This is a genomic window from Xylophilus sp. PBN-3R, assembly GCF_057747805.1.
Window position 1 is genome coordinate 4175846 of record NZ_CM173225.1, and the last position, 101655, is coordinate 4277500.

The window sequence follows — 101655 nt, forward strand, 5'->3', positions numbered from 1 at the left end:
CGACGCTGGCGTCGATGGAGGCGTCAGCGGGGATCTTCACCTTCTCGATGCCCGCGACGTGCTTCAGCGCGCCCAGGAAACAGGCAGAGTAGCCGGCGGCGAACAGCTGTTCGGGGTTGGTCGCGCCGCCTGCGCCGCCGAGTTCCTTCGGGGGAGCCAGCTTGACGTCCAGCAGGCCGTCGTCGCTGCGCGAAGAGCCGTCGCGGCCGCCGGTGGAGGTGGCGTGGGCGGTGTAGAGAACCTTGTCGAGCTTGATGGTCATGGTGTTTCCTTCGTTGGTTGGAGGGCGGGTGAAAAAAAGTTGGAAGTCAGCCAGCGAGGCGACCCCGCAATGCATTGAGCTGCGCGGTGAGTTGGGCCAGTGCGGGCACGCTGCAGCCGGTGGCTTCGAGCACGCACGGGGGAATGGTTTCAGCCTGCGACCGCAGCGCACGGCCGGCTTCGGTCAGGCTGACCAGCACGCGGCGTTCGTCTTCGCTGTCGCGTTCGCGGCTGACGAGGCCAGCGGCCTGCAGGCGCTTCAGCAACGGGGTCAGCGTGCCGGAGTCCAGGAAAAGGCGTTCGCCGATGGCCGACACCGCAATGCGATCGTTTTCCCAAAGGATGAGCATGACCAGATATTGCGGATAGGTAAGGCCCAGCGCAGCCAGCAGCGGCTGGTAGACCTTGGTCATGGCCAGCGACGCGGAATACAAGGCGAAACACACCTGGTGGTCCAGGTGAAGAAGATTCGCGGGGATCTTGCGGGAAGGCATGGCCAAATATTATCGAACAATTAAATTGTGCGCAATACATTTTTCGAAAGGCTTATCTACACTGCAGTTTTTTCCATCGCGCACCGACATGTCTTCAGCCGTTTACGTCACCCGCAACACCGATGCCAGCCGCTACGAGGCCTGTGTGGACGAAGCCGTCGCCGGCACCTGCGAATATGTTCTCGAAGGACCGGTCATCACCTTCACCCACACCGTAGTCGACCCGGCCTTCGAAGGTCAGGGCATCGGTTCAGCCCTCGCCAGACGGGTGCTGGACGATGCGCGCGAAGACGGCCTGAAGGTGGTGGCTCAGTGCCGCTTCATCGCCGTCTATATCCAACGGCATAGCGAATATGCCGACCTGCTCGGGTAGCCGCGGACGGCTCCGGCAGGCCTTGTCTTGGTGCAAGGCCTACAAATCATTCGGGTCCTGACTCACACGCCGCGGACCGGCTGGCGCGGCATGCTTCTGCGACCACAACAAGGACTCCCGGAGCCAAAATGACATCCATCGCATCCACTCCCGACCTGCCCGGAGCAGGGGTCGCCTACGCGGCACCGGCATCGGCCACGGCAACCTCCCTGTCCGCCAGTGCCGTGTCATGGGGCGCCATCTTCGCGGGCGCGGCGGGGGCCGCGGCGCTGTCGCTGATCCTGCTGTTGCTGGGCACCGGGCTCGGCCTGTCATCGGCTTCGGCCTTCTCTTCGCAAGGTGCCAGCGCCGCCAGCCTGGGCATGGCAGGCATCGCGTGGATCACATTCACCCAACTCGCCGCATCGGGCATGGGCGGCTATCTAGCGGGCCGCCTGCGCAGCCGCTGGACTGCCGTGCATACCGACGAGGTGTACTTCCGTGACACTGCCCATGGTTTCCTGGCCTGGGCTGTCGCCACATTGGTGACCGCCGCCTTCCTGGCCACCAGCGTCAGCGCGATCATCGGCACCGGCGCGCAGGCTGCCGGCGCTGCGGTCGGCGGTGTGGCCAGCGCAGGCGCCACGGCAGCCGCATCGGCACGCCCCGCCAGCGGCCCCGCTGCACCGACCGGCGCTGATGCCACTGGCTATTTCGTGGATTCGCTGTTCCGCCCGGACATGAATGCCGCCGCTCCCCTGGCGCAGGCTCCGAGCGATCCAGCGACGGCGGCCGCCGCTACGGCCTCCGCACCTGCGGGCCCGTCGACGGGAGTGGTCCAGACCAACGCCGCCACCGGCGCCGAAGTCAGCCGCATCATGGCCAGCGCCCTGCGCAGCGGCACCCTGCCACAGGACGACACCCGTTATGTCGCCCGCCTGGTGTCGCAACGCACCGGCCTGTCGCAGGCCGACGCCGAGAAGCGTGTGACCGATGTGTTCGGCAAGGCCCAGGCCAAGTTGCGCGACGCCGAAGCCGCTGCCCGCGACGCTGCCGACAAGGCCCGCAAGGCCTCTGCCCACGCTGCCCTGTGGCTGTTCATCTCGCTGCTGATCGGTGCGTTCGTCGCCAGTTTTGCAGCCACCTTCGGCGGTCGCCAGCGCGACCTCTGAACCCCGCAATCAACCAAACAAAACGGAGGCACTCATGCGTTCCCTTCTTCTGCTTTTCCTCGGCGTCCCGATTCCGATCATCATTTTGATCGCCCTGTTCGTGCACTGATTTCGTTCCGTCATCCATTCATCCACAACCACAACTCACAAACGATATGGCCACCAAGAAAATCATCCCCCTGGGCAAGAACAATCCTGCCACCAACAAGAACTCGGCTCGCAGCACCGCCACCAAGACGCGTGAAGTGAAGCCCAACCTGAACCAGTTCGAACACGAGACGCAGCGCTACGGCGAAATCGTGAAGATGCCCAACGGCCTCTCCGAAGAGACCTGCAAGGAAAGCGTCTCGATGCTCAACCAGGTATTGGCCGACACCATCACCTTGCGCGACATGTACAAGAAACATCACTGGCAGGTGGTCGGCCCGACCTTCAACCAGTTGCACCTGATGTACGACCAGCATTTCATCGCGCAGGTCGAACTGGTCGACACCATCGCCGAACGCATCCAGCTGCTGGGCGGGATTGCCATCGCCATGGCCGCCGACGTCGCCGAGACCACCAAGATCGAGCGCCCGCCGCGTGGCCGTGAGCCGGCCGCCGTTCAGATCAAGCGCCTGGCCGAAGCCCACGAGGCGATCTGCATCTATGCCCGCGACGCTGCGGAGAAGGCCAACGACCTGGGCGATTCCGGCACCAACGACGTTCTGGTGAGCGACGTTTTGCGGACCAACGAACTGCAGGTTTGGTTCCTGACGGAACACCTGGTCGCCGCATCGCCTGTCGTTTCCTGATCGGCCGATAAAAAAAGCCGCCGTGCCCTGCGAAGGGCCGGCGGCTTTTTGCCGGGCGCCTGAAACGTCAGGCGGCTGCGGCACTGAGGTGTTCGTAGAGGATGGCGCAACCGATGCAGATCAGCACCAGGCCGCCGACGATCTCGGCACGTTTGCCGGCGATATTGCCGAGTACCCGGCCGACCATCACCCCCAGCGTGACCATGGCGAATGTTGCGCAGCCGATGGCAACGGCCACCGGCACGATGGGAACGTCGATGAAGGCCAGGCCCACGCCCACCGCCATGGCGTCGATGCTGGTGGCGAAACCGGTGACGGCCAGCACCCAGAAGGAATGGCGTGTCGGCTTTTCTGCCTCTTCCTCTTCAGGAGCCTTGAAGCCTTCGTAGACCATGCGTGCACCCAGGACGCCCAGCAGCGTGAAGGCGATCCAGTGGTCCCACTGCTTGACGTAGCTCGCGGCGGCCAGGCCCAGCGCCCAGCCGACCAGCGGCGTCAGTGCCTCGATGACACCGAAGATGGCACCGGTGCGCAGCGCTTCGGACCAGCGGGGTTTTTGCAGTGCGGTTCCTTTGCCCACTGCGGCGGCAAAGGCATCGGTGGACATCGCCAGGGCTAGCAAGGCGGTGGAGACGAAATTCATGTGGGAAGCTTTTTGGCGGCCGGGCGAGCGCACGGGCGCGTCACCACTGCCCGACCTGTTGTCGTGCTGACGCGCCGATGGTCTCGCCAACCGGTGCAGGGCGCACAAGTTGCCGGCGCCACGGGCTGTTCAGGACAGCTCCGAGTATGTTGACGCAGGCGCTTCCGACGCTGGGTGCGGAAGCCGGCTACTCCCCAAGGGGTAGGCCGCGATTCTAGCCGCGCCATGGCTTACCCTTGGCGGATGAAATCCAAAGTGCAGTTCCGCATACGTATCTACCGAGACGAGGGCATTGCCATCGGCCCCGGAAAGATCGCGCTGCTAGAAGCCATCACCGGGACCGGCTCCATCTCGGCGGCGGCGCGGCAACTGGGCATGTCGTACCGGCGTGCCTGGATGCTGGTCGACGAGATGAACAAGGCGCTGAAGCTGCCGGCGGTCATCACCGCGGCCGGCGGATCGCATGGTGGCGGCACCGCGCTGTCGCCCACCGGAGAGGCCCTGGTGCGCCATTACCGCGCCGCCGAAGACGCCGCCAGGCTGGCCACGGCCGCGGAAATGACCGCCATGACAGGCCTGCTGGCCGACTGAGCGCCGCGCCGGACCCGCAGCGCGGACAATGCCGCATGCCCCAGCCACCCGCTTCCTTCTCGCCCAACGTCTCGCCCAACGCCGCAGGCGACGGCCAGCATCCCTACGCCACGCTCGGACCCGACACGGTACTGGACGCGCTGGCTTCCATCGGCCTGCACGGCGAGGGCCAGCTGATGGCCCTTTCCTCCTATGAAAACCGCGTCTACCAGGCCCGCCTGGAAGACGGCAGCCAGGTGGTGGCCAAGTTCTACCGGCCCGGCCGCTGGACCGATGCGCAGATCGCCGAGGAACATGCCTTTTCGGCCGAGTTGAGCGCCGCCGAGGTGCCCGCCGTGGCACCGCTGGTGCTGCACGGCGCCACGCTGCACCACCACGCCGGTTTCAGCTTCAGCGTCAGTCCCAGACGCGGCGGCCGCACGCCTGAACTGGACGACGACGAGGTCCTCGAATGGATCGGCCGGTTCCTGGCGCGGCTGCACACGGTGGGCGCGACCCGGCCCTTCACCACCCGGCCGGCGTTGAACATGGCCACCTTCGGCGAAGAACCGCGCGACTGGCTGCTGCAGCACCATGCGGTGCCGCTGGATGTGCTGAGCGAATGGCAAGGCGCCTGCCGCGAGGCCCTGGACGCGGTGGCCGCCAGCGGCTTGGGCGCGGTCACGCCCCGTTCGACCGCCACCGAAGACGAAGACGACGAATACCAGGACGGCCCGCCCGACCAGCCGCTGCCCATCGCCGCGATCCGCCTGCATGGCGACTGCCACCCTGGAAACATCCTCTGGACACCGGCCGAATCGCCCGGCGGCGGTCCGCACTTCGTCGACCTGGACGACGCCCGCACCGGACCTGCCGTGCAGGACCTGTGGATGCTGGCATCCGGTGACCGCCGCCAGCGCACCGGCCAGCTGGCGATGCTGGTCGACGGCTACGAACAGGTGCGGCGTTTCGACCGCCGGGAACTGGCGCTGATCGAGCCGCTGCGCACCCTGCGCCTGCTGCACTACAGCGCCTGGCTGGCCCGCCGCTGGGACGATCCGGCGTTTCCGGCCGCCTTCCCGTGGTTCGGCAGCAGCGACTACTGGCGCGGGCAGGCGCGCACCTTGCGGGACCAGGTCGAGGCGATGGCAGAGCCGCCCCTGGTGCTTTAGGCGGTCTTGCGCAGCACCGACTCGACCAGGTCGAGTTCATGCATCAGGTGCCGCAGGGTTTCGTCGTTGATGCGGTTCCGCAGACGCAGCCTTTGCAGTTCGGCGCGCTCGGCCTGCAGCACCTGCAGGCGCAGGCGCATCTCCAGCGCCAGCATGTGGCGCGAATGGCCCCGGTCGCTGGTGTCCGGCCCGTCCTGCCGCAGCTGGTGACGGTAGCCGTGGTCGATGCGGGCACGGACCGCGTCATGGTCCTCCGCCTGGTCGGGCGGGCTGACCAGGCCGCCCAACGTCCGCAGCGCTGCGCGGGCGCTGCAGCGGCGGGCCCACTGGCGCTCGCGTTCTCCGTGCGTGTCTCCATCCGGGCCGGCCGCCGACAGCCGGCGCAGCAGGGGTGGCAGCAGCAGCGCTGCCAGTCCCATCGACAGCACGATGGCCAGGCCCGACAAGAACACCAGCAGGCCGCGCAACGGAAACGTTTCGCCGTCGGCCAGCGTAAGCGGCACACCCAGCACCGCGACCAGCGTGATGGCGCCCCGCACGCCACCGAGCGCACCGACCGATGCCAGGGTCCAGGACATCGGCTGGCCCGAGGTGCGCCGCCGCAGCCAGGGCACATGGCGCCGCAGCAGCCCCGCCGTCACGAACCCGGCGAAGCGCACCGCCAGCAGCAGAACGGTGATGGCCAGGCCGGTGCCCCACAGGTGCAGCGCGGCCGGGCTGAAGGGTGAATCCAGCAGGTTGAGCTGGTTGGGCAGCGCCCGCAAGATGCCGGACAGCTGCAGGCCGAGCAGCACGAAGACCAACCCGTCCAGGCCGTAGCGCATCACCTCGGCGGTATGCCGGGTACGTACCTGGCTGGCATTGAAACCGCTGCGGCGCAGTGCCAGCATGCTGGCGCTCATGCCCGCCGTGACAGCCGCCAGCACACCGGACAGGCACCAGTGCTCGGCCAACAGATAGGGAGCGAAAGGGGCCAGCAACAGCAGCAGCACCACCGGCAGTTCGGTGTGGTGCTCGCGGCCGCGCAGCAGTACGGCCTGCAGCCGGTCGAACGCCAGGCTGAACAGCAGGCCTACCGCCACGCCGCCGGCCGCCATCACCACGAAATCGGCCACCGCGCCGCCGGCCGAGAACTGGCGGGTCATGACCGCCGCCAGGGCGAACTTGACCGCCACCAGCGCCGAGGCATCGTTCATCAGCGACTCGCCTTCGAGGATGTTCTGCAGCCGCAGCGGCAGGCGTTGCCGCTGCGTCATGGCCGACACCGCCACCGCATCGGTCGGCGACAGCACCGCTGCCAGCAGGAAGGCCAGCGGCAACGACATCCCGGGCAGCAGCCAGCCGATGCCCAGCCCGCCGATCAGCACCGTCGCCAGCACCAGGCCGACCGACAACATCAGCACCGGCAACGACTGCGCACCCAGTTCGCGTTTGGAAATCAGCCAGCCGTCGGCGAACAGCATCGGCGGGATGAACATCAGCATGAAGACCTGCGGGTCCAGCGCCAGATGCAGGCCGGCGGCGGGCCAGCCGCAGGCGGCGCCGAGCGCCATCTGCAGCAGGGGTAGCGGCATACGCGGCAGTACCCGCGCTACGAAACCCGCCACGGCCACCAGCGCGAGCAGGCCGAGAATCGTCAACAACAAGGTCATGCCGGCACTCTAGGCGCGCGCAGCGTGCCCGACATGAAGCGCAGGTCAAGCGCAGGCTAAGCCCCGGTGAAACCCCGCTTCGACCGGTAAACCCCGTAGCAGGCCTTATTCGGGCTTGGCGCCGGTGGCCTGCACCACCTTGCCCCAGCGCACGATCTCGCTGCGCACGAACTTGTCGAATTCCTGCGGCCCCAGGCCCATGATGACCAGGCCTTCATTGGCGAACTTCTGCTTGAGGTCGTCCGACGCCAGCGCCGCCTTGGCAGCTGCGGCGAACTGATCCACCAGCGCCTTGGGCATGTTGGCGGGGCCGAACAATCCGTACCAGGAGCTGTACTCGAACCCGGGCACCGCCTCGCTCACCGTCGGCACATCGGGCATCGACGTCAGCCGCTGGCCGCTGGTCACGCCCAGCGCCTTGAGCTTGCCGCCCTTGATGAGTTCCTGCACCGTCGCCACGCCGGCGAATGCCAGGTCGATCTGGCCGGCCACCACGTCGGCCAGCGCCGGTCCGGTGCCCTTGTACGGGACGCTGACGATGTCGACCCGGGCATCGTGCTTGAGCATTTCGCCGGCCAGGTGGTTGGCGCTGCCGATGCCGGCGATGGCCAGGTTGAACTTGCCGGGCTGGGTCTTCGCAAGGGCGACCAGTTCCTTGACATCCTTCGCCGGAAAGTTGGGCCGGGTGACCAGCACGGCCGGCGAACTGGCCAGGCCGCACAGCGGCGTGAAGTCCTTTACCGGGTCGAAGGGCAGCGACGGGTACAACGATGCGTTGATGGCATGGCTGGTGTAGCTGATCAGCAGCGTGCTGCCGTCGGCGGAAGACTTGGCCACCGCCTGCGCGGCGATGTTGCCGGCGGCACCCGGACGGTTGTCGACGATGAACTGGCGGCCGTTCATCCGTTTGCCCATTTCGTTGGCTACCGCTCGGGCCACGATGTCGGTGCCGCCGCCGGGCGTGGCGCCGACCAGCAGCCGGCTGACGTTCTGCTGGGCCAGCGCGTCGACGCTGGGCAGCACACCGGTGGCGGCCAGCAGGGCCAGTATTTCGCGTCTTTTCATGGGTTTGTCTCTTTCTTGTTTTGGAACGGGAACGGCGGGCGGATTCAGGCGGCCGAAGCCTCCGCCGCCGCTGTCGCCCTGCCTGGTTTCCAGGCCTTCAGCGGCATCCCCAGTGCAGCCGCCTGGCGTTTTTCATAGGCCAAGTATTCCGGCGAGATCGCGCTGCCGCGCACCCCGCCGCGCACCGCGCCGGCACGCACGTCGCCGTAATACTCTTCCCACTCCGGCGGCAGCGGCTGCGACGACGGAATCGACAGCCACAGGCGCAGCAGGTGCCGCTTCTGGTCGGGTTCTTCGAAGTCCTCGAAGGGGGTGCGTGAATGCAGCGTGACGTAGTTGTTCAGCAGCTGCATGTCGCCGCGTTCCAGCTCCATGGTGAAACACAGCAGCGGGCTGGGCATCAGCTCGTCGAGCAGGTCGAGCGCTTCGGTCTGCAAGGAGGTCAGGCGCGGAACTTCGGCGAAGTCGCGCTGGGCGGCGTCGGTGTTCTTGCGGTTGGTGCGGGCCGAAAAATGCTGCGGGTCGTTGCCGAAGATCGGGCATCCATAAAACGGCGGCTGGCTCGGGTCCTGCGTGCCCTGGTAGCTGTGGAACCAGGTCTGCTGCAGCACCGGGATCAGGTCGGGACGCAGGCGCTGCACCTCGTCGCGCAGGGCGATGGAGCTGATCACCTTGCTGGTGCCGCCCTGGCGCGCGGTGCGGCGGCACAACAGGCCGACCACATCGCAGGAGTCCTGGTGGAAGTCGAGGCCGGCGTTGGTGTTGTAGCCGCGGCCACCCTTCACCTTGTAGTCGCCGCCTTCGTTGCGCACGTCGTTCATCACCTGGCTGGCGCGGTTCTGGGTGCGGCCCACGCCCATGTAGAGGCTCATGCCCCAATAGGCCAGGCGGGTATCGTCCTCGTTCCAGCGGTCGACCGGGAAACCCTTGACCAGGCACATGCCCCAGCGCCCCTGGGTGGTGGCGATCGCGCGCTCCAGCGCCATGCGCGACACGTCGGGCAGCGGATAGTCGGACTGCTGCATGTCGAGCATGGCTTTGCCGGCGGCGCGGGCGTGGCGCAGCGCGGTGTCGAAGCCGTCGGCCTCGGCGGCGGTGAGGCGCTGCACCCAGCTGTTGTCGGCGCGGGCTTCTTCGGCGGTCCAGGCGCGGGGCGCGCCGTTCGATCGGGTGGCGGTGTTCATTTGTCTCTGTCTCCTTGGCTTGACCAGGTTGCCCAGTCTAGGCAAGCGAAGGAGAACAAAATAGCGCAGTTCCTTCATGTCTTTGGTAAGGGAAATTGATGAAGATCGACGCTTTTTCCACCCTCGACGCGGTGCTGCGCGGCGGCACGCTGGCCGCTGCCGCCGCCGAGATGAACCTCACACCCAGTGCCGTCAGCATGCAGATGAAACAGATGGAGCTGTACCTCGGCCAGCCGCTGTTCGACCGATCCGGCCTGCAGGTGCGGCCGACGCGACTGGCGCACGAAGTGGCCGGGCTGATGCGCGATGCGCTGGGACAGCTGGAATCGCTGCGCAAACGGACCTCCGTCGCCATCGGAGGTGCAGTGCGGCTGGGTGTCATCGAGTCGATGCAGCCGGTGGTGCTGCCGGGTGTCATCGGTCATCTGCGGGAGCGTTATCCGCAGCTGGAACTCAAGCCGGTACGCGGCCGCAGCGCCGGCCTCACCTCCCAGGTGAAGGCCGGCGAACTGGACGCCGCCCTGGTGGCCCAGCCCGAGGACGGCGGCTCGGTGCGGTTGCGCTGGCAACCGATGCTGCGCCGCGAACTGGTGCTGGTGGCGCCGCCCAACGCACCCGAGACCACCGTGGCCGCGCTGTTCCGCCAGCACGAGTGGATCCGCTACGACCGGGGCACCATCACCGGCGCCATGGCCGCCCGTTTTGCCGCGCAGGTACGCGACAAACGCGGCAGCAGCCTGGAGTTCGACAACGCCGCCGCCATCGTGGCTATGGTCAGCGCGGGGCTGGGTATTTCCATCGTGCAGATCGCCGATCCGGCCATCTGCCAGACCTATCCGGTGCGGGTGGTGCGGCTGGGGCGTGGTGCGCCGGTGCTGCAGCTTTCGCTGGTCACCCGCAAGGCCGACGACGACAACCGGCCGGTGGCCGCCGTGCGCGATGCGGTGCGGTCGGTCCTGATGGCGGCGCAACGCAGCCGCACTGCCAGCGGGCTATAGCCGCAAGGGAAGTCAGGCCGATGTCGGCGGCAGCTGCAGCCGCACCAGCGTGCCGCCGCCTTCCGGCGCCTCGGGCACCGGCAGGCCGCCGCCCATCTGCCGCAAGGCCTTCTCGGCGATGGGCAGGCCCAGGCCGGTGCCGTCGGGCGCCACATCCGCGCCGCGCCAGAACGGCGACAGCATGCGGCGGCGGGTTTCCTCATCCAGCGCGGGGCCGTTGTCGAATACGGTGACATCCCAGCCGCTGCGGCCTTCGGTCTGCGCCACATCGACCTCGACCTGCGTGCCGCCGTACCGCAAGGCGTTGTCGACGATGTTGTGGAACGCCTCTTCCAGCAGCAGCGGCGCCACGCGGCAGACCACCGGCCGGTGCAGGCCCAGGCCCGGGCCGCGCACCAGAGTCTTGCCGGCGGCGACGGCGGCCGGCTGCAATTGTTCGACCACCTGGTTCAGCATCACCCGCAGGTCGACCAGCTCGGTGGCCGGCGCGTCACCCGCGGCACCGGACCGTGCCAGCACCAGCAACTGGCGCACCAGCCGGGTGGCGTGGTGGGCGGTAGTGTTCAGCGTCTCGATCACCTCCCCGTCCGGCGGTCGGCCAGGGTCTGTGCGCCAGGTGCGGTGCAGGTCTTCGACCAGCAGCTTGATGCCGGCCACCGGCGTGCGCAGCTGGTGGGCGGCGTCGGATATGAAACGCCGCTCGTCGGCCACCGCGGTGCCCAGCCGGGCCAGCAGGTCGTTGGTGTGCTGCACCATGCCGCGCAGTTCGTCAGGCACTTCGGCCAGCGGCAATGGCGACAGGTCGTCGATGCCGCGCCGTTCGATGGCCGCGCTGATCGCCTTGGCCGGTGCCAGGCCGGCACGCACGCCGAGCAGGATCAGCGGCACGATGATGAAACCCAGCGCAGCCGCCGGCAGGAAGATGGCCTTGGCCAGCTCGCGGGTCACCTGCCGGCGTTTGGCCAGCGACTCGCCGACGATGACCCACACCGCTTCGGCCTGCAGGGGTTTTTCGAGCCTCAGCGCCACCAGGCGCAACGGGCCCCAGGGCGTCTTTTCTTCATAGAACAGTGCCGAGCCCGCCGACTGCCGGTCGGCGTCGGCCGGCAGCAGAAGCTCGGCATTGCCCACCAGCAGCCGGCCGCCGTCGGTGCGGACGCTGAAATGCGACGGCGCGAAGGAGTCGTAGACCAGCGACGACGCGGTACGCGCATCGGCCGAGAACCGCGGGCCGGTGCCTTCCCAGCGGATCTGCGATGCCAGCGCCACCGCGTCGTCGCGCAGGCTGCGATCGAAGGCGTCTTCGGAAGACCGACCGGTGAGCCAGAAGGCGGCCAGCGCAGCCGTCACCGCCGACACCACCCACAGCCACAGCAGCGGCGTCAGCAGCTTGTTGCGAAGGCTGAAAGTCCGCTGGCTGCCCTTGGCTGCGGGGGTGCGGGCGCTCATCGGTTCAGACCGGTTCCATGGCGTAACCCACGCCGCGCACGGTGACGATGTTCACCCCGCAATCGACCAGCTTGCGGCGCAGCTTGAGGATGTAGATCTCCACTGCGTTGGCGCTGAAATTGGTTTCCCAGCTCGACATGGTCGAAACGATGCGCGCCTTGGGCACCGCAGCGCCCTGGGCCGCCATCAGCAGTTCGACCAGCGCCGCCTCGCGCGGACTGAGCGCCAGCCTTTCGTCACCGCGCCGCAGTTCGCGGCTGTCGGTATGGAAGGCCAGGCCGCCGACCCGCAACACGTTGGTCACGCCCTGGTGGCGGCGCCGGGTGATGGCCCGCAGCCGGGCCACCAGTTCTTCGGATTCGAAGGGTTTGGCCAGGAAGTCGTCCGCACCTTCGTTGAGGCCGCGGACCCGGTTGGCCAGGTCGTCGCGGGCAGTGAGGATCAGCACTGCCATGTCGAGTTTCTGTTCGCGCCAGCGGCGCAGCACGTCGAAGCCGTCGCGGCGCGGCAGGCCCAGGTCGAGCACTGCCGCCTGGTATTCGGCTACCGCCGTGGCGGTGAGCGCCAGTTCGCCGTCGCTGGCCACATCGACCTGCCAGCCCTCCGCCTGCAGCACCCGTGAAATGCCCAGGCGCAGGGCGGCGTCGTCTTCTACCAGCAGCACCCGCATGCTCAGCCTCCGGCCCGCGCTGGCGGATGATGTTTCGGGACGGGCGAAGGTTCGGTGGACCGGCGTTTCATGGCGCCGATTGTGCGGGAACCGGCGCTCCGGCCAAACCCTCAGGCAGCCGCGCCGCAGAAGGTGAAATCGACTTCCGGCTTGCGGCCGGATATCAGTTCGGCCAGCGCCCGGCCCGAGCCGCAACCATGCGTCCATCCCAGCGTGCCGTGGCCGGTGTTGAGGAACAGGCCCTGCACCTTGCTGCGCCCGATGTAGGGCACGTTGCCTGGCGTGGCGGGCCGCAGCCCGGCCCAGAAACTGGCGAGTTCCGGGCGGCTGACGCCCGGAAAGACTTCCAGCGTGCGCCGCACGATGGCGTCGCAGCGCACCGGATTCAGTTCGAGTCCATAGCCGTTGAGTTCGGCGGTGCCGGCGATGCGCAGCCGGTCGCCGAAACGTGAGAACACCAATTTGTATTCGTCGTCGGTCAGGCTGACCTGCGGCGCCTTGGATGCGTCCAGCACCGGCAGCGTGGCCGAATAACCCTTGGCCGGATAGATGTCCAGCGACAGGCCCGCGCTCTTCGCCAGCAGCGGGCTGAAGCTGCCGGCCGCCAGCACGTAGGCGTCGCCGCGCACCATCTCGTACATGCCTTCCTCATTGGCGATTTCCACGCCGGTCATACGGCCGCCTTCGGTGCGCAGCGCCTGGATACGCACGCCGTAGCGGAACTGCACGCCCCGCTCGGCCGCCCTGGCCGCCAGTCCGGTAGTGAATTTGTGCACATCGCCGGACTCGTCGGCGCTGGTGTAGGTGGCGCCGGCCAGGCGTGGGCGGATATGGGCCATGGCGGGTTCGATACGGACCACTTCGTCGGCGTCGACCACGTCGCGTTCGCAGCCCAGTTCACGCATCACCCGCGCCGGTTCCAGCGCCAGGTCGAACTCCTGCTGGCTGGTGTAGTAATGCAGGATGCCTTTTTCGAGATGGTCGTATTCGATGCCGATGTCACGGCGCAGCGCCTGCAGGCTGCTGCGGCTGTAGGTGCCCAGATTGAGCAACTGGATCATGTTGTGGGTGCTGCGTTTGGCCGGGCACTCCATCAGGAACTTCAGGCCCCAGCGCCACTGGGCGGGATCGGCACGCAGCCGGAACAACAAGGGGGCGTCCTCGCGGCCCAGCCACTTCAGCAACTTGAGCGGTGCGGAGGGGTTGGCCCAGGGTTCGGCGTGGCTGACCGAAATCTGCCCGCCGTTGCCGAAACTGGTTTCTCGGGCGGCACCGGCGTTGCGTTCGAGCACGGTGACTTCATGTCCGGCCTGTTGCAGGTACCAGGCGGTGGCAGTGCCGATGACACCGGCGCCCATCACGATGACTTTCATGGGAAATCTCCAGAAAAGGAAAAGGGCAGCCGGGGATGCATTTTTTATAGCGCATCACCGCTGCCCCACTGTCCTTTTGCCTGAGAGATTCACCGCGCTCGACGAGCAGCGGCTTGCACCTTCGGCGGCTGCATCGGCGGATTGAACCTGCCGGCAGCACTCTCCAGTTTTTTGAGATTTCCAGTCCTTTGACCTGAGCGTTTTGGGTGTACGCCTTCGGTAGTCGCCTTGCGGTCGAGCTTCTCCTGGAGTCGCGATTATGCCGATGGACGTTGAGGTGTGGCCAGTTGTAAGTAACTGGCATCGGAAAATAGACGGTAAAAACATCCGCACAGATATCCGTAAAAGTCCTATAAAGCCTTTTCAGATCATCGGCTTGCAGCAAAAGAAAGATCCGCAAAAATGCCCGCAGGACCTCTTGACCACCCCGATCAGCTGGAACCCTTGCTACCAGCCGAACGCGCCATGGAGCCAGTGTTGGAAAAGGCCCACGACCTGCGCGCCGAATCCGCCCGACTGGCGGCTGGGTGCCCGCCCGGCGTCAGCCAGGAGCTGACCCGAATGCTGCGCGCCATGAACTCCTACTACTCCAACAAGATCGAGGGAGAACACACCCGGCCACTGGAAATCGAACAGGCCCTGTCGCAGGAGTTTTCCAACGACGCTGAAAAAGCGCGGCTGCAGCGCCTTGCAATTGCGCATATCGCAACCGAGCGCTGGATTCACGAACAAGCGCCTGCCACCCAGGCGCTGTATTCGCCGCCTGCTCTGAAAGACATCCACCGCCACCTGTTCTCGCAACTCGATGCCGCGGATCGGTTGGTGCAACTGCACGGCGTCGACGGGCAAGTCACCGATCAGGTCGCGGTCGTGCCGGGCGAACTGCGCCAGCGCAACGTGGCCGTGCGCCGACACGTCGCTCCGGCCTGGGAGGCATTGCCCGACCTGCTGCACCGCTGGTCGTCGGTCTACGGCACCGTACGCCGAGGTGAACTGCAGATCGTCGCCGCTGCCGCCGCCCACCACCGCCTGGTGTGGATCCACCCTTTCTACGACGGCAACGGCCGTGCCGCCCGACTGCATTCCCTGGCGGTGCTGCGCTCGCTCGACCTCACCGGCGGCCTGTGGTCGCCCTTGCGCGGCCTGGCCCGCAGCAGCGACGCGTATGCCGAAAAACTGGCCAACGCCGACATGCCCCGCATGGGCGACCTTGACGGGCGTGGGCAACGCAGCCAGCGCATGCTGGTCGAGTGGATCGATTTCTTTCTGGACATCTGCCTGGACCAGGCCCGGTTCATGGCCCGGCTGCTGAACCTGCAGGACATGGAGAACCGGCTGGGTGCCCTGCTGGCGCATGAAGAAAAAGTGGTGCGGCGTGGCATCCGAATGGAGGCGCTGCGGCCGTTGCACTATCTGTTTGCGACGCAGGGCGAGTTGGGGCGTGGTGACTTCGCCAGCATGACAGGGCTCGGGGACCGGGCCGCGACGACCTTGATCGGACGGCTGGTCGAAGCCGGCCTGCTGGTGTCCGACACACCGCGTGGGAAGCTTCGGTTCGGTGTGCCGATGGCGGGGCTGCGCTTTTTGTTCCCGGGCTTGTGGCCGGAGGCGGAGGCGGATGTAGCGTCGTCCGTCGGCTAGGTCAGACCGTCGGCAGCATCCAGTCTTCCGCCCGCGCCAGCGAGCCGTCGTCACCCAGTTTGCGCAGGCCGACATCGGCCACCCAGCCCATGCGGTCGGCCAGGTATTGCATCAGCTGCAGGCGCTGGTTCAGGTCGTCGGTCGATTCGCAGGCCTCCTGGCGGTCGCGCGAGATGCCGAGGGCCGCGCTGGCCAGTTCACCCAGGTGGCGCAATGCGCTGCGGGCGTCGTCCAGGTCACGTGGCGACGGGTCATTGACAAGGGGGTTCATGGTGGCTCCTGCTCATTCGACTCTGCTGTGAGAGAAACCGCCGCCATCCGGATGATGGCGGCGGCTCGAACAGGTTGGCGTACCGGCTTGATGCAGGTGCAGATCCGGCAGGGCGTGAGCCCTCCCGCCCGAGCCGCCATTAACGGATCGAACGAGGAAACCGCAGCACCTTCCAGTCCTACGGATTCACCTGCATCAAAGGCGGGACGCCAATCCCGATCGCGCTTTTTTTGCGCGACGGCGGACTTTAGCTCAAGGCCGCGATCCCTCAAACCTCCACGAAAAACTGGCTCGGCGTCTGGTCGAACTGCCTGCGGAACATGGTCGCGAATGCGCTCGGGCTTTCGTAGCCCAGCGACAGCGCGATGTCGATGACCTTCTCGCCCGTGGCCAGCATCTCCAGCGCCCGCAACAGCCGCGCCTGCTGCCGCCACTGGCCGAAGGTCATGCCGGTCTGCTTGACGAACAGCCGCTGGATGGTCTTCACGTCGACCGCCAGCCGTTGTGCCCATTGCGCCATGGTGGAGGCGTCGTCAGGCTGCGTCTGCAGCTGTCCGCAGATGCGCAGCAGGCGCGGGTCGGTGGGCATCGGCAGGTGCAGCGGCAGGGCGGGGAGCACCCGCAGTTCGTCCAGGATCAGCCGCATCACCCGACCGTCGCGGGTGCCGGGCGCATACGGCAAGGTGACATCCATGGCGGCCCGCACCAGCTCACGCAGCAGCGGCGATATGCCGACCACCTGGGTCTGCGACGGCAGGCCGGGCGCGGCGTCGGGACTCACCAGCAGGCTGCGCATATGGACTTCGCCGATGCAGCGTAGCTCGTGTGTCATGCCGCCGAGCATCCACAGGCCCCGGGTCGGCGGCACCACCCATCGGCCGGCTTCCGTGGAGACGACCATCACACCCTGCACCGCATAGATGAGCTGGTGCCTGCCATGCGAGTGCGGCTCGATGAACCAGCCGGCCGGGTAGTCGGTGGCGCGGCCGGTGATGGGCGACGATGCGGCATCGATCTCCGCGAGCATGACCGACAGGGCTTTGGGGCGACGCGACTGCGCTGGTGACTGCATGTCGTTTTTGCGAGGGTTATTGGTGGATTGGCGCGAGACAGGCCAGGCCCAGCTGCCGATAATTTTGGCATGCGGGCGTTCGAGACCCGTGCCGAGAACCACTACAAGACCATCCAGACCATGAGCTTTTCCGCAGTACCGACCTTGCAGGCCATACCGGCCTCACCGCAGAAAACCAGGCCCGCCTACGGCATCCTGGCGGCCATCAGCAGTTCGCATATGGTCAACGACATGATGCAGTCGCTGATCCTGGCGATGTATCCGATCCTGAAGGGCGAGTTCTCGCTGAGTTTCGGCCAGGTCGGCCTGATCACCCTCACCTACCAGCTGACGGCTTCGCTGCTGCAGCCGCTGGTGGGCCTGTTCACCGACCGCAAGCCGCTGCCGTATTCGTTGCCCTTCGGCATGCTGTCGACGCTGATCGGGCTGATGCTGCTGGCCTTCGCGCCCAGCTTCGCCATCGTGCTGCTGGCGGCGGCCTTCGTGGGCGTGGGATCGTCGATCTTCCACCCGGAATCGTCGCGTATCGCCCGACTGGCCTCGGGTGGCCAGCATGGGTTCGCACAGTCGGTGTTCCAGGTGGGCGGCAACACCGGCACGGCCGTGGGGCCGCTGTTGGCGGCGCTGGTGATCGTGCCCTTCGGCCAGCGCAGCGTGGCCTGGTTCGGGCTGGCCGCGCTGGGCGGCATCTTCCTGCTGATGAAGGTGAGCCGGTGGTATGCCACGCACCACATCGGCGGCGCGGCGCGCAAGAAGCCGGCTGCTGCTGCGCCCTACCCGCGCAAGGTGGTGATCGGCGCAGTGGTCGTGTTGCTGGTGCTGATCTTTTCCAAGTATTTCTACATGGCGGGCATCAGCAGTTTCTACACCTTCTTCCTGATCGAGCGTTTCGGGCTGAGCGTGCAGGACGCGCAGCTGCACCTGTTCTTCTTCCTGTTCGCGTCGGCCGTGGGCACCGTGCTGGGCGGCCCCGTCGGCGACCGCATCGGCCGCAAGCCGGTGATCTGGGTGTCCATCCTGGGCGTGGCGCCGTTCGCCTTGCTGCTGCCGCATGCCGACCTGTTCTGGACGACCGCACTGACCATCGTCATCGGGCTGGTGCTGTCTTCGGCGTTCTCGGCCATCCTGGTCTACGCACAGGAACTGATGCCGGGCAAGGTGGGCATGGTGTCGGGGCTGTTCTTCGGTTTTGCGTTCGGCATGGGCGGCCTCGGTGCGGCCGTGCTGGGGCTGTTGGCCGACCGCACGAGCATTGCTTTTGTGTATCAGGGGATCGCGTATCTGCCGCTGCTGGGAATCGTCGCGGTGTTGCTGCCGAAGCGGGTCCGCATCACCTGAAAATCACCGGATGACCGAATCCGAAAAAGCCGCCGCCGGCCTGCTGTACGACGCCAATTACGACCCCGCGCTGCTGGCGCAGCGCCAGGCGGCGAAGGAGCTGGTGTTCGACATCAACCATACGCATCCACGTGACGTCGAGGCGCGCAATGCCCTGCTGCGCCGGCTGCTGGGCCGCACCGGCAAGGCCTTTGTCATCGAGTCGCCGTTCCACTGCGACTACGGATTCAACATCGCGGTCGGCGAGAACTTCTACGCCAACGTCGGCCTGGTGATCCTCGACGGCGCCAGGGTGACCATCGGCGACAACGTGTTCGTCGCGCCCAACGTGGGCATCCACACTGCCGGCCATCCGGTGGACGTGGAACGGCGCAACCTGGGACTGGAATACGCCCGCCCGGTGACGATTGGCGACAACGTCTGGATCGGCGCGTCGGTGACCATTCTTCCAGGCGTGACCATCGGTGCGGGCTCTGTCATCGGGGCAGGCACCCTGGTGCGCCACGACGTCCCGGCCAACGTCGTCTATGCCGGCAACCCGGGCCGGGTGGTCCGTGAAGTGGGCGACGCGGACCGGGCTGCCATGACAATCGGCGCATGACGAACCCCGCCGCCGCCCCGTTTCCCAAGGTCTATTTCGCCGGGCCGGATGTTTTCTTCAAGGACGGCGCGGCCATCTTCCAGCGCCTCAAGGACGCCAGCGCCGCGCTGGGCCTGGAAGGCATGGAACCCTTCGACGGACAGCTGGACATCGCCGCCGGCGAGAGCGGAGACGCCTTCGCCCTGCGCATCTACGAAGGCAACGTTGCGCGCATCCGGGCATGCGACGGGGTCATCGCCAACCTGGGGCCGTTTCGCGGGCTGGAGCCCGACTCTGGCACGGTGTTCGAAGTGGGTTTCGCCATCGCACTCGGCAAACCGGTGGTGGGTTATCACGTCTCCCACGAAACCTATGCCGCGCGCGTGGCCGGCCAACTGCCGTGCACCACGGACGCCGACGGCACCGTGCGAGAGACCGGCAACGGCAGCATGGTGGAAGGCCTGGGGCAGCGGATCAACCTGATGCTGTCGCGGTCGATCGAACTGGCGGACACCGCAGAGGCCGCACTGGAGCTGTTGGCAAGGCGGATACACCGTGGCTGATAAGATTAATTCTCATTTGAAATCTTCCGGACACCTGCCAAAGATGAGCACCACCGTTGCGCTGTCCCTGCGCCTGAAAACCGAGACGTCCGCGGAGCACGAGCGCATGCACCGGCTGATGGCGGAATGCGCACCGTTCGCCAGTCGTGAACGGTATGCGCGGTTCGTGGCCGCGCAATACCTGTTCCAGCGCGACGTCGAGCATCTTTTCGCCGACCCGCTGGTGCAGGCAGCGGTGCCGGACCTGTCGATGCGTGGCCGTGCCGAGGCATCGCTGGCCGATCTTGCCGACCTCGACACGCAAGCGCCCGTCGAAGGCATCGCGACAAGCGCCGTGACCATGCCGGAAGCCCTGGGATGGATCTATGTGTCGGAGGGCTCGACCCTGGGTGCGGCCTTCCTGCTCAAGGAAGTCGACGAGAAGCTGGGCCTGCACGCAGGCTTCGGCGCCCGCAATCTCGCGGCCTATCCGGAAGGACGCATGCGGGTCTGGAAGCGGTTCGTCGAGGCACTGGACGCTGAGAGCCTTCGCCCGTCACACCAGTCGGTGGTCGACGGCGCACATGCCGCCTTCCGGCGTTTCGGCGACTTGCTGACACGCGAATTCGCACGGGACGACAGCACGGCGTAAAACCCGACAATCCTCCCTCCATGCCGACCGACCCAGCACCGCCAGACCAGCCCCTCCGCTCCGTACCACCTGTTGCGCGCTGGTTGCTGCTGGGGTTTGCCGTGCTGTGCCTGGTGATGGCGGTGATCGGCGTCATAGTGCCCGGCATGCCGACCACCGTGTTCATCCTGATGGCGGCATGGGCCGCGGCACGCAGCTCGCCACGTCTGCATGGCTGGCTGATGAACCACCGTCTTTTCGGACCGATGCTGCACAACTGGCACAACGGCCGCACGGTAAGCCGGCGGGCCAAATGGAGCGCTGCCGCAGGCATGGGGCTCTGCGCGCTGGTCATTGCAGTCACCGCCCACCGGGCCTGGGTGGCCGGGTTGGGCATCGGATGCATGGCGGTTGTGCTGGCGTGGCTTTGGCGGCGGCCGGAGCCGAAGGCTTGAGCCAGTTGGAGCTCGCCAAGCAAAAAGCCCCTGACCATTTCTGATCAAGGGCTTGTGCGTTTGGTGGCCTGGGACGGAATCGAACCATCGACACGCGGATTTTCAATCCGCTGCTCTACCAACTGAGCTACCGGGCCTGAGCCTCGCAGTTTAGCATGGTTTTTGGCCTTGCCTGCAAGACTTCAAGAAAGATTGCGTTTCGCCCTGCCCAGATCCACGCCAAGCTGGCGCAGCTTTCGGTACAGGTGCGTGCGCTCCAGCCCGGTCTTTTCCGCGACCCGGGTCATGGAGCCGCCCTCCTGCACCAGGTGGAATTCGAAGTACGCCTTTTCGAAGCCGTCGCGGGCCTCGCGCAGCGGACGGTCGAGATCGAAGGACTGATGCTGGCGCGGGCCGCTTTCCGCAGCAGGGGCCGCATGCTGGACCTGCGGCACCTGGGCCACTGGCAACGAGCCGGCGTAGCTGTCCGACACGGTGCGCTGAACGGCCATGAGCGGTGGAGCGCTGGCCAGCTTGGGAGGCGCTGGCGGCGGCAGGCTGCGTTGCAATGCGTTCTCGACGCTCTTCAACAGCTTCTGAAGCGTGATGGGTTTTTCAAGGAACGCATGGGCACCGATGCGGGTCGCCTCGACGGCCGTGTCGATGGTGGCGTGGCCGCTCATCATGATCACCGGCATGGACAGGGTGCCGGCCGCGGCCCACTCCTTCAGGAGCGAGACGCCGTCGGTGTCGGGCATCCAGATGTCGAGCAGGACGAGATCGAAGCTGCCTGCAGCACGGGCGTCCCGGGCCTGCGACGCGTTTTCGGCGAGTTCGACGCTGTGGCCTTCGTCATTGAGGATTTCCGAAAGCAGGTCTCGGATACCCAATTCGTCGTCGACCACCAGGATATTTGCCATTGCTGAGACTGCGTTAAGCAGCCAGGGAAGTCTGCTGAAGGAAGTGCTTGCGAAGCCGAAGTGCCCGCCGCGGGGAGCGGATCAGGCTTCGGCCTCCAGGGGCGCAAGCGGCAATGATAGCGACACTTGCGCGCCCGGTGCGTTACCGTCACCGGTACGGTTGCCGATGTCGATGCGGGCGCCATGTTCGTCGGCGATCTTGCGCACCACCGCGAGGCCCAGTCCGGTGCCCTTGGCCTTGGTGGTGACATAGGGCTCGAAGGCCCGCTGCAGGATGTTTTCCGGGAAGCCGATCCCGGAGTCGATGACCGACAGGCGCACCCGCCGGGTCGATTCGTTGAAGCGTGTGCGGATGAGCACGGCCGGCGGTTCGGCGTGATGCGCGGCCTCGGTCGCGTCCTGGGCGTTCTGCACCAGGTTGTGCAGTACCTGGCGCAACTGTTGTGCGTCACCCAGCACCGGCGGACATGCGGGGTCGTATTCAGCCCGTACTCCGACCACGGAATGGTCGGCTTCGTACAGCTGCAGCACGTCGGCCACCAGCACGTTCAGGTCTACCGGTGCCAGTTCGGCGGTGGGCAGGCGCGCGTAGTCGCGGAATTCGTTGACCAGGCGTTTCATCGCGTCGACCTGTTCGACGATGGTCTTGACCGACTTGGTCAGCACCGCCTGCCCCGCCGCGTCGACCTTGCCGTCGAGCTTGAAGGCCAGGCGTTCGGCCGACAGCTGGATGGGCGTCAACGGGTTCTTGATCTCGTGGGCCAGCCGCCGCGCGACTTCGCCCCAGGCCCTGGAGCGCTGGGCCGAAACGATCTCGGAGATGTCGTCGAACACCAGCAGCCGGGTGGCGGCCGGCAGTTCGGCACCGCGGGCGACTACGCTGGTGGCGTCCTGCTGCGGACCGGAAGGCGCGGCATGCAGTTCATACGACTGTTGCCAGTGGCCGATTCCGTGGGTGTCGTGGTCGCCGAGCAAGGCGTCGAACTGCGCCTGGATGTCGCGGCCGAAGTTTTCCAGGCCGGGCACGTCCTGCAATGCCTGGCCTTCCAGCGCGGCGAGCGGGACGCGCAGGATGCGGGTGGCGCCAGGGTTGGACGACAGGATCCGGCCGGCGGCGTCGAGCACGATGACACCGGCGGTGAGGTGGTCGAGGATGGTCTGCAGGTTGGCGCGGGCGGTGTCGACCTGGTGCATGCTCTTGTCGATGGCCGAACGGGCATCGGACAACTGCTGGGTCATGACCGCGAACGACCGGGTGAGGCCGCCGAGCTCGTCCTTGCCCTGCAGCACGGCCTTGGGGCTCAGATCGCCGGCGGCGACTTCTCGCACACCTTCGGCCAGCACCAGCAGCGGCCGGGCGAGCTGGTTGCCCAGCAGCACGGCCAGCAGCACGGCGGCGAACACCGCCAGGAACAGGGTCAGGGTGAGCGTGCCGATGTACATGCGGCGCAGGCCTCCTCGCGCCAGGGCACGTTCCTGGTATTCGCGATAGGCCTCCTGCACCGCGATGGCGTTGGCGACCAGTGTGGGCGGCAGCGATTGTGTGACCTGCAGGAAGCGGGGCTCGGCGTTGAGTTCCATGCCGGTGGTGGTCACCAGTGCCATCGCCTTGATGCGGGCTTTGGGTGGTGCTTGTGGATTGGGTGCGCCGGCCACCACGGGTTCGTCCAGCCCCTCGATGACGACGGTAGAGCGCTGGCTGCGGGTGTTGCGCAGGATCTGGGGAGACGGTCGCTCCGGGCTGAGTTCGAACCGTGACTGGCCGGCGCTGGCGACCATATGGCCGCTGGCGTTCCATAGCACCACGTCGCTGGCGCCCAGCTGGTCGCGGATTCGTTCCAGCGCCAGGCCGGCCCCGGCGTCGGACAGGTTGGCGACCTGGGTGCCGGCGTTGCGGGTCTTGCTGGCAAGGTCGTTGGCCAGGGCCTCGAGCGTGGATCGTCCCAGGCTGAGACCGGCGTCGAGCGCACCTTCCACCTTCACGTCGAACCAGCTTTCGATGGAGCGTGTGACGAACTGGTAGGAAACGGTATAGATCAGCATGCCGGGCAGGAAACCCAGCACGGCGAAGATGATGGCCAGCTTCATCAGCAGCCGGCTGCCGAAACGCCCGCGCCGCAACCGGACGAACAGCCGCAGCCCGATCCAGCCGATGACCGACAGCAGCAGCACCGCCACGACCACGTTGACGCCGAACAGGCGCACGTAATTGCGTTCGTACAGCGCGCGGTTGTCGGTGGCGTCGGTCAGCAGGAACAGCAGGACCAGCGCGATGGAGACCACGATGGCCGCGCCGACACCGACGGCCCAGCGCATGGCGCGCGAACCCAGCAGCGAATAACGCTCCTGCGGGTTGTGGGTGCCGGGGCTCAACGCACCAGCACGGCCGGATCGACCGTCAGGGAACGTTCGGCCTGCAGGCTCCAGTCGGAACGCCCTGCGACGCCCATCTGCAGCGGCCGCGGCAGCTGCGAGGTGTCGAGCCGGAAACCGAAGTCGATGCTGTAGCGGCCTTGCTGGTCGAGCTGCACCACGTCGGCGATGCGCCAGCGCGAGATGCGTTTGACGGCATCGAGCGCCTCGGCGAGTTCATCGAAATTCTGGCTGAGGGCCACGCCGACGCCAGGATTGAAAGCAGTGGGCGAGACGTTGAGCCGGAAACGCCGGGTGAGCGGCTGATAGACCAGGCGCATGTGGCGTTGCGAGTAGGCGACGCGTTCGTCGGCCCAGTACCAACGCTCCCGCATGACCTCCGCCTGGGCGACAAAAAACAGGGCGACACCCTTGAGCAGGGCGTCTTCGACCAGCGGCGGAAGGTCGAAACCGACCGCTGCCCACAGATAGAGTGCGTCTTCGCTGCGCTCGAGGCGCAGCTGGGGCACATCGACCGGATGAACGTCCGCGCGCGCCGTTCCTGCGGCAACGCTCAGCAGCAGGGCCGGCGCGGCGCGCAACAACACGCGCCGACGCGCATCAGGTGCCACGTTTTTGCAGCAGGGCGTAGAAGAAGCCGTCGTGATCACCGGCCAGATTGTCGGCGACACCCATCGCCATCGCGGCATCGCTTGGAAGCAAATGGCCTGGAGACGGCCGTAAAGCCGCATCGGTGTTGTGCGCAAGAAACGCTTCGATCTGGTGCTCACCCTCTTCGCGGAATACCGAACAAGTGCAATAGAGCAGACGGCCGCCCGGCTTGAGCAATGGCCACAGACGGGTGAGCAGGCCGGCCTGGATGATGGCGAGCTGGCCGATGTCGCTCTCGCGGCGCAGCCAGCGGACATCGGGCTGGCGCCGCACGATCCCGGATGCGGTGCAGGGCGCGTCGAGCAGGATCGCGTCGAACGGTTGCCGGTCGAGGTGCTGCGGCCACCAGGCCGACGGCTCCTGGGCATCCGCGGCCAGCACCTGGGCGCGGTCCTGCAGGCCCAGGCGCGCCAGGGTCTGGTGGATACGCTCGCAACGCTGCGGATCGATGTCGAGCGCAGTAACCGACATCGGGGACTGGCTGCCGGCGTATTCCAGCAGGTGGGCGGTCTTTCCGCCAGGTGCGGCGCAGGCATCGAGTACCCGTAGCGGCTGGCGCAGGTCGAGCCCGCCGAGCAGCAGCGGCGCCGCCAACTGGGCGGCCGCGTCCTGCACCGAAATCTCGCCGTCGGTGAAGCCGGGAATCTGGTCGACCGGCAGCGGCTTGCCCAGCACGATGCCCCATTCGCCCGCCGGATAAGCCATCAGGCTGGCGGCTTCGAAACGCCGCAGCATCGCGTCACGACTGGTCTTCGCGCGGTTCACCCGCAAGGTCATGGGCGCATGCGAGTTGTTGGCGCGCAGGATCTCCTGCCAATGGCGCGGATGGTCGCGCTTGAGGCGTTCGATCCACCAGCGTGGATGGTTCCAGGCCGCCAGCGGCTCGGTGTCGGTGGCGGCCACCAGCGCATCCTGCTCTCGCAGGAAGCGGCGCAGGCAGGCATTGATGAAACCCGACTGCGGACGCATCGCCGGATTGCGTTTGGCGGCCTCCACTGCCTGGTCGACCAGGGTGAAAGGCTCGTAGGGCGCGTCCGCCTGGCGCCAGATCAGGCCCAGCGCTGCGCACAGCAGGGCGTCGGGCAACGGCGGCGGTGTACGGGTGGCCAGCTTTCGGCGCAGGGCTTCGGCCCGGCCCAGCACCCTCAGCACCTGGAACACCAGCGCACGGACACCCGGGCGCAGGCCCGCCGGCACGGATTCGAGGGCCGCTGGCGCGGAACGGCCGGCACGTACCGCGGCCAGCACTTCGGCGACCTGCTGAAGCTGTTGCCACAGTTCGGGAGAGGAATGGGAAGCCGGTTGCGACACTTGGGAAATAGGTAGGTGAGAAGTCAAAAAGAAGAAGACCGGAACGACGGGTTTAGAAGACCTGCGCGCGGCGCAGCCGCATCACCCAGGCCAGCACCGCCGCCGGGAACTGCCCCAGCGCGGTGTTGTACTGACGCACCGCCTGGTTGTACGAATCGACCGAGAGTTGCACCTGCGTATCGCGCTGCTCCCACAGAAGGTGGATGCTGCCGGGCTGGGCCGGGCCGCCAAATCCCGGGGTCTCGACCAGCACACGCTGCCAGGCATCCCGAAGCACGTCGCGTGCCGCTGCCAGGGCGGAGATGTCGGCGCGACGCTGCGGGCGCTGCCGGGCCACTGCCAAACAGGCGCCCAGCTGCAGGGCCGCGGCCCGCAATCCTGCCCAGGCTGCCTCGTCAGCCGCCTGCTGTGCATCGACATCTGCGACCGCATCTGCTGCGGACGGCGCCGGCACCAGTTCGAGCCAGGGGCCGATGGCCGCATCCAATGCAGCAAAGGCCTGCAAAACCGACGCCCGCAGCCGCGTCAGCCGGTTGTTGGCACCGACTGCCCAGAACGCCAGCACCGCCGGCACGACCCACCACCACAAGCTCCAACGCATCGCGCGAGTATCTCCAAGTTTGAAAAAACAAAGGCATAAAAAAACCCCGGCCTGCCGTGGCAGCCCGGGGTTTGGCTGATGCCAGCGCTCTAGCCCTTACTGGGCAGAAGCGCCTTCGCTGGTTTCAGCGGCATCGCTCATGCTGTCGCCGCCGAGTTCGGCGTTTTCAGCGGCAGTGATGGCGGCGCGCTCGGCGTCGTCCATCTCGTCCTTGACCTTGCGGGCGTTGTGGTACGCCATGCCGGTGCCTGCGGGGATCAGGCGACCGACGATGACGTTTTCCTTCAGGCCGCGCAGTTCGTCGCGTTTGCCCATGATGGCCGCTTCGGTCAGCACCCGGGTGGTTTCCTGGAAGGAAGCCGCCGAGATGAACGAGTCGGTCGACAACGAAGCCTTGGTGATACCCAGCAGCAGGTTGGTGTACGTGGCGGGAACCTTGTTCTCGCTACGCAGACGGTCGTTGGTGTTGAGCATTTCCGAACGCTCGACCTGCTCGCCAGCGATGTAGCCGGACTCGCCCGAGGCCTCGACGACCACACGACGCAGCATCTGGCGAACGATCACCTCGATGTGCTTGTCGTTGATCTTCACGCCCTGCAGGCGGTACACGTCCTGCACTTCGTCGACGATGTAGCGCGACAGTTCCTCGATGCCCAGCAGGCGCAGGATGTCCTGCGGATCGGCAGGGCCGTCCACCACGGACTCGCCCTTGTTCACGACCTGGCCTTCGTGCACCAGGATGTTCTTTTCCTTGGGGATCAGTTCATCCCAGACCGTGCCTTCCGGATCGGTGATCTGGAGGCGGACCTTGCCCTTGGTTTCCTTGCCGAACGACACGGTACCGGTCATTTCGGCCAGCATGCCCTTGTCCTTCGGCGAGCGGGCTTCGAACAACTCGGCGACACGCGGCAGACCGCCGGTAATGTCGCGGGTCTTCTGGCCTTCGACCGGGATACGGGCCAGGACTTCGCCCGGGCCCACGTCCTGGCCGTCACGCACCTGAACCAGCGAGCCGACCTGGAAGCCGATCGTCACCGAGTGGTCGGTGCCGGGGATCTTGACTTCCTGGCCTTGCGCGTCGATCAGCTTGACCTGCGGACGGATCACCTTGGTGGAGCCGCGACGCTTCGGATCGATCACCACCAGGGTGGACAGACCGGTCACTTCATCGACCTGCTTGGCGACCGTCAGGCCTTCCTCGACGTTCTCGAACTGCACCTTGCCGGCGAATTCGGTAATGACGGGACGGGTCAGCGGATCCCAGTTGGCGAGGATCGTGCCGGCCTTGACGGCCTGATCGGCCTTCACTGCCAGGATCGCGCCGTAAGGCACCTTGTGACGCTCGCGCTCACGGCCGTGTTCGTCGTGGATGACGATTTCGCCCGAACGCGAAATCACCACCAGGTCGCCCTTGGTGTTGCTCACGTAACGCATGGTGGCGTTGAAGCCGATCACGCCGTTGGACTTGGCTTCCACGCTGGAGGCAACCGCCGCACGCGACGCTGCACCACCGATGTGGAAGGTCCGCATGGTCAGCTGCGTGCCGGGTTCGCCGATGGACTGGGCGGCGATCACACCGACGGCTTCGCCGAGGTTGATCAGGCCGCCGCGGCCCAAGTCGCGTCCATAGCACTTGGCGCAGATGCCGAAGCGGGTTTCGCAGGTCAGCGCGGTGCGGACCTTGACTTCGTCGACGCCGGCAGCTTCCAGCTCTTCGATGAGGTCTTCTTCCAGCAGGGTGCCGGCCGGTGCCAGCACCGAGCGGTTTTCCGGATGCAGAACTTCTTCTGCAGCCGTACGGCCCAGGATACGGTCGCGCAGCGACTCGATCACTTCACCGCCCTCGACGATGGCGCGCATCAACGAACCGTTGTGCGTACCGCAGTCGATCTCGGTGACGACCAGGTCCTGCGTCACGTCCACCAGACGACGGGTGAGGTAACCCGAGTTCGCGGTCTTCAGCGCCGTATCCGCCAGGCCCTTGCGAGCACCGTGGGTGGAGATGAAGTACTGCAGAACGTTCAGGCCTTCACGGAAGTTCGCCGTGATGGGGGTTTCGATGATCGAGCCGTCGGGCTTGGCCATCAGGCCCCGCATGCCGGCCAGCTGACGGATCTGCGCGGCAGAGCCGCGAGCGCCGGAGTCGGCCATCATGTAGATGGAGTTGAAGGACTCCTGGTCGACGGCCTTGCCGTTGCGGTCGGTCGTCTTTTCCTTGGCCAGCTGGGCCATCATGACCTTCGACACTTCGTCGCCGGCCTTGCCCCAGATGTCCACCACCTTGTTGTAGCGCTCGCCCGCGGTCACCAGACCGGAGGAGTACTGCTGGGCGATTTCCTTCACTTCGCCTTCGGCGCGGGCGATGATGCCGGCCTTTTCCGGCGGCACCAGCATGTCGTCCACCGCGATGGAGATACCGGCACGGGTCGCCAGGCGGAAACCGTTCTGCAGCAGCTTGTCGGCGAAGACCACCGTTTCCTTGAGTCCGCACTTGCGGAAGGACACGTTGATCAGCTTGGAGATTTCCTTCTTCTTCAGGGCCTTGTTCAGGTTCGAGAAGGGAAGACCGCGCGGCAGGATTTCCGACAGCAGGGCGCGGCCGACGGTGGTGTAGGTCAGGGTGGTGGTCGACGAGAACTCGCCGGTCGCCTTGTCCTTGATCCATTCCGTCAGGCGCACGCTGATGCGGGCGGCCAGTTCGGCCTGGCCGGCGTCGAAAGCGCGCTGGACCTCGCCGATATCGGAGAAGACCAGGCCTTCGCCCTTGCCGTTGACCTTGTCGCGGGTGGCGTAGTACAGACCCAGCACCACGTCTTGCGACGGCACGATGGACGGCTCGCCGGAGGCGGGGAACAGGATGTTGTTGGAGGCCAGCATCAGCGTGCGGGCTTCCATCTGCGCTTCCACCGACAGCGGAACGTGGACGGCCATCTGGTCGCCGTCGAAGTCGGCGTTGAAAGCAGCGCAGACCAGCGGATGCAGCTGGATCGCCTTGCCTTCGATCAGGATGGGTTCGAACGCCTGGATGCCCAAACGGTGCAGCGTAGGCGCACGGTTCAGCATGATCGGGTGTTCCTTGATGACCTCTTCCAGGATGTCCCAAACCACCGGCGTGCCGGATTCGACTTCCTTCTTGGCGGCCTTGATCGTCGTCGCGATGCCCATGGCTTCGAGGCGCGAGAAGATGAAAGGCTTGAAGAGCTCCAGGGCCATCAGCTTGGGCAGGCCGCACTGGTGCAGCTTGAGCGTCGGGCCCACGGTGATGACCGAACGGCCGGAGTAGTCGACGCGCTTGCCCAGCAAGTTCTGGCGGAAACGACCCGACTTGCCCTTGATCATGTCGGCCAGCGACTTGAGCGCACGCTTGTTGGCGCCGGTCATGGCCTTGCCACGGCGGCCGTTGTCCAGCAACGAGTCGACAGCCTCTTGCAGCATCCGCTTTTCGTTGCGCGCGATGATTTCGGGAGCCTTCAGCTCCAGCAGGCGGCGCAGACGCGAGTTGCGGTTGATGACCCGGCGGTACAGGTCGTTCAGGTCGGAGGTCGCGAAACGACCACCGTCCAGCGGCACCAGCGGACGCAGGTCCGGCGGCAGCACCGGCAGAACGTCGAGCACCATCCAGCCCGGCTTGATGCCGGACTTCTTGAACGCTTCGAGCAGCTTCAGGCGCTTGGCGTTCTTCTTGACCTTGACTTCCGAACCGGTCAGGTCGCCGCGCAGGCGTTCGATCTCGGTTTCGATGTCGATGGCCTCGAGCAGGTCCTTGATGCCTTCGGCGCCCATCTTGGCAATGAATTCATCGCCATATTCCTTGCGCTTCGCGTCGTAGTCGTCCTCGGACATGATGCCGAACTTCTTCAGCGGGGTCATGCCGGGGTCGGTGACCACGTAGGCTTCGAAGTACAGAACACGTTCGATGTCGCGCAGCGTCATGTCGAGCACCAGGCCCAGACGCGACGGCAGCGACTTCAGGAACCAGATGTGCGCGCACGGTGCAGCCAGGTCGATATGACCCATGCGTTCGCGGCGAACCTTGGTCTGGGTGACTTCGACACCGCACTTTTCGCAGATGACACCGCGGTGCTTCAGGCGCTTGTATTTGCCGCACAGGCATTCGTAGTCCTTGATGGGACCAAAAATCTTGGCGCAGAACAGGCCGTCGCGTTCAGGCTTGAACGTGCGGTAGTTGATGGTTTCGGGCTTCTTCACTTCGCCGAAAGACCACGAACGGATCTTCTCGGGCGACGCCAGGCCGATGCGGATGGCATCGAAGTGTTCGTCGGGGGTGAACTGCTTGAACAGGTCGAGTAGTGACTTCATGGGTCTCTTTACCTTTCCGATTAGGAACGTTCGAGTTCGATGTCCAGGCCCAGGGAACGGATTTCCTTGACCAGAACGTTGAACGATTCCGGCATGCCGGCCTCGATGGAGTGTTCGCCCTTGACGATGGATTCGTACACCTTGGTACGGCCTACCACGTCATCGGACTTCACGGTGAGCATTTCCTGCAGCACGTAGGAAGCACCGTAGGCTTCCAGCGCCCACACTTCCATTTCACCGAAACGCTGGCCGCCGAACTGGGCCTTGCCGCCCAGCGGTTGCTGCGTCACCAGCGAGTACGGACCGGTGGAACGTGCGTGCATCTTGTCGTCGACCAGATGGTGGAGCTTCAAGAAGTGCATGTAGCCGACAGTCGTCGGACGCTCGAACTGCTCGCCGGTACGGCCGTCGATCAGCCAGGCCTGGGTACGCGTATCGGTCAGGTTCTTGGCCTTCGCGATCTCGTCCGGGAACGCCAGCTTCAGCATGGCCCGGATGTCTTCTTCGGCGGCGCCGTCGAACACCGGGGTGGCGAAGGTCGCGCCCTTGGTCAGGTTTTCGGCCATCGCCAGCAGTTGACCGTCGTCCAGCAGGGACAGGTCTTCCTTGTGGCCCGAACTGTTGTACAGCTCTTCAAGGAACTTGCGCAGCTCGGCCACCTTGGCTTCGCGCTGCAGCATATCGCCGATGCGCTGACCGATGCCCTTGCCGGCCCAGCCCAGATGGACTTCCAGCACCTGGCCGACGTTCATGCGCGAAGGCACGCCCAGCGGGTTCAGGCAGATGTCGCACGGCGTACCGTCGGCCATGTAGGGCATGTCTTCGACCGGAACGATCTTGGACACGACACCCTTGTTGCCGTGGCGGCCGGCCATCTTGTCGCCGGGTTGCAGGCGGCGCTTGACGGCCAGGTAGACCTTGACCATCTTCAGCACGCCTGCAGGCAGCTCGTCGCCTTGCGTCAGCTTCTTGCGCTTTTCTTCGAAAGCCAGATCGAAGCTGTGGCGGGTCTGCTCGAGCGAGTTCTTGATCGACTCCAGCTGGGTCGCGACTTCGTCTTCGGCCGGACGGATGTCGAACCAGTGGAACTTCTCGACCGACGACAGGTAGGCCTTGTCGAGCTTGCTGCCCTTGGCCAGCTTGTTCGGGCCGCCGTTGGCGGTCTTGCCGGTCAGCAGCTTCTCGATACGGTCGAAGGCGTCGGCCTCGACGATACGCAGCTGGTCGTTCAGGTCCAGGCGGAAACGCTTCAGCTCGTCGTCGATGATCTGCTGGGCGCGCTTGTCGCGCTGGATGCCTTCGCGGGTGAACACCTGCACATCGATCACGGTGCCTTGCGAGCCCTGGTCCACGCGCAGCGAGGTGTCCTTCACGTCGGAGGCCTTCTCGCCGAAGATGGCGCGGAGTAGCTTCTCTTCGGGCGTGAGCGTGGTCTCGCCCTTGGGCGTGACCTTGCCGACCAGCGTGTCGCCAGGCGAGACTTCGGCGCCGACGTAGATGATGCCGGACTCGTCCAGGCGGTTGAGCTGCTGCTCGGCCAGGTTCGGGATGTCGCGGGTGATTTCTTCTGCGCCCAGCTTGGTGTCGCGTGCCATGACCACCAGTTCCTCGATGTGGATCGAGGTGTAGCGGTCTTCGGAAACGACACGTTCGGAGATCAGGATCGAATCTTCGAAGTTGTAGCCGTTCCAGGGCATGAAGGCGATGAGCATGTTCTGGCCCAGGGCGAGTTCGCCCAGGTCGGTCGATGCGCCGTCGGCCACCACGTCACCCTTGGCCAGCTTGTCGCCCTTCTGGACGATGGGACGCTGGTGGATGTTGGTGTTCTGGTTGGAACGCTGATACTTGATCAGGTTGTAGATGTCCACGCCGACTTCGCCGGCCTGGGCTTCTTCGTCGTTCACCCGGATCACGATGCGGGTGGCATCGACGTAGTCGACGATACCGCCGCGGGTCGCGGTCACCACGGTGCCGGAGTCGACCGCGGAAACGCGTTCGATACCGGTGCCGACCATCGGCTTTTCAGGGCGCAGAACCGGCACGGCCTGGCGCTGCATGTTGGCGCCCATCAGCGCGCGGTTCGCATCATCGTGTTCCAGGAAGGGCACGAGCGATGCCGCCACCGACACGATCTGGGCAGGCGACACGTCCATGTACTGGATGCGTTCGGCACCGACCAGGATCGATTCGCCGGCTTCACGGGCCGAGACCAGGTCGCCGGTGAGCTTGCCGTCCTTGTCCAGCACCGCATTGGCCTGGGCGATGACGTACTTGCCTTCTTCGATGGCCGACAGGTAGTCGATGTCCATCGTGACCTTGGCGTCCACCACACGGCGATACGGGGTTTCGATGAAGCCGTATTCGTTGAGGCGGGCGTACAGGGCCAGCGAGTTGATCAGCCCGATGTTCGGACCTTCGGGCGTTTCGATGGGGCAGACGCGGCCGTAATGGGTCACGTGCACGTCGCGCACTTCGAAGCCTGCACGTTCGCGGGTCAGACCGCCCGGGCCAAGAGCCGAGACACGACGCTTGTGCGTGATCTCGGACAGCGGGTTGGTCTGGTCCATGAACTGCGACAGCTGCGACGCACCGAAGAACTCCTTCAGGGCCGCGGAAATCGGCTTGGAGTTGATCAGGTCGTGCGGCATCAGCGGCTCTTGCTCGGCCTGGCCCAGACGTTCCTTGACGGCCTTCTCGATACGAGCCAGGCCGGTGCGGTACTGGTTTTCGGCCAGTTCACCGACGCAACGAACGCGGCGGTTTCCCAGGTGGTCGATGTCATCGACTTCGCCGTTGCCGTTGCGCAGGTCGACCAGGATCTTGACGACTTGCAGGATGTCGTCGTTGGTCAGGACCATGGGGCCGGTGGACTCGTCACGGCCGACCTTGGCGTTGAACTTCATCCGGCCGACGCGCGACAGGTCGTAGGTGTCCGGGTTGTAGAACAGGCGCTGGAACAGGGCCTGGACCGCGTCCTCGGTCGGAGGTTCGCCGGGACGCATCATGCGGTAGATGGCCACACGGGCTGCGAACTCGTCGACGGTCTCGTCGCTGCGCAGGGTCTGCGAGATGTACGCACCCTGGTCGAGTTCGTTGGTGTAGATCACCTGCAGGTCTTGCACGCCCGAGCTGCGCAGCTTCTTCAGCAGCACTTCGGTCAGTTCGTCGTTGGCCTTGGCGATGATTTCACCGGTGTCGGCATCGACGATGTTCTTGGTCACCACGCGGCCGATGAGGTAGTCCTCGGGCACGCTGATATGGGTGGTGCCCGACTGCTCCAGCTCGCGGGTGTGGCGGGCGGTGATGCGCTTGTCCTTGGCCACCACGACCTTGCCGGCCTTGTCAGTGATGTCGAAACGGGCGACTTCACCACGCAGGCGCTCGGAGACGAACTCCATCTGCGCGCCGCTGTCCATCAGGCGGAAATTGTCGTTGACGAAGAAGTTCGCCAGGATGGTCTCCGGCGTCAGGCCGATGGCCTTCAGCAGGATGGTGACGGGCATCTTGCGACGACGGTCGACGCGGAAGTACAGGATGTCCTTCGGGTCGAATTCGAAGTCGAGCCAGGAACCACGGTAGGGGATGATGCGTGCCGAAAACAGCAGCTTGCCCGAGCTGTGGGTCTTGCCCTTGTCGTGTTCGAAGAACACGCCGGGCGAACGGTGCAGCTGCGAGACGATGACACGCTCGGTACCGTTGATGATGAAGGAACCCTTCTCGGTCATCAGGGGCACTTCGCCCATGTAGACCTCTTGTTCCTTGACCTCCTTGACCACCTTGGACTGCGAAGTCGACGACTCGCGGTCATAGATGATGAGCTGCACCTTGGCACGCACGGCCGAGGCGAAGGTCAGACCACGGGTCTGGCATTCACGGACGTCGAAGGCGGGTTTCGCGAGGTTGTACTCGACGAACTTCATCTCCACGAAACCATTGTGGGAGACGATCGGGAACGCGGCATCGAAAGCAGCCTGCAGTCCTTCGATGGTACGTTTCCGAGGTGCGGTATCGGCCTGCAGGAAGGCGGTATAGGCGTCCTTCTGCATTTGCAGCAGGTAAGGAACTTCCAGCACGCTGTCGCGGCTGCCGAAGCTTTTGCGGATGCGCTTGCGTTCGGTATAGGAATAGGCCATGAGTTCTCCGGGCAAAGACATGAGTCCTGATTCGACTTGACCCGCCGCGCGCGGTCATTCAACACTTACACACGCGCAGCGAGCTTGGCGGTTGGCCACTACCAACCATGGCGGACGGCGATGCATTGCACATCGCCCGGACCAAGGCGCCTTCTGTCGTCGGGGCTCAGAAGACACTACAAAAATGCCGGATCAGGGCATCTTTGTGGTGTGTTCTTAACACTTTCCCTGAAACAGCAAAAGGCTGGGGGCCTTTCGGCACCCCAGCCTCCTGCCGGAGAAGAGCTTACTTCAGCTCAGCCTTGGCACCAGCGTCCAGCAGCTTCTTCAGAGCGGCTTCGGCGTCTGCCTTGGGCAGGCCTTCCTTGACATTCTTCGGAGCGCCGTCGACCAGGTCCTTGGCTTCCTTCAGACCCAGGCCGGTGATTTCGCGCACGGCCTTGATGACGGAAACCTTCTGTGCACCGGCGTCGGTCAGGACGACGTTGAACTCGGTCTTTTCTTCGACGGCTGCAGCAGCAGCGCCGCCGCCGGCTGCCGGTGCCGACATGGCGGCTGCGGACACGCCAAACTTCTCTTCGATGGCCTTGACCAGGTCGTTGAGTTCGAGGACCGTCATGCTGTCGAGCGCGGTCAGGAATGCGTCTTTATCGAATGCCATTTTGAATACCTAAAAAACAATATTGGTTGATTTGCCGCGCAATCAAGCTGCGGCAGCTTCGGCAGCAACTTCTGCAGCCGGGGCTTCAGCTTCCGCGCCAGCGCCACGCTGCTCGGCCAGCGCCGCGAGAACGCGGGCGGTACGAGAGATGGGCGACTGCATCAGGCCCAGCAGTTGTGCCAGCAGCACTTCCTTGGACGGGATGTTGGCCAGTTGCTTCACGCCGTTGACGTCCAGCGACTTGCCCGAGAACGCACCACCGCGGATGACCAACTTGTCGTTGGTCTTCGCGAAGTCGGCCAGCACCTTGGCGGCGGCCACAGCGTCTTCAGAGAAGCCGTAGATCAGCGGACCGGTCATCTGGTCGGCGACGATTTCGAAACCGCTGCCAGCGACAGCACGGCGGGCCAGGGTGTTCTTCAGAACACTCAGGGTCACGCTCTTGCTGCGCGCTTCGTTGCGCAGTTTCGTCATGTCGGCGACCGTGATGCCGCGGTATTCCGCAATCACCAGCGTTTGAGCTTTGGCGGCGAGGCTGGTCACTTCTGCAATGACCGCTTCTTTCTCACTGCGATTAAGACTCAAGGTCTACTCCTTAAAAGTGCCTGAGGCCGGAAGGCCCTTCGGCACACTCTTGTTGCAGCGACCAACTGTTTTTCAGGAAAGGCACGAAACTTTTTCCATCGGCAGCGGGATCGCCATCTGCGCTGGCCACCAGGTGGCGATTAAGTGCAGCCTGCGCCACACACCAGCGGTCTTGGATGGCCTGGAGTCCTGCCGTCGGCGTCACTGCCGTCATGCTGGGCTCCAGCCCACCACCGGACAACCTTGCGGTCATCCGAATTCGTGCAGCTGATTAGGCTGCGTTGATGGATTGGGTGTCCACACGGACGCCCAGACCCATGGTCGAGGACACGGCCACCTTGCGCAGGTAGACACCCTTGCTGGTAGCAGGCTTTGCCTTGGTCAGCGCATCGATCAACGCGACCAGGTTGCCTTGCAGCTTGTCGGAGTCGAACGAACGACGGCCGATGGTGCCGTGGATGATGCCGGCCTTGTCGACGCGGAACTGGATCTGGCCAGCCTTGGCGTTCTTGACGGCGGTTGCGACGTCAGCGGTAACAGTGCCCACCTTGGGGTTGGGCATCAGGCCGCGCGGGCCCAGGATCTGGCCCAGGGTACCGACGACACGCATGGCGTCAGGTGCAGCGATGACGATGTCGAAGGGCATATCGCCAGCCTTCACCATGGCGGCCAGATCGTCCATGCCGACGATATCGGCGCCGGCGGCCTTGGCTTCTTCAGCCTTGGCGCCTTGGGCGAACACGGCAACGCGCTTGGTCTTGCCGGTGCCGTTGGGCAGCACGACGGCACCGCGGACGACCTGGTCGGACTTCTTGGCGTCGATGCCCAGCTGGACGGCCACGTCGATGGATTCATCGAACTTGGCGGTAGCGGCTTCCTTGACCATCGAGATGGCTTCGGTCAGCGCGTACAGCTTGTTGGAGTCGACCTTGCCTTCGAGGGCTTTTTGTTTCTTGGTGAGCTTAGTCATTTCAGAGGCCCTCAACCGTCACGCCCATGGAGCGGGCGGAACCGGCCAGCGTGCGCACTGCTGCGTCGACGCTGGCGGCGTTCATGTCTTTCATCTTGGTCTTGGCGATCTCTTCCAGCTGAGCGCGGGTGATCTTGCCGACCTTTTGCTTGTTGGCCACGGGCGAACCCTTGTCCAGCTTGATGGCCTTCTTGATCAAGGTCGTCGCAGGCGGCGTCTTGATGATGAAGGTGAAGCTCTTGTCCGCGAATGCGGTGATGACCACCGGCAGCGGCAGGCCTGGCTCGACACCTTGGGTCTGGGCGTTGAACGCCTTGCAGAACTCCATGATGTTCAGACCGCGCTGACCCAGCGCCGGGCCGATCGGAGGCGAAGGGTTGGCCTTGCCTGCGGGCACTTGCAGTTTTACGAAACCGACGATTTTTTTCGCCATGTTTGTTCTCCTTGCGGGTAAAAACGCCCGACGGATCCAGAACGGATCGCCGGGCTCCCCGGGGTTAGACGACTCTTCCGACTACACCGCAGGCACCGAGTCGAGAGGCGCCTGCAGCAAAATTATTCTGGAAACCGGTCAGGTCTTCTCGACCTGGCCGAATTCGAGTTCGACCGGGGTGGCACGACCGAAAATTGTCACCGACACGCGGACCTTGCTCTTCTCGTAGTTGACCTCTTCGACCGACCCATTGAAGTCGGTGAAAGGACCTTCCTTGACACGAACCAGCTCGCCGACGATGAACTCCACCTTGTGGCGAGGTTTTTCGGTGCCTTCCTGCATCTGGCTGACGATCTTCTGGACTTCGTCCTCGGAGATCGGAGCCGGACGGTTCTTGGCGCCACCGACGAAACCGGTCACCTTGTTGGTGTGTTTCACCAGGTGCCAGGATTCGTCGTCCATCACCATTTCGACAAACACATAGCCTGGGAACAAGCGGCGTTCGGTGGTGCGGCGCTGGCCGTTCTTCACTTCGACGACTTCTTCGGTCGGCACCAGGATGCGGCCGAACTTGGTTTCCATGCCGGCGCGCGTGATGCGCTCGACGATGTTGCGTTCGACAGCCTTTTCCATGCCCGAGTATGCATGGACGATGTACCAGCGCAGGTCCGGACGGACAACAGCCGCCGGAGCATCAGAACCTTCGGGCAGCAAAGCCTCGCCAGATGTGTTTTCCACGGTGTCCGCCATTATTTTCTCCAGCCCAGGAGCAGGTCATAGAAGACCCATTCCAGCGTCTTGTCGGTCACCCACAGGAACAGTGCCATCACGACGACGAAACCGAACACATAGGCGGTGATCTGAATGGCTTCCTTGCGAGCAGGCCATACGACCTTGCGAACCTCGCGCCAGGAGTCCTGACCGAAGGCGATCAGCTGTTTGCCGGATTCCGACGTGAAGAACAGAACCGCGGCAACGACCAGGCCAACCAGCAGGGCAGCCCATTGCACCAACGCACCCTGGCGCGACAGGAGATAGAACGCCGTCAGCGCGGCCAGCACCAGAACGACGGAAAGGCCGATCTTGGCCTTGTCCGCGCCGGTGCTGACGGTTTCAACTTGGGAGGTTGCCATGAAGCTGGGATTTCCTGCAATGCATCGAGAAAGCGTCGCCGGCCCGCCGAACGAACCCTGGAGACGCCGAAGCCCGTCAGGTCTTGACGGGCTTGGTTACCACCTTAGGTGGCAGGGGCAGTAGGAATCGAACCTACAACCTTCGGTTTTGGAGACCGACGCTCTGCCAATTGAGCTATACCCCTACGAAACAGTTACCTGTCAGGCGATGATCTTGGCCACGACACCGGCGCCGACGGTCTTGCCGCCTTCGCGGATAGCGAAGCGCAGGCCTTCTTCCATGGCGATCGGGTTGATCAGCTTGACGGTGATCGACACGTTGTCGCCAGGCATGACCATTTCCTTGTCGGCCGGCAGCTCGATGGCACCGGTCACGTCGGTCGTGCGGAAGTAGAACTGCGGACGGTAGTTGTTGAAGAACGGCGTGTGACGGCCGCCTTCGTCCTTCGACAGAACGTAGACTTCAGCGGTGAAGTGCGTGTGCGGCTTGATCGAGTTGGGCTTGGACAGAACCTGGCCACGCTCGACGTCTTCACGCTTGGTGCCGCGCAGCAGCAGGCCGACGTTGTCGCCAGCCTGGCCCTGGTCCAGCAGCTTGCGGAACATTTCCACGCCGGTGACGGTGGTCTTCTGCACGTCGCGGATACCGACGATTTCGATTTCTTCGCCGACCTTGACGATGCCGCGCTCGATACGACCGGTTACGACGGTGCCGCGGCCGGAGATCGAGAACACGTCCTCGACGGGCATCAGGAAGGCACCGTCCACAGCGCGCTCGGGCGTGGGGATGTAGGTGTCCAGCGCGTTGGCCAGGGCCATGATGGCTTCTTCACCCAGCTTGCCGGTGTCGCCTTCCAGGGCCAGCTTCGCCGAACCGTGGATGATGGGGGTGTCGTCGCCTGGGAAGCTGTACTTGTCCAGCAGCTCGCGCACTTCCATTTCGACCAGCTCGAGCAGCTCGGCGTCGTCGACCATGTCGCACTTGTTCAGGAACACGATGATGTAAGGCACGCCCACCTGGCGAGCCAGCAGGATGTGTTCACGGGTCTGGGGCATCGGGCCGTCAGCGGCCGAGCACACCAGAATGGCGCCGTCCATCTGGGCAGCGCCGGTGATCATGTTCTTGACGTAGTCGGCGTGACCGGGGCAGTCGACGTGAGCGTAGTGGCGGTTGGCCGTTTCGTACTCGACGTGGGCGGTGTTGATCGTGATGCCGCGGGCCTTTTCTTCAGGCGCTGCGTCGATCTGGTCGTAAGCCTTGGCTTCGCCGCCGAACTTCTTCGACAGAACGGTTGCGATCGCAGCCGTCAGCGTGGTCTTGCCGTGATCGACGTGACCGATGGTGCCCACGTTGACGTGGGGCTTGGTCCGTTCGAATTTTCCTTTTGCCATTTTTCGACTCCGAAAAAAATCTCAAATCCAAAACAACAGGAATGGGCGCCACCCCGAAGGATGGCGCCACAATTGGTGCCCTTGGCGGGAATCGGACCCACGACCTCTCCCTTACCAAGGGAGTGCTCTGCCACTGAGCCACAAGGGCAGTGAAGGCTCGTCTCAGACAACTTCAACGAACCACACTGAATTCAACACAACTGCCAGATCCAAACGGACACCGACAAGACAAAAACTGGAGCGGGAGACGGGAATCGAACCCGCGTCATCAGCTTGGAAGGCTGGGGTTCTACCATTGAACTACTCCCGCATGAAACCGATACGATCATCGATTCAGGCGATCAAAGGTCCGCTGCCACTTCTATTTGTCTTGCTGGTGGAGGAGGCTGGATTCGAACCAGCGTAGGCGTAAGCCAACAGATTTACAGTCTGCCCCCTTTAGCCACTCGGGCACCCCTCCGGCAAGCCTCGCAGTATATCTGTAATTTCTGGAAATTCACAATAGCACCGCACTTTTTTGATGGAGGCTTGCATTTCGGCACAATGCTGCACTGCAACATGAACCGTGGTGCATTGTCCAAACAGGGATTTACATGAGTCGTCCATCACCGCTTCCCGTGGTTGCTGCAGAGGCACCGGCCCCTCGACAGATCAGCCTGGCGCTGCAGGGCGGCGGCTCGCACGGCGCTTTCACCTGGGGTGTGCTGGACACGCTTCTGGCGGACACCCGCCTGGAGATCGCGGGTCTGAGCGGGGCCAGCGCCGGCGCGGTCAATGCCATGGCGGTGGCCCATGGCTTTGCCAAGGGAGGCCCGAGCCACGAAGACCGTGCCCGACTTGCCCGTGAAACACTCGCCCGCGTCTGGCGTGGCGTGGCGGGGCTCGGCAGCCTGGGATCGATGGCGCAGGGCATCGCCCGCATGCTGACCAGCGGCTGGAGCAGCGACGCCGTCTCCGCCAGCGGCGCGTTCAGCGATGCCATGAGCCGCTGGATGTCGCCCTATCAGTCCAACCCGCTCGACTTCAACCCTTTGCGCCGCCTGCTTGATGCAGAGATAGATTTCGAGACGATCGGCCGCATCGAGCATCCGAAGGTGTTCATTTCGGCCACCCAGGTCCGTACCGGGCGCGCGGAGATCTTCCAGGGACGGCGCCTCACGCTGCAGGCGTTGATGGCTTCGACCTGCCTGCCGCAGATGTTCCAGGCGGTCGAGATCGACGGCGAACATTACTGGGATGGCGGCTTTTCTTCCAACCCGCCGCTGGCTCCGCTGATCGACACCTGCGAAAGCCGTGACATCGTGTTGGTGCAGCTCAATCCGATGTCGCGCGAGCCCCTGCCGCAGACCGTGCAGGAGATCGCGGAGCGGGTAAACGAACTCAACTTCAACGCCAGCCTACTGTCGCAGATGCGCAGCATCGACTTCATCAACCGGCTGATCGCGCGGGGCGCTTTGGTGGAGGCGGAAGGCTACAGGAGCGTCCGTCTGCACCGCATCGACGGCGGCAAGGCGATGCAGGAGCTTTCGGCGGCGAGCAAGCTGTCCGCCGACACCGCGATGATGGAAAAGCTTTTCGGCGAGGGTGCCGCGGCGGCCGCGAAGTGGCTGGGCAAGCATTTCGATGCCATCGGCACCGAAGGCACGATCGACATCCACCGTGATTACGTGGGCGCCGGTTACCGCGCCTGAAGCGCCGTCAGCCGGCCGGTTGGCCGTGCCGGTCGCGCCAGTCCCGCGCCTGTGAGAAATGCCCATTGCCGATGAAGGGCAGCGGCGGGCGCAACGCCGACAACGGTGAAGGATGGTTCGACACCAGCACCAGATGACGTCCGGCATCGATCAGCGCGCGTTTGCTCTGCGCATGCGAGCCCCACAGCATGAAAACCACCGGATGGTCGCCCTGCGCCACGTGGCGGATGATGGTGTCGGTCAGCACTTCCCAGCCCTTGCCGGCGTGGCTGGCGGGCTGGGCTTCTTCGACCGTCAGGCAGGTGTTGAGCAGCAGCACGCCGTTGCGCGCCCACTTCACCAAGCTGCCGCCGGGCGATGGAAACGCCGGCGGCGGCGTCCCCAGGTCGCGCTGCAGTTCCTTGAAGATATTGCGCAGCGAGGGCGGAAACGCCACGCCCGGCGCGACCGAGAAAGCCAGACCTTCAGCCTGCCCGCGGCCGTGATACGGGTCTTGCCCCAGGATCACCACCCGTACCTGCGCGGGCGAGGCCAGTTCCAGCGCCCGCAGGGGCTGCGGCGGAAAGATGGTGGCACCCGCGGCGAGTCGTGCAGCCAGGAAGGCCAGCAATTTTTCACCGACCGCGCCGCGGAAGAAATCGTCGACCAGCGGCTGCCAGCCGGCAGCGACCGGCCAGTCAGCCGGGTCTGCGCTTTGCAGCTGATCGGACGCCATGGATTTCAGCCCTCGAAGAACAGGTCGGCCAGCGCCTGGCCGGGTTCTTCGGCGCGCATGAAGGCCTCGCCGACCAGGAACGCGTGCACGCCAGCCGAACGCATGCGCTCGACATCGGCCTTGTCGACGATGCCGGATTCGGTCACCAGCAGGCGGTCGGCCGGCACATCGGCCATCAGCGCCAGCGTGGTGTCCAGCGTGACTTCGAAAGTGCGCAGGTCGCGGTTGTTGATGCCCACCAGCGGCGTGCGCAGCTTAAGCGCACGTTGCAGTTCGGCGCGGTCGTGAACTTCGACCAGCACGGCCATGTCGAGGCTCAGCGCGACGGCTTCCATCTCGGCCATCAGGCCGTCGTCCAGGCTGGCGGCGATCAGCAGGATGCAGTCGGCACCCATGGAACGCGACTCGTAGACCTGGTACGGGTCGACCAGGAAATCCTTGCGCAACACCGGCAGGCCCACCGAGGCACGCGCCTGCTTCAGGTAATCCACGCTGCCCTGGAAGAACTGCTTGTCGGTCAGCACCGACAGGCAGGCTGCGCCGCCTTCGGCATAACTCTGGGCGATGTCGGCCGGAATGAAGTCGGCCCGGATCACGCCCTTGGACGGACTGGCTTTCTTGATTTCGGCGATGACCGCCGGATCGCCCTCCGCGACCTTGGCCCGCATGGCTCCGACGAAATCGCGTGTCAGCACCCGGCTTTCAGCGTCGGCGCGCATGGCCGCCAAAGGCATTTTTCTTTGGGCCGCGGCCACTTCTTCGCGTTTGACCGCGTTGATCTTGTCCAGGATGTCGCTCATGCAGTGGCCTTGTTCTGGTGTTGTCGGCCCAGCCGCTGCGTCTCTTCGACGAACCGGGTGAGCCTAGCGCGCGCGGCGCCGGAATCGAGAGCGGTACGTGCACGCACCAGGCCCTCGGCGATGGAATCGGCGACGTTGGCCGCATACAGTGCGGCCGCCGCGTTCAGCAGCACGATATCCCGTGCAGGGCCGGGCTGGCCGTCCAGCACGCCCAGCAGCAAGGCCATCGACTGCCCGGGGGTGTCGACCTTCAGCGCCCGGTTGCCCGACATGGTCAGGCCGAAATCCTCGGGGTGGATTTCGTATTCACGGATGACACCGTCCTTCAGTTCGCCGACCAGCGTGGCGGCCCCCAGGCTCAGTTCGTCCATGCCGTCCTTGCCGTAGACCACCAGCGCGTGCTGCGCGCCCAGGCGCTGCAATGCGCGCACCTGGATGCCGACCAGGTCGGAGTGGAAGACACCCATCAGGATGTTGGGTGCGCCGGCCGGGTTGGTCAGCGGGCCCAGGATGTTGAACATCGTGCGCACGCCCAGTTCCTTGCGCACCGGGGCCACGTTTTTCATCGCCGGATGGTGGTTGGGCGCGAACATGAAACCGATGCCGGTCCGGGCGATGCAGTCGGCGATCAGGCCAGCCGGCAGGTTGATGTCTGCCCCCAGCGCTTCCAGCACGTCGGCACTGCCGCTCTTGCTGCTGACGCTGCGCCCGCCGTGCTTGCTGATACGCGCACCCGCAGCCGCCGCGACGAACATGGTGCAGGTGGAGATGTTGAAGGTGTTCGAACCGTCGCCGCCGGTGCCGACGATGTCCACCAAATGGGTCGTGTCGGCCACTTCGACACGTGTCGAAAACTCGCGCATCACCTGGGCTGCGGCGGTGATCTCGCCGATGGTTTCCTTCTTCACCCGCAGCCCGGTGATGATGGCCGCCATCATCACCGGCGACATCTCGCCCCGCATGATCAGCCGCATCAGGTGCAGCATTTCGTCATGGAAGATCTCGCGGTGTTCGATGGTGCGCTGCAGCGCTTCCTGGGGAGTGATGGGCATGGCGTTTTCCTCGGGCTTCTTCACTTGCCGTCCAGGAAATTCTTGAGCATGGCGTGGCCGTGCTCGGTGAGGATCGACTCGGGATGGAATTGCACACCCTCGACGGGCAGCGTCTTGTGGCGCACACCCATGATCTCGCCGTCGTCGGTCCAGGCGGTCACCTCCAGCACCTCGGGCGGCGCCGACTTTTCGATGGCCAGCGAGTGGTAGCGGTTGACGGTGAACTGCTCCGGCAGGTCGGAAAAAACGCCCTTCTGCGTCGTGGTGATGAGACTGGTCTTGCCATGCATCAGCTGCTGCGCCCGCACGATCTTGCCGCCGAATGCAGCACCGATGGCCTGGTGGCCCAGGCACACGCCCAGGATGGGCAACCGGCCGGCGAATGTGCGGATGGCTGCCACCGAAATACCGGCTTCGGCGGGCGAGCACGGCCCGGGCGAAATGACCAGCCGGTCGATGCCGGCCGCGATGCGCTCGGCCACGCCGTCCACGGTGATCTCGTCGTTGCGGAAAACTTCCACGTCGGCTCCCAGTTCACCGAAGTACTGGACGATGTTGAAAGTGAAGCTGTCGTAGTTGTCGATCATCAAGAGTTTCATGATGTTTACTCCAGGCCTTCTTCGACCAGTTCAGCGGCACGCAGCAACGCACGCGCCTTGGCTTCGGTTTCCTTCCATTCCAGCTCTGGCACCGAATCGGCCACCACGCCGGCCGCAGCCTGCACATACAGCACCTGGTCCTTGATGAGGCCGGTGCGGATGGCGATGGCCGCGTCCATGTCGCCGCCGTAGCTGATGTAGCCGCAGGCACCGCCGTAGAGGCCGCGCTTGACCGGTTCCAGCTGGTCGATGAGTTCCATGGCGTGCACCTTGGGTGCGCCGCTCAGGGTGCCGGCAGGGAAGGTCGCCTTCAGCACGTCCATCGCGGTCATGCCGTCCTTCAGCACACCCTCGACGTTGCTGACGATGTGCATCACATGGCTGTAGCGCTCCACCGCGAAGGCCTCGGTCACCTTCACGGTGCCGGGCTTGGCGATGCGGCCGATGTCGTTGCGCGCCAGGTCGATCAGCATCACGTGTTCGGCGCGCTCCTTGGGGTCGTTGACCAGCTCGATTTCGGCGGCACGGTCCAGCTCCGGCGTGGCGCCGCGCGGACGGGTGCCGGCCAGCGGGCGGATGGTGATCTTCTGGCCTTCGTCGGTACATTCCTGGCGCACCAGGATCTCGGGCGAAGCGCCCACCACGTGGAAGTCGCCGCCCTGCCCTTTCAATCCTGCACCGAGGTGATAGAAATACATGTAGGGCGAGGGGTTCAGCATGCGCAGCGCGCGATACAGCGACAGCGGCGGCTCGGTGAATTTCTTCTCGATGCGCTGACCCACCTGCACCTGCATGAAGTCGCCGGCCGCGATCAGTTCCTTGGCGCGTTCCACCGCGGCGATGTAGTCGGCCTTGGCAAAACTGCGCTGCGACGGATGGCTGTGCGACGGCTTGATCTCCGGCGCCACCACCGGCTGGCGCAGGCGTTCGCGCAGCACGTCGATGCGGGCCTTGGCGGCATCGAAGGCACCCGGCAACGAAGGGTCGGCATAGACGATCAGGTGCAGCTTGCCCGAAAGGTTGTCGATGACTGCCAGTTCCTCGCATTGCAGCAGCAGGATGTCGGGGCATCCGAGGGTGTCGGGCGGGCAGCTTTCTTCAAGTTTTTTTTCGATGTAGCGCACCGCGTCGTAGCCGAAATATCCGGCCAGGCCACCGCAGAAACGCGGCAGCCCGGGCCGTACGGCCGCCTTGAAGCGGCTTTGATAGACGGCGATGAAGTCCAGCGGGTTGCCCGCAACTGTCTCGATGACCTCGTCGTCGCAGACCACTTCGGTGCGCGCATCGGCACCGAAGCCGCTGGCGCGCAGCAGGGTGCGTGCCGGCAGTCCGATGATGCTGTAGCGGCCGAAACGTTCGCCGCCGACCACCGATTCCAGCAGGAAGCTGTTGCGCCCGCCATCCTGGACATGGGCCAGTTTCAGGTAAAGGGACAGCGGGGTTTCCAGGTCGGCGAAGGCTTCGGCGACCAGGGGAATGCGGTTGTATCCCTGCTGAGCGAGGGCCTTGAATTCAATTTCGGTGAACACGCTTGGGAATCTCCAGCATGAACCCGGCACGTGCCACCCGCCGCCGTTCAAGCGCGGGCGGACAGGCCGGGGTTCGTCGTCGTGGGGGCGTTTGCCGAAGGGGCCATGCGGCCGGGGCAAGACGCCGGGTTGGGGTGTGCCCGTGCCCGGCGGGTCAACCGGGTGTTACGCGCACACAGGAGCGGACGGCCGGCGCCAGGGCCAGGCTCCCCGGTCGGCAAGACCTGTACGTAAAGTGCGGTGGACGAACATGCGCCGAAGTGTAGCAGCGGCCAACAGCGAATCAGCCCAGCAGAGGCGCCAGTTCCACCAGCGAATCCAGGTAGAAATCGGCCCTGACCGAGCGGATGGGTTCACCATGGTTGTAGCCGTAGCTGACCAGCGCCACCGTGCAGCCGGCCGCGCTGGCGGCCTGGGCATCGTTGCCGGAGTCGCCCACCGCCACGGTGCGTGAAGGATCGGTGCCGAGTGCACGGCAGGTCTCCAGCATGGGCAGCGGATCGGGTTTCTTGCGGGAAAAACTGTCGCCACCAAAGACGTGGTCGAAATACCCGTCCAGCGCGTTGGCCTTCAGCAGGCCCGACGCGAAGACCAGCGGCTTGTTGGTCAGGCAGGCCAGCCGCAGGCCGGATGCACGCAACGCCGCAAGACCTTCAGGAACGCCGCGGAAAACGGTGGAGAACCGGCCGTTGATGCCTTCGTAATGCCGGAAGTAAATCGCCAGCGCTTCTTCCGGATCCTGCTGCGGCAGGCCGGCCAGCGGCAGCGCCGACTGCACCAGATGCTCCGATCCCTTGCCGATCAGGCGCATCACGGTCTCGCGCGGCAACGGGGCCGCGCCCAGTTCCACCAGCATGGCGCCGAGTGATTTTTCGAAGTCGCCGAGGGTGTCGACCATGGTGCCGTCGAGGTCGACGATGGCCGCGTCGAATCGGTTCGGGGAAAGGGAAGAAACAAGCGTCATGCCGGTATTAGACCCGCCTACAGCCGGCGGCAGCACCGTCCTACCGATAAGACCGTGCATCGCGGCCAGCATGCATTTCTCCAAGAGAACATCGAAAGGACATCCAAATGGCACGCGAAGACTCTCTCAACCGCGACCCGATCAGCGACGAACCGGGCGCTCACCCCATCGGAACCGGCATCGGCGCAGGCGGTGGTGCCATTACCGGCGCAGCCCTTGGCCTGGCCGGCGGGCCGGTCGGTGTGGCGGTAGGCACCGTCATCGGTGCGGTAGTCGGCGGACTGGCAGGCAAGGGCGCGGCCGAAGCCGTGAATCCCACAGCGGAAGACGCCTACTGGCGCGACGCGTACGTGGGTGAGCCCTATTACACAGACGGCCTCGGCTACGACGATTACGCACCGGCCTATCGCACCGGCTACGAAGGTTTCGCAGCCCGCAGCGGCGACTTCGACACCTACGATGCCGAACTCGGATCGACGTGGGACAGCCGCCGCGGAAGCTCGCGCCTGTCGTGGGACCAGGCTCGCCCGGCCAGCCGCGCAGCCTGGGAACGCGCACGCCGCCAATACGATATCGACAACACCAACCGCGATCTCTGAATGACCGCAATGGAAAACAAGCCTTCGAAAGGCGACACCCGTACCGCCCAACAGGAAACCGAGGGCGGCCGGGTGCCACGCACACCCAATGAACACGACACCTCTGCGGATAGCCAGAAAGGTCGTCAGCCGGGCAACAACGAGGTCGGCAAGGCCGCCCATGAAGACGCCACCAACGGCACGCAGGATACGGACAAGGGCCCCGTGATGGACAAGGTCTACGACAAGGTCCAGAAAGACGCCTGAGCCAGGTCAAGCGTCCGTAAAAGAGAAAGCCCCGCAATGCGGGGCTTTCTCGTTTGACAGGACCGGATCAGGCCGGCACCGAGTCGATATCGGGCCGGTCCCAGTGACGATGCACGAGCATCGCAGCGATGAAGGCCTGAGCCGTGGCCACACCTGCCTCTGTACCGGATTCGCCCAGCACCACCCCGGGATGATTGGCCAGCGCCTCGGCATCGGCCCCGGGGCGTATGCCAAGCAGCGACAGCATCTGCACCCCTTCGGCGATGGCGCAGACCGGCTTGCAATGCTTGTACGCTTCGAGCACGAAATGCACCGCGTCGCCCACCTTGCGCAACGCTTCGACGCTGTCCTTGCCACCGGGCACCAGCACGGCGTCGAACATGACCGAGGGCATGGTCTGGAAGGTACCGGCGACTTCGAGCCGCCTGCCGCCTGCAGTGGCCACCGCGCCCAGCCGAGGGGCCAGGATCCAGCATTCGGCACCGGCGTCGGTCAGTGCCTGCTGCACCGGGCGCAGCGACACCACGTCGACGCCGTCGTGCGCCAGGATCGCCACCTTGCGCGTCTGGATGCCGCCCTTGTCGGGCCTGGGTGTCATGCTCAGCGCGGCCGATTCCTCGATGGGCAATTCGAAGCGCACATTACGGAAACCCGCCTGGCCTGCCGCCGCCTTTTCGTCCGGGGGCTCGATGCCCAGCGGCGCGGCCACACGTTTGGCCAGCTTGGCATCCACATGGGCCAGGTTGTTGACCATTCGCTGGCGCACCGCCAGGGTGTTGACCTTGCTCAACTCGAACCGGAAGCCGGCGACGATGTGTTCCTTCTCGACCGTCGACATGCTGTTCCAGAACAGCGTCGCCTGACTGAAGTGGTCGTCGAAACTCGGGCTCCGCCGCCGCACCTTGGGCGGCTCGACGGTATTGTCCGGCTGGCTGTGGAAACCGGTCTGGCCCCCATCCACCCTGAATTCGGTGCCGGCCGCCAGCGAGTTAGGCTCATAGGAAACCTGGCCGCGTCCGATGGTCTGGCGATGCATGCCGTCACGCTGGAAATTGTGGACAGGCACGATGCCCCGGTTGATCGGGATCTCATGGAAATTGGGTCCACCCAGACGCGACAACTGCGTGTCGGTGTAAGAGAACAGCCGGCCCTGCAGCAACGGATCGCTGGTGAAGTCGATGCCCGGGACCAGATGGCCGGGATGGAAGGCCACCTGCTCGGTCTCGGCGAAGTAGTTGTCGACATTGCGGTCCAGCACCAGCCGGCCGACCGGGGTCACCGGCACCATCTCTTCGGGGATGAGTTTGGTCGCATCCAGGACGTCGAAACCCAGCGATGCAGCCTTGTCTTCGGACATGATCTGCAGGCCCAGTTCCCATTCCGGAAAGTGGCCCTTTTCGATGGCATCGAACAGATCGCGCCGATGGAAGTCCGCATCCTTGCCGGCGATCTTCTGTGCTTCGTCCCACGCCAGGCCATGCACGCCGAGCTTGGGTTTCCAGTGGAACTTCACAAAATGCGACTCGCCCCGGCCGTTGATCATGCGGAAGGTGTGGACGCCGAACCCTTCCATCATGCGGAAGCTGCGCGGCAAAGCCCGGTCGCTCATCGCCCACATCAGCATGTGAGTGGTTTCTGGCATCAGGGAGGCGAAATCCCAGAAGGTGTCGTGCGCGCTGGCAGCCTGCGGAATCTCGTTGTGCGGTTCGGGTTTCACCGCATGGATCAGGTCGGGAAACTTGATCGCGTCCTGGATGAAGAACACCGGCATGTTGTTCCCGACCAGATCGTAGTTGCCTTCCTGGGTATAGAACTTGACCGCGAATCCCCGCACGTCGCGAGCAGTATCGGCGGAGCCTCGTGAACCGGCCACAGTCGAGAAACGCACGAACACCGGCGTGCGTGCCTCGGTGTCGTTCAGGAACTGGGCAGTGGTGTATTCCGACAGCGCCTTGTAGACATGGAAATGTCCATGGGCTGCGGCGCCACGCGCATGCACCACCCGCTCCGGTATGCGTTCGTGGTCGAAATGCGTGATCTTTTCGCGAAGGATGAAGTCCTCCAGCAGGGTCGGGCCGCGCAGACCGGCCTTCAGCGAATTGTGGTTGTCCGGGATCTGCAGACCCTGGTTGGTGGTCAGCACTTGCGCCGGCTCGTCGGCATAGGCGGCTAGTTGCTGGACCTTGTCGCCGGCGGCGCTGGCAGCCTTCGGCTTGCCGCGTGCGCCGTTCCTGGATTGCACCATGGTGTGTGGGTTCCTTCAGTGCTGCGCCACATGGGGCGCGGCCCCTTGTTGTTCTTCAGTAGTCGAAGCAGCACTCGAGAGCATTGACGACCGCGGCCAGGGCGACCAACGCCATCAAGCCCGCCACACTCCACAAAACCCATTCCATGGCTCGTTCCCCCGTTGCCCGTTGTCGATTACTGCTTCAAAAACCGTCTGCTCGCCTGGTTTCCAGGCTTGAAAGAAGGTTAACGAGCGGTAAAGGTGGCAACCGTAGCCCGATGCAGTCGGACCCTGTGGGAAAAACGATGTCGTGCTGTCAGCGTTCTCCCACAGCCTTGGCGCAGGGCTGTGGGGGCTGCAGCAGTAAGGCCGGTCAGCCCTTCAGGGCGGTGCGCATCGAGTCGATGACCCCACGGTAGTCGGGTTTGCCGAAGATGGCGCTGCCGGCCACGAAGGTGTCGGCGCCGGCTGCCGCCACGCGGGCGATGTTGTCGGGCTTGATGCCGCCGTCGACTTCCAGGCGGATGTCCTTGCCGCTGGCGTCGATGCGTTTGCGCACCAGTTCGATCTTGCGCAGTGCCGAGTCGATGAAACTCTGGCCGCCGAAACCCGGGTTGACACTCATGATGAGGATCAGGTCGAGGTCCTCGATCGTCCAGTCCAGCACGTCGAGCGGCGTGCCGGGGTTGAAAACCAGTCCTGCCTTGACGCCCTTCGAGCGGATGGCCTGCACGCTGCGGTGAACATGGGTACTGGCTTCGGGGTGGAAACTGATGAAGTCGGCGCCGGCTTCGGCAAAGGCGGCCGCCAGTGCGTCGACGGGTTGCACCATCAGGTGCACGTCGATCGGCACCGCAACGCCCGCGGGGGTCCTGGCATGCGGCTTGAGGGCCTGGCAGACCATCGGGCCGAAAGTGAGGTTGGGAACGTAATGGTTGTCCATCACATCGAAATGGATCCAGTCGGCACCGGCAGCGACGACGTCCGAGACTTCCGCGCCCAGGCGTGCAAAGTCGGCGGACAGGATGGAGGGGGCAATACGATAGGTGGGTTCTGCGCTCATGGGGTGCAATTCTCGCAGCAGGCCTGGTAACCGTGATGCATACAGTCGCGCGCCTGCCACGGACTAATATCGCCCCATGCCGAACTACCAGTTCACTGTGGCGGTTCAGCCGCAGTACCTCCCCGACCGCTCCGCACCCGAAGACCAGCTATTCGGCTTTGCCTACACCATCACCGTCACCAATACCGGAGACATCCCGGCGCAGCTGATTGCCCGCCACTGGATCATCCGCGACACGCAGGGCCGCTCCGAAGAAGTCAGGGGCCTCGGGGTGGTGGGCCAGCAGCCGTTGCTGCAGCCCGGTGAATCCTTCCGCTACACCAGCGGCTGCCAGCTCCGTGCGTCGAGCGGCACCATGCACGGCTCGTTTTTCTGCGTAGCCGAAGACGCCCATCGATTCGAGGTGCCGGTCCCGCTGTTCGTACTCGAATCCGACGGCACGCCCGGCGCCGGCATGGACGCAGGCGCACCCCGCGTGCTGCACTGAACCTGTCGATGTCAAAACGTGATCTGCAAAGCCTGCTCGACACCCTCGACCCGCAGGCCCCCCTGGCTGATCGGCACCTGTGGCTGATCGGCCTGTTCGAATGGATTCGCGGCAAGAGCAGTAATCCGCAAGCCGCCGTCAGCCGGGTGCAGTTGCTGCTCGACGCACTGGCCACCCAGCCGGGCGCCCGCCTGCGCCTGGCCGCCTGGTGGGCCGCGCTGGTCGATACGGTCGACTTCACTCCGCTGCTGGCCGACTTCGGTTTCGCCCATCGCACCGCCTTCGCCAGCGAACTCTCCGACCGCCTGCGCCGGAAGGTGCTGCCCGCCAGCCCCGAGACGCAGGACGCCGCCGAGCTGTTCCCGCTGGCCCTGCCGCATGCCTTCGACGCCCTGTGGATCGCAGCGCTGGACGAACGTCAGCTGGCCCGCGTGGCCGACCTGCTGGCGCCGCCCGAAGCGCTGCTGGCCGAAAACGCGGCGGCCGTATCGTCCACCGCCGCGTCGCCCTGGCAACACACCCTGCTGGACGCGATCGCCTACTGCGCCGGCCAGGTGGTGGCCACCGGTTTCTCCCCCGAACTCCGGCTGCGCATGGGCGATGCGGCGCGGCTGGCCCGGCCCTTCCACGGCGTCATGATCGACGTCGAGGTGCTGCGCGTCGAAGTGCTGCGCGAGCCCCGCGACGCCGAATACCTGGCCGATGCGGTGCAGCGCCTGCGCGAGCGGCTCGACGCCTGCCGCCACGCCGCCAACAGCATCTACACCCATCTCGAGGACAACGGCATTTCGGTCGGACTGGTGTTCCGCCTGCGCCAGCTGCGCGAACGCCTGCTGCGCATCCGCGAACTGCTCGACTGCGTGCTGTCGGACAGCCCGCCGTACGCCGCTGCCCGGCTCCTTTCGCGGCTGGTGCTGGTCGGCCAGGAACGCCGCAGCGTGCGGGCTTTGGTGGCCGCCAATTCGTCGCTGCTGGCCGCCAAGGTGGCCGAGCGCAGCGCCGAAACCGGAGAGCACTACATCACCCGCGACCGGGAGGCCTACCGGCGCATGCTGCGGCAGGCGGCCGGCGGCGGCGTGCTGACGGCCGGCACGGTGCTGGGCAAGTTCGCGCTGGTGCTGCTGGGCCTGTCGGCCTTCTGGGGCGGCGTGTGGTCCAGCGTGCTGTATGCCGGCAGCTTCGTGCTGATCCAGCTGCTGCATTGCACCCTCGCCACCAAACAGCCGGCCATGACGGCTCCAGCCATGGCGGCCCGCCTGAAACAGATCGAGAACCAGGCCGGCGTCGAACGTTTTGTCGACGAGGTGACCCACCTGGTGCGATCGCAGGTCGCCGCGGTGCTGGGCAACGTGCTGACGGTGTTCCCGGTGATGCTGCTGCTGGCCTGGCTGCTGCAACTGGTGCTGGGGCATCCGCTGGTGAAACCGTCCGAGGCGGCGCACACGCTGCAGTCGCTCAACATCCTCGGCCCGACCGCGCTGTTCGCCGCCTTCACCGGCGTGCTGCTGTTCGCGGCCAGCATCATCGCGGGCTGGGCAGAAAACTGGTTCGTGCTGCACCACCTGGAGTCGGCCATGCGTTTCAACCCGGCCATCATCCGGGTGCTGGGCAAGGTGCGGGCGGCACGCTGGGCGCATTTCATGCGGGAACACATCTCGGGATTTGCCTCCAACATCTCGCTCGGCGTCATGCTGGGCATGGTGCCGCCGCTGCTGGGTTTCGTCGGCCTGGGGCTGGAGGCGCGCCATGTCACGCTGTCCACCGGGCAGATCGCCGGCGCCGCCGTCACCTACGGCCTGCAGAGCCTGCACATGCCGGCCTTCTGGATGTGCATCGCCGCCATTCCGGTGATCGGCGCGCTCAACCTGACGGTCAGCTTCACCCTGGCCTTCCGGCTGGCCTTGCGGGCGCAGAATGTCGGCAGCCCGGCGCGGGCGCGTATCCGCAGCGCCATCTGGAAACGCCTGCTGCACCGGCCGCTGAGTTTTTTCCTGCCGGCCCGCGACAAGGTCGCATCGGCACCATCGGCACCGCCGCCGCCGTCAGCGCCGCCAACGCCACCGGCCGAACGCATCGAACCGCACTGATCAGCCCGCGGACGACGGCCTGCGACGGCCCTGCGGCCGCAGGCGCTTTCCGCGGTACATGGCCCGGTCGGCGGCGCGCAGCAGGCCGGCGGCATCGGTCGCGTCCTGCGGGAAAAGCGCCACCCCGATGCTCAGCGTGACTTCCACCTTGCCGCCGCCGTCGAGCGAAATCGGCTCGCGCATGCCGGACTCGATGGCTCCGGCGATGCGCCCGGCCTCACGTGCGCCGCGCAGCCCGTCGAGCAGCACTGCGAATTCGTCGCCGCCCAGCCGCGCCACCACGTCGTGGTCACGCACCTGAGCCCGGATGCGCCGGCCGATGGCCACCAGCACCCGGTCGCCGGCATCGTGGCCGCGTTCGTCGTTGATCTGCTTGAACCGGTCGGCATCGACGAAAAGCAGGGCCAGCTGCCCCTCGGTGGACGCAGCCGCCGCCACCGCCGAGGCCAGTGCCTGCTCGAAGGTGGCGCGGTTGTGCAGCCCGGTCAGGCTGTCATGGCTGGCGCGGTGGCTCAGGTGGGCGTTCTCGCGTTGCAGATGCTGCTGGCGCGATTCCAGCTCGGCCAGCAGCGTGTTGACGTCTTCCCCCAGCCGGTGGAATTCGTCGATGCCGGCGGCCGGCACCCGCAGGCCCGGCGTACGTTCCACCCGCGCTCCACGCAGCACCGCCGCCAGCGGCCGCAGCGGCTCGAGGATGCGACCGATCACACGCTGCATGACGGCGGCGGCCAGCAGGGCGCTCAGAAGGAGGCAGGCCAGCACGGCGCCGATGCCGCCCAGCACGAAACCCAGCAGCCCGCGCCCGGCACCCCGCATGCGCACCCGACCGATGGGTGCGCCGTCGTGCAGCACCAGCTGGTCGGCCGCGGGTGGCAGCAGCCAGCGCGCCAGCAGGTCCTGCGCGCCGGCCCAGCGGGTGGCGGTGCGACGGCTCCAGTGGCTCAGCAACTGGCCGTCCAGGTCGAACACCGAGGCTTCGGCGATGTCTTCCGACCCGGCGATCAGCGCCAGCGCATCGAACATTTCGACGCTGTCGTGGAACACCATCGCGGGCTCGACCGTGTAGCCGGCAGAACGCGCCGCCAGCTGCAGGTTGTGCGCAGCCTGCTCGCGCAGCACCAGCGCGCCCATGCAGGCCAGCAGCACCGCGGCGGCCAGCACCGCCACCGTCACCGACACGAACAGGCCGCGCCGCAGCGTCTGCTGCAAAGACCGGCGTTTCACGGTGATCGCACCTGGTTCCGCGCGAGTTGCAGCAAACCCGGATGCACCCGCACACCGCTGCGCGCCAGCGAGGTCAGATTGACGTCGAAACCCGAGCCGCCGCCCGGTGGCGGGTCCAGGCAGAACATGTCGCCGCGGTAACAGGCCTCGGGCCGGTCGCCGATGGTGAGCACCGGCCGGCCGGCGATGCGCCGCCGCAGCGCCTCCCACTGCCGGCGCGAAAGGTCGCCCATATAGATCGCCTCGCAGCCGCGGCTGTCGGCCGGCAGGCTTCGATGCACCGTCACCCGGTGGTGGTGCGTCCGGTCGCCGGGCGGCAGCGTGTCGCCATAGCGGGTGCGACCCACCACGCAAAGCCGGATCTGGTGCGGATCGCCCGGCCAGCGGGCAAAACCCAGGATGCCGTGGATGGTCGCGGCGGCGTCGGCGGCCTGCCCAGGGGCCGGGGCCGCGCGCACCAGCAATGCCGCGAAGCAGCCCATGACGGACATGGCGATGACACCTGTTTTCGAGATTCCTGGCCCCTTGCCGGCGCGTCGCACGCTGCCTGTAAAGTCACCCGTTTGCTTCAGCGGTCGCCCACGGATGGCGCGCCGCCTTCTCGTTGCCCTCATGAACGACCTCGTCACCCTCTGGATCGAATGGCTGCGGCCATCCACCGGCCTTGTCACGGTCCAGTGGTCGCTGCTGCTGGCGGCGGCATCCCTCATCGCCTACCTGCTGCATCGCGGCACCGGCCTGCCCAAGGTGGTGGGATACGCGCTCGTGGGCAGTGTGGCGGGCTTTGCGGGTTTTGGCGGCACGGCCGTATGGCCCCTTCGGGGCAACAGCCTGTTCATCCTGGAACTCGGCATCGCCGTGGTGCTGTTCGAGGCCGGCGCCCGGGTGCCGCTGCGCTGGTTCCGACACAACCCGATGGTGCTGGTCCAGAGCCTTGCCGAATCGGCGCTGACCTATGTCGCAGTGGCAGCCGCGCTACGCTGGATGGGCCTGTCGCCCGCGGTGGCCGGCCCCCTTGCACTGATGGCGATGGCAGCGTCGCCTGCGGTGCTGGCCCGGGCGGCGGCCGATGCCGGCGCCAGCGGCCCGGTCACCGATCGCGCCATGGTGCTGGCCACCCTGGGCACGCTGTATGCGCTGGCCATCGGCACCGCGCAGGCCGAGCTGCAAAGCCGTGAAGAGCTGCGCCTGCTGGCCACCGCCGGCCCGGCTGCCATGGTGCTGGTGCTGTCGATGGCGGTCGGCAGCCTGCTGGCGCTATGCCTGCGGCTGGCGTTGAAGGTGATGAGTCCGGCCAGCGAGAACACTTCCATCCTGCTGCTGGCGCTGATCGCCGCCGCCGCCGGTTTTGCATCGCACCTGGGAGGATCGGCTCCGCTGGCCGCACTGGTCGGCGGCATGCTGCTGAAGCAGTTCGCGCCGCGCCCCTGGTCGTGGCCGCGCCAGCTGGGCACCGCCGCATCGCTGCTGACCATGCTGATGTTCGTGCTGGTGTCGGTGGTCACCGCGCAGGTCGACTGGACATGGCCGGTCGCCCTGCTGGTGCTGGCGCTGGTGGGCGTGCGTGCACTGGCCAAGATCGCCGGTGTGGCCGTTGCCAACATCGGCAGCGGCGTCAGCTGGCGGCAGGCGATGTGGGTGGGTTGCGCGCTGTCGCCGATGTCCTCGGTGGCGCTGCTGATCGCCTCGCAATATGCGCAGGCCGGCGGGCCTGTCGCCCGCCGCATCACCGGCATCGCCCTGCCGACCATCCTGGTGATGGAACTGCTGGGCGCGGTCGTCGCCACCATCGCCCTGCACCGTGCCCGCGAAACCTCGCGGCCCTGGCTGCCGCGCCGCGGCCATCGCATGGCCGAACCGATGGCCGCACCCCCGCCGACGCCCGGAGACGACCATGGCGCTTGAAACCTTCGTCCCGTCGCAGGCGCTGACGCTGGGCGTGGAACTGGAACTGCAGCTGGTCAACACCCACGACTACGACCTGGCTCCGTATGCGGAAAACATGCTGCGCCTGATGGAAGGCCAGCAGCTGCCCGGCAGCGTGGTGCCGGAAATGACCTCGAGCATGATCGAGATCAGCACCGGCATCTGTCAGGACGCCGGCCAGGTGCTGAACGAGCTTTCGACCATCCGCGACGCGCTGGTGCGCAGCGCCGACAAACTCAACATCGCGGTCGCAGGCGGCGGCACCCATCCGTTCCAGGTCTGGCACGAACAGCGCATCTACGACCGGCCGCGGTTCAAGGAACTGTCGGCGCTGTACGGATACCTCACCAAGCAATTCACGATCTTCGGCCAGCATGTGCACATCGGTTGCCCGGACGCGGACTCGGCGCTGCTGATGCTGCACCGCATGTCGCGCTACATCCCGCATTTCATCGCGCTGTCGGCCTCCAGTCCCTTCGTGCAGGGGCAGGACACCCAGTTCGACTCGGCCCGCCTCAATTCGGTGGCCGCCTTTCCGCTGGCCGGCCGTGCGCCCTTCCATCTCGACTGGGCCGAGTTCGAGGCTTTCTTCGACAAGATGGCGCGCACCGGCGTGGTCGGAAGCATGAAGGATTTCTATTGGGACATCCGGCCCAAACCCGGCTTCGGCACCATCGAGATCCGTGTCTTCGACACACCGCTGACCGTCGAGCGCGCCGCCGCGCTGGCCGCCTACGTGCAGGCGCTGGGCGCCTGGTTCCTGGCCGAGCAGCCCTTCATGCCCGACGAAGACGACTACCTGGTCTACAGCACCAACCGTTTCCATGCCTGCCGGTTCGGGCTGGAAGGCACCTACGTCGACCCAGGCACCGGCGACCACATGCCCTTGCGCGACCACATCCTGCTGACCCTGCACCGCATCGGCCGCCATGCCCAGGGCCGGGGCGGAGAGGCCGGCCTGCACCTGCTGCGCGCCGAGGTCGACGCAGGCCGCAACGACGCCAGCTGGCTGCGCCGATGCCAGCAGAAAGAGCAGTTGCTGGCCGAAACCACCCGCCAGGCGGCAGGCCGTTTTCGCGGCGACACGCACGGCAGCCGACGCTGAGCCACCCGTGCCACCGACAGGCGGCGCGGCTGTCCGCCGACAAGGGCTGTAAAACGTGACCGGCGCGACCGCCGTCGGGATTCCGGTTCGATGAGGACTCGTTTCGCAATGCCGCAGACGATCCAACAAATCGAATCCAAAGGAATCCCGACATGTCCAACCCGACCACCCGCCGCCGCTTCGGCTCATACGGCATCACCGCGACCGCCCTGGCTTCGGTGGTGTTCAGTCTGTCCTTCGCTGCACAGGCCCAGAGCACTGCGCCGGCCAAGCCCGATGCCGACATGCAGACCGTGCTGGACTCGCTGGCCAGCCTGAAAGGCAAGCCGATCGAGACGTTGCAGCCACCCGAAGCCCGCAAGCAGCCGACACCGACCGATGCGGTCAACAAGATCCTGAAGACCACCGCCCAATCGACCAAACCGCAGGTCATGGTGCCCGGCATCACCAGCAAGGACATCATGATTCCAGGCGCCGCCGGCCAGTTGCCGGCGCGTGTTTACGTGCCCGCCGGCCGCGGTCCGTTCCCGGTCATCACCTACTTCCACGGCGGCGGCTGGGTGATCGCCGACAAGAACGTCTACGACGGCGGCGCACGCGGCTTGGCCAAGAGTGCCAATGCGGTGGTGGTGTCGGTGGATTACCGCCGTTCGCCCGAAGTCAAGTTCCCGGCTGCCTGGGACGACGCACTGGCCGCCTACAAATGGACCGCCGCCAACGCAGCGCAGCTGAAGGGCGATCCGACCCGCCTGGCGCTGGCCGGTGAGAGCGCCGGCGGCAACCTGGCCGTCGCCACCGCCATCGCAGCCCGCGATGCCGGGTTGCCGAAACCCGCCGCCGTGGTGTCGGTCTACCCGGTCGCGCAGACCAGCACCACCACACCTTCGTACAACACTTATGCCGATGCCAAGCCGTTGAATCGCCCGATGATCCTGTGGTTCGTGAACCATCTGATCAAGTCGCCGGACGACCTGAAGGACCCGCGCCTGCAACTGATCGACGCGAACCTGGCGGGCCTGCCGCCGGTCACCATCATCAATGCGCAGATCGACCCGCTGCTGGACGACGGCGCCATGCTGGAAGCCGCACTGACCAAGGCGGGCGTGCCGGTCGAACGCAAGGTGTACGACGGCGTCACCCACGAGTTCTTCGGCATGGCCGCCGTGGTGCAGAAGTCGCGCGACGCACAGGCCTTCGCGGGTGATCGCCTGAAGAAGGCTTTCGGCACCGGCATGTAATTACCGACAGCCTGAATGGAAAAGGGGCATCGCCTAGGGGCGATGCCCCTTTTTTTCTGAATCAATAAGCGCGGAGATTCCAGGAACCGGACGAAGGCATGGCGGCATACAGCGGCGCGTTCTCACGCATCAACAAGGCCGGATAGCCCTGGAAATTTCCGTAGGACAGGATTTCCGGCACCGGGACGCCCTGTTCCGACATGCCGGCGAGTCGCTCGACCTCACGCGCGACGCTTGTTGAATGCATCCACGGGTTCACCACCAGCATCAAACCGCTCGGATAACCCTGCGGCGTCAGCACCCGATGGACGTTACCCAGGGGCTGGCGGGCCAGAACCGGGCTGAGGGGCGTCTGCGAATAATCCACTGTCGACCGGATGAATCGCAACGGACTACCCTGTGTCGGATGGGACGCACCGGCAGTGAAGAAACCGGGATTGACCGTGCCGGCATGTCGGCCCGAAATGTCGTGCAGGGCTGCGTGGTGCGCCTGCCAGGACATGGGATGCGACTGGTCCAAAACAGGTTGCTGCCGCGGCTGATGCGCAGGCGTCGGCGAATACCTGGGGCACGGGGCCGCAGCACCTGAAAAATAGGGAAGACCTGGGTGGCCGAACATGTTGATTCCAAAAAAACAAAACCGCGATCCTGGAAGCCGACTGCAATCCCGTCGTACGTTCTTGCGAAAAAACCCGTCGACACCCGAAACGGGTTTGCGCAAGACGAGCGTGATCGGCTGTTTTTCGGTCAGGCCAGCAGAAACACGCCCTCGGCCACTCTCCCGCCATTCACCATCACTTCCACCACATGCCGCCCGGCATGGTGAACCCGGGTGCTGAAATCACGCACCATTTGGCGTTTCAGCAGGGTCAGGGTTTCCCCAGCGGCCAAATCCAGCGTCTTCCACTTGAAGACCTTGGGCACCGCGTGCCCCGCGGCTTTCACATAATGAATGGCGTAGTCGACCACCAGTTTTTGCGGGCCCGCGGCGGTGGACCTCACGACCAACGTCAGCGTCAAAAGGTCGCCCAGCTTCAAAGAAGTCGGCGAGGCATCGAAACGCTGCACCTCCAGCTGCGCCACTTCCCCCGCACCGATGATCGCCAGCGCCCTCCGGTCACCCTGCTTGATCAAAGTGCGCAACGCATGCCGCGCGACCCAGGCGCAATGCGGATCGGCCAGCGGCCAGGCCTCGATCCGCGCCATCACCCACGCCGGATGGTCCTTGGTGATGTCGTTGAGGTGGTTGGCGACCGACTTGCGCACATACGGCGCCGGGTCTGCCCGCAGTGCCTGCAGGATGGGTTCGGCCAGCGACGGATCGGCTGCCAGCAGCGGCAGCCGGCCGGCCCAGGGCAGACGGGGGCGGCTGCCTTCGCTGGCCAGGCGGCGCACATGTTCGTCAGGGTCTGCCGCCCATTTGCGCATCGCCTTCAGCGTTCTGTGCGGGTCCTGCAGCAGGAAGGGCCGGATGCCGAATTCGGACGAACCGAAACGGGTGAAGAACTCCAGCGCATCCATCGACACGTCGAAATCGTCCAGCCCGTGGATCGCCACGTATTCCGACAGGGCCAGGCAGACGAAGGCACTGCCGATGCGCGGCGCCAGCAGCCGCAGCACCGCCAGCTGGTCGCGGTAACCGCCGGGCAGGGCGGCCTGCAGGCTGGTGGCGACCCGCCGCATGCGCTGCATCACCGAAAGGGCATCGGCACCTTCACCGCACAGGGCCAGGAAACGTTCGCGGTCGAAGGCAGGGCTGCAGGCCTTCGCCTGATCGGCGATATGTTCCAGCCGCGCCCGGTTGAAGATGTGTTTCAGGGCTTGCGGGTTGTCGGTTTCGGCTGAACTCATGAGGGCCTGCAAAAAAGAATCTGAAAAATCTTTGCACCGGACTGCATCCAAACGCCGGGCCCGGGGGTAGAGCAAGTGTCGCCGCACCGTGCGACCTCTTTCCAACCATCGGAGAACCCCGTCATGCGCACCACCACCAACCGCCTTGCCATCGTCGGCGCTGCCGCCTGCACCGCCCTGCTCACCGCCTGCGGCAGCATGCAGCCGATGTCGTCCTTCTCGCAGGCAGACCTGCCGCCGACCATCCAGGTCCCGACCGGCAACAAGGTTGCATGGGAAACCGTCGGCAAGGGCGACATCAACTATGAATGCCGGGACAAGGCCGGCGCCCCCGGCCAGACCGAATGGTTCTTCGCCGGCCCGGTCGCCACGCTGTCGGATCGCTCGGGCAAGCAGGTCGGCAAGTACTACGGCCCACCGGCCACCTGGGAAGCCATGGACGGCTCCAAGATCACCGCCACCCAGCTGGCCGTGGCGCCCGCCGGCATGGGCAACCTACCGTTCCAGCTGGTGAAGGCCAACCCCGCCATGGGCACCGGCGCCATGACCGGCGTGACCTATGTTCAGCGTGTGGCATTGAAGGGCGGCGTGCCGCCGTCCACCGCATGCACCGCTGCCAACAAGGGCCAGAAAGTGGTCGTGCCCTACCAGGCCGACTACATCTTCTGGAAGGCCGCCTGACCGTTCGTAATGCGTAACGCGAGGTAAGTTGATGCTGGCAACGGCTACGATAGCCGCGTGCCAGCATCCGACGACACCTTCGACCACCACGCCACCCTGAGCGCATGTGCGCAGGGTGACCGCCACGCACTGCAACGGCTCTATCAACACGAGAGCCGGCGATTGCTGGGTGTGGCTCTGCGGATCGTGCGCGACCGGGCATTGGCCGAGGACGTGTTGCACGACGCATTCATGAAGATCTGGCAGCGCGCCGCCAGCTTCGACGGATCACGGGGTGAGGCCCGGGGCTGGATCTACAGCGTGGTGCGCTACGCCGCACTCAACCATATCCGCGACACCGCCCGCGAGGTGACGCTCGAAGAAGAAACCGCCGCCGCCGTGGACGATGCCGTCGCTCTCGCTGCCTACGAACAAGCGCCCGACCCGTTCGAGCGCCGAGCCGACCTGGGCCGGCTCGACGGCTGCCTGCAGAACCTGCCGGCGGCGCGGCGGGACTGCATTCTTTTTGCGTATCTCGACGGCTGTTCCCACGGAGAAATCGCCGAGCGGCTGAAAACGCCGCTGGGCACGGTCAAGGCCTGGATCACCCGGGGCATGGCCGCCCTGCGGGAGTGCATGGCATGAACGATTCCAATCCTTCTTCGGATGACCTGCAGGCGCTGGCCGGCGAGTACGTGCTGGGCACCTTGTCGGCGTCGGCGCGCCGGTCGGTCGAGGCACGGCTGCCCGGCGATGAAGCCTTGCGTGCCGCCGTGGCCGAATGGGAAGCACGGCTGTTGCCGCTGACCGACCTGGTCCAACCGGTCGAGCCGTCCGAGTCCCTTTGGGAACGGATCACCCACAGCATTGCGAGGCTGGAGCAGCGCGCCGAGCCCGCTTCTGCCGGTCGGCCGCGTGCCGGTGCGGCTGCGGGCTGGTGGAACAACCTGGCCCTGTGGCGCGGCCTCAGCGCGGCTGGCTGTGCGGCCGCGGTCGTGATGGCGTCGGTGCTGGTGTTGCGTGAACCTGTCGCCAAGCCACCGCAGTACCTGGTGGTGCTGGTGGGGCCGCAGGACAAGGCGCCCGGCTGGGTGGTGCAGGCATCCGCCCGGGGTCAGGCCGTCGACCTGATTCCCCTCGCCGACTCTGCTGTTCCAGCCGAGAAGTCCTTGCAGTTCTGGACCAAGGCCGACGGATGGAAGGGGCCCGTGTCCCTCGGACTGGTGCGACCGGGGCAGACGGTTCATGTGCCTTTGTCTTCCCTGCCTCCGCTGCAGGCCAATCAGCTGTTCGAGTTGACGCTGGAGCCTGCGCAGGGTTCGCCTATCGATCGGCCTACCGGGCCCGTGCAATTTATCGGGCGGGCCGTGAAGGTGCTTTGAGGATTTGATCGCGAATCAAATCCGTCAATTGAAAATGGTCGGATCGTTTTGCTTTATGGCCTGCACCAGCTTCGGGTATGCAAGCATATAAATTGAAAGTGCCTCATCGCCAAAGTTCGACTTGACGTCCTCCCGGAATAGTTGCTCTCGCGATGAAAAACATTGATTCCTGAGCGTGCACGCATCCACCACGTAGAAGTCGTCTTGTTGCCCGCAAGAACCTGCCGCCGCTTCGCAGGCCGCAGCCATCCAGGCTGCGCCGAATACCCGCGGTGCAAAATCCTGGCTATAACGCACGCCATCGAATTGGATGCCGCCAGCATTTTCCGAAAACAGTACCGACGAGAACTTCTCGATAAACAAGGGATCTTTGGTTTCAAGGATACTGACGATGGCCTGCCGCCTTTGCGCAGGGTCGACCGCCTCTGATCTTAATGTGCTGGATTTGGCCATCAATGGATCCGCCTTGATCCTGGGATTCATTTGCAACGCCGCAATAGCTTCCGCGGAGACTTCCTGGTCGATAAAACTTGCGCAGCGTTCTTCCCTCAGGGTTTTTGCACGCGCTTGAGCCGCAGAGCTGGCCATCCAGTTCTGTGGTGCCTTGTGATATCGAATTGCTTCGCAACGCACCAATAGATTCGCCGCATAAAATCCCCCGCCTTCATCCATTCGCTGGAGAAATGCGAGATACAGCTGTCGCCAATTCCGTGAGTGTTGCACCTCACTGGCCAGCGACCCGGCTTTGACCCCAAATGCAGCTTTGGCGTTTACGGACGGGGTGTCCAACGCTGGCACAACCACCTTGCCTGGTGTGGCTGATTCTTTTTTTTCTGAAAACGTCGTATCGGCGTGCACTGCCTCAGGGTCGCTTTTGCCATAGATCAACAAAAATGCGCAGCTCGCCATGGCGCAAACGCCAATCGCAAGAATAAATTTCTTTTTCAGCCGCATACAGTATCTTTTTGAACGACTCCGGCCGGAGTGCTACCAGCCTCCATGGTTCCTGCATCGGGAAAACCAGGTGTCACCATGCTGAACCCGCGATTCACCACCGTTCATCTTTCAGTATATCCATCCGCATAAATCACCCAGAAATAACCCTTTTTATCCACAAAATTGTTATTCCCCCAAAAGTCCCAGAAACTTTTGAATTCCTGCAGTCGACGATAAACCTGCTCTGCAGCGAGCCATCGGTTCACCACATCGCTTTGTGATGTCACGTCCTTGCCGCTCAGCTCCAGCGAGAAGCATGGAAAACCCCGGAAAAGGTTCGCCAACGCCAGCACCGATCGAGCCGTTACCGAACGAACCTACACCAAAATTATAATAGCCCGATCCATACTGAAAATCGGATCATGTCGTTCAGCGCCTGAAATTAATCTAATGCCGCTCTGTTTTCCACCTGCGCCGGGGAGCGACTTCATTCTTGGTTCCATCGGAGATTTTTGAAAGAAAAACGCAGGGCACCGCTGACATGCCCTTCATCCGAGCTACCCTCGCCCCCTGCCCAGCCAACCTGCCAGATGCCCCGCCGCCATGGGCGAATTCGACCTCATCACCCGCTACTTCAAACGACAGCCCAAACGCTCTCCCCTGGGCGTAGGCGACGATTGCGCATTGCTGGCGCCCGCCGTGGGCCAGCAGCTGGCCATCTCGACGGACATGCTGCTCGAAGGCCGTCACTTCATCTCCACAGTGGATCCGCAGAAACTGGGCCACAAGGCACTGGCCGTAAACCTCAGCGACCTCGCAGCCTGCGGTGCGAGACCCCTTGCCTTCACCCTCGCGCTGGCCCTGCCCAAAGCTGAGGAATCCTGGCTCGAAGCATTCGCCAAGGGCATGTGGACCCTGGCCGAACAGCACGAATGCGACCTGGTGGGCGGCGACACCACCCAGGGCCCGCTCAACATCTGCATCACCGTGTTCGGCGAGGTCCCCACCGGCCAGGCCCTGCTGCGCTCCGGCGCAAACGCAGGCGACGACCTGTGGGTCAGCGGCACCCTGGGTGACGCCCGCCTGGCACTGGAGGCCCTGCGCGGCACGCTCAGCCTGCCGGCGGAAACCTTCACCGCCACGCGCGCGAGGCTCGAAACCCCGACCCCGCGTGTCGCCCTGGGCCTTGCCCTGCGTGGCCTGGCCACCAGCGCCATCGACATCAGCGACGGCCTGCTGGGCGACCTGCGCCATGTGCTGGCGGCCAGCCAGGTCGGCGTGACCATCGACACATCGCGGGTGCTGCCGCTGCTGGCCGCCGGCACCGACGCCTGCTCGCAGCAATGGGCGCTGACCTGCGTGCTGGCCGGCGGCGACGACTACGAACTGGCCTTCACCGCGCCGGCCGACAAACGCGCCGATGTCGAATCGGCCGGCCGGGCCAGCCATACCCGGGTCACCCGCATCGGCCGCATCGATGCCGAGCCGGGCTTGCGACTGCTCGATGCCGACGGCGTCGCGCTGCAGCAGCGCTTCGCCAGCTTCGACCATTTCTCGTGAACACCAACCGCATGACGACCGAAGAACCGACCCACACCCAAGCCACGCCCGCGGTGCGCGCCACCGCCGCCTTCATGCGCCGACACCCGGCCCACTGGATCGCCCTGGGTTTCGGTTCCGGCCTGTCGCCTTTCGCACCCGGCACGGTGGGCACGCTGTGGGCCTGGGTAGCGTGGCTGGTGCTGTCGCACTGGCTGGACAGCGCCGCCCTGGGCGTGCTGATCGCGGTCTCGACGCTGGTCGGCTGGTGGGCCTGCACCGTCACCGCACGGCGGTTGAACACACTCGACCCGTCGAACATCGTGTGGGACGAGGTGGTGGCCTTCTGGCTGGTGCTGTGGCTGGTGATGCCGACCGGGCTGCCCGGCCAGCTCGTCGCCTTCGGCCTGTTCCGTTTCTTCGATGCGGTCAAACCCGGGCCGGTGGGCTGGGCCGACCGCGCCTTCCATGGTTTCGGCCCGCGCGGAGGCTTCGGCATCCTGGCGGACGATTTCGTGGCCGCCTTCTGTACCTTGCTGGTGATCGCCGGCTGGAAAGCATTTTTCTGATGAGCACCTCCCTTCCCGAAGACCACGACCGGCTGACCGCATCGCTCTGGCAACCGCTGGCCGAGCAGATGAAGTGGCGCGGCTGGAAACTGGCCACCGCCGAAAGCTGCACCGGTGGGCTGATCGCGGCCGGCTGCACCTCTCTGGCCGGCTCCAGCGACTGGTTCGACCGCGGTTTCGTCACCTATTCCAACGAGTCCAAACACGACCAGCTGGGTGTCGACAAGGCCGCCATCGACGCCTACGGCGCGGTCAGCAAGGCGGTGGCGCAGGCCATGGCGGCGGGTGCCATCACACGGTCGAGGGCCCAGGTTTCGGTGGCGGTGACCGGTGTGGCCGGCCCCGGGGGCGGCAGCGGCGACAAGCCGGTGGGCACGGTGTGGTTCGCCTTCTGCCTGCCGGGCCGGCCGCCGATGGCCGAACTTCGGAACTTCGACGGTGACCGTGCCGCAGTACGCGCGGCCACGGTTCGCCACGCCCGCGAACGGCTGCTGGGCCTGGTGCAGGGCACGCCTGCGAACTAGCGCGCGCCGGGCGGGTCAGTCCGCGCGCGAACGTTTGGCGCGATACATCGCGCCGTCGGCACGGCGCATCAGCATGTCGGCGTCGTGCGCATCGTCGGGGAACACCGCGACGCCGATGCTGAGTTCGACCTCCAGGCGCAGGTCGCCGTCGGCGATGGGGGCGTGCATGGCCTCGTGCACCCGTTGCGCCGCGGTTTGCCACACCGATTCGCGCGCACGCGGCAGCAGCACCACGAACTCGTCGCCACCTAGCCGGGCCACCATGTCGTCGCCCCGCAAGGTGTTCTGCAGGCGGCTGGCGACCGCCCGCAGCACCCCGTCGCCGACGGCGTGGCCGTGGCGGTCGTTGATGTTCTTGAAGGCATCGAGGTCGATGAAAAGCAGGGCCAGCCGCTCGCCGCGTTCGGTCGCGCCATCGACCGCGCGGCGCAGCGCCTGCTCGAAGAAAGCGCGATTGGGCAGGCCCGTCAGGTGGTCGTGCTGGGCATCGTGGCGGCTGCGGCGCTCGCGCAGGGACACCTTCTCGTAGTTGCGCTGGAAGCCGCGCGAGATCACCACCAGCAGCAGCGACAGGGCGACGCCGCCCGCCAGCACCGCCAGCGGCACCGCCCGCAACCAGGGCAGCGGTGCGTCGTGACTGAAGGTCATGCGCCACTGGCGCCCGCCGACCGTCAATTCGCGCACCAGGGGCGCTGCGCTGCGCCGGCCGTCGTCGCCCTGGGGCAGGCTGTCGTACAGCAGGCCGACCCTGCCGGGATGTTCGACGCCGGCCAGGCCGATGTCTTCGATGCGGATGCGCCAGTGGGCATCGCCGGACGCCAGCAGGCCGGCCATCAGCACCGGCATGTCGAGCGCCACGCCCAGCTGGCCGCGATAGGTGCCGCGCCGCTGCTCGATGGTGACCGCCCGGCTGCCACGCTGGTAGACCGCATAACGCAGCAGCACTGCCTGCCCGCCCTGCACCAGGGGCATTTTTTCCGACAGTTCGGGCCGGCCGCTGTCGCGGGCTCGTTCCTGCACTTCACGCAGCGCCGGGCTGGAGTTGGCGTCGAAACCGAAGGCCCGTTCGTTGCCCAGCATCGGCTCGTTGAACAGGACGGGCAGGTAGCTCGGCCGGCGGCTGCGCGGATGGATGGCGAAACCGGGATAACCCGCCGGCGACATGCTGCGGTCGCCCCGCACCGAGGCCTCGAAACGCGCGCGGTCGGCATCCAGCACCAGCGGCGCATATTGCAGGGCCACCACGCCGGGGAAACGCGCGGCGATTTCCTGCATCTCGTACTGGTCGTGGAACTCGCGGCGTGACAGGCCGTCGCCCACCCGCAGCAGCCCGCCCAGGCCAATGGCCAGGTCGAAGTAACGCTGGATACGTTCGTTGGCCGCATCGACCGTGCGGGCCGCCACCCGGCCCGACTCGGAACGCGCCAGCGTCTGTTCGCGCCAACCTGCGGCCACCCACGCAGCCAGTGTCAGGGCCAGCATGACCAGCGGCAGCAGCGCCGCCAGCCGCAACACCCGCAGCCGCGGGCCGGGCGGGAACGGCGCCTGCGGCTGGGCGGAAGCCGGCATCCGGGGACTCAAGCCCCGTGGCACTTTTTGTATTTCTTGCCGCTTCCGCAGGAGCAGGGGTCGTTGCGGCCGGGTTCGGCTTCCTTGCGGATCGGCTGGACCGCCGGGCCCAGGCTCTTCCAGAACTTGCGCAGGTCGTACACCGCAAAGATGGCTTCGCCATAGGCGTCCAGGCGCTGGCGGCTGATGCTGGGCGGGCTGTTCTCGTCGAACATCGGGATCTCCAGCGGACCCGGATCGGCTTCGGTCAGCTCGGTGATGCAGTCCAGCGCATCGGCCAGGAAGTCGGCTTCTTCCTTGCCGCGCGGCGGGGTCCAGTCGTCGGCGAAGGCTTCGGTGGCGGCCAGGAAACCCATGGCCCAGGTCTGGGCGATGGCCGGGATTTCGTCGGGCGCGATGTCGACCCGTTCTTCTTCCGGCATGGCGGCGATGGCTCCGACCATGTCCAGCACTTCGGGCTGGTAACTGTCTTCGTCGTCCAGCCGGTCCACCGGATGGTCCAGCGCCCACACCACTTCGTCGACACGGCGCTGCCAGAGCTCGATGAAACGCTGCTGCTGCACCGGGCCGGAGAAAACACTGTCGGCCGATGCCGAAAGCGGCGCGCCGGCTTCGGGTGGAGCAGCGCCCTGCCCCAGCAGCTGGGTCAGCACCTCGCCCAGGCCCAGCGGGCGGCGGGTGCAGACGACGGCGGCCAGGAAACCGTCGCAGACCTCCCAGCTCGGCGTGTCCGGATGACGTTCGCGCAGATCGTCCAGGATGTCGTCGAGCGCATCGAAATCGTCGGGTGTGGTGGCTTCGGGCGCGAGCTGGTCTTCGGACATGGTGGTGTTCTCGGTATTCGGGGAGAAGGGAGCAAGGGGCGTCAGGGGGCGCCGGGTTTGGCGATGGCACGCAGGAGCGACGTCGGACGCGGTGTCCGCAGCTTCCTTATCATCCGGCCTGGCGCTGGTCGCAGGCGGCGAGGTTCGCCTGCCTGCACAAGACGCTTATTTTACCGACGCACCCACCGCGCACCCTTGCCCTTCCATCCGGAGACAAGCCCCCCATGTCCACCGTTCCTCCGGCATCTCCTGCCTCCAGGCGTCCCTCCCTTCACGGCGCGCTTCGCGGCCTGGGACGCTATCCGGTGCGCTACAGCGCCTTCACGCTGTGCGGTGTGGCGCTGCTGGCATTGCTCTATGTGCACTGGTTCGACAACCCCTGGTGGTGGCTGGGCACGCTGCTGGCGGCCGCGCTCACGGTGGTGGGTTTTCATGACCTGACCCAGCGCAAACACGCCATATTGCGCAACTACCCGGTGCTGGGCCACCTGCGTTTCGCCTTCGAATTCATCCGCCCCGAGATCCGCCAGTATTTCATCGAGAACGACACCGAAAGCCTGCCGTTCTCGCGCGCCCAGCGTTCGCTGGTGTACCAGCGTGCCAAGGGCGACCCCGACAACCGGCCGTTCGGCACCCAGCTGGATACCGGCCACCAGGGTTACGAGTGGATCAACCATTCGATGGCGCCGAGCAAACTCGCCGACCATGATTTCCGGGTGTGGATCGGCGGCCGGCCCGGCGAGGCGGCCCGCTCGGTCGAGCCCTGTACCCAGCCCTATCACGCCAGCGTCTTCAACATTTCGGCGATGAGCTTCGGCTCGCTGTCGGCCAACGCCATCCTGGCGCTGAACAAGGGCGCGGCGCAGGGTGGTTTTGCCCACGACACCGGCGAGGGCTCCATATCGCAGCACCACCGCGTGCACGGCGGCGACCTGATCTGGGAAGTCGCTTCGGGCTACTTCGGCTGCCGCAACGACGACGGCACCTTCAGTGAAGAGAAGTTCGTCGCCAACGCCCGCGACCCGCAGGTGAAGATGATCGAGATCAAGCTGAGCCAGGGCGCAAAACCCGGCCACGGCGGCATCCTGCCGGGCACCAAGGTGACCGTCGAGATCGCCGATGCGCGGGGCGTGCCGGTGGGTGTCGACTGCGTCTCGCCGTCGTCGCACAGTGCCTTTCGCACGCCGGTCGAGATGATGCATTTCATCGCCCGGCTGCGCCGGCTGTCGGGTGGCAAGCCGGTCGGCTTCAAGTTCTGCCTGGGCCATGTGTGGGAATGGTTCGCGCTGGTCAAGGCAATGCTCGAAACCGGCATCACACCCGACTTCATCGTGGTCGACGGTGCCGAAGGCGGCACCGGCGCAGCGCCGGTCGAGTTCACCGACCACGTCGGCGCGCCGGTACAGGAAGGCCTGCTGCTGGTGCACAACACGCTGGTCGGCGCCGGCCTGCGCAAACGCATCAGCCTGGGCTGCGCCGGCAAGGTGATCAGCGCCTTCGACATCGCCCGCTACATGGCGCTGGGCGCCGACTGGTGCAACGCAGGCCGGGGTTTCATGCTGGCACTGGGCTGCATCCAGGCGCAGACCTGCCACACCGGCAACTGCCCGACCGGCGTCACCACGCAGGACCCGCTGCGCCAACAGGCGTTGGTGGTCCCCGACAAGGCCGAACGGGTCACCCGTTTCCACCATCACACACTGGAAGCGCTGAAGGAACTGGTGCAGGCGGCCGGGCTGGAACACCCTCAGCAGATCACGTCGCACCACATCGTCCGCCGCCTGACGGACACCGAGGTCAGGCTGCTGTCCAACCTGGTCTTGCAGGTGGCGCCGGGCGCCCTGCTCGGCCCGCTGGACGACCTGCCCAGCGTGTTCAAGCTGTACTGGCCGCTGGCGTCGGCGCAGAGTTTCCGTGCGCAGGAGCCGGTGCCCGGCCCGGCACCCCAGCACGCGGGCAACACCGTCCCCACCGCGCTGCTCGCGCCGGAGCCCGGAGTGTGATGAGCCTGCCGAACGATCCCTCGATGCAGCAGCAAGGCGACTTAATGGACGGCAGCGATGCCGCCACACGCGAGGCGACCGAGTTTCTGCGCCAATGCCTCGCCACCCAGACCGACACGGTTCAACGCTATCTGTGGCGCGACCTGCAGGTGTGGGTCAAACGCAGCGTGAAGCCCAGGCCGCGCTGGCATTTCTGGCTGCTCGGCATCGTGGCATCGGTGGTGCGTCTGCCGGCGCTGGCGCCGGTCTACAACCCGGGTGGCCGGCAGGCGGTGCGGACCGAAGCGCGCCGGCTGCGGGAGCTGGCCGCGCGAGGCTTGCGGGTGCCGCCGGTGCTGGCCGAGCTGCCCGATGGTTTCCTCATGGAACACATGGGCCGGCCCGACCGCCATGCGCCATCGCTCGCCGAAGAGATGAACGAGAACAAGGTCGAGCGCCCGGAAACGGTGCTGAGCCTGTTCGTCCAGGGCCTGCATGCCACCGGCCGGGTGCATGCGGTGGGAACCTGCCTGAGCCAGGGTTTCGCACGCAACCTGGTGCACTGCCCCGACGGTGTCATCGGTTATGTCGACTTCGAGGACGACCCGCAGGCGAGCATGCCGATGGTCCAGTGCCAGCTGCGGGACATCCTCTGTTATGTGCATTCCAGTGCGGTCTATTTGCTGGAGGCGGGGCAGCTGGAGGCGGCGCGCGGGCCCTGGCGTGCCTGGCTTGCCGAGCGGCCGGCGGCAGTGCAGGCGCTGGTTTCGACCAGCGCGTCGCGGATGCGCTGGTTGCGTTTCCTGCCCCGCGACCGGCGCTGGGGGCGGGATTTGCAACGGGCGCGGGCGGCCTGGGAGTTGTTGGAGGGGTGAACGGTTCTGCCTCCTTTGTTTTTCGGGGGGAAGCTTTTTGTGGATCGTCTATCTCCGCTTCGCTCTCGATTTTCTTCTGCTACTTCCGTAGGGGTGAGCCGCTTGTGCGCGGGGCAGTCACTTTCTTTGCCTTGGGGGCGGGGAATCGCATGAGCGATGGTCGGGACTTCGTTCCGCTTCGCTACCTCTCGTCCTGGCCTAGACGAATTGATCACCCAGCCGTATTCATTGCACGTGAATCGGGACGCTCGTTTGATCGAATACCGTTGTACGGTTTTTTGAGGAATACAGCCTGGCGCCAGAACGAGTACCTGGGGTAATACGCCCACCGCGCCATGCTGGCTGACTGGCCGTCGAGCGCACTACCCGCAAATCGGCAGTGCGCTTGATCACGCTCCAAGCCGTGTTTTCGACCAAACCGTACGGCGGTGGTCGATCAAACCGGTTCGACGGCAGAGCGTGAAGCTTTTGGCGAACGAGCGTTCCGAACCTCAGGCATCCGAGTCGAACAAATCCGCCCGCTACGTCTGGGTGAGAAAGTTACTCGCCTCCACGCGACAAGTGGACTCCACCCACGCCAGCGCCCCATCAGCGCAGGCGGCCAACATCAGAACCGGTGCAATATCCCGATCTGAGCACCATTGATGGTCCGCCCATTCACATCACCACCGGTGAAGTTGGTCTTGAGCCCAGCCGACCCCGACGGCCGGAACCCCGCATTGGTATCGTTTCGCAAGGTATTGACCATGGCGAACAGCGTGGTCCGCTTGGACATGTCGTAGAACGCACCGATGGTGCCGCCGTCGGCATTGCGGCCGTTGCCCGACTGGTCCTCGATACGCCCCCACAACGCGCCGATACGCAACGCATCCGTCACCTTGTAATCAGCCGAGATCTGCCAGATCCGATAGAAATTGTTCACATCCGGGTTGGTGCCGGCCACCACGCCACCCACGTTGCCCAGGATGCTGCCGGCATTGTTGCCGTTGGCATTCGAGGTCACGTTGTTGCTGCGGACGAAGGTCAGGTAGATGGTGCCCCTGCTGTAGACATAGTTGGCGAACAGGTTGTCGTAGACCACGTCGCGGTCGTAGAGCGCGTTGGCCGGCGGGCGGCCGCGCAGGCCGATATATCCGAGTCGGTAGGTGTCGTCGATGTAGTCGATGGCGCCCTGGTAGACCGCCTGTTTCGACACGCTGTTGTTGACCTCGGGCAGCGCGTAGTGCACCTCGACCGCGACACCCTTGATGCGGGGCGACAGGTAGGCGATGTCGTTGTCGTAGCGCGAAGGCACGCCGAAGTTGTTGACCATCGAGCCCAGCGTGCGGGTGTTGAAGTCGATGTAGCCGCCGCGCGTGAGGATGGGGCCGTTCTGCCGGCCCAGGCGCAGTTCGCCCGCCGGGCCGGCGATGCCGACCCATGACTGGCGGTCGAAGGCACGGGTGCTGTCGGCCATGGCGCCGGTGTCGCCCGAGAAACCGGATTCCAGCTGGAACTTGGCCGTGTAGCCGCCGCCCAGGTCCTCGACGCCGCGGAAGCCGAAACGGCTGCGCAGGTAGGCGCCGTCTTCCAGGCTGGTGAAGTGCGAACCCGAGTTGCTGCGCATGTAGTTCACATATTGCTCGACGTTGCCGTAAAGCGTGACGCTGCCGGTCGAGGCGGGCTGGGATTGCGCCTGTGCGACGCCGCCGGACAGCGTGGCGGCGGCAGCGACGACGGTGACGGCAACGGCCGAAACGACTGCGCGGATGGGCTGGGCGTGGAACAAGTCTCTTCTCCTTTTATACGCCGGTCTTTATGGTTGGCGACACTGGCCGGCAAGCGATGCGCGGCGCGGACGATAAAAGCGGGAAGCGGCTTATGGTGTTGTCGCGGTACCGCAAGCGTGCGATCAGCGCACGGAGGCGGCCGCGTTTCGCACGTTTTCGGGGTTTGTCGGGATGATCGCGCGGCCCTGTCTCAGATCATGGAACGCATGGCCTGGGCGGTTTCACGCAGCACCGGCAGGGTGCGGCGCACCGCGTCTTCGGAGGTTTCGTGCCCCATCGGCATGGTCACGTTGACCGCTCCCACCAGTTCGCCCTTGCTGTTGCGCAGGGCCACCGCGACGCCCCGGTGGTGCAGGTCGATCTGCTGTTCGGACAACGCGAAACCCTGCTGCCGCACCCGCAGCAGTTCCACCTGCAGGCGTTCCTTGCTGGCGATGGTGTGCGAGGTGAAGGCGGTGATGGTGTGGTGGTCCAGCCAACGCGCCACCGCTTCGTCGTCGCGCTGCGCCAGCATCAGCATGCCGGACGCGGTGACCTGCGCCGGCATGCGGGCACCCAGCACGAAGCCGGTGTTCATGGCCCGCCTGGCCCCGCTGCGGGCAATGTAGACCACGTCGTCGCCGTCCATCACGCTGACGTATGCGGCCTCGTGCGTGCCGGCGGTGATGCGCTGCAGGAAGGGCTGGACGATGCGCGCCAGCCGCGACGAATCGAGATACGCCTGACCCAGCCGCAGCACCCGGGGCGTGAGCCAGAACATCTTGCCGTCGGTGCCGACATAACCCAGGTGCGCCAGTGTCAGCAGGTGGCGGCGCGCGGCGGTGCGGGTCATGTCGGTGAGCTTGCCGGCCTCCGACGCGGTCAGCCGCGAATGGGTGAAGTCGAAGACTTCGAGCATGCGCAGGCCTTTTTCGATGCCGGCGATCCAGTCGCGCCGGTCCAGTGGGGTGTCGGTGAGGTCCATGGCAGCGAGTCTGCGGAAAAGAAGCGGCCGTGGCCGATCGGGGATAACACGGTAAACGTTCGTTTATCGCACAGCGACGTGCGATGTGCGCACCTTCCGCCGCGCAGAGGGGCTGGCAGAAGCGACAGCGCTGGACAGAATGCGGCCCGTTCCCAGTCCATCTGCACGATCCATGAACTTTTCGACTCCCTCCGTGGCCGCACCGGCTTCTGAAGCCAGCGTGCCGCGGATCTCCGGCACCACCGCCGTCTACCTGATTCCGGGCGACCCGGTGGCCCAGGTCCGGGCACCCGAACTCTTCAACCGGATCTTCGCGCGCCTGGGAATCGACGCGGTGCTGGTGCCGATGCGGGTGAAACCGGCCGACATCGCGAATTTCGTGCGCACCGCCTTCCTGGCCGACAACGTGCGGGGCATGTTCGTGGCGATTCCCCACAAGGCGCCGCTCTCGGAACTGGTGGACATCTGCAGCCGCGAAGGCCAGGCCGCCGGCGCCATCAACGCGATCCGCCGCAACGACGACGGCCGGCTGGAAGGCGGGCTGTTCGATGGCGCCGGTTTTGTCGGCGCGCTGCAATGGGAAGGCCTGGGCCACGCCGGCAAACGGGTGCTGGTGCTGGGTGCCGGCGGTGGCGCCGCCGCCATTGCCGCAGCACTGGCCGCCACCGTGCCGCCGGCCGGCGAGATCGCCTTGTACGACCCGGTGCCGGGCAAGGCCGAGGCCATCGCCGAACGGCTGCGCAGGCATTTCGACTGCCGGGCTTTCGCCGCGGAAAACAGCGACCCGTCGGGCTATGACCTGGTGGTCAATGCATCGCCGCTGGGGCTGCAGGCCAGCGACCCGATTCCCTGCGACGTGACCCGGCTGGACAGCCATGCGGCCGTGGTCGACATCCTGATGAAGAACCAGCCGACGCCGCTGGTACGCGCGACCCGCGCACGTGGCCTGCCGGCGTTCGCGGGCTTCGAGATGCTGATCCAGCAGGCGCCGCACTACCTCGAGTTCTTCGGTCATGCCGAAGCCGCCCGTGCGGTGCGGGCCAACGGCAGGTTCCTGCGCGAAATGATCTATCCGGCCGAACTGGCGGGCGAGATCCGCGACTGATATTCCACGGTTTTTCCGCCCTTCCATCACACCCAAAAAAAGCGCCCCGAGCGCGGAGACACAACAGGTGATCAACACATTCTTCAACCGCTATTGCCGGTCGCTCGAGGCCGTCATGGCCGCCTGCCTCGGTGTCATGGTGGTCATGGTTTTCGGCAACGTCGTACTGCGCTACGGTTTCAACTCGGGCATCACGGTGTCCGAGGAGGTGTCGCGCTGGCTATTCGTCTGGATGACCTTCCTGGGCGGCATCGTCGCGGTGCACGAACACGGCCACCTGGGCACCGACATGCTGGTCAGCCGCCTGCCGGTGGCAGGCAAGAAGGCCTGCCTGATCGCGGTGCACCTGCTGATGCTGTACGCCTGCTGGCTGCTGCTGACCGGCAGCTGGGCGCAGGCGCTGATCAACCGCGAGGTGGCCGCGCCGACCACCGGCGCATCGGTCGCCATCTTCTATGCATCGGGTGTGGTGTTCGGTGTGTCGGCCATCGCCATGCTGCTGCACGGGCTGTGGCTCATCGTCAGCGGCCAGCTGCGCGAGGACGAACTGGTGCAGGTGCACGAGTCCGAGGAACAGGGCGACATCGACCGCATTACCGCCGAACTGGCGCGACGCGACGCCGAGGAAGCCGCAGCAGCAGCTTCCGGAAACCGCGCCGAGGGGCACTGAAACCATGACCATCCTCATCTTCCTGGGCTCCCTGCTGGGTGCCATGGCCATCGGCGTGCCGATCGCCTTTTCGCTGCTGCTGTGCGGCATGGCGCTGATGTGGCACCTGGACCTGTTCGACTCGCAGATCCTGGCGCAGAACGTCATCAACGGGGCCGACAGCTTCCCGCTGCTGGCGGTTCCCTTCTTCATGCTGGCCGGCGAGGTGATGAACCAGGGCGGCCTCTCTCGCCGCATCGTCAACCTGGCACTGGCGCTGGTGGGCCACATCCGTGGCGGGCTGGGCTATGTGGCCATCATCGCGGCCTGCGTGCTGTCCGCGCTTTCGGGGTCGGCCGTGGCCGATGCGGCGGCGTTGTCTGCCCTGCTGATCCCCATGATGGTGGCGGCCGGGCATGACAAGGCTCGTTCCGGCGGGCTCATCGCGGCGGCCGGCGTCATCGGTCCGATCATCCCGCCGTCCATCGGTTTCGTGATCTTCGGCGTGTCGGCCAACCTGTCGATCAGCAAGCTTTTCCTTGCAGGCATCTTCCCCGGCATCCTGATCGGTGCGGCGCTGTGGTTCACCTGGTGGTGGGTGGCACGGCGCGAAAACGTGGTGCCGCCGGTGCGCCGCAGCGCCGCCGAGGTGATGGCCTCCTTCCGCGAGGCCACCTGGGCGCTGCTGCTGCCGATCATCATCCTGGTGGGCCTGCGTTTCGGTGTGTTCACGCCGACCGAAGCCGCCGTGGTGGCCGCCGTCTATGCGCTGTTCGTGGCGGTGGTGGTGTACCGCGAACTCAAGCCCGGCCAGTTGTACGGCGTGCTGGTGTCGTCGGCCAAGACCAGCGCCATCGTGATGTTCCTGGTGGCCGCCGCCATGGTGTCGGCCTGGCTGATCACCGTGGCCGACCTGCCCGGCAAGCTGGTCGCCCTGCTGCAGCCGCTGATCGGCAGCCCCACGCTGCTGATGGTGGTGATCATGGTGCTGGTGATGGCGGTCGGCACCGCGATGGACATGACACCGACCATCCTGATCCTCACCCCGGTACTGATGCCGCTGATCAAGGCCGCCGGCATCGACCCGATCTACTTCGGTGTGCTGTTCATCATCAACAACTCCATCGGGCTGGTGACACCGCCGGTCGGCACCGTGCTGAACGTGGTGGCCGGTGTGGGGCGGATGAAGATGGACGAGGTGATTCGCGGCGTGATGCCCTTCGCCTATGCCGAGTTCGCCATGATGTTCCTGATGGTGCTGTTCCCGCCGCTCATCACCTGGCCGGCCCGTTTTCTCTCCGGCTGAAGCCCGAAACCTTTTTCCTCGCCATCGATCCACAACAGGAGACAAACCATGAAAAGAATGTTCATCAAGACACTGCTGGCCACTGCGACCCTGGCCCTGGCCGGCACCGGCTTTGCGCAGGACGTGAAGCCGCGCACCATCAAGTTCGCCTTCCAGAACCAGACCGGCCATCCGCAGGCCATGGGCGCGCAGAAGTTCGCCGATTTGATGGCACAAAAGTCGGGCGGCAGGATCCAGGTCAAGCTGTTCGCCGGGGGCGTGCTGGGCGGCGACCTGCAGACGGTATCGGCCCTGCAGGGCGGCACGGTGGAAATGACGGTGCTCAACGCCGGCATCCTGAACGCGCAGGTGAGGGAATTCGGCGCCTACGATTTGCCCTTCCTGTTCAACAACCCGCAAGAGGCCGATGCGGTCACCGACGGCGCCTTCGGCAAAGGCCTGTTCGCCAAGCTGGCCGACAAGGGCCTGATCGGCCTGGGCTACTGGGACCTGGGCTTCCGCAACCTGACCAACAGCAAGCGCCCGATCACCAGGCTGGAAGACATCGCGGGCCTGAAGATCCGTGTCATCCAGTCGCCGATCTACATCGACCTGTTCAATGCACTGGGCGCCACCGCCACTCCGATGCCCTTCCCCGAGCTGTACAGCGCACTCGACCAGAAGGCGGTGGACGGGCAGGAGAACCCCAACAGCACCATCCTCGCGTCCAAACTTAACGAGGTGCAGAAACACCTGGCGCTGACCCACCACATCTACAACCCGCAGGCACTGTTGATCGGCCGCAAGCTGTGGGATTCGCTGAGCGCAGATGAAAAGAAGATGTTCCAGGACGCCGCCACCGAAGCCACCCGTTACCAGCGCGAGGTGTCGCGCGGCCAGGCAGACCAGGCGCTCGACGCACTGCGCAAGGGCGGCATGCAGGTGACCGAATTCAGCCCGGCCGAAATGAACCGCCTGCGTGAGAAGGTCAAGCCGGTGGTGGAGAAATACAGCGCGTCCATCGGCGAGGCCACGGTCAGGGAACTGATGGCCAGCATCGCCCAGGTGCGCAAGCCCTGACATGACGGTCGTCGAAGGTTTTCTCTCCACGCCGGAAGCCCTGGAGGCTTTCGGCGAACGCAGTTTTGTCGCCGCGATGCTGCGTTTCGAGGCCGCGCTGGCGCAGGCCGAAGCGCGTGTCGGCCTGGTGTCGCAGGCTGCCGCCGATACCATCGCCAGCACCTGCAAGGTCGACCTGTTCAACGTGCCGCGCATCGTGCGCGACAGCGGCCAGGCGGGCAGCCTGGCGATTCCGCTGGTGAAGGCGCTGAAGGAAACCGTCGGCCTGTTCAGCCAGGAAGCCGTGGCCGCCACCCACTTCGGCAGCACCAGCCAGGACGTGATCGACACCGCGATGGCGCTGGTCACCCAACCGGTGCTGGCGCTGCTGCTGGCCGATGGCGACACCGTGCTCGAAGCCCTGCTGGCGCTGGCCGAAAGACACGCCGACACGCCGATGCTGGCACGCACGCTGGGCCAGCCGGCATCGGTCACCAGCTTCGGCTGGAAATGCACGCTGTGGGCCGGCAGCCTGCAGCGTTGCCTGGCACGTGTTCGACACGCCGCACCCGAGGCCCTGGCGGTGCAGCTGGGCGGCGCGGTGGGCACGCAATCGGAACTCGCAGGCCACGGCGCGCAGGTGGTCGCGCTGATGGCCGAATCGCTGGGCCTTTCGGCCCCCGCAGCGCCGTGGCACACACAACGGGACGCCTGGGTGGCCCTGGGTTGCGCCATCGGGGCATTGGTCGGCACGCTCGGCAAGCTGGCACGCGACCTGTCGCTGATGCAGCAGTTCGAGGTATCGGAAGTTTCCGAACCGGTGGTCGCTGGCCGGGGCGCTTCGAGCGTGATGCCGCACAAACGCAATCCGGTCGCCTGCATGGTGGCGCTGGCAGCCGCGCAACGGGCACCGCAATCGGTCGCAGCGCTGCTGGCCGCCATGCCGCAGGAACACGAGCGCTCGCTGGGCAACTGGCAGGCCGAACTGGCCGAATGGGCGCAGCTGATGCTGTCGGCCCACGGCTCAGCGCGTGCGCTGGCCGGCGCATTGCCCGGGCTCGACGTGAACGCCGCCCGCATGCGCACGAATCTCGACGCGCTGCGCGAAAGCCTGCCGCGCGAGGTGGCCGACGAATGGTTCGACCCGGCCCTGGCGATCAACGCCGGCCAGCTGGCACGCGAACAACTGGCCCGCCTGCGCGCCCTTCCAGACACCTGAAGAACCGAGGACCGATCCCCATGCGCCGTGCCATTGCCACCGTGTCGCTCAGCGGCACCCTGCGGCAGAAACTCGAAGCCATCGCCGCTGCGCGTTTCGATGCGGTCGAGCTGTTCGAGGCCGACTTCGTCAACTTCCAGGGCGGTGCCGGCGAGGTGCGCCGCATCTGCGCCGACCTGGGCCTGGACATCGACCTGTACCAGCCTTTCCGCGACTTCGAAGGCATGCCCGACGCCGCCCACCGCCGCAACCTCGACCGCGCCGAGCGCAAGTTCGACCTGATGGACGAGCTGGGCGTGTCGATGATGCTGGTGTGTTCCAACGTGTCGCCGCAGTCGTCGGGCGATGCCGGCCTGGCCGCCGCGCAACTGCACGAACTGGCCGACCGGGCCGCATCGCGCGGCATCCGCATCGGCTACGAGGCGCTGGCCTGGGGCCGTTGGGTGAAGCTGTACGGCCAGGCCTGGGAACGTGTGCGGCTGGCCGACCATCCGCACCTGGGCCTGATCCTGGACAGCTTCCATACGCTGTCGCTGCGTGACGACCCGGCCGGCATCGCAGACATACCGGGCGACCGCATCTTCTTCGTGCAGATGGCCGATGCGCCATTGCTGAACATGGATGTGCTCCAGTGGGCGCGGCATCACCGCAATTTCCCCGGCCAGGGCCAGCTGGACGTAGTCGGCTTCTATGAGCAGGCCCTGCGCGCGGGCTACACCGGAACCCTGTCGCTGGAAATCTTCAACGACGTGTTCCGCGGCACTTCCAACCGCCGCACTGCGCTCGACGCCATGCGGTCGCTGCTCTACCTCGAGGCAGAGGTGCGGGCCCGGCTCGAGAAGGCGACGGACGACGACGCATCACAGCGTGCATTGCAGCGGCTGGAGCTGTTCGACCCGCCGCAGATGCCGCGTCCTGAGGGTTATGCATTCGTCGAGTTCGCCACCGACGAAAACCGTGGCGCAGCGCTGGGCAGCCTGCTGGAGACAATGGGTTTCCAGCGGGTCGGGCGGCACCGGTCGAAAGCGGTCACGCTGTATCGACAGGGCGATGCGCAGCTGATCGTCAACACCCAGCCCGATTCGCATGCCCGCGAACGTTTCGGCCAACAGGGCCCGACCGTGTGCGCCATGGGCATCTCGGTCGACGACCCGGCGGCAGCGGCCAGCCATGCCACCGCCTTCCTTTCGGCACGCCAGCCGACCCGCCGCCGGCCGAGCGAGCTTGATCTTCCGGCCATCACTGCGCCGGGCGGCACGGTGGTGCATTTCGTCGGCGACGGACAAGACCTGGCAGCGGACTTTCCGGACGATGCGGGCGCGCCGTCCGCCGGCTGCGGTGTGCTGGGCGTGGACCATCTGGCGATGGGTCTGGCCGACGACCAGTTCGACACCTGGACCCTGTTCGCCCGCACGGTGCTGGGCCTGAACGCCATCGACAGCACCGAGCTGGCAGACCCTTACGGCCTGATCCGCAGCAGCGGCCTGTGCAACGATTCGGCCAGCCTGCGGCTGGTGCTGAACGTGTCTCTTGGGCGGCATACCCGCACCGCACGCCAGGTGGCGTCCACCGGGCCGGCGGGCGGCAGCGTGCACCACATCTCTCTGGCCTGCGCGGACATCTTCTCGACGGTGGCGGCGATGCGTGAAAGAGGGGTTCGTTTCGTCGCCATTTCCGGCAACTACTACGACGATCTGGCAGCTCGGCTGGGACTGGATGGAACCCTGGTGGAGCGCATGCGGGCACTGGACATCGTGTACGACGAAACGACCGGCGGCGCGCGTTACCTGCAGGCCTATAGCGAATCATTCGACGATCGTTTCTTCTTCGAGCTGGTACAGCGCGATGCCGGCTACGACGCCTACGGTGCTTCGAACGCGCCCGCACGGCTGGCGTCGCTGGAACAGGCCGACGGCTAGATTTTCGGCGGCTTGGGACTGCCGAAATGCGGCCCCGGACCATCGTCGCCCAGCCGATCGCCGGGGTTGCGCAACGGGCAGGCCTTGAGCGACAGGCAGCCGCAGCCGATGCAGCCGTCGAGCTGACCGCGCAGTTGCATCAGGCCCTGGATACGGGCGTCGAGGTCGGCCCGCCACCGGGTCGACATGCGCCGCCAGTCGGCCACCGTGGGATTGCGGCCGACCGGCAGGGCGGCCAGCGCATCGGCGATGGCGGCCAATGGCAGGCCCATGCGCTGCGCCACCTTGATGACGGCCAGCCGGCGCAGCACCGCGCGCGGAAACAGGCGCTGGTTGCCGGCGCTGCGCACACTGCCGACCAGTCCGGACTTCTCATAGAAATGCAGGGTCGATACCGCTACGCCGCTGCGTTCGGCGACTTCGCCGACGGTGAGCATCACCACGCTTCTTGCCGCCATGGGCTTGACCTCAAGTTAACTCGAGGTTTGATACTAGACGACTCATCAACGCCACATGCCACGCGTACGTTCTTCATGCCCCTGCAATTCGCCAACCCCGCCGGCCTCCACGATCCGCAACCCAACGGTTACTCGCATGTCGCCACCGTCACCGGGCCCGCCCGCCTGCTCTACATCGCCGGACAGGGCGGCGAAAATGCAGCTGGCCAGCTGCCGCCAGACTTCGCGGCGCAGGTGGAACAGGCGCTCGACAACCTGGTGACCGCCCTGGCATCCGCCGGTGCCGGTGTGACCGACGTGGTCAAGCTCACGGTACTGATCGTCGATCATTCGGAGCAGCACCTGGGCGTCCTGACGCAAGCCCTGAAACGCCGCTGGAACGGGGCGATGGCACCCGCCTGCACCCTGATCCCGGTGCCGCGGCTGGCACGCGACGGCATGCTGTTCGAGATCGATGCGACGGCGGCACTGGATGTCTGAGGCCCGCATCGGAACCCCCGCCTTGCTTCTGATGGCGGTGGCCAGCGGCTTGTGTGTGGGCGGCAATTATTTCAACCAGCCGCTGCTGCATTCCATCGCGCTCGACCTGCGGGTGAGCGAGTCCACGGCATCGCTGACGGTCACCATCGCGCAACTGTCGTATGCGCTCGGCCTGCTGTTGCTGGTGCCGCTGGGCGACATGCTCGAACGGCGCGGCCTGGCGGTCGGCCTGATGATGCTGGCGGCACTCGGCCAGTTCACCAGCGGCTGGGCCGGCGGCATCGTGATGCTGTGCGTGGGCGTGGGCATCGCCGGCCTGTTCTCGGTGGCCGCGCAGGTGCTGGTGCCGATGGCCGCGGCGCTGTCCGACCCTGCCCGCAGCGGGCGTGCGGTCGGGCTCGTGATGAGCGGCCTGCTGACCGGCATCCTGGCCGCGCGCAGCGTGGCCGGCCTGCTGTCGGACTACGGCGGCTGGGCCACGGTCTACCGTGTCTCCGGCGGCCTGATGCTGCTGTTCGCGCTGGTGCTGTGGCGGGTGCTGCCGGCGTCGCGCAACCCGCGACGGATCGCCTATGGCGAGGTGCTTGGTTCGATGCTGACCCTGCTGCGCCGCTATCCGCGCCTGCGCAGCCGGTCGCTGCTGGCGGGGCTGTCGTTCGCATCGGTGAGCGGCATGTTCGCCACCATGGCGCTGCTGTTGTCCGGGCCCGCACACCGGTTGGGTGATGCGGCCATCGGCCTGATCGGACTGACCGGCGCGGCCGGTGCGCTGACCGCCACCCTGGCTGGCCGCTGGGCCGACCGCGGCTGGCTGCAGATGACCACCGGATCCTCCGTTCTGCTGCTGGCGCTGAGTTTTCTGCCGCTGTGGCTGGGAGCCACCAGCCTGCCCGCCTTCGTGCTGGGTTTCGTGGTGATCGACGCTGCTCTGCAGGGCATCCACATCAGCAACCAGAACGTCGTCTATGCGTTGCTGCCGGAGGCTCGCGGGCGGCTGAACGCGGTCTACATGACGGCGTATTTCATCGGTGCGGCGCTGGGTTCGGCCGCCGGTTCGCTGGCCTGGCAATGCGCCGCCTGGCCGGGTGTCTGCGGGCTGGGGCTGGCCATGGCGCTGGGCTGTGCGCTGGCCTGGTGGTGGGACCTGCGGCTGCAGCGGGCCGGGCGCTGAAGCGGGAGCTTCAGTCCAGCGCCGGCAGCAGTTTTGACGGATCGACCGCGGCACCGTCGAGCACCGTGCCGATCACCACACCCAGCCCGGCCAGGCGCTTGCGCATGCACAGCACCGCACGGTCCTTGCTGAGCAGTTGCGCACCGTGGGCGGCGGCAAGGTCGATGAAGACCTGGTCGTCCGGGTCCTTGCATGAAAACCCGATCTTGGGCGCCGGCTCGACGATGCGGGCATGTCGGTCGAAACCGGCCAGCACATCGGCCGGCGTCAGGCCGTAAAAGGCCAGGCGCGGCGCGATCTGGGTATAGGCCAGCACCCGTTCCAGTTCGTTGCGCATGTGCGGCGTGGCGATCCAGTCGAGCCGGCCGGCTTCGAGCCCTTCGCGCACCGGCCGCGAGGCCACGTCGGGAAACAGGAAGACGTCCAGCACGATATTGGTGTCCAGCACCAGCGGCTGGCGTGTCATGCGGTTTTGTCGACCTTGTCGGCCTTGTTGCGGGCCGAGCCGGCGACCATGTCGAAACGGAACAGGCGGCATTCGATGGGGCCGTTCCACATCGGCACGCGGCGCGATTCCTTGAGGCGCATGCGGCCGGGCAGCTTGGCGTCGGGTGTCAGCACCCATGCGCTCCAGCCGGCGAAGTTGCGTTTCCAGTGGGTCGCCAGGGACGGGAAGAAGTCGCCTCCGTCCTCGACCTGTGCCGTCTCGCGTGATTCGCGAGGCTGGCGCGCCACCGCATCTGCGCGCTGGCCGGCCACACCGGCCACGGCGATCCGTTCGCCGTACGGCGGGTTGAGCAGCAGCACGCCTTCGGGTGCGGGCGGTAGGCGCTGCAGGGCGTCGCCGCCGCGGAACTCGACTACCCGCGCCACGCCGGCACGTTCGGCATTGCGCTCGGCGAAGTCGACCATGCGGTGCGACACGTCGCTTCCGAAAATCGGCACCGTGGGTTCAGTCACCGCGTTTTCGGCCTCGTCGAGCAGCACGCGCCATACATGCGACTGGAAGGGCAGCATCTTCTCGAACGCGAAACGACGATGCGCACCGGCCGGAATGCGGCAGGCGATCTGCGCGGCCTCGATGGCGATGGTGCCGCTGCCGCAGCAGGGGTCGTACAGCGGCAGGGGGGTGTCGCCGTGGGGGTTCCAGCCGCTGGCCGCGATCATGGCGGCGGCCAGGGTTTCCTTCAGTGGCGCGTCGCCCTTGTCCTCGCGCCAGCCGCGCTTGAACAGCGGCTCGCCCGAGGTGTCGATGTAGAGCGTGGCCTGGTCGGTGGTCAGGTGAGCGTGGATACGTACATCCGGCCACTGGGTGTTGACGTCGGGCCGCTCGCCGCTCTTGTGGCGGAAACGGTCGGCCACGGCGTCCTTGATCTTGAGCGCTGCAAAATTCAGGCTCTGCAGCGGGCTGTGCTGGGCGGTGACCTCGATCTTGAAGGTCTGCCTGGTGGTGAACCAGATCTCCCAGGCGACATCGGATGCGGCCTCGTACAGATCCTTCTCGTTGCGGTACATCGTCTGCGAGAGCTGCACCAGCACCCGCTGGGCCAGCCGACTGTGCAGGTTGAGCAGCATTGCCTCGCGCCAGGAAGCCCGCAACAGCACGCCGCCGCGAAGTGTTTGCAGGTCCATGCCGGCCAGCCCGGTGAGCTGGTGGACTTCGTCGGCAAGGTAACCCTCGACGCCGGCGGCGCAGGGCAGGAAAAGTTGTATCTGATTCATGGAAGTCGCAAGGATACGCGCCACAGGTGAATGGCCCGGTCACGCAGGGGCACAATGCTTGCCGCTATTGGAGACCTTCATGATTCTGCGCAAGACTTTTGCCGCCGCCGCCGCTGTCCTCGTGATGGCCGGCGCTTCGGCTCCGGCTTCGGCCCAGATCGCGGGCACCGCGCTCAAGAACATCCTGGGCCAGGCGTCCGACAACGCACTCGACCAGCTTTCGAAACCCGGCGCGTTTTCGGCCGACAAGGCCATCAGCATCGCCTTGCCGGGCGCGGGCGGCAAGGGCGTCGGCGACCTGATGAACCTGGCCAGCAAGGCGGGCCTGACGGGCGACATCAACGGCGGGCTGAACCGTGCCGCCGAACAGGCTGCGGCGCAGGCCAAACCCATCTTCCGTGCCGCCATCGACAAGGCCACGCTGACCGATGCGGTCGGCATGGTGAAGAGCGATACCGGTGCCACCGACTACCTCAAGCAAAGCACCGGGCCCGAGATCCTGAAGCAGCTGCAGCCGCTGGTGCGCAGCGCACTGCAAAGCAGCGGCGTGCTGAAGCAGACCTCGCAGCTGTCGGCGCTGGGCATGAGCGAGGACAAGCTGACCGACTACGTGGCCAACAAGACCTCCGAAGGCATCTTCACCTACGTGGGCCGTGAAGAAACCCGCATGCGAGCCAACCCGCTCGAAACGGGCAAGAACCTGCTGCAGGGCATGAAGGGCCTCAAGTTCTAGGCCTACACCTCGCCGCCTAGAGCGACTTGCGCAGATTGGCCGGCGCGATGCGCAGTGCATCTCGATATTTGGCCACGGTGCGGCGGGCGCATTCGATGCCCTGTTCTTTCAGCATGTCGGATATCTGGCTGTCGGACAGCGGCTTGCGCTGGTCTTCGGAAGTGACGAACTGCTTGATGAGCGCGCGCACTGCGGTGCTGGAAGCGTTGCCGCCGGTCTCCGTACCCAGCGCGGAGCCGAAGAAGTACTTCAGTTCGAAGGTGCCGTAGGGCGTCGACATGTACTTGGCGGTGGTCACCCGGCTGATGGTGGATTCGTGCAGGCCCAGTTCGTCGGCGATCTCGCGCAGCACCAGCGGCCGCATGGCCAGTTCGCCATGCACGAAGAAGTTCTTCTGCCGCTCGACGATGGCGTTGGACACCCGCAGGATGGTGTCGAAGCGCTGCTGGATGTTCTTGATGAACCAGCGGGCTTCCTGCAGGCGCTGCTGCAGCGCGGCGCTGCCCTCGCCCTTGTGTTGCTTGAGAGCGCTGGCATAGATGTCGTGCACCTTCAGCTTGGGCATCACGTCGGGGTTGAGCATGACCCGGAAACGCGGCTGGCCACCGCGGCCGATCTTCTGCACCAGCACGTCGGGGATGACGATGTTGCGCTCGACATCCACGAACCGCCGGCCGGGTTTGGGTTCCAGCCGGGCGATCAGTCCGATGGCGGCGCGGGTGACCTCGTCGTCCAGGCCGCAGGCGATGTTCAGACGCTTGATGTCGCGACGGGCCAGCAGTTCCATCGGCTGGGCGCAGATGGCGATGGCGGCTTCGACCACCGGACGTTTGCCGACGCCGTTGTCGCGCATGCCGCGCAATTGCAGCGTGAGGCATTCGCGCAGGTCGCGGGCGCCGACGCCGGCCGGCTCGAGGTTCTGCAGCAGCCGCAGGGCAACGGCGAAACGCTGCACCAGTTCTTCGACCTCTTCGGCGTTCTCGTCCTCGCTGCCGGCCAGCCCCAACGCCAGCGAGGGCAACGAGTCTTCGAGGTAACCGTCGTCGTTGAGCGACTCGATCAGGAAACGCAGTGCCGCGCTGTCTTCGGCCGACAGACGAAGCGACAGTGCCTGCCGGTGCAGGAAGGCGGTCAGCGATTCCTGGCTGCGCGCCAGTTCGGTGGCGTCGACATTGCCATCGTCGCCCAGGTTGTTCTGGCGGGCCGGTGCGTCGCCGCCCCATTCGCCGTCGTCGGCCACGACTTCGGTACCGCCGTCGCCGTCCCAGTTGGGTTCGGACTCGACACTGCTTTCAGCGTCGGAATCGCTGGTGTTATCAGTGGTGGTGACCGTGGTTTCGCTGGTGCTGCCGGCGTGGAAGTCGTCATCCGATGCCGGGGCATCGGACTGGGCCACACCGAACTCCTCGCGCGCCGCCTCTTCGTGCGTCACTTCGAGGAACGGGTTTTCGTCGAGCATCTGCTCGACTTCCTGGCTCAGTTCCAGCGTGGACAGTTGCAGCAGCCGGATCGACTGCTGCAACTGCGGCGTCAGCGCCAGATGCTGCGAAACCCGAAGAGACAACCCCTGCTTCAACCGAAATCCTTCAAAAGGCAAGCGCGTAGCGCGAGCCGCAAAAACGGAAGGCCGCCGCGCACGGCCGCCCGAAGCGGCCGGCCTGCCCCCTGCAAGGGGGTTGGCGGAGACACGAAGTGCGAAGCCTGGGGGTGATCCAAGTGCTACATCCTGAAGTGTTCGCCGAGGTAGACCCGGCGCACGTCGGCGTTGTCGACGATCTGCTCGGGCGTGCCCTGGGCCAGCACCCGTCCGTCGCTGATGATGAAGGCGTGGTCGCAGATCCCCAGTGTTTCGCGCACGTTGTGGTCGGTGATCAGCACGCCGATGCCGCGCTCTTTCAGAAATCCGATGATCCGCTGGATCTCGATCACCGCGATCGGGTCGATACCGGCGAAAGGCTCGTCCAGCAGGATGAAACGGGGCTGCGTGGCCAGCGCCCGGGCGATCTCCACCCGGCGCCGCTCACCGCCCGAAAGGGCCATGGCCGGCGAATCACGAAGGTGTTCCACCCGCAAGTCAGCCAGCAGGGCGTCGAGTCGCTCGGTGATGGCCGCCTTGCCCAGCGGGCGGCCGTTTTCGTCTTCCTGGAGTTCAAGCACGGCCCGGACGTTTTCCTGCACCGACAGCTTGCGGAAGATCGAAGCCTCCTGCGGCAGGTAGGACAGGCCCAGGCGCGAGCGGCGATGGATGGGCAGGTTGCCGACCGGCTGGCCGTCGATGCTGATGTCTCCGCCGTCGGAACGGACCAGGCCGACGATCATGTAGAACGAAGTGGTCTTGCCGGCGCCGTTGGGGCCGAGCAGGCCGACGACTTCGCCCTTCTGCACCGACAGGGAAACGTCCTTGACGACGGTCCGGCTGCCATAGGCCTTGCGCAGATGGTTGGCTTCGAGCCGGCTGCCGCCGGGGGCGATCGCATTCTCGGTCAAGGCTTGGTTCCGCCCATCGTTTCGGTGCTGCGCAGTTGCGGAGCCGGGCCGCCAGCGTCGCCAGCCCCGGAACCGGCAGCGGTACCCGTCGCGGGGACCACCGGGCCGCCCGGCGTGCCGCGCGGCGCCAGCACGGCGCGGATGCGGCCGCCCGGCGTGACGGAACCGCTCCCGTCGGCGACGGCCGACCTGCCACCCGAGTTGGGCGCGCCATCCACGGTGTAGACCTCGGTCACGTTGTTGTAGACGATGACGTCGCCGTGGACTTCGTCCTGCACCGTGGTGCCTTGCAGCCGGTGCATTTCGGCGCGGCGGGTGAAGGTCACCTTGTCGGCCTTGCCGTCGTAATAGATGACGTCGCCCTGCCCTTCGATGAACTCGTCGGGTGTGTTGGCCGCCGTGTCGCGTTTCTGCTTGAAGTAAGAACGTTTTCCGGGCTCGGCGGTGACGGTGCCGTACTGGTAACCGTCGGCATCCTGCCGTACTTCCAGGCGGGTGCCGCGGATGAGGATGGTGCCTTTGGTCAGCACCACGTTGCCGGTGAAGACGCTGGTCTGGGCCAGGTCGTCGTGCCGCAGTGCGTCGGCTTCGACGTTCATGGGTTTCTCCCGATCTGCTTTTTCAGCGAAGGCTGGTCCGCCGAACAAAACAGCGGAAAAGAGCAGCAAAAGAGTGGCAGCGTTGTAAGTTCTCATAGGGGCACGAATCTTGCAGGCATTGTACGGTGCAACAGTGACCCTCGCCGGCGGCCCTGAATGACGAATGCCCGCGGAAGCGGGCATCGGTTTGACGGGCGGTCGTTTATTGCAGCCGCCGACGCATCGTCAGGCTCCCTTGCGTGCCAGGCCGATCAGGAAATCGGTGGTTTGCAGCGCGCGTTCCATGTTGCCGGCCAATTGACCGTCGGTATAGAAACGACCTGCGATGCCAAGCGCCGGTACGCCTTCCACCTTGTAGGCGTCCTGCAGCTGCGTGGCACGGCGAGCCTTGGCATTGACCGAGAACGAATTGAAGGTCTCGGTGAACTTGGCCTTGTCGAGACCCTGCTTGGCAGCCCAGTTGATGATGGCGCCGTCGGTTGCGATCTGCTGGTGTTCGCCGTGGATGGCGTTGAACACCTTCACATGCAGTTCATCGACCTTGCCCATCGCTTCGAGCGTGTAGTAGAGCTTCTGCTGCGGCAGGAAGTCGTCGCGGAAGGACACCGGCACACGGCGCACCACGACATCGGCCGGCACGGCCTTGACCCACTTTTCGAACGCCGGCTCGAAAGCATTGCAATGCGGGCAGTTGTACCAAAAGAACTCGGTCACCTCGACCTTGCCCGGCGGGGTTTCGACGGGGACCGGCTTGCCCAGCACCATGTAGTCCTTGCCGGCCTGCGGAGCGACACGCGCCTGCGCCATGGCGGCTTGCGGCAACAGGCCGGGCACGGCGACGGCGGCCAGTGCAGCGGTGGTGCCGGCGAACGCACGGCGACTGAAGGCGGAAGAGGAAAAGTCCATGAAAAAAGGTGCTCCTTGAGCCGGTCAGAGCCGGGCTGTCCGATAAAAGTTCAGCGCTGTACGCGCACCAGGGTGGATTCCATGCCGGAGCCGTCAAGCTTGTCCTTCAGGCGCTCGGCATCGTCACGCCGGGTGAAGGGTCCGATGCGCACGCGATAGACGGTGCGGCCAGCCTGTTCGCGTTCGCTGACGCGGGCCTCCCAACCCATGATGGCGAGGCGCGCACGCTGTGATTCGGCATCGGCTTCGGTGCGAAAGGCGCCAGCCTGGATGAGGTAGTCGAAGGTATCGGCGCCGGCGGGGGCTGCGGCGGTGGCGGGGGCCGCTGCCGACCGGGCCCGTGCGAGGTCGCCCAGCGGGTCGGACGAGCCTGCAGACGGTTTCGGCACCGCGGCGGTGGCCGGAGCCGGAGCCGGCGTGGCGGCGCTGGTGGTCGGCGCTGCGGGTGCCGCCGGAATGGTCGGATCTGGTTTCGGTGCCTGCGGCATCGCCACGCCGGTGGCGGCACCGGCCGGCGCGGTGCCGACATCGGCCGGTTTGCCGCCGGCAGCACGTTTGCCCAGGACCGAGTTGGGATCCCAGTCGCGGTTCTTCTGCGCCTCCAGTGCATCCTGCTCGGCGCCCCGGGCGCCGTTGCGGTTCATGAAGGGGATGGGTACCTTGGTGACGTAAACCGCCACCGCCAGCGCCGCGCCGAGGCCGACCACCACACCGATGACGATGCCGAGGAAGGTTCCGCCGAACTGGCGATTTTTCAGACTAAGCCTACGGGCTGGAAACACACGCATCCCCTGTTCTTCCATCACATCTTGACCGGAGCAGAAACGCCCAGGACAGCCAGACCATTTTGCAGCACCTGCGCGGTGGCCGAAACCAGCGCCAGGCGGGCGAGCTTGACGGCTTCGTCCTCGACCAGGATGCGTTCGGCACCGTAGTAGCTGTGATAAGCAGCCGCCAGGTCCCGCAGGTAGAAGGTGACGTCGTGCGGTGCGAAGTCGCGTGCGGCCGCGGTCAACATGTCGGGGTACTTGGCCAGTTGCAGCATCAGCGCCTGTGCCGCGGGTGTGTCGAGCGCCGCCAGGTCGACGGACGCCAGCGCGGCACGGTCACCGCCCCAGCCGGCCATCACCGAACAGATGCGCGCGTGGGCGTACTGCACGTAATACACCGGGTTGTCGTTGTTCTGGGCCACGGCCAGATCGACATCGAAGGTGTATTCGGTGTCAGGCTTGCGGCTCAGCAAAAAGAAGCGCACCGCGTCCTTGCTGGTCCACTCGATCAGGTCGCGCAAGGTGACATAGCTGCCGGCGCGTTTGCTGATCTTGACTTCCTCGCCGCCCTTCACCACCCGCACCATGGTGTGCAGCACGTAGGCGGGATAGTCGGCCGGAATGCCCAGTCCGTCGACGCTGGAAGCCGCCTGCAGGCCGGCGCGAACACGAGCGATGGTGCCGTGGTGGTCGGTTCCCTGGATGTTCACCACGGTGTGGAAACCGCGTTCCCACTTGGCCAGGTGGTAGGCGACATCGGGCACGAAATAGGTATAGGTGCCGTCGCGTTTCTTCATGACGCGGTCCTTGTCGTCGCCGAAATCGGTCGACTTCAACCACAGTGCGTCATCCAGTTCGTAGGTCTTGCCGGACTGCTGCATCTTGCCGACGGCGGCTTCGACGCGGCCGCTGGTGTACAGACTGGACTCCAGGTAGTACTGGTCGAACTGCACCTGGAAGGCCTTCAGGTCCAGGTCCTGTTCGCGGCGCAGGTAGGCCACGGCGAATTCTCGGATGGATTCCAGGTCTTCCACGTCTCCGCTGGCGGTGGTGCTGCGGTCGTCGGCTGCGACGGTCTTCTTTTCAAGGAAATCGTGGGCGATGTCGGCGATGTAGTCGCCGTTGTAGGCGGCCTCGGGCCAACCTTCCATGCCGGGTTTGAGACCCCTGGCGCGCAGCTGGGTGCTGTTGGCCAGGGTGCCGATCTGCACGCCGGCGTCGTTGTAGTAGAACTCGCGGTGCACCGCCTTGCCCTGAGTGGCCAGCAGGTTGCAGATGGCATCGCCCAGTGCCGCCTGGCGGCCGTGGCCGACGTGCAGCGGACCGGTGGGGTTGGCAGAGACGAACTCGACCAGCACCTTTTCGCCGCTGGCGGACTGGTTGCCGTAGGCATCGCCCGCCGCGACGATTTCGCGCACGGTCTGCTGTTTGGCCTCAGGCTTGAGACGCAGGTTCAGGAAACCCGGACCGGCGATCTCGACTGCCGAGGTCCAGCGCTGGAAGGCGTCGCTGGCCAGCAGCAGGTGACGCAGGTTTTCAGCCAGCTGGCGCGGGTTCTGGCCCAGCGGCTTGGCCAGTTGCAAGGCGGCCGTGACGGCGAGATCGCCGTGCGACGCCACTTTGGGGAGCTCGAAGGCGGCGCGTTGACCGGCGCCGGGCATAAGGGATTCCAGCCCGGCGGCCAGCGCCGCGAGCAGGTCTTGTTTGACGGAAAGCATGGGTGGGATTCTACGGGCGCACTCGGTCAGCCCTTGACGCCGAAGCCCCGCGCCAGGAACACCGCCGCCAGCGGGATCAGAGGCAGCAGATGGGCCTGCATCATTACCAGGCGACGGGTGCCGCGGACCTCATCCGGAGCGGGCATGGCGCCGGTGGCCTTGACCGCCCTGACCCACCGCCGGTAATTCAGGCTGGGCTTGATGGAGATCAGCGCGATCACCACGAACAGGCCGACCTTGGCGTGCAGCAGCCAGTTGGGCCCGTAGTAGGCCGCGCCCTTCACTCCCCAGAAAATGCGCGCCAAGCCGGTCGCCAGAACCAGCACGGCGGCAATGCCGTAGACCATGTCGATCCTGCCGAGCCGCAGCACGGCTTTTTCATTGAGCCATTCGCTGCGGCACAAGGCCGCCTGGCTGGCCAGGAAAACCACCAGCGTGAGGATGGCGAGCAGGTGCAGATAGGCGAGGACGGATTCGAGGACCATGGCTTTTGGGTTTGGCAGGTGGCGACACGGCCGATTGTCGATCAGCCCGGCGTTTGCCAGAACGCCGGTCTTGTGTAGTGGAACTTGAGGAAGTCGATCCACAAGCGCACCCGCAGCGGCAGGTGCTTGCGCTGCGGCACCACCGCGTAGATGCCGTTGGGCGGCGCTGCGAATTGCGCCAGCACTTCGGTCAATCTCCCGGCGGCTATGTCGGCCTGCACTTCCCAGGTACTGCGCCAGGCAATGCCGTGACCCGCCAGGCACCAGTCGTGCAACACCTGGCCGTCCGAGCAATCCAGCGAGCCGACCGGCCGCAGGAACTCGACGCCTCCGTCGGCCACGGCAAAAGCCCAGCCGCGTGTCTGCGATGCGTCACTGGAAAGCGTCAGGCAGGCAAAACGCGCCAGGTCGGCCGGCTGCCGTGGCGTGCCGTGCCTCGCGAGGAATGCCGGCGTGGCGACACACAGCCGGCGGTTGTCGGCCAGGCGCAGGCTGACCAGGGACGAATCGGGCATATCGCCCACTCGTACCGCGCAGTCGAATCCTTCGGTGGTCAGGTCGACCACCCGGTCGGCCAGGTTGAGCGAGCAGCGCAGACCGGCGTGTTCGGTCTGGAATTTCGGCAGCAGCGGTGCGACGTAGCGCCGACCGAAACCGGCAGGCGCGGTGATACGCAGATGCCCGCTGGCACGCAAGCCGCCGGCACTCACGCCGGCTTCGGCATCCGCCAGTTCGGCCAGCACCCGCTGGCAGTCCTCCAGGAACGAACTGCCCTCGTGGGTCAGTGTCAGCCGACGTGTGGTGCGCAGCAGCAGCTTCACTCCAAGGCGTTCTTCCAGCGCATCGAGCCTGCGGCCGATCACCGCCGATGCCACGCCTTCAGCGCGGGCTGCCGCGGTCAGGCTGCCCCTCAGAGCCACGGATACGAATGTCTCGACCTGCTTGAACTTGTCCATCGCAGGATTATTAGATGCACTGCAGTCACATAAAAACCGGAATTTCCGATGTTAATGACGCTGCCGGTGTGCAATACAGTTGCGTGGAGACAGCCTTTCGCCCGCCTTTTTCCATTTTTCAGCGAGAAAACCGACATGACCGACCGTACGACCAGCCACCGACTGCAAGTAGCCACGCCGCTCTATCGTTTCATCGAGGACCGCGTAATACCCGCGACCGGCGTGGACAGCGCCACGTTCTGGAAAGGCTTCGACGCCATCGTCCACGACCTGGCCCCAAAAAACGCCGCACTGCTGGCCGAACGCGACCGCCTTCAACTGGAGCTGGATGCCTGGCACAAGGCGCACCCCGGTCCGATAGCGGACATGCCCGCCTATCGCGGCTTCCTCGAAAAGATCGGCTACCTGTTGCCCCAGCCGCAAGGCGTGAAGGCCACCACGGCGAATGTGGATGCAGAATTGGCCCAGCAGGCAGGACCGCAACTGGTGGTGCCCATCCTTAACGCCCGATACGCGCTGAACGCGGCCAACGCGCGCTGGGGGTCGCTGTATGACGCGCTGTATGGCACCGATGCGGTCTCGGAAGCCGATGGAGCGACCAGAGCGGGGGGCTACAACCCGGTGCGTGGCGCCAAGGTCATCGCCTTCGCTCGCAAGTTCCTGGACGAATCGGTTCCGCTGGCCCAGGGTTCCTACGCCGATGTCACCGGCTATCGGGTCGAAGGGGGCAAGCTGATGGTCTCGACCGCCAGCGGTGTCACCGGGTTGAAGGATCCGTCGTGGTTCGTCGGCCACCAGGGCGCTTCGGAAACCCCGGGCGCAATCCTGCTGAAGCACCACGGCATCCACATCGACATCCGCATCGACCGCAGCACGGCCATTGGAGGCGCCGACGCTGCCGGCGTCAGCGACGTGGTGCTGGAATCGGCACTGTCCACCATCCTCGACCTGGAGGATTCGGTGGCGGTAGTCGATGCAGAAGACAAGGTGCTGGCGTATGGCAACTGGCTGGGCATCCTCGAGGGCACCCTGACCGAATCCGTGAGCAAGGGTGGCAACACCTTCGTACGCGGCCTGAACCCCGATCGCGAATACACAGCACCCGATGGCGGGCCGCTGAAACTGCACGGGCGCTCCCTGATGTTCCTGCGCAATGTCGGTCACCTCATGACCAATCCGGCGATCCTGTGGGACGGCGACAAGGAAATTCCGGAAGGCATTCTGGATGCAGTGGTCACCACGACCATCGCACTGGTGGACCTGAAACGCCGCGGCAACTCGCGCACTGGCAGTGTGTACATCGTCAAGCCCAAGATGCACGGCCCGGCCGAAGTGGCATTTGCCAGCGAACTTTTCAGCCGCGTCGAACAACTGCTGGGACTGCAGGCCGACACGGTGAAGCTGGGCATCATGGACGAGGAACGCCGCACCAGTGTCAACCTGCAGGCCTGCATCGCCGAAGCGGCGGGCCGGGTGGCTTTCATCAACACCGGTTTCCTGGACCGCACTGGCGACGAAATGCACACCGCCATGCAGGCCGGTGCGATGCTGCGCAAAGGCGACATGAAGGCCACCCCGTGGATTGCCGCTTATGAAAAGAACAATGTGCTCGTCGGCCTGGCATGCGGCCTGCGCGGTCGCGCGCAGATCGGCAAGGGCATGTGGGCCATGCCCGACCTGATGGCCGACATGCTCAAGGCCAAGATCGGCCACCCCAAGGCCGGAGCCAACACCGCCTGGGTGCCGTCGCCTACCGCCGCCACGCTGCACGCGCTCCACTATCACCAGGTGGACGTTTCAGCGATCCAGCAGTCGCTCGAAAAAGAAGATGCTGCCGGCATGCGCGACGCCATTCTGGCCGACCTGCTGCAGGTGCCGGTCGCGCCCACGCCCGAATGGAGCGACGCGGACAAACAGCAGGAACTCGACAACAACGTTCAAGGAATCCTGGGATACGTGGTGCGTTGGATCGACCAGGGCGTCGGCTGCTCGAAGGTGCCGGACATCCACAACGTGGGTCTGATGGAAGACCGCGCCACCTTGCGCATCAGCAGCCAGCACATCGCCAACTGGCTGTTGCACGGTGTGGTCACCAAGGATCAGGTAAATGCCACATTTGAGCGCATGGCGGCCGTAGTCGACGGCCAGAACGCCAGCGATCCGGCTTATCAGCCGATGGCAGGCCGCTTCACACAATCGGCTGCCTACCACGCGGCGCAGGATCTGGTCTTCAAGGGCGTCGAACAGCCCAGCGGCTATACCGAGCCTCTCCTGCATGCGTGGCGGCTTAAGGTGAAAGCCGCCGCCTGACTCCGCAAGCCATGGGGCCTTGGCTACACTGGCACGATGCCCGCACCAGCCGCCCCAGATAAGCACAGCCCGGCCTCGTTTTGCGATGCCGGGCTGTGCCCTTTGTGCGGCAGCAAGAATTCCTGCGGGCAGCTGCAGGGTGGCAATGCGGCTCCTGCTGGAAATCTGGTCTGCTGGTGCCGGAGCACGAGCATTCCGGCTTCTGTGCTGGACCGCATACCGGCGCAAGCGCGTGGCAGGGCCTGTATCTGCCAAAGCTGTGCTGGCGCCATCTGATTTGATCTTCTTTTTACTTCAACGAAATGCCCACTTACCACATCGAAATGATGGAAGGCCGTACGGTCGAACAGAAAAAAAAGCTGGTTGCGGAAATCACCCGCGTCAGTGTCGAAATCCTGGGTGGTTCACCGGATTCGGTGGATATCCTGATCACCGACATCGCCCGCCACAACTGGGCGACTGGCGGCAAGCTATGGTCCGAGCCACGCGAGTAATAGACACAGAGGGCCGTGCGCCATGTGCCAGTTACTCGGGATGAACTGCAACGCTCCCACCGACGCGACCTTCAGCTTCAGTGGATTTGCCCAGCGCGGCGGACGTACGGCCGATCACGTGGATGGTTGGGGCATCGCGTTTTTCGAAGACCGCGGCCTGAGGCATTTCGTGGACCATTTGCCGGCAGCCGAATCACCGGTCGCCGAACTGATTCGCCGGTATCCCATCAAGAGCCGGCATGTCATTGCCCACATCCGAAAGGCGACCCAGGGAGCCGTCAATCTGCAGAATTGCCACCCCTTTGTCCGCGAGCTGTGGGGGCGTTATTGGGTTTTTGCGCACAACGGCAACCTTGAAAATTATCAGCCGGTATTGCACGGGAATTTTCGACCCGTGGGTACGACGGATAGCGAGCGTGCCTTTTGCTGGTTGATGCAGGAACTGGCCAAATCACATGCTTCGGTTCCAAGCGTCAGCGAACTCACGCTGACGCTACGTGAGTTAGCACCGCAGATCGCAAAATTTGGCACCTTCAATTTCTTGCTGTCTAACGGCGAAGCACTGTGGGCACATGCTTCGACCCATCTTTATTATCTGGAGCGAGCTTTTCCGTTCATGCCGGCAGAGCTGGCAGATGAAGACCTGACCATCGACTTTGCAGAACATGCAGAACCGAATGACCGTGTGGCTATCATCGTGACTGCACCCCTGACAAAGAATGAAACCTGGACCGCTTTTGAGCCGTCTGAACTGATGGTTTTTGTGGATGGGCAGCGCGTCCGGAATTGAAGCTTTTTCAACGCATCTTCTCCGGATGCGTTTTTCTTTTACCCAGACTTTCCGTTCCCCCAAAGACAAAACCCCTCAATCTTTCGACTGAGGGGTATTGCTGGCTGTAAGAGCCTGACGATGACCTACTTTCACACGGGAACCCGCACTATCATCGGCGCGGAGTCGTTTCACTGTCCTGTTCGGGATGGGAAGGAGTGGTACCAACTCGCTATGGTCATCAGGCATAAAGGGTTGCTGTCCTGCTGTTGAGTTCAGGACGGCGAATTCATAGAGTTTGGAATCAGCTTATATTTTGATTACGTCTTGGCATAACACCTTGAAGCTGTTTCCCTTTGGGGGGGGCTATCAAAGTTATAGGGTCAAGCCGCACGAGCAATTAGTATCAGTTAGCTTAACGCATTACTGCGCTTCCACACCTGACCTATCAACGTCCTGGTCTAGAACGACTCTTCAGGGGGCTCAAGGCCCCGGCAGATCTCATCTTGAAACGAGTTTCCCGCTTAGATGCTTTCAGCGGTTATCTCTTCCGCACTTAGCTACTCGGCAATGCCACTGGCGTGACAACCGATACACCAGAGGTGCGTCCACTCCGGTCCTCTCGTACTAGGAGCAGGCTTCCTCAAATCTGCAGCGCCCACGGAAGATAGGGACCAAACTGTCTCACGACGTTTTAAACCCAGCTCACGTACCTCTTTAAATGGCGAACAGCCATACCCTTGGGACCGGCTACAGCCCCAGGATGAGATGAGCCGACATCGAGGTGCCAAACACCGCCGTCGATATGAACTCTTGGGCGGTATCAGCCTGTTATCCCCAGAGTACCTTTTATCCGTTGAGCGATGGCCCTTCCATACAGAACCACCGGATCACTATGTCCTGCTTTCGCATCTGCTCGACTTGTCAGTCTCGCAGTTAAGCACGCTTATGCCATTGCACTATCGTCACGATGTCCGACCGTAACTAGCGTACCTTCGAACTCCTCCGTTACGCTTTGGGAGGAGACCGCCCCAGTCAAACTGCCTACCATGCACTGTCCCCGATCCAGATAATGGACCTAGGTTAGAACCTCAAACGCACCAGGGTGGTATTTCAACGTTGGCTCCACAAGATCTAGCGACCCTGCTTCAAAGCCTCCCACCTATCCTACACAGATCCGTTCAAAGTCCAATACAAAGCTACAGTAAAGGTTCATGGGGTCTTTCCGTCTTTCCGCGGGGAGATTGCATCATCACAAACATTTCAACTTCGCTGAGTCTCGGGAGGAGACAGTGTGGCCATCGTTACGCCATTCGTGCAGGTCGGAACTTACCCGACAAGGAATTTCGCTACCTTAGGACCGTTATAGTTACGGCCGCCGTTTACTGGGACTTCAATCAAGAGCTTGCACCCCATCATTTAATCTTCCAGCACCGGGCAGGCGTCACACCCTATACGTCCACTTTCGTGTTTGCAGAGTGCTGTGTTTTTAATAAACAGTCGCAGCCACCGATTTTTTGCAACCTTTCTCAGCTCCAGGAGTAAATCCCTTCACCTACTAAAGGCACACCTTCTTCCGAAGTTACGGTGTCAATTTGCCGAGTTCCTTCTCCCGAGTTCTCTCAAGCGCCTTAGAATACTCATCTCGCGCACCAGTGTCGGTTTGCGGTACGGTCGTCAATAGCTGAAGCTTAGTGGCTTTTCCTGGAAGCAGGGTATCACTCACTTCGTCTGTAAGCAGACTCGTTATCACCCCTCATCTAAGCCCGGCGGATTTGCCTACCAGGCACGACTACAGGCTTGAACCAACATGTCCAACAGTTGGCTGAGCTAACCTTCTCCGTCCCCACATCGCACTATTGATCGGTACAGGAATATTGACCTGTTTCCCATCAGCTACGCATCTCTGCCTCGCCTTAGGGGCCGACTCACTCTACGCCGATGAACGTTGCGTAGAAAACCTTGCGCTTACGGCGAGGGGGCTTTTCACCCCCTTTAACGCTACTCATGTCAGCATTCGCACTTCTGATACCTCCAGCATCCTTTACAAGACACCTTCACAGGCCTACAGAACGCTCTCCTACCACGTGCAATAAATTGCACATCCGCAGCTTCGGTAACTGGCTTAGCCCCGTTACATCTTCCGCGCAGGACGACTCGATCAGTGAGCTATTACGCTTTCTTTAAATGATGGCTGCTTCTAAGCCAACATCCTGACTGTTTTAGCCTTCCCACTTCGTTTCCCACTTAGCCAATTTTAGGGACCTTAGCTGGCGGTCTGGGTTGTTTCCCTCTTGAGTCCGGACGTTAGCACCCGGTGCTCTGTCTCCCGCGCTGTACTCTTCGGTATTCGGAGTTTGCCTTGGGTTGGTAAGTCGCCATGACCCCCTAGCCAAAACAGTGCTCTACCCCCGAAGGTAATACGCGAGGCACTACCTAAATAGTTTTCGGAGAGAACCAGCTATTTCCAAGTTTGTTTAGCCTTTCACCCCTATCCACAGCTCATCCGCTAGTTTTGCAACACTAGTCGGTTCGGACCTCCAGTACCTGTTACGGCACCTTCATCCTGGCCATGGATAGATCACTTGGTTTCGGGTCTACACCCAGCGACTGGACGCCCTATTCGGACTCGATTTCTCTACGGCTTCCCTATTCGGTTAACCTTGCCACTGAATGTAAGTCGCTGACCCATTATACAAAAGGTACGCAGTCACCCTTGCGGGCTCCTACTTTTTGTAAGCATGCGGTTTCAGGATCTATTTCACTCCCCTCCCGGGGTTCTTTTCGCCTTTCCCTCACGGTACTAGTTCACTATCGGTCGATGATGAGTATTTAGCCTTGGAGGATGGTCCCCCCATATTCAGACAGGATTACACGTGTCCCGCCCTACTTGTCGTCAACTTAGTACCACACGTCTGTTTTCGCATACAGGGCTATCACCTGCTATGGCCGACCTTTCCAGATCATTTTGCTAACAGTCGTGCTATCACTGACAGGCTCTTCCGATTTCGCTCGCCACTACTTTCGGAATCTCGGTTGATGTCTTTTCCTCGAGCTACTGAGATGTTTCAGTTCACCCGGTTCGCCTCGCATGACTATGTATTCATCATGCGATACCCTAAAAGGGTGGGTTTCCCCATTCGGAAATCTCCGGATCAAAGCTAATTTGCCAGCTCCCCGAAGCTTATCGCAGGCTATCACGTCCTTCTTCGCCTATCATCGCCAAGGCATCCACCACATGCTCTTATTCACTTGACCCTATAACTTTGACGTTTCTTATCGAAACACCGCCGTCGTTTCAAGGAATTGCCAGGTCTTTCACCTGGCGCGTTATGCCGTATGACCCTTGCGGATCGATACATTTGAATTCCAGACTTGGTCTGAATATTCGTTTTGACGCAATCAAAAATTCATGCTGCTGATGGCACGGTGAAGAACCTCGGTCCTTCTTTCCATCAGCAGCGCTGATTCGACTCTATGAATTTTTAAAGAACAGCCGATCAATCGCACTATCGCGATCAACA

General features: G+C 65.0%; 95 protein-coding genes, 5 tRNA genes, 2 rRNA genes, 1 pseudogene and 1 riboswitch (1 of these 104 running past the window's edge). Of the genes and pseudogenes, 41 read left to right on the top strand and 62 right to left on the bottom strand.

Annotation, left to right across the window (positions count from 1 at the left end; translation table 11 throughout):
- Together AC3ANW_RS19890 and AC3ANW_RS19895 are read right to left on the bottom strand one after the other, a co-directional pair.
- Positions 1-256 carry the 5' portion of an organic hydroperoxide resistance protein gene (locus tag AC3ANW_RS19890; protein WP_488345467.1) on the bottom strand. 167 nt of this gene lie to the left of the window's left edge, so only the first 256 of its 423 coding nucleotides appear in the window; the start codon lies at positions 254-256; its stop codon lies off the left edge, out of view.
- 52 nt (positions 257-308) lie between these two features.
- Positions 309-755: a MarR family winged helix-turn-helix transcriptional regulator gene (locus tag AC3ANW_RS19895; RefSeq protein WP_488342566.1), complete on the bottom strand. Its 447-nt coding sequence runs from the start codon at positions 753-755 to the stop codon at positions 309-311.
- Between the two features lie 88 nt (positions 756-843).
- On the opposite strand from AC3ANW_RS19895, the gene AC3ANW_RS19900 reads away from it, so the two are divergent.
- The 3 genes from AC3ANW_RS19900 (at position 844) to AC3ANW_RS19910 (ending at position 3073) form a co-directional block, all read left to right on the top strand.
- Positions 844-1128 carry a GNAT family N-acetyltransferase gene (locus AC3ANW_RS19900; protein WP_488342567.1) on the top strand — a complete coding sequence of 95 codons (285 nt, stop codon included), beginning with the start codon at positions 844-846 and terminating at the stop codon, positions 1126-1128.
- 128 nt (positions 1129-1256) lie between these two features.
- The gene (locus AC3ANW_RS19905) at positions 1257-2279 is read left to right on the top strand and encodes a hypothetical protein (RefSeq protein WP_488342568.1); all 1023 of its coding nucleotides are present in this window, start codon (positions 1257-1259) and stop codon (positions 2277-2279) included.
- Between the two features lie 155 nt (positions 2280-2434).
- Positions 2435-3073: a Dps family protein gene (locus AC3ANW_RS19910; protein ID WP_488342569.1), complete on the top strand. Its 639-nt coding sequence runs from the start codon at positions 2435-2437 to the stop codon at positions 3071-3073.
- 67 nt (positions 3074-3140) lie between these two features.
- Here AC3ANW_RS19910 and mntP read toward each other — a convergent pair whose 3' ends face one another.
- A complete protein-coding gene (mntP, locus tag AC3ANW_RS19915; RefSeq protein ID WP_488342570.1) occupies positions 3141-3716 on the bottom strand; it encodes a manganese efflux pump MntP in 576 nt (191 codons plus the stop codon).
- Between the two features lie 243 nt (positions 3717-3959).
- Between mntP and AC3ANW_RS19920 the strand changes: the two genes are divergently transcribed.
- Together AC3ANW_RS19920 and AC3ANW_RS19925 are read left to right on the top strand one after the other, a co-directional pair.
- Positions 3960-4307 (top strand): winged helix-turn-helix domain-containing protein, encoded by a 348-nt coding sequence (locus AC3ANW_RS19920; protein ID WP_488345468.1) that lies wholly within the window; start codon positions 3960-3962, stop codon positions 4305-4307.
- A 35-nt stretch (positions 4308-4342) separates the two neighbouring features.
- On the top strand, positions 4343-5458 hold the full coding sequence (locus tag AC3ANW_RS19925; protein ID WP_488342571.1) for a serine/threonine protein kinase: 1116 nt from the start codon (positions 4343-4345) through the stop codon (positions 5456-5458).
- Here the strand turns inward: AC3ANW_RS19925 and AC3ANW_RS19930 are convergent.
- The 3 genes from AC3ANW_RS19930 to AC3ANW_RS19940 all read right to left on the bottom strand — a co-directional run bounded on the left by AC3ANW_RS19930 (position 5455) and on the right by AC3ANW_RS19940 (position 9359).
- On the bottom strand, positions 5455-7110 hold the full coding sequence (locus tag AC3ANW_RS19930; RefSeq protein WP_488342572.1) for a Na+/H+ antiporter: 1656 nt from the start codon (positions 7108-7110) through the stop codon (positions 5455-5457). The genes AC3ANW_RS19925 and AC3ANW_RS19930 overlap by 4 nt on opposite strands.
- Positions 7111-7215: 105 nt before the next feature.
- The gene (locus AC3ANW_RS19935; protein WP_488342573.1) at positions 7216-8175 is read right to left on the bottom strand and encodes a tripartite tricarboxylate transporter substrate binding protein; all 960 of its coding nucleotides are present in this window, start codon (positions 8173-8175) and stop codon (positions 7216-7218) included.
- 44 nt (positions 8176-8219) lie between these two features.
- Complete coding sequence (locus AC3ANW_RS19940; RefSeq protein ID WP_488342574.1) at positions 8220-9359, bottom strand: TauD/TfdA family dioxygenase; 1140 nt, start codon at positions 9357-9359, stop codon at positions 8220-8222.
- Between the two features lie 98 nt (positions 9360-9457).
- Here AC3ANW_RS19940 and AC3ANW_RS19945 point away from each other — a divergent pair, with 98 nt between their 5' ends.
- Positions 9458-10357: a LysR family transcriptional regulator gene (locus AC3ANW_RS19945; protein ID WP_488342575.1), complete on the top strand. Its 900-nt coding sequence runs from the start codon at positions 9458-9460 to the stop codon at positions 10355-10357.
- Positions 10358-10369: 12 nt separating this feature from the next.
- Here the strand turns inward: AC3ANW_RS19945 and AC3ANW_RS19950 are convergent, their stop codons facing one another.
- The 3 genes from AC3ANW_RS19950 to AC3ANW_RS19960 all read right to left on the bottom strand — a co-directional run bounded on the left by AC3ANW_RS19950 (position 10370) and on the right by AC3ANW_RS19960 (position 13849).
- Positions 10370-11806 (bottom strand): sensor histidine kinase, encoded by a 1437-nt coding sequence (locus AC3ANW_RS19950; RefSeq protein WP_488342576.1) that lies wholly within the window; start codon positions 11804-11806, stop codon positions 10370-10372.
- A 4-nt stretch (positions 11807-11810) separates the two neighbouring features.
- The gene (locus AC3ANW_RS19955) at positions 11811-12476 is read right to left on the bottom strand and encodes a response regulator transcription factor (protein WP_488342577.1); all 666 of its coding nucleotides are present in this window, start codon (positions 12474-12476) and stop codon (positions 11811-11813) included.
- Between the two features lie 110 nt (positions 12477-12586).
- Entirely contained in the window at positions 12587-13849 is a 1263-nt protein-coding gene (locus tag AC3ANW_RS19960) for a D-amino acid dehydrogenase (RefSeq protein ID WP_488342578.1), read from the bottom strand.
- Positions 13850-13907: 58 nt separating this feature from the next.
- Positions 13908-14026: riboswitch (glycine riboswitch) on the bottom strand.
- Between the two features lie 225 nt (positions 14027-14251).
- Between AC3ANW_RS19960 and AC3ANW_RS19965 the strand changes: the two genes are divergently transcribed.
- Positions 14252-15490 (top strand): Fic family protein, encoded by a 1239-nt coding sequence (locus tag AC3ANW_RS19965; protein WP_488342579.1) that lies wholly within the window; start codon positions 14252-14254, stop codon positions 15488-15490.
- A 1-nt stretch (position 15491) separates the two neighbouring features.
- On the opposite strand, the gene AC3ANW_RS19970 is transcribed toward AC3ANW_RS19965, so the two are convergent.
- The gene (locus AC3ANW_RS19970) at positions 15492-15761 is read right to left on the bottom strand and encodes a hypothetical protein (RefSeq protein ID WP_488342580.1); all 270 of its coding nucleotides are present in this window, start codon (positions 15759-15761) and stop codon (positions 15492-15494) included.
- A 268-nt stretch (positions 15762-16029) separates the two neighbouring features.
- Positions 16030-16833 (bottom strand): AraC family transcriptional regulator, encoded by an 804-nt coding sequence (locus AC3ANW_RS19975; RefSeq protein ID WP_488342581.1) that lies wholly within the window; start codon positions 16831-16833, stop codon positions 16030-16032.
- A gap of 120 nt (positions 16834-16953) precedes the next feature.
- Between AC3ANW_RS19975 and AC3ANW_RS19980 the strand changes: the two genes are divergently transcribed.
- Genes AC3ANW_RS19980 through AC3ANW_RS20000 form a run of 5 tightly spaced genes read left to right on the top strand, consistent with a single transcriptional unit; the run spans position 16954 to position 20379 of the window.
- The gene (locus AC3ANW_RS19980) at positions 16954-18171 is read left to right on the top strand and encodes an MFS transporter (RefSeq protein WP_488345469.1); all 1218 of its coding nucleotides are present in this window, start codon (positions 16954-16956) and stop codon (positions 18169-18171) included.
- Positions 18172-18181: 10 nt separating this feature from the next.
- Entirely contained in the window at positions 18182-18772 is a 591-nt protein-coding gene (locus tag AC3ANW_RS19985; RefSeq protein WP_488342582.1) for a sugar O-acetyltransferase, read from the top strand.
- Positions 18769-19314 carry a nucleoside 2-deoxyribosyltransferase gene (locus AC3ANW_RS19990; RefSeq protein WP_488342583.1) on the top strand — a complete coding sequence of 182 codons (546 nt, stop codon included), beginning with the start codon at positions 18769-18771 and terminating at the stop codon, positions 19312-19314. The genes AC3ANW_RS19985 and AC3ANW_RS19990 overlap by 4 nt, the downstream gene beginning before the upstream one ends.
- Before the next feature lie 43 nt (positions 19315-19357).
- Complete coding sequence (locus tag AC3ANW_RS19995; RefSeq protein WP_488342584.1) at positions 19358-19945, top strand: biliverdin-producing heme oxygenase; 588 nt, start codon at positions 19358-19360, stop codon at positions 19943-19945.
- A gap of 20 nt (positions 19946-19965) precedes the next feature.
- Positions 19966-20379: a YbaN family protein gene (locus AC3ANW_RS20000; protein ID WP_488342585.1), complete on the top strand. Its 414-nt coding sequence runs from the start codon at positions 19966-19968 to the stop codon at positions 20377-20379.
- 61 nt (positions 20380-20440) lie between these two features.
- Here the strand turns inward: AC3ANW_RS20000 and AC3ANW_RS20005 are convergent.
- The 20 genes from AC3ANW_RS20005 to AC3ANW_RS20100 all read right to left on the bottom strand — a co-directional run bounded on the left by AC3ANW_RS20005 (position 20441) and on the right by AC3ANW_RS20100 (position 40301).
- Positions 20441-20516: transfer RNA gene (locus AC3ANW_RS20005), tRNA-Phe, on the bottom strand.
- Between the two features lie 45 nt (positions 20517-20561).
- A complete protein-coding gene (locus tag AC3ANW_RS20010; RefSeq protein ID WP_488342586.1) occupies positions 20562-21278 on the bottom strand; it encodes a response regulator in 717 nt (238 codons plus the stop codon).
- An 81-nt stretch (positions 21279-21359) separates the two neighbouring features.
- Positions 21360-23594: a sensor histidine kinase gene (locus AC3ANW_RS20015; RefSeq protein ID WP_488345470.1), complete on the bottom strand. Its 2235-nt coding sequence runs from the start codon at positions 23592-23594 to the stop codon at positions 21360-21362.
- 53 nt (positions 23595-23647) lie between these two features.
- Positions 23648-24238 carry a DUF4390 domain-containing protein gene (locus AC3ANW_RS20020; protein WP_488342587.1) on the bottom strand — a complete coding sequence of 197 codons (591 nt, stop codon included), beginning with the start codon at positions 24236-24238 and terminating at the stop codon, positions 23648-23650.
- A gap of 13 nt (positions 24239-24251) precedes the next feature.
- On the bottom strand, positions 24252-25613 hold the full coding sequence (rsmB, locus tag AC3ANW_RS20025; protein WP_488342588.1) for a 16S rRNA (cytosine(967)-C(5))-methyltransferase RsmB: 1362 nt from the start codon (positions 25611-25613) through the stop codon (positions 24252-24254).
- Positions 25614-25665: 52 nt separating this feature from the next.
- Positions 25666-26214, bottom strand: a complete 549-nt coding sequence (locus AC3ANW_RS20030; RefSeq protein ID WP_488342589.1) for a LemA family protein — start codon at positions 26212-26214, stop codon at positions 25666-25668.
- 96 nt (positions 26215-26310) lie between these two features.
- Positions 26311-30534 carry a DNA-directed RNA polymerase subunit beta' gene (gene rpoC / locus AC3ANW_RS20035; protein WP_488342590.1) on the bottom strand — a complete coding sequence of 1408 codons (4224 nt, stop codon included), beginning with the start codon at positions 30532-30534 and terminating at the stop codon, positions 26311-26313.
- Positions 30535-30554: 20 nt separating this feature from the next.
- Positions 30555-34667 carry a DNA-directed RNA polymerase subunit beta gene (gene rpoB / locus AC3ANW_RS20040; RefSeq protein ID WP_488345471.1) on the bottom strand — a complete coding sequence of 1371 codons (4113 nt, stop codon included), beginning with the start codon at positions 34665-34667 and terminating at the stop codon, positions 30555-30557.
- A gap of 286 nt (positions 34668-34953) precedes the next feature.
- A complete protein-coding gene (gene rplL / locus AC3ANW_RS20045) occupies positions 34954-35328 on the bottom strand; it encodes a 50S ribosomal protein L7/L12 (RefSeq protein WP_488342591.1) in 375 nt (124 codons plus the stop codon).
- Positions 35329-35370: 42 nt separating this feature from the next.
- Positions 35371-35913 (bottom strand): 50S ribosomal protein L10, encoded by a 543-nt coding sequence (gene rplJ / locus AC3ANW_RS20050; RefSeq protein ID WP_488342592.1) that lies wholly within the window; start codon positions 35911-35913, stop codon positions 35371-35373.
- A 10-nt stretch (positions 35914-35923) separates the two neighbouring features.
- Complete coding sequence (locus AC3ANW_RS20055) at positions 35924-36127, bottom strand: hypothetical protein (RefSeq protein ID WP_488342593.1); 204 nt, start codon at positions 36125-36127, stop codon at positions 35924-35926.
- Positions 36128-36184: 57 nt separating this feature from the next.
- Complete coding sequence (gene rplA, locus AC3ANW_RS20060) at positions 36185-36883, bottom strand: 50S ribosomal protein L1 (protein ID WP_488342594.1); 699 nt, start codon at positions 36881-36883, stop codon at positions 36185-36187.
- A gap of 1 nt (position 36884) precedes the next feature.
- Positions 36885-37316, bottom strand: a complete 432-nt coding sequence (rplK, locus tag AC3ANW_RS20065) for a 50S ribosomal protein L11 (RefSeq protein ID WP_318633069.1) — start codon at positions 37314-37316, stop codon at positions 36885-36887.
- 138 nt (positions 37317-37454) lie between these two features.
- Positions 37455-38066, bottom strand: coding sequence for a transcription termination/antitermination protein NusG (nusG, locus tag AC3ANW_RS20070; RefSeq protein WP_488342595.1), 612 nt, complete (start codon positions 38064-38066; stop codon positions 37455-37457).
- Positions 38066-38449 (bottom strand): preprotein translocase subunit SecE, encoded by a 384-nt coding sequence (gene secE / locus AC3ANW_RS20075; protein WP_488342596.1) that lies wholly within the window; start codon positions 38447-38449, stop codon positions 38066-38068. Before secE ends, nusG begins: the two co-directional genes overlap by 1 nt.
- Before the next feature lie 109 nt (positions 38450-38558).
- Positions 38559-38634 (bottom strand) — tRNA-Trp (locus AC3ANW_RS20080).
- Between the two features lie 16 nt (positions 38635-38650).
- On the bottom strand, positions 38651-39841 hold the full coding sequence (gene tuf / locus AC3ANW_RS20085) for an elongation factor Tu (protein WP_488342597.1): 1191 nt from the start codon (positions 39839-39841) through the stop codon (positions 38651-38653).
- Positions 39842-39914: 73 nt separating this feature from the next.
- Positions 39915-39989 (bottom strand) — tRNA-Thr (locus AC3ANW_RS20090).
- A gap of 88 nt (positions 39990-40077) precedes the next feature.
- A tRNA-Gly gene (locus tag AC3ANW_RS20095) sits at positions 40078-40151 on the bottom strand.
- Between the two features lie 64 nt (positions 40152-40215).
- A tRNA-Tyr gene (locus tag AC3ANW_RS20100) sits at positions 40216-40301 on the bottom strand.
- Positions 40302-40434: 133 nt separating this feature from the next.
- Here AC3ANW_RS20100 and AC3ANW_RS20105 point away from each other — a divergent pair.
- Complete coding sequence (locus tag AC3ANW_RS20105; RefSeq protein ID WP_488342598.1) at positions 40435-41532, top strand: patatin-like phospholipase family protein; 1098 nt, start codon at positions 40435-40437, stop codon at positions 41530-41532.
- Positions 41533-41539: 7 nt separating this feature from the next.
- Here AC3ANW_RS20105 and AC3ANW_RS20110 read toward each other — a convergent pair whose 3' ends face one another.
- From AC3ANW_RS20110 to gph, 6 genes are all read right to left on the bottom strand, one after another.
- Positions 41540-42247: a uracil-DNA glycosylase gene (locus AC3ANW_RS20110; protein ID WP_488342599.1), complete on the bottom strand. Its 708-nt coding sequence runs from the start codon at positions 42245-42247 to the stop codon at positions 41540-41542.
- Between the two features lie 5 nt (positions 42248-42252).
- The gene (trpC, locus tag AC3ANW_RS20115) at positions 42253-43047 is read right to left on the bottom strand and encodes an indole-3-glycerol phosphate synthase TrpC (protein WP_488342600.1); all 795 of its coding nucleotides are present in this window, start codon (positions 43045-43047) and stop codon (positions 42253-42255) included.
- Positions 43044-44099, bottom strand: coding sequence for an anthranilate phosphoribosyltransferase (gene trpD / locus AC3ANW_RS20120; protein WP_488342601.1), 1056 nt, complete (start codon positions 44097-44099; stop codon positions 43044-43046). Before trpD ends, trpC begins: the two co-directional genes overlap by 4 nt.
- A 20-nt stretch (positions 44100-44119) precedes the next feature.
- Positions 44120-44698, bottom strand: a complete 579-nt coding sequence (locus AC3ANW_RS20125) for an aminodeoxychorismate/anthranilate synthase component II (protein WP_488342602.1) — start codon at positions 44696-44698, stop codon at positions 44120-44122.
- A gap of 5 nt (positions 44699-44703) precedes the next feature.
- On the bottom strand, positions 44704-46227 hold the full coding sequence (locus AC3ANW_RS20130) for an anthranilate synthase component I family protein (protein ID WP_488342603.1): 1524 nt from the start codon (positions 46225-46227) through the stop codon (positions 44704-44706).
- Between the two features lie 283 nt (positions 46228-46510).
- Positions 46511-47191 carry a phosphoglycolate phosphatase gene (gene gph, locus AC3ANW_RS20135; RefSeq protein ID WP_488342604.1) on the bottom strand — a complete coding sequence of 227 codons (681 nt, stop codon included), beginning with the start codon at positions 47189-47191 and terminating at the stop codon, positions 46511-46513.
- Between the two features lie 107 nt (positions 47192-47298).
- Here gph and AC3ANW_RS20140 point away from each other — a divergent pair.
- A pseudogene (locus tag AC3ANW_RS20140) lies at positions 47299-47748 on the top strand (ferritin-like domain-containing protein); the annotation flags it as partial.
- A gap of 42 nt (positions 47749-47790) precedes the next feature.
- Positions 47791-48036, top strand: coding sequence for a hypothetical protein (locus AC3ANW_RS20145; RefSeq protein WP_488342605.1), 246 nt, complete (start codon positions 47791-47793; stop codon positions 48034-48036).
- Between the two features lie 67 nt (positions 48037-48103).
- Here the strand turns inward: AC3ANW_RS20145 and AC3ANW_RS20150 are convergent, their stop codons facing one another.
- Together AC3ANW_RS20150 and rpe are read right to left on the bottom strand one after the other, a co-directional pair.
- Complete coding sequence (locus AC3ANW_RS20150) at positions 48104-50281, bottom strand: catalase (protein WP_488342606.1); 2178 nt, start codon at positions 50279-50281, stop codon at positions 48104-48106.
- Between the two features lie 355 nt (positions 50282-50636).
- Complete coding sequence (rpe, locus tag AC3ANW_RS20155) at positions 50637-51326, bottom strand: ribulose-phosphate 3-epimerase (protein ID WP_488342607.1); 690 nt, start codon at positions 51324-51326, stop codon at positions 50637-50639.
- A 76-nt stretch (positions 51327-51402) separates the two neighbouring features.
- Here rpe and apaG point away from each other — a divergent pair, with 76 nt between their 5' ends.
- Both apaG and AC3ANW_RS20165 read left to right on the top strand, forming a co-directional pair.
- The gene (apaG, locus tag AC3ANW_RS20160) at positions 51403-51813 is read left to right on the top strand and encodes a Co2+/Mg2+ efflux protein ApaG (protein WP_488342608.1); all 411 of its coding nucleotides are present in this window, start codon (positions 51403-51405) and stop codon (positions 51811-51813) included.
- Positions 51814-51821: 8 nt separating this feature from the next.
- Positions 51822-53900, top strand: coding sequence for a site-specific recombinase (locus tag AC3ANW_RS20165; protein WP_488342609.1), 2079 nt, complete (start codon positions 51822-51824; stop codon positions 53898-53900).
- Here AC3ANW_RS20165 and dgcN read toward each other — a convergent pair whose 3' ends face one another.
- A complete protein-coding gene (gene dgcN, locus AC3ANW_RS20170) occupies positions 53901-55124 on the bottom strand; it encodes a diguanylate cyclase DgcN/YfiN (RefSeq protein ID WP_488342610.1) in 1224 nt (407 codons plus the stop codon).
- Positions 55121-55615, bottom strand: a complete 495-nt coding sequence (gene yfiR, locus AC3ANW_RS20175) for a regulatory sequestration protein YfiR (protein WP_488342611.1) — start codon at positions 55613-55615, stop codon at positions 55121-55123. Before yfiR ends, dgcN begins: the two co-directional genes overlap by 4 nt.
- A 121-nt stretch (positions 55616-55736) precedes the next feature.
- Here yfiR and AC3ANW_RS20180 point away from each other — a divergent pair, with 121 nt between their 5' ends.
- The 3 genes from AC3ANW_RS20180 to AC3ANW_RS20190 all read left to right on the top strand — a co-directional run bounded on the left by AC3ANW_RS20180 (position 55737) and on the right by AC3ANW_RS20190 (position 59393).
- Entirely contained in the window at positions 55737-57029 is a 1293-nt protein-coding gene (locus tag AC3ANW_RS20180; protein WP_488342612.1) for a cation:proton antiporter, read from the top strand.
- Positions 57019-58155, top strand: coding sequence for a YbdK family carboxylate-amine ligase (locus tag AC3ANW_RS20185; RefSeq protein WP_488342613.1), 1137 nt, complete (start codon positions 57019-57021; stop codon positions 58153-58155). Before AC3ANW_RS20180 ends, AC3ANW_RS20185 begins: the two co-directional genes overlap by 11 nt.
- A 152-nt stretch (positions 58156-58307) precedes the next feature.
- Complete coding sequence (locus tag AC3ANW_RS20190) at positions 58308-59393, top strand: alpha/beta hydrolase (RefSeq protein WP_488342614.1); 1086 nt, start codon at positions 58308-58310, stop codon at positions 59391-59393.
- 61 nt (positions 59394-59454) lie between these two features.
- On the opposite strand, the gene AC3ANW_RS20195 is transcribed toward AC3ANW_RS20190, so the two are convergent.
- Both AC3ANW_RS20195 and AC3ANW_RS20200 read right to left on the bottom strand, forming a co-directional pair.
- Positions 59455-59895: a hypothetical protein gene (locus AC3ANW_RS20195; protein ID WP_488342615.1), complete on the bottom strand. Its 441-nt coding sequence runs from the start codon at positions 59893-59895 to the stop codon at positions 59455-59457.
- A gap of 245 nt (positions 59896-60140) precedes the next feature.
- On the bottom strand, positions 60141-61244 hold the full coding sequence (locus AC3ANW_RS20200; RefSeq protein ID WP_488342616.1) for a DNA alkylation repair protein: 1104 nt from the start codon (positions 61242-61244) through the stop codon (positions 60141-60143).
- 123 nt (positions 61245-61367) lie between these two features.
- Between AC3ANW_RS20200 and AC3ANW_RS20205 the strand changes: the two genes are divergently transcribed.
- From AC3ANW_RS20205 to AC3ANW_RS20215, 3 genes are read left to right on the top strand one after another with little or no spacing between them, the layout of a single operon-like run.
- Positions 61368-61925, top strand: a complete 558-nt coding sequence (locus AC3ANW_RS20205) for a DUF3455 domain-containing protein (protein ID WP_488342617.1) — start codon at positions 61368-61370, stop codon at positions 61923-61925.
- A 57-nt stretch (positions 61926-61982) separates the two neighbouring features.
- The gene (locus AC3ANW_RS20210) at positions 61983-62549 is read left to right on the top strand and encodes a sigma-70 family RNA polymerase sigma factor (RefSeq protein ID WP_488342618.1); all 567 of its coding nucleotides are present in this window, start codon (positions 61983-61985) and stop codon (positions 62547-62549) included.
- A complete protein-coding gene (locus AC3ANW_RS20215) occupies positions 62546-63286 on the top strand; it encodes an anti-sigma factor (RefSeq protein WP_488342619.1) in 741 nt (246 codons plus the stop codon). Before AC3ANW_RS20210 ends, AC3ANW_RS20215 begins: the two co-directional genes overlap by 4 nt.
- A gap of 24 nt (positions 63287-63310) precedes the next feature.
- On the opposite strand, the gene AC3ANW_RS20220 is transcribed toward AC3ANW_RS20215, so the two are convergent.
- Complete coding sequence (locus AC3ANW_RS20220) at positions 63311-64240, bottom strand: hypothetical protein (RefSeq protein WP_488342620.1); 930 nt, start codon at positions 64238-64240, stop codon at positions 63311-63313.
- A gap of 104 nt (positions 64241-64344) precedes the next feature.
- Positions 64345-64566 (bottom strand): hypothetical protein, encoded by a 222-nt coding sequence (locus AC3ANW_RS20225; protein WP_488342621.1) that lies wholly within the window; start codon positions 64564-64566, stop codon positions 64345-64347.
- Positions 64567-64825: 259 nt separating this feature from the next.
- Here AC3ANW_RS20225 and thiL point away from each other — a divergent pair, with 259 nt between their 5' ends.
- The 3 genes from thiL to AC3ANW_RS20240 are packed head-to-tail and all read left to right on the top strand — an operon-like array spanning position 64826 to position 66854.
- The gene (gene thiL / locus AC3ANW_RS20230; protein WP_488342622.1) at positions 64826-65782 is read left to right on the top strand and encodes a thiamine-phosphate kinase; all 957 of its coding nucleotides are present in this window, start codon (positions 64826-64828) and stop codon (positions 65780-65782) included.
- Positions 65783-65793: 11 nt separating this feature from the next.
- Positions 65794-66330 carry a phosphatidylglycerophosphatase A family protein gene (locus AC3ANW_RS20235; RefSeq protein ID WP_488342623.1) on the top strand — a complete coding sequence of 179 codons (537 nt, stop codon included), beginning with the start codon at positions 65794-65796 and terminating at the stop codon, positions 66328-66330.
- Positions 66330-66854 carry a CinA family protein gene (locus tag AC3ANW_RS20240; protein ID WP_488342624.1) on the top strand — a complete coding sequence of 175 codons (525 nt, stop codon included), beginning with the start codon at positions 66330-66332 and terminating at the stop codon, positions 66852-66854. Before AC3ANW_RS20235 ends, AC3ANW_RS20240 begins: the two co-directional genes overlap by 1 nt.
- Before the next feature lie 15 nt (positions 66855-66869).
- Here the strand turns inward: AC3ANW_RS20240 and AC3ANW_RS20245 are convergent, their stop codons facing one another.
- Together AC3ANW_RS20245 and AC3ANW_RS20250 are read right to left on the bottom strand one after the other, a co-directional pair.
- Positions 66870-68423, bottom strand: coding sequence for a diguanylate cyclase domain-containing protein (locus AC3ANW_RS20245; RefSeq protein ID WP_488342625.1), 1554 nt, complete (start codon positions 68421-68423; stop codon positions 66870-66872).
- An 8-nt stretch (positions 68424-68431) separates the two neighbouring features.
- Positions 68432-69247 (bottom strand): UPF0149 family protein, encoded by an 816-nt coding sequence (locus AC3ANW_RS20250; RefSeq protein ID WP_488342626.1) that lies wholly within the window; start codon positions 69245-69247, stop codon positions 68432-68434.
- 224 nt (positions 69248-69471) lie between these two features.
- On the opposite strand from AC3ANW_RS20250, the gene AC3ANW_RS20255 reads away from it, so the two are divergent.
- Positions 69472-71250 carry an FMN-binding glutamate synthase family protein gene (locus AC3ANW_RS20255; protein ID WP_488342627.1) on the top strand — a complete coding sequence of 593 codons (1779 nt, stop codon included), beginning with the start codon at positions 69472-69474 and terminating at the stop codon, positions 71248-71250.
- Positions 71250-72104 carry a BUD32 family EKC/KEOPS complex subunit gene (locus AC3ANW_RS20260; protein WP_488342628.1) on the top strand — a complete coding sequence of 285 codons (855 nt, stop codon included), beginning with the start codon at positions 71250-71252 and terminating at the stop codon, positions 72102-72104. Before AC3ANW_RS20255 ends, AC3ANW_RS20260 begins: the two co-directional genes overlap by 1 nt.
- A 607-nt stretch (positions 72105-72711) precedes the next feature.
- Here the strand turns inward: AC3ANW_RS20260 and AC3ANW_RS20265 are convergent.
- Positions 72712-73872 carry a porin gene (locus tag AC3ANW_RS20265; RefSeq protein WP_488342629.1) on the bottom strand — a complete coding sequence of 387 codons (1161 nt, stop codon included), beginning with the start codon at positions 73870-73872 and terminating at the stop codon, positions 72712-72714.
- Between the two features lie 191 nt (positions 73873-74063).
- The gene (locus AC3ANW_RS20270; RefSeq protein WP_488342630.1) at positions 74064-74837 is read right to left on the bottom strand and encodes an IclR family transcriptional regulator domain-containing protein; all 774 of its coding nucleotides are present in this window, start codon (positions 74835-74837) and stop codon (positions 74064-74066) included.
- 172 nt (positions 74838-75009) lie between these two features.
- On the opposite strand from AC3ANW_RS20270, the gene AC3ANW_RS20275 reads away from it, so the two are divergent.
- From AC3ANW_RS20275 to AC3ANW_RS20300, 6 genes are all read left to right on the top strand, one after another.
- On the top strand, positions 75010-75942 hold the full coding sequence (locus AC3ANW_RS20275) for a shikimate dehydrogenase family protein (protein WP_488342631.1): 933 nt from the start codon (positions 75010-75012) through the stop codon (positions 75940-75942).
- Between the two features lie 70 nt (positions 75943-76012).
- Positions 76013-76612: a TRAP transporter small permease gene (locus AC3ANW_RS20280; protein ID WP_488345472.1), complete on the top strand. Its 600-nt coding sequence runs from the start codon at positions 76013-76015 to the stop codon at positions 76610-76612.
- 4 nt (positions 76613-76616) lie between these two features.
- Complete coding sequence (locus tag AC3ANW_RS20285; protein WP_488342632.1) at positions 76617-77897, top strand: TRAP transporter large permease subunit; 1281 nt, start codon at positions 76617-76619, stop codon at positions 77895-77897.
- Between the two features lie 48 nt (positions 77898-77945).
- The gene (locus tag AC3ANW_RS20290; protein WP_488342633.1) at positions 77946-78956 is read left to right on the top strand and encodes a TRAP transporter substrate-binding protein; all 1011 of its coding nucleotides are present in this window, start codon (positions 77946-77948) and stop codon (positions 78954-78956) included.
- 1 nt (position 78957) lies between these two features.
- A complete protein-coding gene (locus AC3ANW_RS20295; RefSeq protein WP_488342634.1) occupies positions 78958-80154 on the top strand; it encodes a lyase family protein in 1197 nt (398 codons plus the stop codon).
- 20 nt (positions 80155-80174) lie between these two features.
- A complete protein-coding gene (locus AC3ANW_RS20300) occupies positions 80175-82073 on the top strand; it encodes a bifunctional sugar phosphate isomerase/epimerase/4-hydroxyphenylpyruvate dioxygenase family protein (protein ID WP_488342635.1) in 1899 nt (632 codons plus the stop codon).
- Here the strand turns inward: AC3ANW_RS20300 and soxR are convergent.
- On the bottom strand, positions 82070-82531 hold the full coding sequence (gene soxR, locus AC3ANW_RS20305) for a redox-sensitive transcriptional activator SoxR (protein ID WP_488342636.1): 462 nt from the start codon (positions 82529-82531) through the stop codon (positions 82070-82072). The two genes, AC3ANW_RS20300 and soxR, sit on opposite strands and share 4 nt — an antisense overlap.
- Positions 82532-82606: 75 nt before the next feature.
- Here soxR and AC3ANW_RS20310 point away from each other — a divergent pair, with 75 nt between their 5' ends.
- Positions 82607-83011 carry a RidA family protein gene (locus AC3ANW_RS20310; RefSeq protein WP_488342637.1) on the top strand — a complete coding sequence of 135 codons (405 nt, stop codon included), beginning with the start codon at positions 82607-82609 and terminating at the stop codon, positions 83009-83011.
- On the top strand, positions 83004-84182 hold the full coding sequence (locus AC3ANW_RS20315; RefSeq protein ID WP_488342638.1) for an MFS transporter: 1179 nt from the start codon (positions 83004-83006) through the stop codon (positions 84180-84182). The genes AC3ANW_RS20310 and AC3ANW_RS20315 overlap by 8 nt, the downstream gene beginning before the upstream one ends.
- Positions 84183-84192: 10 nt before the next feature.
- Here the strand turns inward: AC3ANW_RS20315 and AC3ANW_RS20320 are convergent, their stop codons facing one another.
- Positions 84193-84648 (bottom strand): putative toxin-antitoxin system toxin component, PIN family, encoded by a 456-nt coding sequence (locus AC3ANW_RS20320; RefSeq protein WP_488342639.1) that lies wholly within the window; start codon positions 84646-84648, stop codon positions 84193-84195.
- A complete protein-coding gene (locus AC3ANW_RS20325; RefSeq protein ID WP_488342640.1) occupies positions 84645-85904 on the bottom strand; it encodes a THUMP domain-containing class I SAM-dependent RNA methyltransferase in 1260 nt (419 codons plus the stop codon). Before AC3ANW_RS20325 ends, AC3ANW_RS20320 begins: the two co-directional genes overlap by 4 nt.
- Positions 85905-85983: 79 nt before the next feature.
- Here AC3ANW_RS20325 and AC3ANW_RS20330 point away from each other — a divergent pair, with 79 nt between their 5' ends.
- Complete coding sequence (locus tag AC3ANW_RS20330) at positions 85984-86637, top strand: DUF4197 domain-containing protein (RefSeq protein ID WP_488342641.1); 654 nt, start codon at positions 85984-85986, stop codon at positions 86635-86637.
- A 16-nt stretch (positions 86638-86653) separates the two neighbouring features.
- Here the strand turns inward: AC3ANW_RS20330 and AC3ANW_RS20335 are convergent, their stop codons facing one another.
- From AC3ANW_RS20335 to AC3ANW_RS20370, 8 genes are all read right to left on the bottom strand, one after another.
- Positions 86654-88213 carry an RNA polymerase factor sigma-54 gene (locus AC3ANW_RS20335; protein ID WP_488342642.1) on the bottom strand — a complete coding sequence of 520 codons (1560 nt, stop codon included), beginning with the start codon at positions 88211-88213 and terminating at the stop codon, positions 86654-86656.
- A gap of 143 nt (positions 88214-88356) precedes the next feature.
- Positions 88357-89124, bottom strand: coding sequence for an LPS export ABC transporter ATP-binding protein (gene lptB, locus AC3ANW_RS20340; protein ID WP_488342643.1), 768 nt, complete (start codon positions 89122-89124; stop codon positions 88357-88359).
- Complete coding sequence (gene lptA, locus AC3ANW_RS20345; RefSeq protein ID WP_488342644.1) at positions 89121-89819, bottom strand: lipopolysaccharide transport periplasmic protein LptA; 699 nt, start codon at positions 89817-89819, stop codon at positions 89121-89123. Before lptA ends, lptB begins: the two co-directional genes overlap by 4 nt.
- Before the next feature lie 129 nt (positions 89820-89948).
- Complete coding sequence (locus tag AC3ANW_RS20350; protein ID WP_488342645.1) at positions 89949-90629, bottom strand: thiol:disulfide interchange protein DsbA/DsbL; 681 nt, start codon at positions 90627-90629, stop codon at positions 89949-89951.
- A 50-nt stretch (positions 90630-90679) separates the two neighbouring features.
- A complete protein-coding gene (locus tag AC3ANW_RS20355) occupies positions 90680-91417 on the bottom strand; it encodes an SPOR domain-containing protein (protein WP_488342646.1) in 738 nt (245 codons plus the stop codon).
- A 14-nt stretch (positions 91418-91431) separates the two neighbouring features.
- Positions 91432-93117 (bottom strand): arginine--tRNA ligase, encoded by a 1686-nt coding sequence (argS, locus tag AC3ANW_RS20360; RefSeq protein WP_488342647.1) that lies wholly within the window; start codon positions 93115-93117, stop codon positions 91432-91434.
- A 26-nt stretch (positions 93118-93143) separates the two neighbouring features.
- The gene (locus AC3ANW_RS20365) at positions 93144-93602 is read right to left on the bottom strand and encodes a DUF2214 family protein (protein ID WP_488342648.1); all 459 of its coding nucleotides are present in this window, start codon (positions 93600-93602) and stop codon (positions 93144-93146) included.
- A 41-nt stretch (positions 93603-93643) separates the two neighbouring features.
- A complete protein-coding gene (locus AC3ANW_RS20370) occupies positions 93644-94558 on the bottom strand; it encodes a LysR family transcriptional regulator (protein WP_488342649.1) in 915 nt (304 codons plus the stop codon).
- 135 nt (positions 94559-94693) lie between these two features.
- Between AC3ANW_RS20370 and AC3ANW_RS20375 the strand changes: the two genes are divergently transcribed.
- The 4 genes from AC3ANW_RS20375 to AC3ANW_RS20390 are packed head-to-tail and all read left to right on the top strand — an operon-like array spanning position 94694 to position 98152.
- The gene (locus AC3ANW_RS20375) at positions 94694-96868 is read left to right on the top strand and encodes a malate synthase G (RefSeq protein ID WP_488342650.1); all 2175 of its coding nucleotides are present in this window, start codon (positions 94694-94696) and stop codon (positions 96866-96868) included.
- A gap of 36 nt (positions 96869-96904) precedes the next feature.
- Positions 96905-97144, top strand: coding sequence for a cysteine-rich CWC family protein (locus AC3ANW_RS20380; RefSeq protein ID WP_488342651.1), 240 nt, complete (start codon positions 96905-96907; stop codon positions 97142-97144).
- Positions 97145-97170: 26 nt separating this feature from the next.
- A complete protein-coding gene (locus AC3ANW_RS20385) occupies positions 97171-97362 on the top strand; it encodes a 4-oxalocrotonate tautomerase (RefSeq protein ID WP_488342652.1) in 192 nt (63 codons plus the stop codon).
- 22 nt (positions 97363-97384) lie between these two features.
- Positions 97385-98152, top strand: a complete 768-nt coding sequence (locus AC3ANW_RS20390; RefSeq protein ID WP_488342653.1) for a class II glutamine amidotransferase — start codon at positions 97385-97387, stop codon at positions 98150-98152.
- Between the two features lie 112 nt (positions 98153-98264).
- On the opposite strand, the gene rrf is transcribed toward AC3ANW_RS20390, so the two are convergent.
- Both rrf and AC3ANW_RS20400 read right to left on the bottom strand, forming a co-directional pair.
- Positions 98265-98377 (bottom strand): 5S ribosomal RNA (gene rrf, locus AC3ANW_RS20395).
- A 133-nt stretch (positions 98378-98510) separates the two neighbouring features.
- Positions 98511-101389, bottom strand: a 23S ribosomal RNA gene (locus AC3ANW_RS20400).
- Between the last annotated feature and the right edge of the window lie 266 nt (positions 101390-101655).

What these genes read in the sequence shown, in the direction of transcription:
- AC3ANW_RS19895 (WP_488342566.1), bottom strand. Translation starts at nt 755, where the DNA reads ATGCCTTCCCGCAAGATCCCCGCGAATCTTCTTCACCTGGACCACCAG.
- AC3ANW_RS19900 (WP_488342567.1), top strand. Translation starts at nt 844, where the DNA reads ATGTCTTCAGCCGTTTACGTCACCCGCAACACCGATGCCAGCCGCTAC.
- AC3ANW_RS19905 (WP_488342568.1), top strand. Translation starts at nt 1,257, where the DNA reads ATGACATCCATCGCATCCACTCCCGACCTGCCCGGAGCAGGGGTCGCC.
- AC3ANW_RS19910 (WP_488342569.1), top strand. Translation starts at nt 2,435, where the DNA reads ATGGCCACCAAGAAAATCATCCCCCTGGGCAAGAACAATCCTGCCACC.
- mntP (WP_488342570.1), bottom strand. Translation starts at nt 3,716, where the DNA reads ATGAATTTCGTCTCCACCGCCTTGCTAGCCCTGGCGATGTCCACCGAT.
- AC3ANW_RS19920 (WP_488345468.1), top strand. Translation starts at nt 3,960, where the DNA reads ATGAAATCCAAAGTGCAGTTCCGCATACGTATCTACCGAGACGAGGGC.
- AC3ANW_RS19925 (WP_488342571.1), top strand. Translation starts at nt 4,343, where the DNA reads ATGCCCCAGCCACCCGCTTCCTTCTCGCCCAACGTCTCGCCCAACGCC.
- AC3ANW_RS19930 (WP_488342572.1), bottom strand. Translation starts at nt 7,110, where the DNA reads ATGACCTTGTTGTTGACGATTCTCGGCCTGCTCGCGCTGGTGGCCGTG.
- AC3ANW_RS19935 (WP_488342573.1), bottom strand. Translation starts at nt 8,175, where the DNA reads ATGAAAAGACGCGAAATACTGGCCCTGCTGGCCGCCACCGGTGTGCTG.
- AC3ANW_RS19940 (WP_488342574.1), bottom strand. Translation starts at nt 9,359, where the DNA reads ATGAACACCGCCACCCGATCGAACGGCGCGCCCCGCGCCTGGACCGCC.
- AC3ANW_RS19945 (WP_488342575.1), top strand. Translation starts at nt 9,458, where the DNA reads ATGAAGATCGACGCTTTTTCCACCCTCGACGCGGTGCTGCGCGGCGGC.
- AC3ANW_RS19950 (WP_488342576.1), bottom strand. Translation starts at nt 11,806, where the DNA reads ATGAGCGCCCGCACCCCCGCAGCCAAGGGCAGCCAGCGGACTTTCAGC.
- AC3ANW_RS19955 (WP_488342577.1), bottom strand. Translation starts at nt 12,476, where the DNA reads ATGCGGGTGCTGCTGGTAGAAGACGACGCCGCCCTGCGCCTGGGCATT.
- AC3ANW_RS19960 (WP_488342578.1), bottom strand. Translation starts at nt 13,849, where the DNA reads ATGAAAGTCATCGTGATGGGCGCCGGTGTCATCGGCACTGCCACCGCC.
- AC3ANW_RS19965 (WP_488342579.1), top strand. Translation starts at nt 14,252, where the DNA reads ATGCCCGCAGGACCTCTTGACCACCCCGATCAGCTGGAACCCTTGCTA.
- AC3ANW_RS19970 (WP_488342580.1), bottom strand. Translation starts at nt 15,761, where the DNA reads ATGAACCCCCTTGTCAATGACCCGTCGCCACGTGACCTGGACGACGCC.
- AC3ANW_RS19975 (WP_488342581.1), bottom strand. Translation starts at nt 16,833, where the DNA reads ATGCAGTCACCAGCGCAGTCGCGTCGCCCCAAAGCCCTGTCGGTCATG.
- AC3ANW_RS19980 (WP_488345469.1), top strand. Translation starts at nt 16,954, where the DNA reads ATGAGCTTTTCCGCAGTACCGACCTTGCAGGCCATACCGGCCTCACCG.
- AC3ANW_RS19985 (WP_488342582.1), top strand. Translation starts at nt 18,182, where the DNA reads ATGACCGAATCCGAAAAAGCCGCCGCCGGCCTGCTGTACGACGCCAAT.
- AC3ANW_RS19990 (WP_488342583.1), top strand. Translation starts at nt 18,769, where the DNA reads ATGACGAACCCCGCCGCCGCCCCGTTTCCCAAGGTCTATTTCGCCGGG.
- AC3ANW_RS19995 (WP_488342584.1), top strand. Translation starts at nt 19,358, where the DNA reads ATGAGCACCACCGTTGCGCTGTCCCTGCGCCTGAAAACCGAGACGTCC.
- AC3ANW_RS20000 (WP_488342585.1), top strand. Translation starts at nt 19,966, where the DNA reads ATGCCGACCGACCCAGCACCGCCAGACCAGCCCCTCCGCTCCGTACCA.
- AC3ANW_RS20010 (WP_488342586.1), bottom strand. Translation starts at nt 21,278, where the DNA reads ATGGCAAATATCCTGGTGGTCGACGACGAATTGGGTATCCGAGACCTG.
- AC3ANW_RS20015 (WP_488345470.1), bottom strand. Translation starts at nt 23,594, where the DNA reads ATGCGCTGGGCCGTCGGTGTCGGCGCGGCCATCGTGGTCTCCATCGCG.
- AC3ANW_RS20030 (WP_488342589.1), bottom strand. Translation starts at nt 26,214, where the DNA reads ATGCGTTGGAGCTTGTGGTGGTGGGTCGTGCCGGCGGTGCTGGCGTTC.
- rpoC (WP_488342590.1), bottom strand. Translation starts at nt 30,534, where the DNA reads ATGAAGTCACTACTCGACCTGTTCAAGCAGTTCACCCCCGACGAACAC.
- rpoB (WP_488345471.1), bottom strand. Translation starts at nt 34,667, where the DNA reads ATGGCCTATTCCTATACCGAACGCAAGCGCATCCGCAAAAGCTTCGGC.
- rplL (WP_488342591.1), bottom strand. Translation starts at nt 35,328, where the DNA reads ATGGCATTCGATAAAGACGCATTCCTGACCGCGCTCGACAGCATGACG.
- AC3ANW_RS20055 (WP_488342593.1), bottom strand. Translation starts at nt 36,127, where the DNA reads ATGACGGCAGTGACGCCGACGGCAGGACTCCAGGCCATCCAAGACCGC.
- rplA (WP_488342594.1), bottom strand. Translation starts at nt 36,883, where the DNA reads ATGACTAAGCTCACCAAGAAACAAAAAGCCCTCGAAGGCAAGGTCGAC.
- rplK (WP_318633069.1), bottom strand. Translation starts at nt 37,316, where the DNA reads ATGGCGAAAAAAATCGTCGGTTTCGTAAAACTGCAAGTGCCCGCAGGC.
- nusG (WP_488342595.1), bottom strand. Translation starts at nt 38,066, where the DNA reads ATGGCGGACACCGTGGAAAACACATCTGGCGAGGCTTTGCTGCCCGAA.
- secE (WP_488342596.1), bottom strand. Translation starts at nt 38,449, where the DNA reads ATGGCAACCTCCCAAGTTGAAACCGTCAGCACCGGCGCGGACAAGGCC.
- tuf (WP_488342597.1), bottom strand. Translation starts at nt 39,841, where the DNA reads ATGGCAAAAGGAAAATTCGAACGGACCAAGCCCCACGTCAACGTGGGC.
- AC3ANW_RS20105 (WP_488342598.1), top strand. Translation starts at nt 40,435, where the DNA reads ATGAGTCGTCCATCACCGCTTCCCGTGGTTGCTGCAGAGGCACCGGCC.
- AC3ANW_RS20110 (WP_488342599.1), bottom strand. Translation starts at nt 42,247, where the DNA reads ATGGCGTCCGATCAGCTGCAAAGCGCAGACCCGGCTGACTGGCCGGTC.
- trpC (WP_488342600.1), bottom strand. Translation starts at nt 43,047, where the DNA reads ATGAGCGACATCCTGGACAAGATCAACGCGGTCAAACGCGAAGAAGTG.
- trpD (WP_488342601.1), bottom strand. Translation starts at nt 44,099, where the DNA reads ATGCCCATCACTCCCCAGGAAGCGCTGCAGCGCACCATCGAACACCGC.
- AC3ANW_RS20125 (WP_488342602.1), bottom strand. Translation starts at nt 44,698, where the DNA reads ATGAAACTCTTGATGATCGACAACTACGACAGCTTCACTTTCAACATC.
- gph (WP_488342604.1), bottom strand. Translation starts at nt 47,191, where the DNA reads ATGACGCTTGTTTCTTCCCTTTCCCCGAACCGATTCGACGCGGCCATC.
- AC3ANW_RS20145 (WP_488342605.1), top strand. Translation starts at nt 47,791, where the DNA reads ATGACCGCAATGGAAAACAAGCCTTCGAAAGGCGACACCCGTACCGCC.
- AC3ANW_RS20150 (WP_488342606.1), bottom strand. Translation starts at nt 50,281, where the DNA reads ATGGTGCAATCCAGGAACGGCGCACGCGGCAAGCCGAAGGCTGCCAGC.
- rpe (WP_488342607.1), bottom strand. Translation starts at nt 51,326, where the DNA reads ATGAGCGCAGAACCCACCTATCGTATTGCCCCCTCCATCCTGTCCGCC.
- apaG (WP_488342608.1), top strand. Translation starts at nt 51,403, where the DNA reads ATGCCGAACTACCAGTTCACTGTGGCGGTTCAGCCGCAGTACCTCCCC.
- AC3ANW_RS20165 (WP_488342609.1), top strand. Translation starts at nt 51,822, where the DNA reads ATGTCAAAACGTGATCTGCAAAGCCTGCTCGACACCCTCGACCCGCAG.
- yfiR (WP_488342611.1), bottom strand. Translation starts at nt 55,615, where the DNA reads ATGTCCGTCATGGGCTGCTTCGCGGCATTGCTGGTGCGCGCGGCCCCG.
- AC3ANW_RS20180 (WP_488342612.1), top strand. Translation starts at nt 55,737, where the DNA reads ATGAACGACCTCGTCACCCTCTGGATCGAATGGCTGCGGCCATCCACC.
- AC3ANW_RS20185 (WP_488342613.1), top strand. Translation starts at nt 57,019, where the DNA reads ATGGCGCTTGAAACCTTCGTCCCGTCGCAGGCGCTGACGCTGGGCGTG.
- AC3ANW_RS20190 (WP_488342614.1), top strand. Translation starts at nt 58,308, where the DNA reads ATGTCCAACCCGACCACCCGCCGCCGCTTCGGCTCATACGGCATCACC.
- AC3ANW_RS20195 (WP_488342615.1), bottom strand. Translation starts at nt 59,895, where the DNA reads ATGTCCTGGCAGGCGCACCACGCAGCCCTGCACGACATTTCGGGCCGA.
- AC3ANW_RS20200 (WP_488342616.1), bottom strand. Translation starts at nt 61,244, where the DNA reads ATGAGTTCAGCCGAAACCGACAACCCGCAAGCCCTGAAACACATCTTC.
- AC3ANW_RS20205 (WP_488342617.1), top strand. Translation starts at nt 61,368, where the DNA reads ATGCGCACCACCACCAACCGCCTTGCCATCGTCGGCGCTGCCGCCTGC.
- AC3ANW_RS20215 (WP_488342619.1), top strand. Translation starts at nt 62,546, where the DNA reads ATGAACGATTCCAATCCTTCTTCGGATGACCTGCAGGCGCTGGCCGGC.
- AC3ANW_RS20220 (WP_488342620.1), bottom strand. Translation starts at nt 64,240, where the DNA reads ATGCGGCTGAAAAAGAAATTTATTCTTGCGATTGGCGTTTGCGCCATG.
- thiL (WP_488342622.1), top strand. Translation starts at nt 64,826, where the DNA reads ATGGGCGAATTCGACCTCATCACCCGCTACTTCAAACGACAGCCCAAA.
- AC3ANW_RS20235 (WP_488342623.1), top strand. Translation starts at nt 65,794, where the DNA reads ATGACGACCGAAGAACCGACCCACACCCAAGCCACGCCCGCGGTGCGC.
- AC3ANW_RS20240 (WP_488342624.1), top strand. Translation starts at nt 66,330, where the DNA reads ATGAGCACCTCCCTTCCCGAAGACCACGACCGGCTGACCGCATCGCTC.
- AC3ANW_RS20245 (WP_488342625.1), bottom strand. Translation starts at nt 68,423, where the DNA reads ATGCCGGCTTCCGCCCAGCCGCAGGCGCCGTTCCCGCCCGGCCCGCGG.
- AC3ANW_RS20250 (WP_488342626.1), bottom strand. Translation starts at nt 69,247, where the DNA reads ATGTCCGAAGACCAGCTCGCGCCCGAAGCCACCACACCCGACGATTTC.
- AC3ANW_RS20255 (WP_488342627.1), top strand. Translation starts at nt 69,472, where the DNA reads ATGTCCACCGTTCCTCCGGCATCTCCTGCCTCCAGGCGTCCCTCCCTT.
- AC3ANW_RS20260 (WP_488342628.1), top strand. Translation starts at nt 71,250, where the DNA reads ATGAGCCTGCCGAACGATCCCTCGATGCAGCAGCAAGGCGACTTAATG.
- AC3ANW_RS20270 (WP_488342630.1), bottom strand. Translation starts at nt 74,837, where the DNA reads ATGGACCTCACCGACACCCCACTGGACCGGCGCGACTGGATCGCCGGC.
- AC3ANW_RS20275 (WP_488342631.1), top strand. Translation starts at nt 75,010, where the DNA reads ATGAACTTTTCGACTCCCTCCGTGGCCGCACCGGCTTCTGAAGCCAGC.
- AC3ANW_RS20285 (WP_488342632.1), top strand. Translation starts at nt 76,617, where the DNA reads ATGACCATCCTCATCTTCCTGGGCTCCCTGCTGGGTGCCATGGCCATC.
- AC3ANW_RS20290 (WP_488342633.1), top strand. Translation starts at nt 77,946, where the DNA reads ATGAAAAGAATGTTCATCAAGACACTGCTGGCCACTGCGACCCTGGCC.
- AC3ANW_RS20295 (WP_488342634.1), top strand. Translation starts at nt 78,958, where the DNA reads ATGACGGTCGTCGAAGGTTTTCTCTCCACGCCGGAAGCCCTGGAGGCT.
- AC3ANW_RS20300 (WP_488342635.1), top strand. Translation starts at nt 80,175, where the DNA reads ATGCGCCGTGCCATTGCCACCGTGTCGCTCAGCGGCACCCTGCGGCAG.
- soxR (WP_488342636.1), bottom strand. Translation starts at nt 82,531, where the DNA reads ATGGCGGCAAGAAGCGTGGTGATGCTCACCGTCGGCGAAGTCGCCGAA.
- AC3ANW_RS20310 (WP_488342637.1), top strand. Translation starts at nt 82,607, where the DNA reads ATGCCCCTGCAATTCGCCAACCCCGCCGGCCTCCACGATCCGCAACCC.
- AC3ANW_RS20315 (WP_488342638.1), top strand. Translation starts at nt 83,004, where the DNA reads ATGTCTGAGGCCCGCATCGGAACCCCCGCCTTGCTTCTGATGGCGGTG.
- AC3ANW_RS20320 (WP_488342639.1), bottom strand. Translation starts at nt 84,648, where the DNA reads ATGACACGCCAGCCGCTGGTGCTGGACACCAATATCGTGCTGGACGTC.
- AC3ANW_RS20325 (WP_488342640.1), bottom strand. Translation starts at nt 85,904, where the DNA reads ATGAATCAGATACAACTTTTCCTGCCCTGCGCCGCCGGCGTCGAGGGT.
- AC3ANW_RS20330 (WP_488342641.1), top strand. Translation starts at nt 85,984, where the DNA reads ATGATTCTGCGCAAGACTTTTGCCGCCGCCGCCGCTGTCCTCGTGATG.
- lptA (WP_488342644.1), bottom strand. Translation starts at nt 89,819, where the DNA reads ATGAGAACTTACAACGCTGCCACTCTTTTGCTGCTCTTTTCCGCTGTT.
- AC3ANW_RS20350 (WP_488342645.1), bottom strand. Translation starts at nt 90,629, where the DNA reads ATGGACTTTTCCTCTTCCGCCTTCAGTCGCCGTGCGTTCGCCGGCACC.
- AC3ANW_RS20355 (WP_488342646.1), bottom strand. Translation starts at nt 91,417, where the DNA reads ATGCGTGTGTTTCCAGCCCGTAGGCTTAGTCTGAAAAATCGCCAGTTC.
- argS (WP_488342647.1), bottom strand. Translation starts at nt 93,117, where the DNA reads ATGCTTTCCGTCAAACAAGACCTGCTCGCGGCGCTGGCCGCCGGGCTG.
- AC3ANW_RS20365 (WP_488342648.1), bottom strand. Translation starts at nt 93,602, where the DNA reads ATGGTCCTCGAATCCGTCCTCGCCTATCTGCACCTGCTCGCCATCCTC.
- AC3ANW_RS20370 (WP_488342649.1), bottom strand. Translation starts at nt 94,558, where the DNA reads ATGGACAAGTTCAAGCAGGTCGAGACATTCGTATCCGTGGCTCTGAGG.
- AC3ANW_RS20375 (WP_488342650.1), top strand. Translation starts at nt 94,694, where the DNA reads ATGACCGACCGTACGACCAGCCACCGACTGCAAGTAGCCACGCCGCTC.
- AC3ANW_RS20380 (WP_488342651.1), top strand. Translation starts at nt 96,905, where the DNA reads ATGCCCGCACCAGCCGCCCCAGATAAGCACAGCCCGGCCTCGTTTTGC.
- AC3ANW_RS20385 (WP_488342652.1), top strand. Translation starts at nt 97,171, where the DNA reads ATGCCCACTTACCACATCGAAATGATGGAAGGCCGTACGGTCGAACAG.
- AC3ANW_RS20390 (WP_488342653.1), top strand. Translation starts at nt 97,385, where the DNA reads ATGTGCCAGTTACTCGGGATGAACTGCAACGCTCCCACCGACGCGACC.